This window comes from Streptomyces sp. UF-297, assembly GCF_058245575.1.
The window spans coordinates 1-113,158 of sequence record NZ_JBSIBZ010000010.1 but is presented as its reverse complement, the minus strand read 5'-3'; the positions used below and the strand labels follow the sequence as shown (position 1 = coordinate 113,158).

The 113,158-nt window shown below is 71.5% G+C and carries 103 protein-coding genes and 7 tRNA genes (1 of these 110 cut by a window edge); 31 read left to right on the top strand and 79 right to left on the bottom strand.

Features of this window, described 5'->3' with window-relative positions; all coding sequences use genetic code 11:
• Positions 1–365, top strand: partial view of an MFS transporter gene (locus tag AC4IJH_RS08970; RefSeq protein WP_490851025.1) — the end only. Its footprint begins 886 nt before the window's first position; the window shows 365 of its 1,251 coding nt (coding positions 887–1,251); its start codon lies off the left edge, out of view; the stop codon is at positions 363–365.
• Between the two features lie 107 nt (positions 366–472).
• Here the strand turns inward: AC4IJH_RS08970 and AC4IJH_RS08965 are convergent, their stop codons facing one another.
• Complete coding sequence (locus tag AC4IJH_RS08965) at positions 473–952, bottom strand: acyl-CoA thioesterase (RefSeq protein ID WP_490851024.1); 480 nt, start codon at positions 950–952, stop codon at positions 473–475.
• 185 nt (positions 953–1,137) lie between these two features.
• On the opposite strand from AC4IJH_RS08965, the gene AC4IJH_RS08960 reads away from it, so the two are divergent.
• On the top strand, positions 1,138–2,547 hold the full coding sequence (locus tag AC4IJH_RS08960; protein ID WP_490851023.1) for a uracil-xanthine permease family protein: 1,410 nt from the start codon (positions 1,138–1,140) through the stop codon (positions 2,545–2,547).
• A gap of 126 nt (positions 2,548–2,673) precedes the next feature.
• Entirely contained in the window at positions 2,674–3,372 is a 699-nt protein-coding gene (locus AC4IJH_RS08955; protein WP_490851058.1) for a DUF5995 family protein, read from the top strand.
• A 46-nt stretch (positions 3,373–3,418) separates the two neighbouring features.
• Here AC4IJH_RS08955 and AC4IJH_RS08950 read toward each other — a convergent pair whose 3' ends face one another.
• Both AC4IJH_RS08950 and AC4IJH_RS08945 read right to left on the bottom strand, forming a co-directional pair.
• Positions 3,419–5,125 (bottom strand): flavin monoamine oxidase family protein, encoded by a 1,707-nt coding sequence (locus AC4IJH_RS08950; protein WP_490851022.1) that lies wholly within the window; start codon positions 5,123–5,125, stop codon positions 3,419–3,421.
• Between the two features lie 136 nt (positions 5,126–5,261).
• Positions 5,262–6,059 (bottom strand): carbon-nitrogen hydrolase family protein, encoded by a 798-nt coding sequence (locus AC4IJH_RS08945; RefSeq protein ID WP_490851021.1) that lies wholly within the window; start codon positions 6,057–6,059, stop codon positions 5,262–5,264.
• A gap of 374 nt (positions 6,060–6,433) precedes the next feature.
• On the opposite strand from AC4IJH_RS08945, the gene AC4IJH_RS08940 reads away from it, so the two are divergent.
• Positions 6,434–7,021, top strand: a complete 588-nt coding sequence (locus AC4IJH_RS08940; RefSeq protein ID WP_490851020.1) for a Repetin — start codon at positions 6,434–6,436, stop codon at positions 7,019–7,021.
• Here AC4IJH_RS08940 and AC4IJH_RS08935 read toward each other — a convergent pair.
• Positions 6,990–7,970, bottom strand: a complete 981-nt coding sequence (locus AC4IJH_RS08935) for a LysR family transcriptional regulator (RefSeq protein ID WP_490851019.1) — start codon at positions 7,968–7,970, stop codon at positions 6,990–6,992. The genes AC4IJH_RS08940 and AC4IJH_RS08935 overlap by 32 nt on opposite strands.
• Before the next feature lie 54 nt (positions 7,971–8,024).
• Between AC4IJH_RS08935 and AC4IJH_RS08930 the strand changes: the two genes are divergently transcribed.
• Positions 8,025–9,509, top strand: coding sequence for an MFS transporter (locus AC4IJH_RS08930; protein WP_490851018.1), 1,485 nt, complete (start codon positions 8,025–8,027; stop codon positions 9,507–9,509).
• Here AC4IJH_RS08930 and AC4IJH_RS08925 read toward each other — a convergent pair.
• Positions 9,468–9,917 (bottom strand): Lrp/AsnC family transcriptional regulator, encoded by a 450-nt coding sequence (locus AC4IJH_RS08925; protein ID WP_490851017.1) that lies wholly within the window; start codon positions 9,915–9,917, stop codon positions 9,468–9,470. The two genes, AC4IJH_RS08930 and AC4IJH_RS08925, sit on opposite strands and share 42 nt — an antisense overlap.
• A 244-nt stretch (positions 9,918–10,161) precedes the next feature.
• Between AC4IJH_RS08925 and AC4IJH_RS08920 the strand changes: the two genes are divergently transcribed.
• Together AC4IJH_RS08920 and AC4IJH_RS08915 are read left to right on the top strand one after the other, a co-directional pair.
• Positions 10,162–11,058 (top strand): LysR family transcriptional regulator, encoded by an 897-nt coding sequence (locus AC4IJH_RS08920; RefSeq protein WP_490851016.1) that lies wholly within the window; start codon positions 10,162–10,164, stop codon positions 11,056–11,058.
• Between the two features lie 288 nt (positions 11,059–11,346).
• On the top strand, positions 11,347–13,857 hold the full coding sequence (locus AC4IJH_RS08915; protein WP_490851015.1) for a hypothetical protein: 2,511 nt from the start codon (positions 11,347–11,349) through the stop codon (positions 13,855–13,857).
• 61 nt (positions 13,858–13,918) lie between these two features.
• On the opposite strand, the gene AC4IJH_RS08910 is transcribed toward AC4IJH_RS08915, so the two are convergent.
• The 3 genes from AC4IJH_RS08910 to AC4IJH_RS08900 form a co-directional block, all read right to left on the bottom strand.
• Positions 13,919–15,388, bottom strand: coding sequence for an amino acid permease (locus tag AC4IJH_RS08910; protein WP_490851014.1), 1,470 nt, complete (start codon positions 15,386–15,388; stop codon positions 13,919–13,921).
• A 398-nt stretch (positions 15,389–15,786) separates the two neighbouring features.
• Entirely contained in the window at positions 15,787–17,226 is a 1,440-nt protein-coding gene (locus tag AC4IJH_RS08905; protein WP_490851013.1) for a GuaB1 family IMP dehydrogenase-related protein, read from the bottom strand.
• A 233-nt stretch (positions 17,227–17,459) separates the two neighbouring features.
• Positions 17,460–18,233 carry an SCO4651 family lipoprotein gene (locus tag AC4IJH_RS08900; protein WP_490851012.1) on the bottom strand — a complete coding sequence of 258 codons (774 nt, stop codon included), beginning with the start codon at positions 18,231–18,233 and terminating at the stop codon, positions 17,460–17,462.
• Between the two features lie 226 nt (positions 18,234–18,459).
• On the opposite strand from AC4IJH_RS08900, the gene AC4IJH_RS08895 reads away from it, so the two are divergent.
• Positions 18,460–18,657, top strand: coding sequence for an antitoxin (locus tag AC4IJH_RS08895; RefSeq protein ID WP_490851011.1), 198 nt, complete (start codon positions 18,460–18,462; stop codon positions 18,655–18,657).
• Between the two features lie 73 nt (positions 18,658–18,730).
• On the opposite strand, the gene AC4IJH_RS08890 is transcribed toward AC4IJH_RS08895, so the two are convergent.
• The 7 genes from AC4IJH_RS08890 to fmt all read right to left on the bottom strand — a co-directional run bounded on the left by AC4IJH_RS08890 (position 18,731) and on the right by fmt (position 26,803).
• A complete protein-coding gene (locus AC4IJH_RS08890; protein WP_490851010.1) occupies positions 18,731–19,159 on the bottom strand; it encodes a barstar family protein in 429 nt (142 codons plus the stop codon).
• Complete coding sequence (locus AC4IJH_RS08885) at positions 19,156–19,623, bottom strand: guanyl-specific ribonuclease (RefSeq protein WP_490851009.1); 468 nt, start codon at positions 19,621–19,623, stop codon at positions 19,156–19,158. Before AC4IJH_RS08885 ends, AC4IJH_RS08890 begins: the two co-directional genes overlap by 4 nt.
• Positions 19,624–19,757: 134 nt before the next feature.
• Complete coding sequence (locus AC4IJH_RS08880; protein WP_490851057.1) at positions 19,758–20,747, bottom strand: sugar-binding transcriptional regulator; 990 nt, start codon at positions 20,745–20,747, stop codon at positions 19,758–19,760.
• A 181-nt stretch (positions 20,748–20,928) separates the two neighbouring features.
• Entirely contained in the window at positions 20,929–21,612 is a 684-nt protein-coding gene (gene rpe / locus AC4IJH_RS08875) for a ribulose-phosphate 3-epimerase (protein ID WP_490851008.1), read from the bottom strand.
• Between the two features lie 178 nt (positions 21,613–21,790).
• Positions 21,791–24,010: an NADP-dependent isocitrate dehydrogenase gene (locus AC4IJH_RS08870; protein WP_490851007.1), complete on the bottom strand. Its 2,220-nt coding sequence runs from the start codon at positions 24,008–24,010 to the stop codon at positions 21,791–21,793.
• A 188-nt stretch (positions 24,011–24,198) separates the two neighbouring features.
• On the bottom strand, positions 24,199–25,629 hold the full coding sequence (locus AC4IJH_RS08865; RefSeq protein WP_490851006.1) for an RsmB/NOP family class I SAM-dependent RNA methyltransferase: 1,431 nt from the start codon (positions 25,627–25,629) through the stop codon (positions 24,199–24,201).
• 241 nt (positions 25,630–25,870) lie between these two features.
• A complete protein-coding gene (fmt, locus tag AC4IJH_RS08860; protein ID WP_490851005.1) occupies positions 25,871–26,803 on the bottom strand; it encodes a methionyl-tRNA formyltransferase in 933 nt (310 codons plus the stop codon).
• 245 nt (positions 26,804–27,048) lie between these two features.
• Between fmt and AC4IJH_RS08855 the strand changes: the two genes are divergently transcribed.
• Positions 27,049–27,603: a hypothetical protein gene (locus AC4IJH_RS08855; RefSeq protein WP_490851004.1), complete on the top strand. Its 555-nt coding sequence runs from the start codon at positions 27,049–27,051 to the stop codon at positions 27,601–27,603.
• A 336-nt stretch (positions 27,604–27,939) separates the two neighbouring features.
• Here the strand turns inward: AC4IJH_RS08855 and AC4IJH_RS08850 are convergent, their stop codons facing one another.
• Positions 27,940–30,075 carry a primosomal protein N' gene (locus AC4IJH_RS08850; RefSeq protein ID WP_490851003.1) on the bottom strand — a complete coding sequence of 712 codons (2,136 nt, stop codon included), beginning with the start codon at positions 30,073–30,075 and terminating at the stop codon, positions 27,940–27,942.
• Positions 30,076–30,290: 215 nt separating this feature from the next.
• On the opposite strand from AC4IJH_RS08850, the gene AC4IJH_RS08845 reads away from it, so the two are divergent.
• Genes AC4IJH_RS08845 through AC4IJH_RS08830 form a run of 4 tightly spaced genes read left to right on the top strand, consistent with a single transcriptional unit; the run spans position 30,291 to position 35,547 of the window.
• Positions 30,291–31,586 carry an NsdA family TPR-like regulatory protein gene (locus tag AC4IJH_RS08845; RefSeq protein WP_490851002.1) on the top strand — a complete coding sequence of 432 codons (1,296 nt, stop codon included), beginning with the start codon at positions 30,291–30,293 and terminating at the stop codon, positions 31,584–31,586.
• 59 nt (positions 31,587–31,645) lie between these two features.
• Entirely contained in the window at positions 31,646–32,413 is a 768-nt protein-coding gene (locus AC4IJH_RS08840) for a TIR domain-containing protein (protein WP_490851001.1), read from the top strand.
• Positions 32,410–34,359, top strand: coding sequence for an ABC transporter substrate-binding protein (locus AC4IJH_RS08835; RefSeq protein ID WP_490851000.1), 1,950 nt, complete (start codon positions 32,410–32,412; stop codon positions 34,357–34,359). The genes AC4IJH_RS08840 and AC4IJH_RS08835 overlap by 4 nt, the downstream gene beginning before the upstream one ends.
• Positions 34,360–34,380: 21 nt before the next feature.
• Positions 34,381–35,547: a hypothetical protein gene (locus AC4IJH_RS08830; protein WP_490850999.1), complete on the top strand. Its 1,167-nt coding sequence runs from the start codon at positions 34,381–34,383 to the stop codon at positions 35,545–35,547.
• A 92-nt stretch (positions 35,548–35,639) separates the two neighbouring features.
• Here AC4IJH_RS08830 and metK read toward each other — a convergent pair whose 3' ends face one another.
• The 13 genes from metK to pyrR form a co-directional block, all read right to left on the bottom strand.
• Positions 35,640–36,848 (bottom strand): methionine adenosyltransferase, encoded by a 1,209-nt coding sequence (gene metK / locus AC4IJH_RS08825; protein WP_490850998.1) that lies wholly within the window; start codon positions 36,846–36,848, stop codon positions 35,640–35,642.
• 308 nt (positions 36,849–37,156) lie between these two features.
• Positions 37,157–38,413: a bifunctional phosphopantothenoylcysteine decarboxylase/phosphopantothenate--cysteine ligase CoaBC gene (coaBC, locus tag AC4IJH_RS08820; RefSeq protein WP_490850997.1), complete on the bottom strand. Its 1,257-nt coding sequence runs from the start codon at positions 38,411–38,413 to the stop codon at positions 37,157–37,159.
• A gap of 56 nt (positions 38,414–38,469) precedes the next feature.
• Entirely contained in the window at positions 38,470–38,742 is a 273-nt protein-coding gene (rpoZ, locus tag AC4IJH_RS08815; protein ID WP_003982715.1) for a DNA-directed RNA polymerase subunit omega, read from the bottom strand.
• Positions 38,743–38,769: 27 nt separating this feature from the next.
• Complete coding sequence (gene gmk, locus AC4IJH_RS08810) at positions 38,770–39,327, bottom strand: guanylate kinase (RefSeq protein ID WP_490850996.1); 558 nt, start codon at positions 39,325–39,327, stop codon at positions 38,770–38,772.
• Positions 39,328–39,389: 62 nt separating this feature from the next.
• Positions 39,390–39,713 carry an integration host factor gene (locus tag AC4IJH_RS08805; protein WP_490850995.1) on the bottom strand — a complete coding sequence of 108 codons (324 nt, stop codon included), beginning with the start codon at positions 39,711–39,713 and terminating at the stop codon, positions 39,390–39,392.
• A gap of 214 nt (positions 39,714–39,927) precedes the next feature.
• Positions 39,928–40,767: an orotidine-5'-phosphate decarboxylase gene (gene pyrF / locus AC4IJH_RS08800; RefSeq protein ID WP_490850994.1), complete on the bottom strand. Its 840-nt coding sequence runs from the start codon at positions 40,765–40,767 to the stop codon at positions 39,928–39,930.
• Positions 40,764–41,870, bottom strand: coding sequence for a quinone-dependent dihydroorotate dehydrogenase (locus AC4IJH_RS08795; protein ID WP_490850993.1), 1,107 nt, complete (start codon positions 41,868–41,870; stop codon positions 40,764–40,766). Before AC4IJH_RS08795 ends, pyrF begins: the two co-directional genes overlap by 4 nt.
• 57 nt (positions 41,871–41,927) lie before the next feature.
• Entirely contained in the window at positions 41,928–45,236 is a 3,309-nt protein-coding gene (gene carB, locus AC4IJH_RS08790; RefSeq protein WP_490850992.1) for a carbamoyl-phosphate synthase large subunit, read from the bottom strand.
• Positions 45,229–46,371, bottom strand: a complete 1,143-nt coding sequence (carA, locus tag AC4IJH_RS08785) for a glutamine-hydrolyzing carbamoyl-phosphate synthase small subunit (RefSeq protein WP_490850991.1) — start codon at positions 46,369–46,371, stop codon at positions 45,229–45,231. Before carA ends, carB begins: the two co-directional genes overlap by 8 nt.
• On the bottom strand, positions 46,368–46,958 hold the full coding sequence (locus AC4IJH_RS08780) for a PH-like domain-containing protein (protein ID WP_490850990.1): 591 nt from the start codon (positions 46,956–46,958) through the stop codon (positions 46,368–46,370). The genes carA and AC4IJH_RS08780 overlap by 4 nt, the downstream gene beginning before the upstream one ends.
• Positions 46,955–48,241 carry a dihydroorotase gene (locus AC4IJH_RS08775; protein ID WP_490850989.1) on the bottom strand — a complete coding sequence of 429 codons (1,287 nt, stop codon included), beginning with the start codon at positions 48,239–48,241 and terminating at the stop codon, positions 46,955–46,957. The genes AC4IJH_RS08780 and AC4IJH_RS08775 overlap by 4 nt, the downstream gene beginning before the upstream one ends.
• A 2-nt stretch (positions 48,242–48,243) precedes the next feature.
• Positions 48,244–49,221: an aspartate carbamoyltransferase catalytic subunit gene (locus AC4IJH_RS08770; RefSeq protein WP_490850988.1), complete on the bottom strand. Its 978-nt coding sequence runs from the start codon at positions 49,219–49,221 to the stop codon at positions 48,244–48,246.
• Positions 49,222–49,314: 93 nt separating this feature from the next.
• Complete coding sequence (gene pyrR / locus AC4IJH_RS08765) at positions 49,315–49,890, bottom strand: bifunctional pyr operon transcriptional regulator/uracil phosphoribosyltransferase PyrR (RefSeq protein WP_490850987.1); 576 nt, start codon at positions 49,888–49,890, stop codon at positions 49,315–49,317.
• Between the two features lie 196 nt (positions 49,891–50,086).
• On the opposite strand from pyrR, the gene bldD reads away from it, so the two are divergent.
• Positions 50,087–50,587 (top strand): transcriptional regulator BldD, encoded by a 501-nt coding sequence (gene bldD, locus AC4IJH_RS08760; protein ID WP_490850986.1) that lies wholly within the window; start codon positions 50,087–50,089, stop codon positions 50,585–50,587.
• A 168-nt stretch (positions 50,588–50,755) separates the two neighbouring features.
• On the opposite strand, the gene nusB is transcribed toward bldD, so the two are convergent.
• From nusB to AC4IJH_RS08680, 16 genes are all read right to left on the bottom strand, one after another.
• Complete coding sequence (gene nusB / locus AC4IJH_RS08755; RefSeq protein WP_490850985.1) at positions 50,756–51,193, bottom strand: transcription antitermination factor NusB; 438 nt, start codon at positions 51,191–51,193, stop codon at positions 50,756–50,758.
• Between the two features lie 2 nt (positions 51,194–51,195).
• A complete protein-coding gene (gene efp, locus AC4IJH_RS08750; protein WP_490850984.1) occupies positions 51,196–51,762 on the bottom strand; it encodes an elongation factor P in 567 nt (188 codons plus the stop codon).
• 70 nt (positions 51,763–51,832) lie between these two features.
• Positions 51,833–52,939 (bottom strand): M24 family metallopeptidase, encoded by a 1,107-nt coding sequence (locus AC4IJH_RS08745; protein WP_490850983.1) that lies wholly within the window; start codon positions 52,937–52,939, stop codon positions 51,833–51,835.
• Positions 52,940–53,008: 69 nt separating this feature from the next.
• On the bottom strand, positions 53,009–53,941 hold the full coding sequence (locus AC4IJH_RS08740; protein WP_490850982.1) for a hypothetical protein: 933 nt from the start codon (positions 53,939–53,941) through the stop codon (positions 53,009–53,011).
• 8 nt (positions 53,942–53,949) lie between these two features.
• Positions 53,950–54,504 carry a hypothetical protein gene (locus tag AC4IJH_RS08735; RefSeq protein WP_490850981.1) on the bottom strand — a complete coding sequence of 185 codons (555 nt, stop codon included), beginning with the start codon at positions 54,502–54,504 and terminating at the stop codon, positions 53,950–53,952.
• A 174-nt stretch (positions 54,505–54,678) separates the two neighbouring features.
• On the bottom strand, positions 54,679–55,515 hold the full coding sequence (locus AC4IJH_RS08730; protein WP_490850980.1) for a Pro-rich N-terminal domain-containing protein: 837 nt from the start codon (positions 55,513–55,515) through the stop codon (positions 54,679–54,681).
• A gap of 247 nt (positions 55,516–55,762) precedes the next feature.
• Positions 55,763–56,203: a type II 3-dehydroquinate dehydratase gene (gene aroQ / locus AC4IJH_RS08725; protein WP_490851056.1), complete on the bottom strand. Its 441-nt coding sequence runs from the start codon at positions 56,201–56,203 to the stop codon at positions 55,763–55,765.
• Between the two features lie 5 nt (positions 56,204–56,208).
• Positions 56,209–57,300 (bottom strand): 3-dehydroquinate synthase, encoded by a 1,092-nt coding sequence (aroB, locus tag AC4IJH_RS08720; RefSeq protein WP_490850979.1) that lies wholly within the window; start codon positions 57,298–57,300, stop codon positions 56,209–56,211.
• Positions 57,297–57,818 carry a shikimate kinase gene (locus AC4IJH_RS08715; RefSeq protein WP_490850978.1) on the bottom strand — a complete coding sequence of 174 codons (522 nt, stop codon included), beginning with the start codon at positions 57,816–57,818 and terminating at the stop codon, positions 57,297–57,299. Before AC4IJH_RS08715 ends, aroB begins: the two co-directional genes overlap by 4 nt.
• A complete protein-coding gene (gene aroC / locus AC4IJH_RS08710) occupies positions 57,815–58,999 on the bottom strand; it encodes a chorismate synthase (RefSeq protein WP_490850977.1) in 1,185 nt (394 codons plus the stop codon). The genes AC4IJH_RS08715 and aroC overlap by 4 nt, the downstream gene beginning before the upstream one ends.
• Before the next feature lie 110 nt (positions 59,000–59,109).
• A complete protein-coding gene (locus AC4IJH_RS08705) occupies positions 59,110–59,940 on the bottom strand; it encodes a shikimate dehydrogenase (protein WP_490850976.1) in 831 nt (276 codons plus the stop codon).
• A 22-nt stretch (positions 59,941–59,962) separates the two neighbouring features.
• Positions 59,963–61,675 carry an endolytic transglycosylase MltG gene (mltG, locus tag AC4IJH_RS08700; RefSeq protein ID WP_490850975.1) on the bottom strand — a complete coding sequence of 571 codons (1,713 nt, stop codon included), beginning with the start codon at positions 61,673–61,675 and terminating at the stop codon, positions 59,963–59,965.
• A 136-nt stretch (positions 61,676–61,811) separates the two neighbouring features.
• The gene (gene ruvX / locus AC4IJH_RS08695; RefSeq protein ID WP_490851055.1) at positions 61,812–62,276 is read right to left on the bottom strand and encodes a Holliday junction resolvase RuvX; all 465 of its coding nucleotides are present in this window, start codon (positions 62,274–62,276) and stop codon (positions 61,812–61,814) included.
• Positions 62,277–62,298: 22 nt separating this feature from the next.
• Complete coding sequence (alaS, locus tag AC4IJH_RS08690; protein WP_490850974.1) at positions 62,299–64,968, bottom strand: alanine--tRNA ligase; 2,670 nt, start codon at positions 64,966–64,968, stop codon at positions 62,299–62,301.
• A complete protein-coding gene (locus AC4IJH_RS08685; protein WP_490850973.1) occupies positions 64,968–65,321 on the bottom strand; it encodes a DUF6167 family protein in 354 nt (117 codons plus the stop codon). Before AC4IJH_RS08685 ends, alaS begins: the two co-directional genes overlap by 1 nt.
• Positions 65,322–65,329: 8 nt before the next feature.
• Positions 65,330–65,761 (bottom strand): DUF948 domain-containing protein, encoded by a 432-nt coding sequence (locus AC4IJH_RS08680; RefSeq protein WP_490850972.1) that lies wholly within the window; start codon positions 65,759–65,761, stop codon positions 65,330–65,332.
• A gap of 204 nt (positions 65,762–65,965) precedes the next feature.
• Here AC4IJH_RS08680 and AC4IJH_RS08675 point away from each other — a divergent pair, with 204 nt between their 5' ends.
• Positions 65,966–68,173, top strand: coding sequence for an ATP-binding protein (locus AC4IJH_RS08675; RefSeq protein WP_490850971.1), 2,208 nt, complete (start codon positions 65,966–65,968; stop codon positions 68,171–68,173).
• 32 nt (positions 68,174–68,205) lie between these two features.
• On the opposite strand, the gene rpsD is transcribed toward AC4IJH_RS08675, so the two are convergent.
• On the bottom strand, positions 68,206–68,817 hold the full coding sequence (rpsD, locus tag AC4IJH_RS08670) for a 30S ribosomal protein S4 (protein WP_490850970.1): 612 nt from the start codon (positions 68,815–68,817) through the stop codon (positions 68,206–68,208).
• Positions 68,818–69,003: 186 nt separating this feature from the next.
• Here rpsD and AC4IJH_RS08665 point away from each other — a divergent pair, with 186 nt between their 5' ends.
• A complete protein-coding gene (locus AC4IJH_RS08665) occupies positions 69,004–69,759 on the top strand; it encodes a DUF2470 domain-containing protein (protein ID WP_490850969.1) in 756 nt (251 codons plus the stop codon).
• A gap of 46 nt (positions 69,760–69,805) precedes the next feature.
• Here AC4IJH_RS08665 and AC4IJH_RS08660 read toward each other — a convergent pair whose 3' ends face one another.
• The 4 genes from AC4IJH_RS08660 to AC4IJH_RS08645 form a co-directional block, all read right to left on the bottom strand.
• Positions 69,806–71,206, bottom strand: coding sequence for a replication-associated recombination protein A (locus tag AC4IJH_RS08660; protein ID WP_490851054.1), 1,401 nt, complete (start codon positions 71,204–71,206; stop codon positions 69,806–69,808).
• 75 nt (positions 71,207–71,281) lie between these two features.
• A complete protein-coding gene (locus AC4IJH_RS08655; protein WP_490850968.1) occupies positions 71,282–71,923 on the bottom strand; it encodes a vitamin K epoxide reductase family protein in 642 nt (213 codons plus the stop codon).
• Between the two features lie 164 nt (positions 71,924–72,087).
• The gene (gene hisS, locus AC4IJH_RS08650; RefSeq protein ID WP_490850967.1) at positions 72,088–73,350 is read right to left on the bottom strand and encodes a histidine--tRNA ligase; all 1,263 of its coding nucleotides are present in this window, start codon (positions 73,348–73,350) and stop codon (positions 72,088–72,090) included.
• Between the two features lie 11 nt (positions 73,351–73,361).
• Positions 73,362–74,081 (bottom strand): MBL fold metallo-hydrolase, encoded by a 720-nt coding sequence (locus AC4IJH_RS08645; protein ID WP_490850966.1) that lies wholly within the window; start codon positions 74,079–74,081, stop codon positions 73,362–73,364.
• A gap of 183 nt (positions 74,082–74,264) precedes the next feature.
• Between AC4IJH_RS08645 and AC4IJH_RS08640 the strand changes: the two genes are divergently transcribed.
• Together AC4IJH_RS08640 and AC4IJH_RS08635 are read left to right on the top strand one after the other, a co-directional pair.
• Entirely contained in the window at positions 74,265–75,098 is an 834-nt protein-coding gene (locus AC4IJH_RS08640; protein ID WP_490850965.1) for a peptidylprolyl isomerase, read from the top strand.
• A gap of 256 nt (positions 75,099–75,354) precedes the next feature.
• Positions 75,355–76,584 (top strand): DUF349 domain-containing protein, encoded by a 1,230-nt coding sequence (locus AC4IJH_RS08635; RefSeq protein WP_490850964.1) that lies wholly within the window; start codon positions 75,355–75,357, stop codon positions 76,582–76,584.
• 76 nt (positions 76,585–76,660) lie between these two features.
• Here AC4IJH_RS08635 and AC4IJH_RS08630 read toward each other — a convergent pair whose 3' ends face one another.
• The 12 genes from AC4IJH_RS08630 to AC4IJH_RS08575 form a co-directional block, all read right to left on the bottom strand.
• Positions 76,661–79,165 carry a RelA/SpoT family protein gene (locus AC4IJH_RS08630; RefSeq protein ID WP_490850963.1) on the bottom strand — a complete coding sequence of 835 codons (2,505 nt, stop codon included), beginning with the start codon at positions 79,163–79,165 and terminating at the stop codon, positions 76,661–76,663.
• A gap of 185 nt (positions 79,166–79,350) precedes the next feature.
• Positions 79,351–79,899 carry an adenine phosphoribosyltransferase gene (locus tag AC4IJH_RS08625; RefSeq protein ID WP_490850962.1) on the bottom strand — a complete coding sequence of 183 codons (549 nt, stop codon included), beginning with the start codon at positions 79,897–79,899 and terminating at the stop codon, positions 79,351–79,353.
• Positions 79,896–81,044 carry a protein translocase subunit SecF gene (gene secF, locus AC4IJH_RS08620; RefSeq protein ID WP_490850961.1) on the bottom strand — a complete coding sequence of 383 codons (1,149 nt, stop codon included), beginning with the start codon at positions 81,042–81,044 and terminating at the stop codon, positions 79,896–79,898. The genes AC4IJH_RS08625 and secF overlap by 4 nt, the downstream gene beginning before the upstream one ends.
• A 1-nt stretch (position 81,045) precedes the next feature.
• Positions 81,046–82,827, bottom strand: a complete 1,782-nt coding sequence (secD, locus tag AC4IJH_RS08615; RefSeq protein ID WP_490850960.1) for a protein translocase subunit SecD — start codon at positions 82,825–82,827, stop codon at positions 81,046–81,048.
• A 151-nt stretch (positions 82,828–82,978) separates the two neighbouring features.
• On the bottom strand, positions 82,979–83,449 hold the full coding sequence (yajC, locus tag AC4IJH_RS08610; RefSeq protein WP_490850959.1) for a preprotein translocase subunit YajC: 471 nt from the start codon (positions 83,447–83,449) through the stop codon (positions 82,979–82,981).
• 163 nt (positions 83,450–83,612) lie between these two features.
• A complete protein-coding gene (gene ruvB, locus AC4IJH_RS08605) occupies positions 83,613–84,686 on the bottom strand; it encodes a Holliday junction branch migration DNA helicase RuvB (RefSeq protein ID WP_490850958.1) in 1,074 nt (357 codons plus the stop codon).
• A 49-nt stretch (positions 84,687–84,735) separates the two neighbouring features.
• Positions 84,736–85,359: a Holliday junction branch migration protein RuvA gene (ruvA, locus tag AC4IJH_RS08600; RefSeq protein ID WP_490850957.1), complete on the bottom strand. Its 624-nt coding sequence runs from the start codon at positions 85,357–85,359 to the stop codon at positions 84,736–84,738.
• The gene (gene ruvC / locus AC4IJH_RS08595; protein WP_490850956.1) at positions 85,356–85,934 is read right to left on the bottom strand and encodes a crossover junction endodeoxyribonuclease RuvC; all 579 of its coding nucleotides are present in this window, start codon (positions 85,932–85,934) and stop codon (positions 85,356–85,358) included. Before ruvC ends, ruvA begins: the two co-directional genes overlap by 4 nt.
• Positions 85,935–86,061: 127 nt before the next feature.
• Entirely contained in the window at positions 86,062–86,814 is a 753-nt protein-coding gene (locus tag AC4IJH_RS08590; protein ID WP_490850955.1) for a YebC/PmpR family DNA-binding transcriptional regulator, read from the bottom strand.
• Between the two features lie 62 nt (positions 86,815–86,876).
• On the bottom strand, positions 86,877–87,467 hold the full coding sequence (pdxT, locus tag AC4IJH_RS08585) for a pyridoxal 5'-phosphate synthase glutaminase subunit PdxT (RefSeq protein ID WP_490850954.1): 591 nt from the start codon (positions 87,465–87,467) through the stop codon (positions 86,877–86,879).
• 8 nt (positions 87,468–87,475) lie between these two features.
• Positions 87,476–88,390 carry a pyridoxal 5'-phosphate synthase lyase subunit PdxS gene (pdxS, locus tag AC4IJH_RS08580; protein WP_490850953.1) on the bottom strand — a complete coding sequence of 305 codons (915 nt, stop codon included), beginning with the start codon at positions 88,388–88,390 and terminating at the stop codon, positions 87,476–87,478.
• Between the two features lie 137 nt (positions 88,391–88,527).
• The gene (locus tag AC4IJH_RS08575) at positions 88,528–89,073 is read right to left on the bottom strand and encodes a LemA family protein (protein WP_490850952.1); all 546 of its coding nucleotides are present in this window, start codon (positions 89,071–89,073) and stop codon (positions 88,528–88,530) included.
• A gap of 298 nt (positions 89,074–89,371) precedes the next feature.
• Between AC4IJH_RS08575 and AC4IJH_RS08570 the strand changes: the two genes are divergently transcribed.
• Positions 89,372–90,130 (top strand): VC0807 family protein, encoded by a 759-nt coding sequence (locus AC4IJH_RS08570; protein WP_490850951.1) that lies wholly within the window; start codon positions 89,372–89,374, stop codon positions 90,128–90,130.
• On the top strand, positions 90,127–91,290 hold the full coding sequence (locus AC4IJH_RS08565) for an aromatic ring-hydroxylating oxygenase subunit alpha (RefSeq protein WP_490850950.1): 1,164 nt from the start codon (positions 90,127–90,129) through the stop codon (positions 91,288–91,290). Before AC4IJH_RS08570 ends, AC4IJH_RS08565 begins: the two co-directional genes overlap by 4 nt.
• 55 nt (positions 91,291–91,345) lie before the next feature.
• On the opposite strand, the gene AC4IJH_RS08560 is transcribed toward AC4IJH_RS08565, so the two are convergent.
• Genes AC4IJH_RS08560 through pgsA form a run of 3 tightly spaced genes read right to left on the bottom strand, consistent with a single transcriptional unit; the run spans position 91,346 to position 94,133 of the window.
• Positions 91,346–92,506, bottom strand: coding sequence for a glycosyltransferase family 4 protein (locus AC4IJH_RS08560; RefSeq protein ID WP_490850949.1), 1,161 nt, complete (start codon positions 92,504–92,506; stop codon positions 91,346–91,348).
• Positions 92,503–93,441 carry a phosphatidylinositol mannoside acyltransferase gene (locus AC4IJH_RS08555; RefSeq protein WP_490851053.1) on the bottom strand — a complete coding sequence of 313 codons (939 nt, stop codon included), beginning with the start codon at positions 93,439–93,441 and terminating at the stop codon, positions 92,503–92,505. The genes AC4IJH_RS08560 and AC4IJH_RS08555 overlap by 4 nt, the downstream gene beginning before the upstream one ends.
• 35 nt (positions 93,442–93,476) lie before the next feature.
• Positions 93,477–94,133, bottom strand: a complete 657-nt coding sequence (gene pgsA, locus AC4IJH_RS08550; protein WP_490850948.1) for a phosphatidylinositol phosphate synthase — start codon at positions 94,131–94,133, stop codon at positions 93,477–93,479.
• 330 nt (positions 94,134–94,463) lie between these two features.
• On the opposite strand from pgsA, the gene AC4IJH_RS08545 reads away from it, so the two are divergent.
• Complete coding sequence (locus AC4IJH_RS08545) at positions 94,464–96,680, top strand: elongation factor G-like protein EF-G2 (protein ID WP_490850947.1); 2,217 nt, start codon at positions 94,464–94,466, stop codon at positions 96,678–96,680.
• A 151-nt stretch (positions 96,681–96,831) separates the two neighbouring features.
• Positions 96,832–98,484, top strand: a complete 1,653-nt coding sequence (locus AC4IJH_RS08540) for an AbeC-like domain-containing protein (protein WP_490850946.1) — start codon at positions 96,832–96,834, stop codon at positions 98,482–98,484.
• A gap of 238 nt (positions 98,485–98,722) precedes the next feature.
• On the opposite strand, the gene AC4IJH_RS08535 is transcribed toward AC4IJH_RS08540, so the two are convergent.
• The 5 genes from AC4IJH_RS08535 to AC4IJH_RS08515 all read right to left on the bottom strand — a co-directional run bounded on the left by AC4IJH_RS08535 (position 98,723) and on the right by AC4IJH_RS08515 (position 104,547).
• A complete protein-coding gene (locus AC4IJH_RS08535) occupies positions 98,723–99,925 on the bottom strand; it encodes a YncE family protein (protein ID WP_490850945.1) in 1,203 nt (400 codons plus the stop codon).
• A gap of 105 nt (positions 99,926–100,030) precedes the next feature.
• Entirely contained in the window at positions 100,031–100,588 is a 558-nt protein-coding gene (locus tag AC4IJH_RS08530) for an HIT family protein (protein WP_490850944.1), read from the bottom strand.
• A gap of 74 nt (positions 100,589–100,662) precedes the next feature.
• Positions 100,663–102,642 carry a threonine--tRNA ligase gene (gene thrS, locus AC4IJH_RS08525; RefSeq protein WP_490850943.1) on the bottom strand — a complete coding sequence of 660 codons (1,980 nt, stop codon included), beginning with the start codon at positions 102,640–102,642 and terminating at the stop codon, positions 100,663–100,665.
• A 115-nt stretch (positions 102,643–102,757) separates the two neighbouring features.
• Positions 102,758–103,957 (bottom strand): hypothetical protein, encoded by a 1,200-nt coding sequence (locus tag AC4IJH_RS08520; RefSeq protein ID WP_490850942.1) that lies wholly within the window; start codon positions 103,955–103,957, stop codon positions 102,758–102,760.
• Positions 103,957–104,547, bottom strand: a complete 591-nt coding sequence (locus AC4IJH_RS08515) for a DUF4365 domain-containing protein (RefSeq protein WP_490850941.1) — start codon at positions 104,545–104,547, stop codon at positions 103,957–103,959. Before AC4IJH_RS08515 ends, AC4IJH_RS08520 begins: the two co-directional genes overlap by 1 nt.
• Before the next feature lie 220 nt (positions 104,548–104,767).
• Here AC4IJH_RS08515 and AC4IJH_RS08510 point away from each other — a divergent pair, with 220 nt between their 5' ends.
• On the top strand, positions 104,768–105,493 hold the full coding sequence (locus AC4IJH_RS08510; protein ID WP_490850940.1) for a 3'-5' exonuclease: 726 nt from the start codon (positions 104,768–104,770) through the stop codon (positions 105,491–105,493).
• Positions 105,494–105,585: 92 nt separating this feature from the next.
• Here AC4IJH_RS08510 and AC4IJH_RS08505 read toward each other — a convergent pair.
• The 4 genes from AC4IJH_RS08505 to AC4IJH_RS08490 all read right to left on the bottom strand — a co-directional run bounded on the left by AC4IJH_RS08505 (position 105,586) and on the right by AC4IJH_RS08490 (position 106,903).
• A tRNA-Val gene (locus AC4IJH_RS08505) sits at positions 105,586–105,657 on the bottom strand.
• 60 nt (positions 105,658–105,717) lie between these two features.
• Complete coding sequence (locus AC4IJH_RS08500; protein WP_490850939.1) at positions 105,718–106,215, bottom strand: SRPBCC family protein; 498 nt, start codon at positions 106,213–106,215, stop codon at positions 105,718–105,720.
• A gap of 87 nt (positions 106,216–106,302) precedes the next feature.
• Positions 106,303–106,374 (bottom strand) — tRNA-Val (locus tag AC4IJH_RS08495).
• A gap of 97 nt (positions 106,375–106,471) precedes the next feature.
• Entirely contained in the window at positions 106,472–106,903 is a 432-nt protein-coding gene (locus AC4IJH_RS08490) for a TIGR02611 family protein (RefSeq protein ID WP_490850938.1), read from the bottom strand.
• Between the two features lie 189 nt (positions 106,904–107,092).
• Between AC4IJH_RS08490 and AC4IJH_RS08485 the strand changes: the two genes are divergently transcribed.
• Positions 107,093–107,506, top strand: coding sequence for an SsgA family sporulation/cell division regulator (locus tag AC4IJH_RS08485; RefSeq protein ID WP_003959770.1), 414 nt, complete (start codon positions 107,093–107,095; stop codon positions 107,504–107,506).
• A 226-nt stretch (positions 107,507–107,732) separates the two neighbouring features.
• Positions 107,733–108,299, top strand: coding sequence for a CGNR zinc finger domain-containing protein (locus AC4IJH_RS08480; RefSeq protein WP_490850937.1), 567 nt, complete (start codon positions 107,733–107,735; stop codon positions 108,297–108,299).
• Positions 108,300–108,360: 61 nt separating this feature from the next.
• On the opposite strand, the gene AC4IJH_RS08475 is transcribed toward AC4IJH_RS08480, so the two are convergent.
• Complete coding sequence (locus AC4IJH_RS08475) at positions 108,361–108,504, bottom strand: hypothetical protein (protein ID WP_490851062.1); 144 nt, start codon at positions 108,502–108,504, stop codon at positions 108,361–108,363.
• Positions 108,505–108,590: 86 nt separating this feature from the next.
• Positions 108,591–109,052, bottom strand: coding sequence for a hypothetical protein (locus AC4IJH_RS08470; RefSeq protein ID WP_490851052.1), 462 nt, complete (start codon positions 109,050–109,052; stop codon positions 108,591–108,593).
• Between the two features lie 174 nt (positions 109,053–109,226).
• Between AC4IJH_RS08470 and AC4IJH_RS08465 the strand changes: the two genes are divergently transcribed.
• Positions 109,227–109,751 carry a DsbA family protein gene (locus tag AC4IJH_RS08465; protein ID WP_490850936.1) on the top strand — a complete coding sequence of 175 codons (525 nt, stop codon included), beginning with the start codon at positions 109,227–109,229 and terminating at the stop codon, positions 109,749–109,751.
• A gap of 26 nt (positions 109,752–109,777) precedes the next feature.
• Here the strand turns inward: AC4IJH_RS08465 and AC4IJH_RS08460 are convergent, their stop codons facing one another.
• The 3 genes from AC4IJH_RS08460 to AC4IJH_RS08450 are packed head-to-tail and all read right to left on the bottom strand — an operon-like array spanning position 109,778 to position 112,541.
• Positions 109,778–110,611 (bottom strand): GNAT family N-acetyltransferase, encoded by an 834-nt coding sequence (locus AC4IJH_RS08460; RefSeq protein WP_490850935.1) that lies wholly within the window; start codon positions 110,609–110,611, stop codon positions 109,778–109,780.
• Between the two features lie 38 nt (positions 110,612–110,649).
• Positions 110,650–111,474, bottom strand: coding sequence for an aminotransferase class IV (locus tag AC4IJH_RS08455; protein ID WP_490850934.1), 825 nt, complete (start codon positions 111,472–111,474; stop codon positions 110,650–110,652).
• Positions 111,471–112,541 (bottom strand): chorismate-binding protein, encoded by a 1,071-nt coding sequence (locus AC4IJH_RS08450; RefSeq protein WP_490850933.1) that lies wholly within the window; start codon positions 112,539–112,541, stop codon positions 111,471–111,473. The genes AC4IJH_RS08455 and AC4IJH_RS08450 overlap by 4 nt, the downstream gene beginning before the upstream one ends.
• Positions 112,542–112,718: 177 nt before the next feature.
• Between AC4IJH_RS08450 and AC4IJH_RS08445 the strand changes: the two genes are divergently transcribed.
• The 5 genes from AC4IJH_RS08445 (at position 112,719) to AC4IJH_RS08425 (ending at position 113,153) form a co-directional block, all read left to right on the top strand.
• Positions 112,719–112,791, top strand: a tRNA-Gly gene (locus AC4IJH_RS08445).
• 36 nt (positions 112,792–112,827) lie between these two features.
• Positions 112,828–112,901 (top strand) — tRNA-Cys (locus AC4IJH_RS08440).
• Position 112,902: 1 nt separating this feature from the next.
• Positions 112,903–112,974 (top strand) — tRNA-Val (locus tag AC4IJH_RS08435).
• A gap of 24 nt (positions 112,975–112,998) precedes the next feature.
• Positions 112,999–113,070 (top strand) — tRNA-Val (locus tag AC4IJH_RS08430).
• Between the two features lie 11 nt (positions 113,071–113,081).
• Positions 113,082–113,153 (top strand) — tRNA-Val (locus AC4IJH_RS08425).
• Positions 113,154–113,158: the final 5 nt, after the last annotated feature.

Genomic DNA, 113,158 nt, shown 5'->3' with positions numbered 1-113,158 from the left:
TGCTGGTCGTGGCGGCGAGCCACCCGGTCATGGCGATGGGCGGTTTCGCGCTGATCGGGCTGGGGGTCGCGGTCGTCGTCCCGCTGGCCTTCGCGGCGGCCGGGCGCAGCGGTCCAGCGCCGGGCCAGGCCATCGCGGGCGTCGCGACGATCACCTACACCTCGGGCCTGATCGCCCCCTCGGCCGTCGGCTCGATCGCCGAGGCGACCTCGCTGACGGTGTCGTTCGCGCTGGTCACGGCGCTGGCGTTCGGCCTGGTGCTGGGGGCGGGCGTGCTGCGCGCCAAGGGGCGCGGGGGCTCGGGCGAGCAGGGCCCGGCGACGTCGGCCGCCGGGAAGGCCGCGACGGCCCGCGCGGAGAACTGAGCCCGCCGCGGCGGCAAAAGAGCGGGGGCGCTTCGCACGGAAGCGCCCCCGCCGGTGTATCCGAGCCGGTGTCCGTACCCGCGCCGGGGTACGGACACCGGCGCCGCTCAGGCCTCCTCGGCCCCGGGCCGCAGCAGCCCGCCGGCTATGGCGCGGGCGCGGTCCGACCACGGGATGGGCCGGAAGGTCTGCGGGTCCACCCGCACCAGGACGCGGTGGCCCTGCGCGTGGGTGCGGGTGCCGTCGGCGGAGCACACGCGGAATCCGTAGGTCAGCCCCGTACGGCCCAGGCGCTCGATCCACAGGTGCGCGGCGTAGGAGCCCGGCGCCGTCACCGGCATCTCGTAGGAGACCCGCATCTCCTTGATGACGTTGAACATGTCGCCCGCCGCTGCCGGGTCGCCCTCGAAGCGGAAGCCGCGCCCCTGCCACAGGTCGGCCCAGGCGCGCTCGACCAGCAGCGGGTAGCGGGAGTTGTGGAGCATGCCGAGCGCGTCGAGGTCGTCGAAGTGGACGGTGACGGGGACCAGTTGGCCGTACGGGACGGGGGTGGCGGTCTGCACGGACTCGGCGGCTTCGACGCTCACGGGTGGTGCTCCTGATGCGAATGTTGCTGGTTGAACGGTACGGAGCCATCGTAAGCGGCTGCTTAGAATGCTTTCGCCGGTCATCGCGGCGATCATGGACAGCACAACCGTCCGCCGCCACCGTCTCCCCCACCCCGCCATCCCCCGCGCGCACACGAACGTGGCCGCGAAGAAGTGGAGCAGCCATGGGCCTCGGCCTCCGCTGGACCCTGCACGGCGACGGGCGCAATCCCGCGCCGGGCGCCGTCGTCAGACCGGACGAGCGGCTGTCGTGGCCGCGGACGGCGGGGCTGGGCGCCCAGCACGTGGTCGCGATGTTCGGGGCGAGTTTTGTTTCGCCGGTACTGATGGGTCTCGACCCGAACCTCGCCATCATGATGTCCGGTGTCGCCACCGCCATCTTCCTGCTGGCGACCCGCGGCCGGGTGCCCTCCTACCTGGGCTGCTCGCTCTCCTTCGTCGGCGTCGCGGCCGTCATCCGGGCGCAGGGCGGCTCCAGCGCCACCGTCACCGGCGCGGTCTTCGCCGTCGGCGCCGCGCTGTTCCTGGTGGGCCTGGCCGTACGGCACTTCGGCGCGCGGATCATCCACGCCGCGATGCCGCCGGTGGTCACCGGCGCCGTCGTCATGCTGATCGGCTTCAACCTGGCACCGGTCACGGCGAGCACGTACTGGCCGCAGGACCAGTGGGTGGCCCTGCTGACCATGCTCTTCACGGGCCTGGCCGTGGTGTGCCTGCGCGGCTTCTGGGCGCGCGTGGCCATCTTCCTCGGCCTGATCTTCGGCTACGCCATCTCCTGGATCTTCGACAGCGTCTTCGGGAAGATCCACTCGCTCAACGGCGCCGGCGCGATGACCGACCACTGGCGCCTGGACCTCTCCGGCGTCGGCAAGGCCGACTGGATCGGGCTGCCCTCCTTCCACGCGCCCAGCTTCCAGTGGTCCGCGATCCTGGTCGCGCTGCCCGTCGTGATCGCGCTGGTCGCCGAGAACGCCGGGCACGTCAAGGCGGTCGGCGAGATGACCGGCGACCGCCTCGACGACAAGCTGGGCACCGCGATCTCCGCGGACGGCGCCGCCTCGATGCTCTCCACCGCGGTCGGCGGCCCGCCCAACACCACCTACTCCGAGAACATCGGCGTCATGGCGGCCACCCGCGTCTACTCCACCGCCGCCTACTGGGCCGCCGCCGGCTTCGCCCTGCTGTTCGGCCTGTGCCCGAAGTTCGGGGCGGTCGTCGCCGCGATCCCCGGCGGCGTCCTGGGCGGTATCACCGTCATCCTGTACGGCATGATCGGCCTGCTCGGCGCCCAGATCTGGGTCCACAACAAGGTCGATCTGCGCAACCCGCTCAACCTCGTGCCGGTGGCCGCGGGCATCATCATCGGCATCGGCGGCGTCAGCCTGAAGGTCAGCGACAACTTCGAGCTGAACGGCATCGCGCTCGGCACGATCGTGGTCCTCTCCGGCTACCACGTCCTGCGCGCGCTGGCCCCCGCGCACCTCAAGGAGAGCGCCGAGCAGACGGAGCCGCTGCTGGACGAGGGCACCAGCTCCTACGACGACCAGCGGACGCAGGACAAGCCGGAGAAGTAGACCGCCGTACGGCCCGGCGCAGGCCGGACACCCTTACGGTGCGCCGGGATTACCCCGATCCGGTCAGATGTGCCCGAACCCCGCCTACGTTCCGTATCGAACTGTCACGCTGAGCACATGACGACGATGCAGCGGTGCGAGGCGGACGGGCGGCCGGCGGCCGCCGCGGGCGTGGACGGCGTGCTGGCGCGGATGCGGGCGCTGGACGCCGCGCTCCCCGCCAGGGACGGTGTCGCCGTCTTCAACGGGGTCTACCTGGCGGTCACCGAAGAGGTGGAGCGGCGCGCGGAGCACGGCGTCTTCCGGGACCCCATCGCGGCGGCCGAGCTGGACGTCCTGTTCGCCCGCCGCTATTTCGGCGCGGTGGACGCCGCGACGGCCGGGCTGCGGCCGCCCGCCTGCTGGCGCCCGCTCTTCCAGATGCGCCGCCACCCCGGGGTGCGCCCGCTCCAGTTCGCGCTGGCCGGCATCAATGCCCACATCGGCCACGACCTCGCGCTGGCGGTGGTGGACGCCTGCCGGATGCTGGAGTGCGAACCGGCCGCGCTGGAGGCGGACTTCGAGCGCGTCGGCGCGATCCTGACCGGTGTGGAGGAACGAATCCGCGAGAGCGTGATGCCGGGCCCCGACCTGCTGGACATCGCCGATCCGCTGACCCACCTGGCCGGCTCCTGGAGCCTGGAGCGGGCCAGGGACGGCGCCTGGGCCACGGCCCGGGTGCTGTGGGGGCTGCGCGAACTCCCCGAGGTGGCCGAGGAGTTCGCCGAGCGGATGGACGCGGCGGTGGGGCTGGTCGGCCGCTGTCTGCTGACCCCGCTCACCTGACCCCGCTCCGTCCCGCGCCCGCGCACCGGCGCTGCGAGCCCGTGGCTCAGTCCTCCGGGAGCTCCACCGGCGCGATCTCGTCGTACACGTCCCCGGGCCCCGGGTTGGAGGGGTCGGTGGCCCCGCCGAAGTGGTGCATCACACCCCACACCGCGTTCAGCGCGGTCTGGACGGCGCCCTCGGCCCAGCCCGCCGTCCAGGAGATGTCGTCGCCCGCCAGGAAGAGCCCGCGCTTGTCCTCGGGCAGCCGGTCCTGCATGAAGTGGGTGAACAGGCGCCGCTGGTAGCGGTAGTGGCCGGGCAGATTGGCCTTGAAGGCGCCCATGAAGTAGGGCTCGTTCTCCCAGGAGACGGTCACCGGGTTGCCGATGATGTGCTTCCTGATGTCGACCTTGGGATAGATCTCCTTGAGCGACTTGAGCATGACCTCCATGCGCTCGCCCGCGTCCAGCGGCAGCCACTTGAGGCTGTCGTCGCACCAGGTGTAGGAGAGGCAGATGACGGCGGGCCGGTCCGGGCCGTCGTCCAGCAGGTAGGTGCCGCGGGTCATCCGGTCGGTGAGCGTCATGCTCATCACGTCCCGGCCGGTCGCGTTCCCCTCGTCGTCGACGGCCTTGTCGAGCCAGAACGGCCGGTCCACCGGCACGAACAGCTTGCTGGACTCCATGTAGTGGGTGCGCTCCACCGCCGTCCAGTGGTCGATGGGCAGCAGCGCGTCATCGCAGGCGATCTTCGAGAGCAGCATCCAGGACTGCGCGGTGAAGACGGCCGCCTCATAGGTGCGGATGTCGCCGCCGGCGTCGGTGACGGTGATGCGGTTGCCCGAGGTGCGGTTCAGGCGGGTGACGGCCGGGCGGGGAGAGCCACCGTGCAGCTCGGCCAGCGAGGTGCCCTGCGCCCAGTGCACGATCTTGTCCGGGGCGCGGTCCCACAGGCGCAGCGGCAGCTGCTGGCTGCCGCCGACGATGCCGCGGTGGTGGTCGTCGGCCTCGGTGTAGACCACCCGCAGGATCTCCAGGATGGAGTTGGGGAAGTCGGTGTCCCAGCCGCCGGTGCCGAAGCCGACCTGGCCGAAGATCTCGCGGTGCCTGAAGGACTTGAAGGCGGCGGAGTCGCAGAGATAGCCGTAGAAGGTCTGGTTGTCCAGCTTCTCCACCAGGCGCGCCCAGATCTCGCGGATGCGCGGCACATCGCGCTCGCGGATCGCCCGGTTCATGTCCGAGAAGTCCGCGCCCTCCTCCAGGCAGGCGTTCCAGGCGTCCATGACCTGGTGGTAGACCTCGGGCAGGTCCTCGACCGTACGGGCGTAGTGCGACTCGCCCTTGAGGTCGACCACGGTCGAAGGGGTGTTGGGGGCAAGGGGGTTGGGGAAGGGCTTGGTCTCCAGGCCCACCAGGTCGATGTAGTACTGCAGCGCCGTGGAGGACGGCGGGAAGCGCATCGCGCCCATCTCGGCGGTCAGGGAGGGGTCGCAGCCCTCGAAGCCGACGGTACGCAGCCGCCCGCCGATCCGGTCCGCCTCGTACACGACGGGCTTGAGGCCCATCTTCATCAGCTCGTAGGCGGTCACGATGCCGGAGAGCCCGCCGCCGATGACGGCGACCTCCTTGCCGTACTCCACCGCGGGTATCTGCCCCAGGCCCGCCGGGTGGGCCAGGAAGTCGTCGTACGCGTAGGGGAAGTCCGGCCCGAACATGGTGATGGGCTGCGGGGTGTCCGCGTGGTGGGCGGCGGTGGGCACCGTGGACGTCATGTACGGGCTCCTCGGGACGGGCGCAGGCAGGTGCGAGGGGCACCGGTCACGCGGTTCGGGCAACTGTGGGGGCAAGAAGGGCTGAACAGGGTGAAGGGGCCGGAGCGGGTGAGGGGAGGGCGTGTCGTGCGGGGCGTCAGATCAGGGAGCCGTACAGCTCCGGCCGCCGGTCGCGCAGATACGGGTTGTTCTCCCGTGACTCCTTGAGGAAGGTGGGGTCCACCTCAGTCTGGAGGAGTTCCTCGGCGCGCCCGGCGCGGGCCCGTACGACTCCGTCAGGTCCGCTCAGGCAGCTCAGCCCGACGAACTCGAACTCCCCTTCCACGCCGACCCGGTTGACGTACGCGAGGTACATCTGGCTCTCGAAGGCGCGGACCGGCACCAGGGATTCGGCGACGAACTGGAAGGGGTGCATCTGCGCGGTGGGGACCACCAGCAGATCGGTGCCCGCCAGGGCGTGCGCGCGGACGTTCTCCGGGAACTCCACGTCGTAACAGATCATCAGGCCGATCCGCACACCGCCCAACTCGGCCTGGACCACCGGCTCCTGACCGGGCGTGAACCACTCCTGCTCGAAGCAGCCGAAGAGGTGGGTCTTGCGGTAGTTGGCCATCCGTGCGCCGTCGGGGCCGATCAACTGGGCGGAGTTGTAGACCACTTCACCCGCGCGCTCGGGGTAGCCGTACACGATCGCGATGGCGTGCTCGGCGGCGATCGCGGCCAGCGCGCGGGCGCTGTCGCCGTCGGCGGGCTCGGCCAGGCGGTGCACGCCGTCGCCGATCGCGTAGCCGGTGAGGAACATCTCCGGGCAGGCCAGCAGCACGCAGCCGGTGGCGGCGGCCCGACGCGCCGCGTCCGCGATCACCTGGATGTTGTACGCCACGTCGCCCGGCCGTCCCGAACTCTGGAGCAGGGCGGTGCGCAGCGGCGACATGGGACACCTCGGGTGGTCTGTGCGGACGATCCAAGCGGATCAGGCGGGTCGCATTGAAGGTACGGTCCCGCCGTCGGCCCGTACAAGGCATCACCATTGCGCCTCTAGGAAGGATCTGTTGCGCGTTGAACGGCCTGCACGGCGATTCGTTGCGTGCCGGGTCTTCGCGCAGGCCGGAGCGGGTGCCATGAGCCCTTGGCCGTACGACGCCTCCCTCCGCGGTCGCAGCGCGCCCGGCCCGCGGCCCCGCCGCGCGGGCGAGGCGCCCGGGCACGGCGGACGATGTGGCCGGCGGCGGCGCGAGGGGATCGTGGGGGTGTCCGGAGCGGCCGGACGCACCACCACGCCTCCTCAACACCCCTTGGAGAGCCGTCATGAACCGCCGATCCGCATCCCGTGGCAGCGCCCGTAACTCCGCACGCACCCGCGTCGGGGCCGTCGCCGCCGCCCTGTTGATCACCGCGGGGGCCACCGGCGCCGCGCTGGCCGCCGAGAAGCCCGCGGCGCGCCCGGCAGCGGGCGTCCAGCACCCCCAGGACCCCTCCCTGACCGGGTCGGGCACGATGCGGCACCCCGACGGGGACGACGTCCGTTTCGCCTTCGACGCCCGCTTCCCCGCCGGCAAGAACCCCACCCACGCCCGCGGCGGCTTCCGCTTCAGCCACGTCTACGCCGACGGCAGCGGACGCGGCTTCGCCGAGGGCCGGATCGACTGCCTGGTGCCCGGCGGCCAGGTGGCGGTGGCCACCGGCATCGTGACCAGGACCGATGTGCGGGGTCTGCGGGGCAGGCGGGTCGGCTTCACCGTCCACGACCGGGGCCGCCACGACCGCCTGGGCTACAGCTGGGCCGCCACCAGCACCCCGGCGAAGGACACCATCCCCCCGTGCGTGAGCTCCGCGCCGATCGCGGCCGTGGAGCGCGGCGACTTCACGGTCGTCCCGTGGAGCCGGACGAACTAGCGTCCTGGAGGGAGCCGCCCCGCACCCTCTCCTCCGCACGGACCGCCGCCCCCACCACGTCCCGCACCAGCCCGCGCAGCCAGACGTGTCCGGCGTCCGCCTCGTGGCGCGGGTGCCAGGCCATGGCGATCCGCATCGTGGGCAGTTCGCAGGGCAGGTCCAGCAGCCGCAGGCCCAGGCGGCGGGCCATGGCGGCGCCGACGCCGACCGGCGCCAGGCCCACCGCGTCGGTCTCGGCGACCATCATCAGCGCCGCGGCATAGGTCGGCACGACCGAGATCACCCGCCGCTCCAGGCCGAGTTCGGCCAGCGCGTCGTCCAGCGGTCCCGAACGCCGCCCGCGCCGCGAGAAGTTGACGTGCGGATACTGGGTGAGGCGCCGGGCGGTCGTCCTGCCCCGGGTCAGCGGGTGGCCGCGGCGCACCACGGCCACCGCCCGGTCCACGTACAGGTCCTCGGTGCGGATCTCGGGCTCGCGGCTGTCGATGACGCCCAGCTCCAGATCTGCGGCCCCGTCCCGCAGCAGCGGCACATCGATGTGACTCTCGCCCAAGAAGCGCAGCGAGACCTTCGGTGCCTGGCGGGCGGCCCTGGCGACCAGCGCGGGCGCCAGGGCGCTGATGAACAGGTCGTTGGCGTTGACGGTGAACACCCGCTCCAGTTCGGCCGGGTCGGCGGGCTGGGCGGGGGTCAGGACCGCCTGGGCGGCCTCCACCAGGCGCCGGACCTCGGCGCGGATCTCCAGGGCGCGCGGGGTGGGGACCATCCGGCGCCCGGCCCGTACGAGCACGGGGTCGCCGGTGGCGCGGCGGATGCGCCCCAGGGCCCGGCTCATCGCGGGCCCCGACAGGCCCAGCCGGTCGGCGGCGGCGGTGACGCTCTCCTCCTCCAGCAGCGCGTCCAGGGCGGTGAGGAGGTTGAGATCGATGTTTGCGTTTGACGCAATCATGTGATGACTACCTTGCATTTGAAGTTAATCCGTGGCGACCCTAGCGTCCCGCTCATGACCACGACCACCTCCCCCGCTCCCGCACACGCCGCGGCACCGGGCCCCGCCACGTCCCGCTCGGTGACGGCCGCGATGTGCGCCTGCGTCCTCGTCGCGCAGTCGCTCGTCGCCGCGATGAACCTCGCCATCCCCAAGATCGCCGCCAGCGGCCTGCACCCCTCGGACGCCGAGCTGCTGTGGATCGTCGACACCTACGTGATCGTCTTCGCCGGTCTGCTGATCCCGGCCGGCGCGCTCGGCGACCGCCTGGGCCGCAAGGGCGTCCTGCTGGCCGGCCTCGGCGTGTTCGCGGCCGGAGCGCTGCTCAGCGCGCTCGCCCCGGCCATCTGGCTGCTGCTGGCGGGCCGCGCGATATCGGGCGCCGGGGCCGCGCTGCTGGTACCGGCCACCATGTCCGTACTCCTGCACGCCACGGCGCCCGAAAACCGGGCCCAGGCGGTCGCGTCCTGGAGCCTGTCGATGGGCCTGGGCGGCCTGGTGGGCAACGCGGGCGGCGCGGTGATCCTCCAATTCCTGCCCTGGCAGGGCCTGTTCTGGGCCTACGTGCCGCTCGGCGCGGCCCTGCTGGCCTGGGCCGCCCGGTCCGCGCCGCGCGTACCGCGGCAGACCGCCACCCTGGACGCGACCGGCTCGGCGCTGCTGGTGCTGGGCCTGGGCGCGCTGCTCTTCGGCATCATCGAGGGCCCGGGGCTCGGCTGGACCTCGGCCGGCGTGCTGGGCTCCTTCGGCCTGTCACTGGCCCTGTTCGCCGTGTTCGTCACGCACCAGCTGCGCAGCGCGCACCCGCTGCTGGACCCCCGGCTGTTCCTGCTGCGGCGGCTGCGCGCGGGCAGCGTGGGCATCGCGGTCGCCTTCTTCGGCCTGTTCGCCCTCTTCTACGTCAACGCCCAGTTCCTGCAGTACGTCAAGGGCTACTCACCGCTGCAGACCGGCTTCGCGCTGGTGCCGCTGGCCGTCGGCATGGCGGTGGTGACCAAGTTCGGGATGCGCTGGGGGCAGCGGGCGGGCGAGGCCCCGACCGTCGGTACGGGGCTGGCGCTGATCGCCGCCGGGCTCCTGCTGCTGTCCACCGTCGACGCCGGCACCCCCTACCCCCTGTACGCCCTGTGGCTGCTGGTGCTCTCCACCGGCGCGGGGCTGGCGATGCCCGCGCTCTCGCACGCCATCGTCTCCTCGGTGCCCGCGGACCGCTCCGGCATGGGCTCCGGACTCCAGGGCGCGGCACGGGAGTTGGGCGCGGCGCTGGGCATCGCGGTGGTCGGCACGGTGCTGTCGGTACGGTACGGCGCGGCGACCGGGCGGGGCGAGGCGGCGGCCCAGGCGTTCGGCGACGCCACCGCCTTCGGCTACCGGCTGGCGGCCGGGGTGCTGGTGGTGGCCGGTGCCGCGGTGATCATCGGCCTGCGGCGGGCGGGGCACGCCGCGGTGCGGGACCGCTCAGGCGGGCGAGCCGGAGCTGAACCTGCGCAGCAGCGGTGAGAGCACCAGCACGGACTTCGTACGCTCCACGAACGGCTCGCCCGCGATCCGCTCCAGCACCCGCTCGAAGTGGCGCATGTCGGAGGCGAAGACCTGGACGATGGCGTCGGCCTCGCCGGTGACGGTGGAGGCCGAGGCGATCTCCGGGTAGCGCGCCAGGCCGCGGTGGATGGCCTCGGGCGAGGTGTTGCGGCGGCAGAAGATCTCGATGAACCCCTCGGTCTCCCAGCCCAGCGCCGCCGGGTCGACCCGTACGGTGAACCCGGTGATGGCGCCCTCGGCCCGCAGCCGGTCCACCCGGCGCTTGACGGCGGGGGCGGACAGTCCGACCTCCTGGCCGATGTCGGCGTAGGAGCGGCGGGCGTCCTCGGCCAGGGCATGGACGATGCGTTGGTCGAGTTCGTTCATCTGTCGCACTGCGGGTGGATCACTTCTCTGCTCAGACCGGCGGGGGCGGCGCATGCCCTGCGGGCCGGATGCGCCGTACACGAAGTAGAACACAGGGCACACAGGCCCCCATGTCCCCGCACCGGCCGCGCCCGGCGCACACGCCTCTCACCAGCACGCTTCCATGCCCCGGCGTGCGCCCTTCCCGCTATGGCCCTTCCCAGAGGAATATGCGAGAGCAGGAATCGGGGGAAGGCGGAACGGCATGGAAATACGGCACCTGAGGTACTTCGTCGCCGTGGCGGAGCAGGGCAGTTTCACCCGCGCGGCACTGGCCCTGCATGTGTCCCAGCCGACGCTGAGCCAGCAGATCCGCGACCTGGAACGGGAGCTGGGCGTCACCCTGCTCAGCCGCGGCCCCGGCGGGGTACGGCCCTCGCCCGCGGGCGAGGTCTACTACGAGCGCATCCGGCTCGTCCTGGCCGCGGTGGACGACGCGGCCCGGGCGGCGCGGCGGGCGGCCGACGGCCCGGCGCGGCTGAGCGTGGGCATCGGGGCACCGCTGCCCCTCGATGTGCACGTGACCGTCCTCAGCGCCTTCGCCGCCGCCCATCCGCGGGTCCGCCTCGCCTGGCGCGAGCTGACCATGACCGACTTCGACCGCCCGCTGCTCAACGGCGAGGTCGATGTATCGCTGATGCGGATGCCGCTGGACCCGGAGCAGGTGGTGTGGGAACCGCTGCTGGCCGAGCCGCGCGGGCTGGCCGTCCCGGTGGGCCACCGGCTGCACGGCCTGGACCGCGCCACGCTCGCCGACGTCATCGAGGAGCCGCTGCCCAACGTCGCGCCCACCGTGCCCGCCGCCATGCGCCGGTGGTGGCAGATGTACGCACAGCGCAACGGCGAGGCCCCCGAGTTCGTCGGCGAGCCGGTCAGCTCGCCCTACGAAGTCCTCACCTCCGTCGCCCTGCACCGCGTCGTGTGCCCCGGCCCCTTCGCCTTTCGCACCACACCACTTCCGGCCGGAATCCGCATCCTGCCGCTCACCGGCCTGCCCAGCGCCCTGGTCGTCGCGGCGCGCAGACGCGAGGACCGGCGGGAGCTGCCGGCCGCGTTCTGCGCACTGGCCGCACAACTCGCACGGGAGCTCACGGCGCACTGAGCCGCGAAGGGGCGGCCGAATCCGTACACCTGCGCACCGGGCGTGCGCACCGGCCGCTCCCGCGCATCTGCCGCACCAGCCCAACAGCTGCTATAACCAAGGGCTTTCCCGCATAGGCATTCCGACTTCGACAGCGGTCCGAGAACGCCTGATGCTGGATATTCGCCGGCAGCCTGTGGCGCCACCCCGGTCGGGGTGGCGCCACAGGCGCACCCTTTCCGGCCGCGACGGCCCGGCCCCACACGGCGCACGGGCGTGCCGGAGCTCCGAAAAAAGCACGGAGTATCCATGAGCACTGTTGTCTGCGGAACGCACACCCTGGCCATCGACACCGCGCTCGGCGCCCGTATCGCCCGCGCGCGGTTACGCACCGCCGCCACCGATCTGCTCGGCCCCGCCCGGACCCAGGGCCTGCCCCAGCCCTTCCTGATGGGGCGCGACGCGGCGGTGAGCCTCGCGCACACCGCGGTGGAGAACCGCGAGACGGTCAACTTCCACGCCTCGTGCGGCTACGGCAAGACCACCCTCCTGCGGCACCTGGCCGCCCTCGGCCCGGCCCGGGGCGCCACCGAGCCCCATGTGTACCTCAAAGTGGGCGACTTCGGCCTGGACGACCTCTTCCAGCGCCTGGTCGCCGAGCTCTACACCCTCGAAACGGCCGAGACCTCCGACGGCCCGGTCCGGCTGACCACCCAGCAGTGCGCCCAGGTCCTCGGGCACACCAACGCCCTGGTCGCACTGGACGACGTCGCGCTCACCGAGGCCCAAGTCGCCTACGTCCAGCGGATATTGCCCGGCTGCTCGCTGGTGATCGGCTCCGGTGAGCCGGTGCTCGGCGAGGGCGCTGCGGTGCACGACCTGGCCGGTCTGGTGCAGGCCGCCGGAGTGTCGCTGCTCGCCCGCGAGCTGGGCCGGTGGATCCAGCCGGACGAGACACAGGACGCGCGCGACCTCGTCGACGCGGTCCTGGGCCAGCCGCTGCACATCCGCCAGGCGGCCGCCCTGGTCGCCTCCGGCGAGCACACCCTGGCCTCACTGGCCGCCGTGGCCCGGCGCGACCCCGGCGAGCTGGACCGGCTCAGCATCGACGCGCTGACCTCGGACGAGCGGCGCGTACTGGCCGTGTTCGCCTTCACCGCCGGGGCACTGATCCCCTCCCCGCTCGTCTCGGCGATGGCCGACGTCGCCTACGTGACCACCGCCCTGGACTCGCTCTTCCACAAGGGCCTCGTCGAGCACCCGGACGACCGCTTCGGCCTGCCGGTGTGCAAGGGCGAGACCTACCGCGGACTGCTGCTGGAGTACTTCGCGCTGGCCACGGCGGTACGCGGCTTGGTGGAGTGGCTGGCGGAGCGCCCGGCCAGTGGCGCGGAGGCACACTCCGCGCTGGAGTCGGTGGTGGGTCTGCTGGGGTACGCCGCGGGCGTACGCGCATGGCAGGCCGTGATCCACATCGTGCAGGCGGCGGAGCCGGTGCTGTTCGTCCAGGGCCGCTGGGAGACCTGGCAGCGCGTGGTCAACTCCGGCCTGGAGGCGGCCCGCGAACTGGACGACACCCTCGCCGAGGCCTACTTCGCCCACCAGAGAGGCACCCTGCTCTTCTTCCAGGACCGCGCCGAGGAGGCCAGGGAACAACTGGAGAAGGCGCTGGACATCCGGGAGCGGCTGGCCGACGAGGAGGGCGCCGAGCGTACCCGCGAGAACCTCGCCTTCGTCGTCGCGGGGCCGGACAGCGGAGCCCCGCCCCGCCGCGAGCGGCCGCCCCGCGACTGGCACCGGATCCGCCGGGCGGCACTGATCGCGGGAGCCGGGCTGGCCGCGGTCGTCCTGGGCGGGTTCGCGCTGGACGCCCTGGGCCTGACCGGGCCCGACGAGGACGGGCAGGCCAAGCGGCCCGGTGTGTCCGGTGGCACCACCGCGGGCCCGTCCTCCGGCAGCGGGAACGGCGGGAACCAAGGCCAGAGTCAGGGGCAGAACGGGGGCAACGGTAACCGAGGCAACGGCAACCGGGGCAACGGCGGCAACCAGTTGATCCCCGGCCCGCCCGGATCCCCCGGCAACCCGGGAAACCCCGGCTCGCCCGGCGGCGACGGCAGGAACGGCGACCGGGGCAGCCCCGGCGAGAACGGCGACAAGGGCGACAGGGGCAGGTCGGGCAACACCGGCAACGTCGCGCCCGCCTCCCCCGTCATCACCCCCGGCTCCCAGGCCTTCCGCGACGCCTTCACCGGCGCGGGCGCCCGAGAGGGCCTCAGCGCCCAGGAGGCGCGCTACGAGACCCGTACCTTCACCGTGATGAACCCGGGCTCCAAGGTCTCGACCGTGGACACGGTGGAACTCACCGGCTCGGACGCCTTCCAGGTCGCCACCGACGACTGCTCCTCGGCGGAGCTGGGCCCCGGGCGGCAGACCTCCTGCGCGGTGACCGTGACCTTCCGGCCCGGCACGGTCGGCGAGCACACCGCCCAACTCACCGTGGGGTGGGGCGACTTGACGTCCTTCGCCGAGCTGTCCGGGACCGGCTATGCGTTGGTCCGCGTCGACCGCCAACAGCCGCCGGGCGGTACGGGAACCGTGGACGCGGCCAACTTCGCCGAAGAGGACTGCGACGAGACCTCGTGCTCCTATCTCGTCCAGCACCCCGCCTTCACCCTGACGGCGGTCGGCAACGGGATGCGGTTCGTGGGCTGGCAGGGCGCCTGCCAGGGCAACGGCACCCAGTGCACACCACCGCTCACCGGTGGGCAGGAGGTCGTCGCGGTCTTCGAGCCGCCGCCGTCCCCGTCGACCGGCGGATGACGCCGCTCCGACAGCAGGTCCCGCCCTCCCGGGGGCAGGGCGGGACCGCGTCCGGCGGCCGCTACTGCTGCCCGTCGGCCAGCCGCGAGCGCCGCAGGCCGTACCCGAAGTACACCCCGAGCCCCACGACCATCCACACCCCGAAGACCACCCAGGTCACCGGGCCCAGGCTGCTCATCATGTAGAGGCACAGCAGGAAGCCGACCGCGGGGAAGAGCGGGGACAGCGGCGTACGGAAGGTGCGCGGCATGTCGGGGCGGGTACGGCGCAGCACGATCACCGCGACGTTGACCAGCGCGAAGGCGAAGAGCGTGCCGATGCTGGTGGCGTCGGCGAGCTGGCCCAGCGGGACGGCGGCGGCCAGCACACCGCAGAACAGCGAGACGATCACGGTGTTGACCCGCGGGGCGCCGGTCTTGGCGTGGACCTTGGAGAACGCCTTGGGCGCCAGACCGTCCCGGGACATCGCGAACAGGATGCGGGTCTGCCCGTACAGCACGGTCAGCACGACGCTCGCGATCGCGATGACCGCTCCGGCCGCCAGCAGTACGGCCCATACGCCCTGCCCGGTGACGTCCTTCATGATCCCGGCGAGCGCGGCCTCGGAGCCCTCGAACTTCTGCCAGGGCATCGCGCCCACGGCCACCGCCGCGACCAGGCAGTACAGCACGGTGACGATCAGCAGCGAGAGCATGATCGCGCGGGGCAGGTCGCGCTGCGGGTTCTTGGCCTCCTCACCGGCGGTGGAGGCGGCGTCGAAGCCGATGTAGGAGAAGAAGAGCGTGGCACCGGCCGCGCTGACTCCGGCGATGCCCAGCGGCATGAAGTCCTTGTAGTTGCCGGACTTGACGCCCTGCAGGGCGACCGCGCAGAACAGCAGCAGCGCCGCGATCTTGACGGTGACCATGATGGTGTTGGCGCGGGCGCTCTCCTTTGCACCACCCAGCAGGAAGAGCATCGCCAGCAGGACCACCAGCAGCGCGGGCAGGTTGAAGATCCCGCCGTCGCCGGGCGGCGCGGACAGCGCGGCCGGGATGGTCACGCCGACCGTGCCGTCCAGGAACTCGTTCAGGTACTGGCCCCAGCCGACGGCGACGGCCGCCACCGAGACGCCGTACTCCAGGATCAGACACCAGCCGCAGACCCAGGCCACCAGCTCGCCCAGGGTGGCGTACGCGTAGGAGTAGGAGGAGCCGGAGACCGGGATGGTGCCGGCCAGTTCCGCGTACGACAGCGCGGAGAACAAGGCGGTGAGCCCGGCGATGACGAAGGAGATCACCACGGCGGGGCCGGCCTTGGGCACGGCCTCGCCCAGGACGACGAAGATGCCGGTGCCCAGCGTCGCGCCGATGCTGATCATCGTCAGCTGCCATACGCCCAGCGAGCGGCGGAGCGTACCGCCCTCGCCCTGCCCGCTCTCGGCCACCAGCCGCTCGACCGGCTTGCGTCGCATCAGGCGGCTGCCGAGGCCCGGGGAGGAGGGCGGCCGGGGGCCACTGCCCGCGGGTGGGGCTGCGCCGTGGTCCAACACTGAGGTCGCTCCTTGCTGTCGCTGCCGGTCGGGCGACGGCAGCCCACGGCGGGCCGATACGCGGGCAGGACGAAACAACCCGCTGCAGGGCACCGCCGAGCAGACGGTTCCCGCCACTCCACGTACAGCGCATGACCTTACGTCCCGCTCGTGAGCTGCCGTAATGCAGGTTCCTTGCGCAGCGGCGCCGGAACGTTGCGCACCGCCGCGCCAGACGGGTGTTCATTGCGCCCCACCGGCCGATCGGTACGTTCCGGACGTGGCCGCGACCGCCCGCGAGCCAGGTACGGACCACGCCTGCGGGCACCGTGCGCGCGCCCGGAACGCCGCCGGCCCCGCACCGAGAACGGTGCGGGGCCGGCGATGCGGTCCTACGGACGCAGGCCTATGACAGGGCGTCAGCTCCAGCTGTTGTGCAGCGGCTTGCCCTCGGCGTAACCGGCGGCGCTCTGCACGCCGACGACGGCCTTGTCCGCGAACTCCTCCAGGGAGCCCGCGCCCGCGTACGTGCAGGAGCTGCGCACGCCCGCGATGATCGAGTCGATCAGGTCCTCGACGCCGGGGCGGGCCGGGTCGACGAACATCCGCGAGGTGGAGATGCCCTCCTCGAACAGCGCCTTGCGGGCGCGGTCGTAGGACGACTCCTCGCTGGTGCGGTTGCGCACCGCACGCGCGGAGGCCATGCCGAAGCTCTCCTTGTACGGACGGCCGTCGGCGGTCTGCTGGAGGTCGCCGGGCGACTCCAGGGTGCCGGCGAACCACGAGCCGATCATGACGTTGGACGCGCCCGCGGCCAGCGCCATGGCGACATCGCGCGGGTGGCGCACGCCGCCGTCGGCCCAGACGTGCTTGCCGTACTTCTTCGCCTCGGCGGCGCACTCCAGCACCGCGGAGAACTGCGGGCGGCCCACGCCGGTCATCATGCGGGTGGTGCACATGGCGCCGGGGCCCACACCGACCTTGATGATGTCCGCGCCGGCCTCGATGAGGTCACGCACGCCCTCGGCGGCGACGATGTTGCCCGCGACGATGGGCACCTGCGGGTCCAGCGCCCGCACGGCCTTGATCGCGGAGATCATCGACTCCTGGTGGCCGTGCGCGGTGTCCACGACCAGCGTGTCCACGCCGGCCTCCAGCAGCGCCTTGGCCTTGCCCGCCACATCGCCGTTGATGCCCACGGCGGCGGCGATGCGCAGCCGGCCCTCGGCGTCGGTGGCGGGGGTGTAGAGGGTCGCGCGCAGCGCGCCCTTGCGGGTCAGGATGCCGACCAGCATGCCGTCCTTGTCGACGGCCGGGGCCAGCTTGCGGTTGTGGGCGTCCAGCTGGTTGAAGGCCTCGCGCGCGTCGATGTCGGCGTCCAGGACCAGCAGGTCCTTGGACATGACCTCGGAGAGCTGCGTGAAGCGGTCCACGCCGGACAGGTCGTGCTCGGTGACCACGCCGACGGGGCGGCCGCCCTCGACGACGATGCCCGCGCCGTGCGCCCGCTTGGGCAGCAGCGACAGCGCGTCGGCGACGGTGGCGATCGGCGAGAGCACGATCGGGGTGTCGAAGACCAGGTGACGGCGCTTGACCCAGCTCACCACGTCCGTGACGACCTCGATCGGGATGTCCTGCGGGATGACGACGAGGCCACCGCGCCGGGCCACCGTCTCGGCCATCCGCCGCCCGGCGATCGCGGTCATGTTGGCGACCACGAGCGGGATGGTGGTACCCGTCCCGTCGGGGGCGGACAGGTCCACGCCCTGCCGCGAACCGACCGCGGAACGGCTCGGCACCATAAAGACATCGTCGTACGTGAGGTCGTACGGCGGCTTCGCATCATTCAGGAATCGCATGCTAGCTCTCTCACCTGCGGTTTTACGTAATTAGCGGGCGGGGAGTCAGCGCGGGCCGGCAACGGATCGGGCTGCGGCTCCTAGACCATCATCCCTGATGACCGGGGCAAGACGCGAACTTTCGTCCGCTTCTGTGACTTCCTCCAGGAGAACGGCCCCGGCTCCATACCTTCCGCCAAGGCCCTGCGGCGGGAAACGGCGGCCCGTTTCCCGCCCTCCTCCATGCCCCGGCGTCAGCTCTTGCCCATCTCCTTCATCATGTCCTTGAAGGAGGCGACCTGGTCGGCGGGCGGGGCCTGGACCTTGATCTGCTGGCCGTAGCCGGAGTACTCCATGACGACGGTGGTGTCGCCCTTGGAGGTCTTGGAGTATTCCTTGATCTTGGCGGGGAGGCCGTCGGCGCCCACCCAGACATCCATGTCGATCTTCTGCGTGCCGTCGCCCTTGGCGAGCTTGACGAAGAGGTCGCGCTGCTTGGGGGTCAGCGAGTCGCCCTGGTACTTGGCGACCTCGTCGATGTCGACGGTGCCCTTGTAGTGCTTGCCCAGCGACTCCTCGCCCACCTTCGCGACGTTCTTCGACGTGGCCAGGAGCGCCACCGCGAAGCCGGAGGACTTCATGGAGTCCGCCTTGTCGGGGGCCTTGGCGTTGCCGCGCTCCATCTTCAGCCAGGGCTTGCCCGCCACGAGTTCGCCGCTCTTGACGAAGATGTCGTCCCCGTACTGGACCATCCTGGTCCGGCCGGTCGGGTTCTCGGCGCTCTTGGGCCCCACGCTCGTGAAGTCGTAGCGCACCGGCTCCGGCGCGTACACGCCCTGGATCTCGGACTTGCCCGTGTGGTCGTCGGTGGTCCCCTTGACCTTGTACGAGCTCTGCTCGGCCGCCTTCTTCGCGACCGCCTTCAGCTCGGCAACGGGGTCGGCCGCGTCGCCGTCCCCTCCGCAGGCCCCCATTGTCATGATCAAGACAGCGCTTCCCGTGGCCGCCACTATGCCCCTGCGGAACATCTTCACGTTCTTTTCCCACCCTTGGTGATGATTCGGCCGCATTCGGGAGCCTTCTCCCGTACAAAAGGTCGGCCGCCCGGACATGGTGCCCGTACGGCGCAATCTTCGCAGCCCTATTTCCGCACGCCAGAGGGGGTACGAGGGCCCGCGGGCCGCCCCGGATGCGAACCGCCCGATGTGCGACGACCCTGGAGGGGCGGGGGCGATGATGGCGAGGAGGACGGCCATGTCTGTGATGGACAAGCTCAAGCAGATGCTCAAGGGCCACGAGGATCAGGCCGGAAAGGGTATCGACAAGGCGGGCGACTTCGTCGACGAGAAGACCCAGGGCAAGTACAGCAGCCAGGTCGACACCGCCCAGGACAAGCTCAAGGAGCAGTTCGGCGGGGACCAGGGGCAGCAGCAGCCCCCTCCCCAGTCCTGACCGCACCCGTTCCCGCGCGCCTCTCCCCCGGCGCTTCGTGCGTCGGGGGAGAGCGCGCGGGCCGGGGCGGCGGCTAGCCGCGCGTCAGCACGACGGCGAGGCCCGTGTCGGTCTCGCGCCAGTAGGCCACCGCGTCCGCGAGGATCTGCTCCACGATCCCCCAGTCCTCCGGCTGCCCGGCCGCGTACCCCTGCCAGCCGCGTACGACCAGCAGCAGACCGCGCCGGGCGGGCAGCCACGACAGGTCCGTGAGGCAGTCGGCGAGCGCGTCCCAGTTGCGCCCGAACCAGTCCGGCAGGCTCAGCGCGCGGGCGCAGCGGTCCATGAACTCCGCCTTGTCCGCGGCCCCTTCCAGATCCAGGAGCGCCGCCTCCCAGCCTGCGGCGCGCGCGGCGTCCGCCGCCTCGTGCGCGGGCCGCTCCGCCGGCCAGGACAGCACTCCGGGGGGCGTGGAGCCCGCCAGCACCGCCGCGAGCGCCTTGGGTACGTCTGCCGTCGTCATCGCAGTACCGCCTTGAAGGTCCGGTAGTGGTCCTCGGTGTAGTACGTCTCGTGGGCCTCGCCCGTCACGATCCGCCGCGCCCCGCGGTTCTTCGCACCCGGCGTGGGGACCGTGTACTCGTGGTAGTAGCCGCGCTTGTGCGGCGGCAGCACCTTCTCGTAGTTGCCGAAGACGGTCCCGTCCTTGGGGTACGGGAAGGGGCCGCCCGCGTCGATCAGCTTCAGGGTGTCCCGCGCCTGGGAGGGCAGCTTGGCGGCCGGCACCGTGGCCATGCCCTTCGCCCAGTCGGGCACCTTCTTGGGCGACGAGGCCGAGTCGGGCACCTTCCCGGGCGACGAGGCCGAAGAGCCCGTACTCCCCTTGGCGTTGCCGCCCGAGGAGCATCCGGAGACAAGCAGGACAAGACACGCCAGCAGCGCGCCCAGCACGCCGATGGCCACGCGCGGCGCGGAACGGATCACCATGGCGCCGATGCTGTCACAGCCCCGCGCCCCCTGCGCGCCAAGGGTCGCCCCAGGTCACCGGCAATACGACGGGAACGGCGCGGGGGCACCGAAGCCCTCGCGCCGTCTCCTGCCCAGGCCGCCTCGGCCCGGTGTCACGACCCGTCGGGGTCGCAGCGGTCCAGCGCCGGGCGCGGACCGGGCCCGGTCTCCAGCAGCAGATGGTCGGCCGCGGCGGTGTCCGTCACCAGGCTCGTCACCAGCCCGGAGCGCAGCACCGCGCCGATCGCCGCGGCCTTGCGGCGGCCGCCCGCGATGGCGACGACCTCGGGGATACGGCGCAGCCGGTCCGCCTCGACCGTGATGCAGCGCTCGCCCAGGTCGCGCCCGATGCGCCGTCCGTCGGCGTCGAAGAGGTGCGCGGACATCTCCGCGGCGGCCCCCAGCGAGGCGTAGTGCTCGCGCTCCTGCTCCGTCAGCATGTCGTAGACGGTGGAGATGCCCGGCGCCCAGGAGCCGATGGACACACAGGCGACGGTGACCTTGTCGAAGTAGTCGAAGGCGCGGGCGATGCCGGTCTGGCGGCGCAGCGCCTCGGCGGTCGCGGAGTCCGGCAGCAGCATCGGCGCGTAGATCGGGTGCGCCTCGCCGCCGGAGACATCGGCGGCACGGCGCACCGCCTCCACCGACCCGCGGTCGGCGGTGCCCGCGTCGTACACCCCGGTCAACTGCACGACGGTGCACGGGGGAAGGCGGTTGAGGGCGGCGGCCATGTGGATGGTGGACCGGCCCCAGGCCAGGCCCAGCACATCCCCCTCGGCCACCAGCTCGCCCAGCAGGTCGGCGGCGACCTCACCGAGGTTCTCCGGGTCGGGGGCGTCCTCCGACGCGTCGGCGGGCGACTCCACGACGACGGCGTGCCGCAGGCCGTAGCGGGCCCGCAGCGCGTCCGAGCGCTCCGCGTCCAGCTCGGCCGGCACACGGATCTCGATGCGTACGAGATCGCGCTCCAGCGCTGTCTCCAGCACCCGCGCGACCTTGAAGCGGCTGACCCCGAACTCCTCCGCAATCTGGATCTTGGACTTGCCCTCCAGATAGAAACGGCGGGCCATGGCCGCGGCCTGCACCAGCTCGGCGGGGCCCATTCCGGACTGCGGGCGGCTGGCTACCACGAGACTCTCCCCTACTACTTCCGCTACTGCCCTACTGCGCACCTGATCGACTCTTTGCTCATCCTTTCAGAAACCCGAGGTCGCCGGGGACCATGGACGCCCGGGCGACGTGAACGCTCGGTGGCGCCAAGGGCAACCAGGGGCGCCTGTGCGGTCAGTGAGCGCAGCCCCACCCCGCGGCGGCCGTCGCCACCTCGGCCTTCTCCCGCAGCTCGCGCACCGCCTTGGCGGGGTCCTCGGCGCCGTAGACGGCCGAGCCCGCCACGAACACATCCGCGCCGGCCTCCGCGCATCGCTCGATCGTGGCGGCCGAGACGCCGCCGTCGACCTGGAGCCACAGCTCGAGCCCGTGCTTGGAGATCAGCTCACGGGTGCGGCGGATCTTGGGCAGCATGATGTCCAAGAACGCCTGGCCGCCGAAGCCCGGCTCCACCGTCATGATCAGCAGCATGTCCAGCTCGGGCAGCAGGTCCTCGTACGGCTCGATGGGCGTGGCCGGCTTCAGGGCCATCGACGCGCGGGCGCCCTGGGCCCGGATCTCGCGGGCGAGCCGTACGGGCGCGGCCGCGGCCTCGGCGTGGAAGGTCACCGACCCGGCCCCCGCCTCGACGTACTGCGGCGCCCAGCGGTCCGGGTCCTCGATCATCAGATGCAGGTCCAGGGGCGTGTCCGTCGCCTTGCTCAGCGACTCCACGACCGGTACGCCGAGCGTCAGGTTGGGCACGAAGTGGTTGTCCATGACGTCGACATGGAGCCAGTCGGCGCCTTCGACGGCCTTCGCCTCTTCGGCGAGACGGGAGAAGTCGGCGGAGAGAATGCTGGGGTTGATCAAGGCCATGCCTCCAGTATGTCGCGCCGCCCCGCCGACCCCGAAGGGGGTACGGCCCGCCGGGTCCCGCACCGGCCCCCGCCCTCCCCCGTGGCCCCGCCCGCCCCACCGGCGAAAACGGCGCCGCCCCGGCCGGAAACGGGTCCGGCCGGGGCGGCGAGCACGCTCACAGCGTGCGGCTCCGGTGTCAGGCGAGGGTCGCCAGAGCCTGGTTGAAGGTCTGCGACGGACGCATGACGGCCGCGGCCTTGGCCGGGTCGGGCTGGTAGTAGCCGCCGATGTCGGCCGGCGAGCCCTGCACGGCGACCAGCTCGTCGACGATGGTGCCCTCCTGCTCGGTCAGCGTCTTGGCCAGGGCCGCGAACGCCTCCGCGAGCTGCGCGTCGTCGGTCTGCTTGGCCAGCTCCTGCGCCCAGTACAGGGCGACGTAGAAGTGGCTGCCGCGGTTGTCGATGCCGCCGACGCGACGCGTCGGGGACTTGTCGTTCTCCAGGAACGAGGCCGTCGCACGGTCCAGGGTGTCGGCCAGGACCTGGGCGCGGGCGTTGCCCGTGGTGGTCGCCAGGTGCTCGAAGGAGACGGCCAGCGCGAGGAACTCACCCAGGGAGTCCCAGCGCAGGTAGTTCTCCTTGACCAGCTGCTGGACGTGCTTGGGCGCGGAGCCGCCCGCACCGGTCTCGAACAGACCGCCGCCGTTCATCAGCGGGACGACCGAGAGCATCTTCGCGCTCGTGCCCAGCTCCAGGATCGGGAACAGGTCGGTCAGGTAGTCACGCAGCACGTTGCCGGTGACCGAGATGGTGTTCTCACCGCGGCGGATGCGCTCCACGGAGAGCTTGGTCGCCTCGACCGGGGACAGGATCTTGATGTCCAGGCCCTCGGTGTCGAACTCCGGCAGGTACGCCTTGACCTTCTCGATCAGCTGCGCGTCGTGGGCGCGGGACTCGTCCAGCCAGAACACGGCCGGGTCACCGGTGGCGCGGGCGCGCGTGACGGCGAGCTTGACCCAGTCCTTGATCGGGGCGTCCTTGGTCTGGCACGCGCGGAAGATGTCACCGGTGGCCACCGGCTGCTCCAGCACGACGTCGCCGGCCTCGTCGACCAGGCGCACCGTGCCCGGCGCGGCGATCTCGAAGGTCTTGTCGTGGGAGCCGTACTCCTCGGCCTTCTGCGCCATCAGACCGACGTTGGGCACCGAGCCCATCGTCGAGGGGTCGTAGGCGCCGTTGGCGCGGCAGTCCTCGATGACGGCCTGGTAGACGCCCGCGTAGCTGCTGTCCGGCAGCACGGCGAGGGTGTCGGCCTCCTGGCCGTCCTTGTCCCACATGTGACCCGAGGTACGGATCATGGCGGGCATGGAGGCGTCGACGATGACGTCGGAGGGGACGTGCAGGTTGGTGATGCCGCGGTCGGAGTCGACCATGGCCAGCTCCGGGCCCTCGGCCAGCTCGGCGTCGAAGGACGCCTTGATCTCGGCGCCGTTCGGCAGGGCCTCCAGGCCCTTGAAGATGCCGCCGAGACCGTCGTTCGGGGTCAGACCGGCGGCGGCCAGGGCCTCGCCGTACTGCGCGAAGGTCTTCGGGAAGAAGGCGCGCACCACGTGACCGAAGACGATCGGGTCGGAGACCTTCATCATCGTGGCCTTGAGGTGGACGGAGAACAGCACGCCCTCGGACTTGGCGCGGGCGACCTGCGCCGTGAGGAACTCGCGCAGGGCGGCGGCGCGCATCACCGAGGCGTCCACGACCTCACCGGCGAGCACCGGTACCGACTCGCGCAGCACGGTGGTGGTGCCGTCCTCGGCGAAGTGCTCGATGCGCAGCGCACCGGCCTTGGAGATCACAACGGACTTCTCGGTCGAGCGGAAGTCGTTCTCGCCCATGGTGGCGACGTTCGTCTTGGAGTCGGCCGACCAGGCACCCATGCGGTGCGGGTGCGCCTTGGCGTAGTTCTTGACCGACGCGGGGGCGCGGCGGTCGGAGTTGCCCTCGCGCAGGACCGGGTTGACGGCGGAGCCCTTGACCTTGTCGTAACGGGCGCGGATGTCGCGCTCCTCGTCGGTCTTGGGGTCGTCCGGGTAGTCCGGCAGCGCGTAACCCTGCTCCTGCAGCTCGGCGACCGCGGCCTTCAGCTGCGGAATCGAGGCCGAGATGTTCGGCAGCTTGATGATGTTCGCGCCGGGCGTCTTGGCCAGCTCGCCGAGCTCGGCGAGCGCGTCCTCGATGCGCTGGCCCTCCTGAAGGCGCTCCGGGAAGCTGGCGATGATCCGGCCCGCCAGCGAGATGTCACGGGTCTCCACAGCGACGCCGGCCGTCGAGGCGTACGCCTCGACCACAGGCAGGAACGAATACGTCGCGAGGGCCGGGGCCTCGTCAGTGTGTGTGTAGATGATGGTCGAGTCAGTCACCGGGTGCTCCGCTCCACGTCTGCAACATTGCTCGACATCAAGATATCTCGTGATCCACCTCCCCCCGACAGGGCCCTGCCCACCGGGGCCGGCCCGACGCACGGGGGCCGGGGGAACGCGGCCGCGCGGCAAGGACGACGGGGCCGGGCGAACCCCATGGCCCGCCCGGCCCCGTACCCTCCGCTCGATCAGCCGGTGCGCCGCAGCAGCGCCAGGTACATCGCGTCCGTCCCGTGCAGATGCGGCCACAGCTGTACGTCGGGGCCGTCGCCCAGCGCCGGTACGCCCGGCATCAGCGAGCGGGCGTCGACCCACTCCGCCTGCACGGCGGCCCCGCCACGGCCCTTGAGCACGTCCTCGACCACCGCTCGAGTCTCCGCCAAGTGCGGCGAGCAGGTCGCGTATCCGACCACGCCGCCGATGCGCACCGCGGCCAGCGCCTCCCGCAGCAGCCCGCGCTGCAGCGGCGCGAAGCCGTCCAGGTCCTCGGGACGGCGCCGCCAGCGCGCCTCGGGCCGGCGGCGCAGCGCGCCCAGGCCCGTGCACGGCACGTCCATCAGTACGCGGTCGAAGGCACCGGGCCGCCACGCGGGCCGGGTGCCGTCGGCGGCGATGACCTGGTACGGGCCGGGGTTGCCCTCCAGGGCGCGGGCCACCAGGCGCGCGCGGTGCGGCTGCTTCTCCGAGGCCAGCAGCGCGGCGCCGCGCTCGGCCGCCAGCGCGCCCAGCAGCGCGGCCTTGCCGCCGGGGCCCGCGCAGCCGTCCAGCCAGCGGCTGTCCCGGCCCTCGATGGGAGCGTTGGCCAGCGCGATCGCCACCAGCTGACTGCCCTCGTCCTGCACGCCCGCGCGCCCCTCGCGCACCGCGTCCAGCGCACCGGGCTCGCCGCCCTCGGAGAGCCGTACCGCGTACGGGGACCAGCGGCCCGGCAGCGCGCCGTCCTCGCCCACGGCCTCGGTCAGCTCCTCGGTGGTGGACCGCCCGGGACGCGCCACCAGCGTCACCTCGGGCCGCTCGTTGTCCGCCTCCAGCAGGTCCTCGATACCCGCGCGCCCGCCGCCCAGCGCGTCCCACAGGGCGGAGACGATCCACCGCGGATGGGAGTGGACGATGCCCAGGTGTTCCTCGGCGTCCTCGTCGTACTCGGGCGCGACCCGCTCCAGCCAGCCGTCCAGGTCGTCCGCGGCGATCTTCCGCAGCACGGCGTTGACGAACTTGGCCCGCCCGTCGCCCAGCACGACCCGCGCCAGCTCCACGCTGGCGCTGACCGCGGCGTGGGTGGGAATGCGCGTACCGAGCAACTGGTGCGCGCCCAGGCTCAGTACGTCCAGCACCGGCGGGTCCACCTCGCGCAGCGGCCGGTCCACACAACCCGCGATGATCGCGTCGTACGTCCCCTGGCGCCGCAGCGTCCCGTACACCAGCTCCGTGGCCAGTGCCGCGTCCCGGCTGTCGAAGTCCCCCGACTCCCGCGCCTTGCGCAACAGCGGCGGCAGAACGAGGTTGGCGTACGCATCCCGCTCATCCACGGCCCGCAACGCCTCGAACGCGAGAATCCGCACCGGATCCTTCTGGGGACGGCGGTAGGGCTTGCTGGGGCGGCGCGACTGACCACTCACGAGAAATGTGCTCCGGGTACTGGACGAAATTCAACCCCAGCCTACGTCGCCCCGCAGCCGCCCACCCACGGACGCCACCTCCCCGGCCCCCGGACCAGCAGCGCCGTCGCCCCGCAGCCGCCCACGCGCGGGAGGCACCGGGCCTCCGCCGCCGGGTCGACGTCAGGGACACACGAGCCCGTAAGGGGCGCGGGGAATGCGCGACCAGCCCCCACCGGCCCGCGCGCTTCCAGCCGACCGCTCAGGCCCCGAGCCGCTCCCGGTCCGCGATCCGCACCCCACGCGCCCAGTCCGCCCCCGCCATCGGCTTCTTCCCCTGCGGCTGCACCCACAGCAACTCCACCGCATGGCTCCCGGTCCCCACGTACACCGCCTTCTTCGTAGCGGCGAGCTCCCCGGCCGCCAGATCCGTGCGCTCGGGCACCAGCCCCACCGCGTTCACCTTCAGCCGCTCCCCCCGGAAGACCGTCCACGCACCGGGCGCGGGAGCGCACCCGCGCACCACACGGTCCACCCGCAGCGCCGGAGCCGCCCAGTCGATCCTGGCATCCTCGACCTCGATCTTCGGCGCGAGCGTGATGCCCTCGGCCGGCTGCGGCACCGCCTTGAGCGTGCCGTCCTCGATGCCGTCCATCGTCGCGGCCAGCAGCCCGGACCCCGCGAAGGCCAGGCGGGTCAGCAGATCGCCGCTGGTGTCGGTGGGGCGTACCGCCTCGGTCACCACCCCGAACACCGGCCCGGAGTCCAGGCCTTCCTCGATCAGGAAGGTGGACGCACCGGTCATCTCGTCGCCCGCGAGCACCGCGTGCTGTACGGGGGCCGCACCGCGCCAGGCGGGCAGCAGCGAGAAGTGCAGGTTGACCCACCCCTTCGCGGGAATCTCCAGCGCGGCCTTGGGCAGCAGCGCCCCGTAGGCGACCACCGGGCAGCAGTCCGGCGCGATCTCCCGCAGCCGGGCCAGGAAGTCGGCGTCGCGCGGCTTGGCGGGCTTGAGCACCTCGATGCCCGCCTCCTCCGCTCGCTCGGCCACCGGGCTGGCGACGAGTCGGCGGCCACGCCCCGCCGGGGCATCGGGCCTGGTCACGACGGCCACGACCTCGTGCCGATCCGAAGCGATCAGGGCGTCCAGTGCGGGTACGGCGACCTCGGGGGTGCCGGCGAATACGAGCCTCATGGGTTGGCGCACTACCTCTCACACGCTACGGAACGGCGCACCAGTCTATTGGCCGGGTCCCCCAGGGCCCCCAGGGGCGTACGAGCCAACGCGCGCCCCGCCCGGAAGCTCGTACGCCCCCATACCGTGACCACAGCCACTGGTGTCGCGTTGGTCAAGCGACATTGACTGCATCGGGCCGCTCCCGTTTAGGCGGCCCGATCGTTTTCACCATTCCTTTCAACGCCGGTTCGAGAGGCTTGTTCATGGCCGACCACGCAACCCACGACGCCCAGGCCCGCGCCAGCCTGCACCTCCTGGTGCGGGACATCGAGCGGGTCCGCCGGCAGGTGGACGCGCTGCGCACCCTGACCGCTCAGCTCGGCAACGTCTACCGGCCGCGCCGTACGGGCCCCTCCGCGGGCTTCGTCGTCTACGGGCGCGCGCCGGCGCCGACCGTGCGTCTCGCCCAGGAGCTGCGGGACAGCGTCGAGACCCTCGTCACGGCAGCGGTGGACTTCGACCGCTCGCTGGGTTTCTCGTGGGACGCGGTGGGTTCGGCGCTCGGCGTCACCAAGCAGGCGGTGCACCGCCGTTACGGCGCCCGGCGGACGACCGCGCAGTCCACCGCCGAAGGCGGAGAAACGGTCCGCACAGCAGAAACGTCAGCGGCCCGCGCCGTCACCGGTGCGCCCGGCCTGCCCAGCACGCCCGCCGCCGTCCCGTCCGTCCCCGCTGCCCGGTCCATCCCCGGCCAGCCCACCACGGCAACCAGGGAAGAAGCTCGTCCCGGCGCCTTCCCCGGCCCCCGCAACGGCTGACCCGCGCCCTTCCCGCCGCCGCCCCGGACCGGCCCACCGGCCCCCGGGGCGGCGCCGTGTCCGCGCACATCGCCCGCCCCCGCTCCCATCACCACCGGACGAAACAGCCCCCACCGCCCCACCCCTCACCGTGCCCAGCCGGCTCACGCAACGAGCGGCACCCCGCACCACCGGCCCGCCCGCAGCCCTCCGCCCCTCACCGGACCCCGCCGCGAACACCACCCACGCCACAACCAGCACCCCACACCACCACCCCGACCGCAACCCTCCGCCCCCCCACCGGACCCGGCCACGAACACCACCCACGCCACCACCCCAACCACAGCTCTCCGCCCCTCACCCCACATCCGGCGGATCGATTCGCACCCGCACGGCTTCTCCCTCCCGTTTCACCAGCCGGGCGGCCTGCGCCGCCTTGAGTGCCGCCGCCAGGGCCGCGCCCTGCCCGGGCCGTACGCGTACCAGGGCGCGCTCCCACTCCTCGCCCGGCGGCGGATCGCCCGCCCTGCGCGGCCGGGCGGGGTCGGGTACGGGGAGCGTCACGGGCCCCAACACCTCGGCGCCCTGCGGGAGTTCGGCACCGCGGATCAGTTCCGCGACGTCCTCGGCCCGGCCCGTCACCGACGCCATCCGCGATACGGGCGGGAAGCCCAGCTCGGCCCGCTCGGCGAGTTCGCGTACCGCGTGCCCGGCCGGGTCCCAGCGCACCAGCGCCTGCACCGGGCGCAGCGTGGGCTCAGCGATCACGACGACCGTGCCGCCCTCCTCGTGTCCGCGCACCAGCGCCGCGGCGCCCAGCCAGCGCCGCAGCGCCTCCTCGTCCGCCCGCAGATCGGGCCGCCCCAGCAGCGCCCAGCCGTCCAGCAGCAGCGCCGCGGCATAGCCGCCCTCGGCCACCGGCTCCGCGCCGGGCGTGCTCACCACCAGCGCGGGCGCGCCCGGCACCGAGGTCAGGACGTGGTCCCGCCCCGAGGTGCGCACCGGGACCGCGGGGAACGCCCGCCCCAGCTCCTCGGCCGTACGCCGCGCGCCCACTACCTGGGCCCGCAGCCGCCTGCCGCCGCACTCCGCGCAGTGCCACTCCTCCTCACCCCTGCCGCACCATCCGCAGCGCAGCTCCCCGGCCGCCTGCGCCTCCAGGGGGCCCGCGCAGGCCCGGCAGCGGGCGGGCTCACGGCACCGCTCGCAGGCCAGCCGGGGGGCGTACCCGCGCCGGGGCACCTGCACCAGCACCGGCCCGCTCTTGAGCCCCTCGCGCACCACCTGCCACGCCATGGTCGGCAGCCGGGCGGCCCGGGCCGCCGCGTCCCGCGCCTCGTCGCCGTCGCCGACCGTGCGGACCAGCGGCGCTGCGGCCCGTACCTGCTCCCGGGCCGCCGCCAGCGGCCGGGCCCAGCCCGTCTCGACCAGCTGCGCCGCCTCGACCGTGCAGCTCAGCCCGCCCAGCAGGAAGCCCGCCCGCTCCGTACGTGCCCGCTGGAGCAGCACCTCTCGGGCGTGCGGCTGCGGGGCGTGCGGGTCGCTGTGGCTGGAGTCGCCGTCGTCCCAGATGGCCACCAGGCCCAAGTCCCGCACCGGCGCGAACATCGCCGCGCGCGTACCGATCACGGCCCGCACCGAGCCGCGGCTCACCGCCAGCCAGCGGCGATAGCGCTCCTCGGGCCCGCACTCGGCGCTGAGCACCACATGCCGCCCGGCCCCGATCAGCTCCTCGAGCGCGGCATCCACCCGCGCCGCGGCCCGCCCGTCGGGTACGACCGCCAGCGCCCCGCGCCCGGAGGCCAGCGTCGCGGCCACCGCGCGCGCCAGCTCCTGCGGCCACTGCGGCCCCGGCAGCGCCGTCCACACCGCCCGCGGCGACTCCCCGCTCCCCAGCGCCTGAAGGAACCCGGCCCCCGCCGGATACCTCGCCCAACTCCCCACCTCCGGCGGGCTGTTGGGCGGCAGCGGCTCCGGCGAGGCCTTCGCCTCCGCGCGCGCCCGCCGCGGCGGAACCGCCAGCTGCACCACATCGGCGAGCGTGCCCGCGTACCGGTCCGCGACGGCCCGGCACAGCGCCAGCAGCTTTGGCGTCAGCACCGGCTCCGGCGACAGGACCTGCGCGAGCGGCGCGAGCACCCCCCGGAACTCACTCTCCGCACACCGCTCCACCACGAACCCGCTGACCAGCCGCCCCCCTTCGCGCCGGCCGCCCTTCTCCCCCGCCCCGAACCGCACCCGCACCCGCACCCCGGGCTGCGCCTCGGCATCCATCGCCGCAGGCACGGCGTAGTCGAAATACCGGTCCAGGTGCACCAGGCCCTTGTCCACCAGCACCCGCGCCACCGGCAGCTCGGGCGCCAGCGCGGCCCCCCGCCACGTACGCGGCTTCGCCCGCGCCGCCTTGCTCTCCCGCACCGTCTCCCGAATCAGCGCAAGCTGCTCCGGCTCCTCACCCGCCCCCACTCCCCGACCCCCATCTCCGCTGCTCACAGCACCAGTCTTAGCAGACCCCACCGACACCGGGCCGCTCCGACCGCGCCCGCCCACACCGTCTCAAGCCCCTCTCGACATCCCCTCCCGCGTCCGCTTCCCTTCCGAACTGGAAACGGGAAACACCCCCACCCGCCTTGTCCCGCCCCGCCGCCTGCCGCACGCTGACTCGCAACGCTCGTCGGCTGCCCGCGCGGACAGATACGGAGGTCGAAGTGGTGCAGCAGCCGCACGAGTTCGGACAGGAGCTCCGCCGCAGGCGCCTGGCGGCCGCCCTCTCCCTGCAACAGCTGGGCAAGTTGGTGCACTACAGCAAATCCCAGCTGAGCAAAGTGGAACGCGGGCTCAAAGCGCCCACCCGCGAGCTGGCCATCATCTGCGACGCCCGGCTCTCGGCCGATGGCGCGCTCACGCGCCTGGTGCCGCCCCCCATGGCCGCGGCGCCGTTGCCGCAGTTACCGGAACCCCGTCACGACGGTGAGGTGTGGTTGATGCACTTGGACAAGGACGGCACGGGCTCGTTCCGCTCGGTCGGCCGCCGGACGGTCATCACGGCGGGTGCTGCTTCGGTGCTCGCCCTCGGCACAGCCGACACGAACAGCGTGACCGAGGACGGCGCGGCCAATGTGGTCGACGCCTCGCTTTCTCTGTTCACCCAGTTCCGCCGCCTGGGCCAGTCCTCGGGCCCTGGCCTCGTCCTGCCCCCGCTGATCGCTCAGGCGCACAGCCTGGAACAGCTGGCCACCCGCTGCGGAGCCCGTACGCGTGCCAAGCTGCTGGTACTGGCCTCTCGGTATGCGGAATACGCGGGCTGGATGGCCCAGGAAGCAGGCAACGACGAGGCAGCGCTGTGGTGGACCGACCGGGCGGTGAAGCTGGCAGCCACCGGCAATGACCGTGCCCTGGCCACGTATGCCCTGGCCCGCCGTTCCCTCATCAGCCTCTTCCGTGGCGATCCGACCCGGGCCGCCGGTCTCGCCGAGCGAGCACTCGCGGGCACCGCACCACCCCGCATCCGAGGCCTGGCCGCGCAGACTCTCGCCCAGAGCCAGGCCGTCCTCGGCGACCACCGCGCATGTATGCACAGCCTCGACCGCGCCCGCGACCTGCTCGGACAGGAGCCGCCCGAACCCTCGGCCCCGGTGATCGGCGCCTCGCATCTACCCGATGTGGTGTCGATGTTCACAGGATGGTGCCTGTACGAGCTGGGCCGCCCGGCACAGGCCGCCGAGGTCCTGGACCGGGAGACGGCCAGGCTCCCCGCTCACGCCCTGCGCACCCGCTCCCGCTACGGCGTGCGCCGCGCCCTGGCCCACGCCTCCGCCGGAGAACTCGACCACGCCTGCTCACTGACCGAGGACCTCCTCGGCTCGGTGACGCTGGTGCACTCCGCGACGATCACGGCCGACCTGCGGCGGCTCTCACGGATCCTGCTGCGGCACCCGCGCAACGCCTCGGTCCGGGCGCTGGACCCCCGGCTCTCGACGACCCTGAGCTCACTCCCGGCCTGACCTGCGCCTGCTTCCTCCATCCACCCCACCGACGCACTTACCGGAAGGGACAGCACGCCATGCACGAGGTGTTCATCAACTACCGCACCAAGGACGGCAAAGAAACAGCCTGCCTCATCGATCAGGCACTGTCCGAACGGTTCGGCAAGAACAGCGCCTTCCTCGCCAACAAATCCATTCCCCCTGGCGCCAAGTACGAGCGCATCATGCTCGGCGCCGTGCGGCGCAGCTGTGTGCTGCTCGCCCTCATGGGCGACGGCTGGTTGAACGCCCCCGACCGCGAATGTCCGGGCCAGCGGGCCCTGGACAACGAGAACGACTGGGTACGCCGGGAGATCGAGGAAGCGCTGGCCTGCGGCGTACTGGTCGTCCCTCTGCTGCTCGGCCGACATGTGGAACAGCTCGATCCGCGGACTCTGCCGCCGTCGATGGCCGAGCTGGCGGAGTGCCAGTACGAACGCTTCCTCCTCAATGACCGGCAGGCCGATCTGGCACGGCTGGGCGACCGGCTCACCGCACAGGTACCGGAGCTCGCCGCCCTGGACACCGCAGCATCCGCAGCACGGCCTGCGCCGCAGGACCCGCCGCATGCCCCCGGCCCCGGCCCCGGTGTACGCAACGAGGGCCAGAGCGGCGGCATCGGCATGCTGCACGGCACTCTCGGCACCTTCGTCAACGAAGCCAACGCACCCCTGCACACCGGCAGTGGCGACCAGATCGACACCCAGATCAACGGTGAAGGCACCACGCACATCTCGGGCGACAACCACGGTCCGATCCAGCACCGGTTCGGCTCCTCCCGCCGCTACCGGGGAGACAGCCGATGACCGACCACCTCGGCTCCCACATCTCCCAGGCCCACGGCGCGGTGCACTCCGGCCCCGGCGACCAGTACAACCTCAACTTCGACGCAGCGGCGTTCCGCCTCTCCACTCCCCGGGCGAAAGCCTCCCTGGCCATCGCCTACGACGACCGGCTGTGGCTCCACCAGCGCTTCGTCTACCCACCCGGATTACGCCGGGCACGAGACCTGCTGCGCGACCGCAGTGCCGTGCTGCTCACCGGGCAACCCGGAAGCGGCCGCAGGGCCGCCGCGCTGATACTCCTGCACGAGCTCTCCGAAGGCGCGGGCAACTTCCACGAATTGCCCGACACAGCAGACGACACCACCGATCGCGCACTGGACCCCGCACTGATCGGCGAGCGCGACCGCCTGCTGCTGGACCTCTCCAACAGCGACACTCCGCGCTACAACGCCGTGCAGGCGGAGCTCTCCGACTTCCGGACCGTGGTGGAACGCCGCAGCGCACGCCTCGTAGTCGTCCTGCCCCAGCATCTGGGATACCTCCAGCACGCCGAACTCCACGGCCTCACCACCGACATCGAGCGCCCCCGTGGTGCGGCGGTGCTGATGCGACACCTGCGCCTGGAAGGCATCCGCCCCGAACCGGCCGACGTCACCGCACCGCAGCTCGCCCAGTACCTGGCCGAGGCTCCGCTGCGCGACGTCGCCCGGCTCGCGGACCTCATCCGCCGCGAGCGGGACGCGGTCGGTGCGGTGGGTACGTTCTGCCAGTGGCGCGACCGGGCGATGACGGCCCGGGCCGCTCACCACCGCCCCCAGGTCGCCGACTTCCTCGCCGCGCTGACCGGCCGCCAGCGGGTCCTGGCCTTCAGCCTCGCCATGTTCCACGGCTGCGCCCCCGACACCGTCTTCCGGGCCGCGGCCGGCCTGCAGGGCATCATCGGCCCGCCCCCGGACGAGCGCCCGCGCCTCGAGCACACCGACCTCACGGCCGAGTTCAAGGCCATCACCGCCGGAACGGAGAAGGATGGCGGGGTCCGCTTCCGCGTGGTCGGCTATGACGCCGCCATCCGCGCTCACTTCTGGACGTACTTCCCCGACCTGCGCGAACGGTTCCGCAACTGGGTGCGGGACTGTGTGAACCGGCGCGAGCTGCACCAGGACGAACGATCCGCACTGATCAGCCGCTTCGCCGAGCAGTGCCTGGCGAACCAACGCCCCTCGGACCTGTGGTGGCTGGCCGAACAATGGACCCGGCATCCGGGAGGACGGCTGCTGCCGGACGCATCCCAGGCGCTGGCGGAGGGCCTCGAACATGACGAGCACGGCAGGGCGTTCCGGCAGAAGATCTACGACTGGTCGCTGGAGGCCGGGACGTCCAGGGACCTTCGCCAAGCCCTCGTCCTGGTCTGTGCCCGAGTGATGGCTGTGCGCCACCCGGATCAGGCACTGGTACGGCTGCACCACCTCACCCGGGCCTCACATCCCGGCGAGAGCAAGGAACTGGAAGCACTCATCGGCCTCGCACGCAGCAGCGACAGGCTCTTCCGCCTACTCCTGGGCCGCCTGCAGCCGGAGCGCCACCCGGCCGACTCCGGCATCCTGCTGGCGCTGGCCGCGGTGGCCTGCCGCACTCGGCGGCTGTTCGTCAGCCTGGCGACACGCGAGCGTCTGACCACCGGCTGGGCAGCCGTGCTGCGCCATCACCCGTACCAGGAATGGCGAGGACACCTCGCGGACTGGCTGACAGGTGCCCTGGCGAGCGGCACGCACCGCGATGCCTTGCTCGATGTGGTGGTGAGCGCCGCCGCACCGACCCCCGGAATCCTTGCCCGTCTCCACGTCGTCGCCCGCGACTGGGCATCCGCGGCCCCCTCCGAGGCGGAGCAGCGCGGCGCGCTCACCTCCGCCCTGGCCCGCCGCATCGACGCCGCCGAGGGCCTTGAGCCCGCCGTCCCCAGCATGTGACACCGCCCCGGAGATCTCGCCATGAGTTCTGGCCACAAGACCGTGACGGCCTTTCTCACCCTCATTTGCGCACTGCTCCTGGTCATTATCGGGCTGTGCCTGCACTGGCCCAGATGGGCCTGGCCGGCACTGGCCTCCGTACTGCTCGCCGGCGCGACCGTCACCGTCGTGGTCACCCGCAGACAGCGTGCATCGATTCCGCGGGAATTCCTCCCGGATCCGGACCTGCCGATTCCGCCCGTGGAGCGCTGGGAACGGACCGTGAGTGGAGTCGCTCTGCCCAGCGCCGTGGAGGACTACGACTTCCTCTTCTCCGCCACGGTCCGCTGGCGCCCCGTGGAGGGCCCAAGCGGGACGGCGCATATCAACGCGGGAGGCCTGGCAGTGGATGCCGTCCTCACCCGTGCCCAGGAGATCACCGCTCAGCAGTTTCCGTACCGCAGCACCCTCGCCCAGCATCAACTCGACGGCGCCCTCGGCATGATGCGGCTCGACGCATCGGGCCTGGTGGAGGCAATGGCCGAGAACGTCACGCTTCAGCTGTCCGACGCTGACCAGGACCGGCTCACCAAGCTCTCGACCGTGCGCAAGAACGAGGATGTCTGGGAGCACGAGCGCAACTACGAGCGCAGCAAACGCACCTACTTGGGCAACGAAGTGCTCAAGGACACCGGAAGCGCTGTGGTCTGGTGGATGGCCAAGCACGACGACCGGGTGGAAAAGACGGTGGATCTGATCGGCCCGCTCGCCCAGCTGTCCTCGGCGGCCAACAACAGGGCGATCCCTGAGCTGTTCCGTCACCTCGTACCGCAGCCCGACAACACCGCAGCCGAGCCGTCCGGAACAACGATGAACGGCCACCCTTTCGCCTACGGGGGGCCGTTCGCCGACTCCGCCTCGCCGAACGGTCATCCGCCCCCGCATGAGCCGGCAGAACCAGGCGTGCCGGAGGCACTGGAATTCCTGATGAGCGGCGCCGGTCTGCACGACGACGCCGTACGCGCGCTCTTCGCCCGACGCGTCGCGGACTATCTGGCCGCGATGGACTGCGCGGACGCGGCCACGGCCGTACGCGAGCGCTTCGACTCCCCCGAACCGCCCTCCGGCACCAGTCCCACCGACGAACCACCCGCAGAAACAGACCGCCCGGAATCCGGCGAAGGACAGGACCACCGGGAAGAACCGTGAGGCTTGTGGCACCGCCCCGCGCCCAAGCCCCCATACGCGTACGGCCCCGAACCGCCGGAGCGGTTCGGGGCCGTATGAACGGCGATGCGGGATTACAGGCCCGCGGCCTTGCGCAAGGCGTCCACGCGGTCGGTGCGCTCCCAGGTGAAGTCCTCCAGCTCACGGCCGAAGTGGCCGTAGGCGGCGGTCTGGGCGTAGATCGGGCGCAGCAGGTCCAGGTCGCGGATGATCGCGGCCGGGCGGAGGTCGAAGACCTCGGCGATGGCGTGCTCGATCTTGTCGGTGTCGATCGTGGCGGTGCCGAAGGTCTCCACGAACAGACCGACCGGCTCGGCCTTGCCGATCGCGTAGGCGACCTGGACCTCGCAGCGGGCGGCCAGGCCGGCCGCGACGACGTTCTTGGCGACCCAGCGCATCGCGTAGGCGGCCGAGCGGTCCACCTTGGAGGGGTCCTTGCCCGAGAAGGCACCGCCGCCGTGGCGGGCCATGCCGCCGTAGGTGTCGATGATGATCTTTCGGCCGGTCAGGCCGGCGTCGCCCATCGGGCCACCGATCTCGAAGCGGCCGGTCGGGTTGACCAGGAGGCGGTAGCCGTCGGTGTCCAGCTTGATGCCGTCCTCGACCAGCTGCTTGAGGACGTGCTCGACGACGAACTCGCGGATGTCGGGCGCGAGCAGGGAGTCCAGGTCGATGTCCGAGGCGTGCTGCGAGGAGACGACCACGGTGTCCAGGCGGACGGCCTTGTTGCCGTCGTACTCGATGGTGACCTGGGTCTTGCCGTCGGGGCGCAGGTAGGGGATCGTCCCGTTCTTGCGGACCTCGGACAGGCGGCGCGAGAGGCGGTGCGCGAGGTGGATCGGGAGCGGCATGAGCTCCGGGGTCTCGTCGCACGCGTAGCCGAACATCAGGCCCTGGTCGCCCGCGCCCTGCTTGTCCAGCTCGTCCTCGTCGCCCTCGACCCGCTTCTCGTACGCGGTGTCGACACCCTGGGCGATGTCGGGCGACTGTGCGCCGATGGAGACCGAGACGCCACAAGAAGCGCCGTCGAAGCCCTTCTTGGAGGAGTCGTAGCCGATCTCGAGGATCTTGGCACGCACGAGCGAGGCGATCGGCGCGTAGGCCTTCGTCGTCACCTCACCGGCGACGTGGACCAGGCCAGTGGTGATCAAGGTCTCGACGGCGACCCGGGACGTCGGGTCCTCCTTGAGGAGGGCGTCGAGAATGGTGTCGCTGATCTGGTCAGCGATCTTGTCGGGGTGACCTTCGGTCACAGACTCCGAGGTGAACAGGCGGCGGGACACATCGCTCCCTGGGGTTGCAGCGGCTGCTGGCTGAGCATTGGTGGAAAGGCTCGAGAGCTGCGCTCGGCTCGATCCACTGCCAGTTTATCGGTCATCTGCGGCGTTGGGGCACGCAGTCTCGGATTACATAGCCCCCGTGACCTGCGACACAGCGGCATCCGGTAGGACGATCACCCCTGGCGCCCGTCCGGGTCAAGGAGGTTTGCCGGATTTGGTGGGGCCGGTGGGGCGAATTCGAGACCGTGCGGGGATCGGCGCGAGGGCCGCACAAGAACCGGCGTGAGGATCAGCGCCAAGATCGGTGCCGGTCAGCCCGCGGAGGCGGGCAGGCGGGCCGCGACAAGGTCCCAGACCGTCTCGGCGAGGGCCTCCTTGGGGCCGTACGGCACCGGGGTCTCGGCCCCGTCCGCGGCCAGGATCACCGCTTCGTTCTCCGCCGAACCGAACGCCTTGTGCTCGCCGACCTCGTTGACGACCAGCAGGTCACAGCCCTTGCGGCGCAGCTTGGCGCGCCCGTTGTCCAGTACGTCGTCGGTCTCGGCCGCGAAGCCGACGACGACCTGTCCGGCCCGGGGCCGCTCGGCCGAGATCTCCGCGAGGATGTCCGGATTCCGCACCAGCGCGACCGGTTCCGGCTCCTGGCCGTCCTTTTTCTTGATCTTTCCGGTGGCGTAGGCGGCCGGCCGGAAGTCGGCGACCGCGGCCGCCATGACCACCGCGTCCGCGTCCTCGGCGGCCTTCAGCACGGCCTCGCGCAGCTGGACGGCCGTGCCGATGTGCACCACGTCCACGCCCGCCGGGTCGGGCAGCTCGGTGTTGCCCGCCACGAGCGTGACGCGGGCGCCGCGGGCCGCCGCGGCGCGGGCGAGCGCGTACCCCTGCTTGCCGGAGGAACGGTTTCCCAGGAAGCGCACCGGGTCCAGCGGCTCGCGCGTACCGCCCGCGCTGACGACCACATGGCGCCCGGCGAGGTCTTGCGCGAGCCCCTGCGGCCCGCGCGCCAGCACGCGCCGGCACAGCTCGAAGATCTCCACCGGGTCCGGGAAGCGCCCCTTGCCGGTGTCCACGCCGGTCAGCCGGCCCACGGCGGGCTCGATGACGATCGCGCCGCGGCGGCGCAGCGTGGCGACGTTCTCCTGGGTGGCGGGGTGCTCCCACATCTCGGTGTGCATCGCGGGCGCGAAGACGACCGGGCAGCGGGCGGTCAGCAGGGTGTTGGTGAGCAGGTCGTCGGCCAGGCCGTGGGCGGCCTTGGCGAGCAGGTCGGCGGTGGCGGGGGCGACCACGACGAGGTCGGCGCCCTGGCCGATGCGCACGTGCGGGACCTCGTGGACGGACTCCCACACCTCGGTGGAGGCCGGGTTGCCCGACAGCGCCGCCCAGGTCGCCTCGCCCACGAAGTGCAGGGAGGACGCGGTCGGTACGACGCGCACGTCGTGGCCCGACTCCGACAGCCGCCGCAGCAGCTCGCACGCCTTGTAGGCGGCGATCCCGCCGCTGACCCCGAGAACGACCTTCGGCTTGTCCACTGCCTCTCCCCTGCCGGCGAAACCTGCTGTACCCATGACACACCACAGGCCCGACAGCCGCGCTGCCGGGCCTGTGGCCGTAAAACCAGTGCTTACTGAGCCGGGCCCTCGACGGCCTCGGAGGTCAGCAGACCCGCGTTGATCTCGCGGAGCGCGATCGACAGCGGCTTCTCGTGGACGTGGGTGTCCACGAGCGGGCCCACGTACTCGAGCAGGCCCTCACCGAGCTGCGAGTAGTACGCGTTGATCTGGCGCGCACGCTTGGCGGCGTAGATCACCAGGCTGTACTTCGAGTCGGTCGCCTCAAGCAGCTCATCAATCGGCGGGTTGATGATGCCCTCGGGCGCGGTGATGGAAGAGGACACTCTCTGCCTTCCGATGGGGTTTAAAGATCACAGAACGTTCATCAAGGCTAGCAGCTCACGCGCCACGTCCTCGACGGAGGTGTTCACCAGGGTGGTATCGAATTCCGGCTCGGCCGCCAGCTCGACCTTGGCGGCCGCCAGACGGCGCTCGATGACCTCGGGGGCCTCGGTGCCGCGGCCGGTGAGCCGGCGGACCAGCTCCTCCCAGCTCGGCGGAGCCAGGAAGACCAGCTGCGCCTCCGGCATGGACTCACGGACCTGCCGCGCGCCCTGCAGATCGATCTCCAGCAGGACCGGCTCCCCGGCTTCCAGCCGGTCCAGGACCGCCTTCCGCGGGGTGCCGTAACGGTTGCCTGCGAACTCGGCCCACTCCAGCAGCTCGCCGTTGGCGACGAGCTTGTCGAACTCCTCGTCCTCGACGAAGAAGTAGTGGACACCGTGCCGCTCGCCGGGTCGCGGCTTGCGGGTGGTGGCCGACACCGAGAGCCAGACCTCGGGATGAACCTTGCGCATATGGGCGACAACCGTGCTCTTGCCGACCCCCGAGGGGCCGGAGAGCACGGTCAGCCGCGGACGATCACTCATGCAGCGATTATTCCAGCTTCACGGGCGTGCCAGGAAACCCGCCCGCGAGCCACTGGGGTCATTCAGGAGCCGGTGCTGCCGAACTCGCGCTCCAGGGCGGCGATCTGGTTGGTACCGAGACCGCGTACACGGCGGCTTTCGGAGATGCCGAGCCGCTCCATGATCTGCTTGGCGCGGACCTTGCCGACGCCGGGGAGGGACTCGAGGAGGGCGGAGACCTTCATCTTTCCGATGACGTCGTTCTCCTGGCCCTGCTTGATGACCTCGTGCAGGGAGGCGCCGGAGTGCTTGAGCCGATTCTTGACCTCGGCGCGCTCCCGGCGAGCCGCGGCGGCCTTCTCGAGCGCGGCTGCGCGCTGTTCAGGGGTAAGGGGCGGAAGAGCCACGCCTACGTCACCTCGGATGTAGAACTGTCGGATACGGACCGTGTGGAACCTAGTCGCCCCGCACCTGCGGAGCAACGAGCAACGCCCTTACGTGCGGTGCTCTCGTCGGAGACTAGCGGCCAAGGCGCTCTGAGTCAGCGAGAACAGCGGAAAAGTCCTGGTCAGACTCTGCTGACCAGGACATTTCGGGACGAAAGTCCCGGCCGATGGGCCGCTATCGGACGGCGGCGCGCACTTCGTCGGCGCATCGGGCCGCCGCATCGCGCAGCCCTGCGACGTCGGGACCGTGCCGAAGGACCCCCCGGCTCACACTCGGGACGACGTTGCGGACCGCGGTTTTGAAGACCTTGGGCAGGTCCGCCGGGGTCGCCCCCTGCGCGCCGATGCCGGGCGCCAGCAGCGGGCCGTCGATCTCCAGGTCGTAGGAGGACAGATCGCCGAGCGTGGCGCCCACGACGGCCCCGAAGGAGCCCATGGGTGCGCAGCCGGCGTTCTCGGCCTTGAGGTGGCCGAGCACGGTGGCCCCGACGGTGGTGCCGTCGGCCCGCACCGCGTGCTGGACCTCCTGGCCCTCCGGGTTGGAGGTCAGCGCCAGGACGAACACCCCGCAGCCGTTCTCGCGGGCCGTCTCGACGGCCGGGCGCAGCGACCCGAAGCCCAGGTACGGGCTGACCGTGACCGCGTCGGAGAACAGCGGGGAGGCCGGGTCGAGGTAGGTGGCGGCGTAAGCGGCCATGGTGGAACCGATGTCGCCGCGCTTGGCGTCCATCAGGACCAGCGCACCGGCCGCGCGGGCCTCGGCGACGGCCGTCTCCAGTACGGCGATGCCGCGCGAGCCGAAACGCTCGAAGAAGGCCGACTGCGGCTTGAGGACGGCGACGCGGCCGGCCAGCGCCTCGACAACCGTGCGCGTGAAGGTCTCCAGGCCCTGGATGTCGTCGTTCAGGCCCCAGTCGGCCAGCAGGGAGGCGTGCGGGTCGATGCCCACGCACAGCGGGCCGCGCTCGTCCATCGCGCGGCGCAGACGTGCGCCGAAGGGCTCCAGGGCACTCATGCGGACTTCCTCACGTCGGCGCCGACCGCGTCGGCGAGGGTGGCGTACGGGGAGGCGGCCAGGCGCGCGGCCAGGCCCTTGTGGATCGCGCGGGCGTAGAACGGGCCCTCGTAGATGAAGGCGCTGTAGCCCTGGATCAGCGTGGCGCCCGCCAGAATGCGCTGCCAGGCGTCCTCGGCGTTCTCGATGCCCCCGACACCCACGAGCACCAGGCGGTCCCCCACGCGGGCGTACAGGCGGCGCAGGACGGCCAGGGAGCGCTCCTTGACGGGCGCGCCGGACAGCCCGCCCGTCTCCTTGACCAGCTCGGGGTCGGACTTCAGGCCGAGGCCCTCGCGCGCGATGGTGGTGTTGGTGGCGATGATGCCGTCCAGGCCCAGCTCGACGGCCAGGTCGGCGACCGCGTCGACGTCCTCGTCGGCGAGGTCCGGAGCGATCTTGACCAGGAGCGGGACCCGGCGGCCCGGCACACTGCGGTCGGCGGCCTCGCGCACGGCGGTCAGCAGCGGGCGCAGCGCCTCGGTCGCCTGGAGGTTGCGCAGGCCCGGGGTGTTGGGCGAGGAGACGTTGACGACGAGGTAGTCCGCGTGGCGGGCGAGGCGCTCGGCGGACTTGACGTAGTCGGCGGCGGCCTCGGCCTCCGGGACGACCTTCGTCTTGCCGATGTTGACGCCGACGACGGTCTTGAAGACCGGCGTGCGCGCGCGCAGCCGCTCGGCGACGGCCGCCGAGCCCTCGTTGTTGAAGCCCATGCGGTTGATCAGCGCACGGTCCGGTACGAGCCGGAAGAGCCGCTTCTTGGGGTTGCCGGGCTGCGCCTCGCCGGTGACCGTACCGATCTCGATGTGGTCGAAGCCGAGCATCGACATGCCGTCGATGGCGACGGCGTTCTTGTCGAAGCCCGCGGCGAGGCCGAAGGGGCCGTGCATGCGCAGGCCGAGGGCCTTTGTGCGCAGTTCCTTGTAGCGGGGCGCCAGGACGGCCGCGACGAAGGTACGCAGCACGGGCACGCGGGCCGCCAGCCGGATCCAGCGGAAGGCCAGGTAGTGGGCCTTCTCGGGGTCCATCCGCTTGAAGACGAGCTGGAAGAAGAGCTTGTACATGTTCTCGATGTCCTCACGAAGAGGGGGACACCGTTTCCGGTGTCCCCCTCAGGGCTGCTAGTCGCGGGCCGCGGTCAGGTGCTCGGCGTGTTCCTGGAGCGAACGCACGCCCACGTCACCGTGGTTGAGGGCGTCGATGCCCTGGACGGCGGCGGCCAGCGCCTGGACCGTGGTCAGGCACGGGACGCTGCGCGCCACCGCGGCCGTACGGATCTCGTAGCCGTCCAGGCGGCCGCCGGTGCCGTACGGGGTGTTGACGATGAGGTCGACCTCGCCGCTGTGGATCAGCTGGACGATGGTCTTCTCGCCGCCCGGGCCCTCGCCCTCGGACTGCTTGCGCACGACGGTGGCGTTGATGCCGTTGCGCTTGAGCACCTCGGCCGTGCCGGAGGTGGCCAGCAGCTCGAAGCCGTGGGCGACCAGCTCACGCGCCGGGAAGATCATCGAGCGCTTGTCGCGGTTGGCGACGGAGATGAACGCGCGGCCCTTGGTGGGCAGCGGTCCGTACGCGCCCGCCTGCGACTTGGCGTACGCCGTGCCGAAGACGGTGTCGATGCCCATGACCTCGCCGGTCGAGCGCATCTCCGGGCCCAGCACCGTGTCCACACCGCGGCCGTGGATGTCGCGGAAGCGCGACCAGGGCATGACGGCTTCCTTCACCGAGATCGGCGCGTCCAGCGGCAGGGTGCCGCCGTCGCCGCTCTTGGGCAGCAGGCCCTCCTCGCGCAGCTCGGCGATGGTGGCGCCCAGCGAGATGCGGGCGGCGGCCTTCGCCAGCGGCACGGCGGTCGCCTTGGAGGTGAAGGGGACGGTACGGGAGGCGCGCGGGTTGGCCTCCAGTACGTAGAGGATGTCGCCGGCCATCGCGAACTGGATGTTGATCAGGCCGCGGACGCCGACGCCCTTGGCGATGCCCTCGGTCGAGGCGCGCAGCCGCTTGATGTCGAAGCCGCCGAGCGTGATCGGGGGCAGCGCGCAGGCGGAGTCGCCGGAGTGGATGCCGGCCTCCTCGATGTGCTCCATGACGCCGCCGAGGTAGAGCTCGTGGCCGTCGTAGAGCGCGTCGACGTCGATCTCGATCGCGTCGTCCAGGAAGCGGTCGACCAGGACCGGCCGGGTGGGGCTGATCTCGGTGGACTCGGCGATGTACGACTCCAGGCGGGCCTCGTCGTACACGATCTCCATGCCGCGCCCGCCCAGCACGTACGAGGGGCGTACGAGCACCGGGTAGCCGATCTCGTCGGCGATGGCCTTGGCGCCGGCGAAGGTGGTCGCGGTGCCGTGCTTGGGCGCGGGCAGCCCGGCCTCGGCCAGCACCCGGCCGAAGGCGCCGCGGTCCTCGGCGGCGTGGATGGCCTCGGGCGAGGTGCCCACGACCGGTACGCCGTTGTCCTTCAGGGCCTGCGAGAGGCCCAGCGGGGTCTGGCCGCCGAGCTGGACGACGACGCCCGCGATCGGTCCGGCCAGCGACTCGGCGTGCACGATCTCCAGCACGTCCTCGAGCGTCAGCGGCTCGAAGTACAGGCGGTCGGAGGTGTCGTAGTCGGTGGAGACGGTCTCCGGGTTGCAGTTGACCATCACGGTCTCGTAGCCCGCGTCGCTGAGCGCGAAGGAGGCGTGGACGCAGGAGTAGTCGAACTCGATGCCCTGGCCGATGCGGTTCGGGCCGGAGCCCAGGATGATCACCGCGGGCTTCTCGCGCGGGGCGACCTCGCTCTCCTCGTCGTAGGAGGAGTAGAAGTACGGGGTCTTGGCGGCGAATTCGGCGGCGCAGGTGTCGACCGTCTTGTAGACCGGGCGCACCCCGAGGGCGTGGCGCACCTCGCGCACGACGTCCTCGCGCAGGCCGCGGATCTCGGCGATCTGGGCGTCGGAGAAGCCGTGGTGCTTGGCCTCGGCGAGCAGCTCGGGGTCAAGCTTCTCGGCGGCGGCCAGCGCGTCGGCGATCTCCTTGATCAGGAAGAGCTGGTCGACGAACCAGGGGTCGATCTTCGTGGCGTCGAAGACCTCTTCCGGGGTGGCGCCGGCGCGGATGGCCTGCATGACGGCGTTGATGCGGCCGTCGGTGGGGCGCACCGCCTCGGCGAGCAGCTCGGCCTTGTCGCCGGGCTCGCCGACGAAGGTGAACTGGCTGCCCTTCTTCTCCAGGGAGCGCAGGGCCTTCTGGAGCGCCTCGGTGAAGTTGCGGCCGATCGCCATGGCCTCGCCGACCGACTTCATGGTCGTGGTCAGCGTGGAGTCGGCGGAGGGGAACTTCTCGAAGGCGAAGCGCGGGGCCTTGACCACGACGTAGTCGAGGGTGGGCTCGAAGGACGCCGGGGTCTTCTCGGTGATGTCGTTGGGGATCTCGTCCAGCGTGTAGCCGACGGCGAGACGCGCGGCGATCTTCGCGATCGGGAAGCCGGTGGCCTTGGAGGCCAGCGCCGAGGAGCGCGAGACACGCGGGTTCATCTCGATGACGATGATCCGGCCGTCGACCGGGTTGACCGCGAACTGGATGTTGCAGCCGCCGGTGTCGACGCCGACCTCGCGGATGATCGCGATGCCGATGTCGCGCAGCCGCTGGTACTCGCGGTCGGTGAGCGTCATCGCCGGGGCGACGGTGATCGAGTCACCGGTGTGCACGCCCATCGGGTCGAAGTTCTCGATGGAGCAGACGACCACGACGTTGTCGTTCTTGTCGCGCATCAGCTCCAGCTCGTACTCCTTCCAGCCGAGGATGGACTCCTCCAGGAGCACCTCGGTGGTCGGCGAGAGGGTGAGGCCCTGGCCGGCGATGCGGCGCAGCTCCTCCTCGTCGTGCGCGAAGCCGGAGCCGGCGCCGCCCATGGTGAAGGAGGGGCGGACCACGACCGGGTAGCCGCCCAGCTCGTCCACGCCCGCCAGGACGTCGTCCATGGAGTGGCAGATCACCGAGCGGGCGGACTCGCCGTGGCCGATCTTGGCGTTGACGGCCTCGACGACGCCCTTGAACAGGTCGCGGTCCTCGCCCTTGTTGATCGCCTCGACGTTGGCGCCGATCAGCTCGACGTTGTACTTCTCCAGGACACCGGCCTCGTGCATGGAGATCGCGGTGTTCAGGGCGGTCTGGCCGCCCAGCGTCGGCAGCAGCGCGTCGGGGCGCTCCTTGGCGATGATCTTCTCGACGAACTCCGGGGTGATCGGCTCGACGTAGGTGGCGTCGGCGATCTCCGGGTCGGTCATGATCGTGGCCGGGTTGGAGTTGACCAGGATGACGCGCAGGCCCTCGGACTTGAGGACCCGGCAGGCCTGGGTGCCGGAGTAGTCGAACTCCGCGGCCTGGCCGATGACGATCGGGCCGGAGCCGATGACCAGGACGGACTGGATATCGGAGCGCTTAGGCACGCTGGCCCTCCATCAGGGAGACGAAACGGTCGAAGAGGTACGCGGCGTCGTGCGGGCCCGCGGCTGCTTCGGGGTGGTACTGGACGCTGAAGGCCGGCTGGTCGAGCAGCTGGAGGCCCTCCACCACGTCGTCGTTGAGGCAGACGTGGGAGACCTCGGCGCGGCCGAAGGGGGTCTCGGAGACCTTGTCGAGCGGGGCGTCGACGGCGAATCCGTGGTTGTGCGCGGTGACCTCGACCTTGCCGGTCGTACGGTCCTGCACGGGCTGGTTGATGCCGCGGTGGCCGTACTTGAGCTTGTACGTACCGAAGCCCAGCGCGCGGCCCAGGATCTGGTTGCCGAAGCAAATCCCGAACAGCGGCGTCTTGCGCTCCAGGACGCCGCGCATGACGGAGACCGCGTGGTCGGCGGTGGCCGGGTCACCGGGGCCGTTGGAGAAGAACACGCCGTCGGGCCGGAGTGCGTACACGTCCTCGACGGTGGCGGTGGCGGGCAGCACGTGCACCTCGATGCCGCGCTCGGCCATGCGGTGCGGGGTCATGCCCTTGATGCCCAGGTCGATCGCGGCGACCGTGAACTTCTTGGTGCCGATCGCCGGTACGACGTACGCCTCCTTGGTCGCGACCTCCTGGGAGAGGTCGGCGCCCTTCATCTCGGGGGCGGCCTTGACCTTGGCCAGCAGCGCGGCCTCATCGGCCACGGCCTCGCCGGAGAAGATCCCGACGCGCATCGCGCCGCGCTCGCGCAGGTGGCGGGTGAGCGCGCGGGTGTCGACGCCGCTGATGCCGACGACGCCCTGCGCGGCCAGTTCCTCGTCCAGGGTGCGCACCGAGCGCCAGTTGGAGGGGATGCGGGCGGGGTCGCGTACGACGTAGCCGGAGACCCAGATGCGGGCCGACTCCGGGTCCTCGTCGTTGACGCCCGTGTTGCCGATGTGCGGGGCGGTCATGACGACGACCTGGCGGTGGTAGGAGGGGTCGGTCAACGTCTCCTGGTAGCCGGTCATGCCGGTGGAGAACACCGCTTCGCCGAAGGTCTCCCCCACGGCCCCGTAGGCGCGGCCGCGGAAGCTGCGGCCGTCCTCCAGGACGAGTACGGCGGGAACTTTCGCAGCTCCCCTGGTGGAGGTCGTCATCGTGCGCCTTCCGTCTGGATGTTCTCGGTGTGCTTGGTGGTACTGAGGTGGTTGATGGTCTCCACCCAGGCCGGGTGCTCATCGGCCTGGTCGGAGCGGAAGCCGGAGTCGATCTCCTTGTCCCCGTGCTTCCAGGTGATCACCAGCAGGCCGCCCTCGGGCAGGACCTTGCCGGCGATGCCGCGCTCCAGCCGGGCGCCGCGCAGCGCGGCGACCGGGACGAAGAAGTCCTGCGCCCCGGGTCGTACGACGGCCACACCCTGGTCCGTCAGGGTGAGCTCGGCGCGGCTGCGGGTGCCCAGGCCGTGCGCGACGATGCGGTCCAGCCACTGCCCCGCGGTGGTCGAGCCGTGGTAGCGGCCGCTCATCTCGCGGCGCGGCTCGCCGGCCGCCTCGGGCACGGCGGGCAGCTCGGGCAGGTCGCCCTGGAGCTTGCCGCGCCACTTCCAGCCCTCGCGCATCAGCCAGTAGACGAGCACGACGAACAGCAGCAGGCCGACCACCCAGGCGATGCGCGCGCCCCAGTTGGTGAGCTCCGCGGACTGCTGCTCCGCGGCGAGTTGGATCAGGGTCGTAGGAGGTGTCACGCCAGATTCCCGTCGAGTACCGTTGCCCGGCCCCGCAGGAAGGTGTGGGTGACGCGCCCCGGCAGCTCACGGCCCTCGTAGGGGGTGTTGCGGCTGCGGGAGGCGAAGCCCGCGGGGTCCACCACACCACGGTAAGCGGAATCCAGCAGGGTGAGGTTGGCGGGCTCGCCCGCCTCGACGGGACGGCCGTGGCCCTCCAGGCGGCCGATGTGGGCCGGGCGGAAGGACATCCGGTCGGCGACGCCCGCCCAGTCCAGCAGGCCGGAGTCGACCATCGTGTGCTGGACGACGGACAGCGCGGTCTCCAGGCCCACCATGCCCATGGCGGCGGCGCCCCACTCGCAGTCCTTGTCCTCGTGCGGGTGCGGGGCGTGGTCGGTGGCCACGCAGTCGATGGTGCCGTCGGCCAGCGCCTCGCGCAGCGCCAGGACGTCGGCCTCGGTGCGCAGCGGCGGGTTCACCTTGTAGACGGGGTTGTAGGACCGTACGAGCTCGTCGGTCAGCAGCAGGTGGTGCGGGGTGACCTCGGCGGTGACGTTCCAGCCCTTGGACTTGGCCCAGCGCACGATCTCCACCGAGCCGGCCGTGGACAGGTGGCAGATGTGCACCCGCGAGCCGACGTGCGCGGCCAGCAGCACGTCCCGGGCGATGATCGACTCCTCGGCGACGGCGGGCCAGCCGCCCAGGCCCAGCTCGGCGGAGACGATGCCCTCGTTCATCTGGGCGCCCTCGGTCAGCCGCGGCTCCTGGGCGTGCTGGGCCACGACACCGTCGAAGGCCTTCACGTACTCCAGCGCGCGCCGCATGATCACGGCGTCGTCCACGCACTTGCCGTCGTCGGAGAAGACCTTCACGCCCGCCGCGGAGTCGTGCATGGCGCCCAGCTCGGCGAGCTGCTTGCCCTCCAGGCCGACGGTCACGGCGCCGACCGGCTGTACGTCGCAGTAGCCGGACTCCTTGCCCAGGCGCCACACCTGCTCCACGACGCCGGCGGTGTCGGCGACGGGGAAGGTGTTGGCCATGGCGTGCACGGCGGTGTAGCCGCCGACCGCGGCGGCCTTGGTGCCGGTGAGCACCGTCTCGGAGTCCTCGCGGCCCGGCTCGCGCAGGTGGGTGTGCAGGTCCACCAGGCCCGGCAGCAGGATCTGCCCGTCGGCCTCGATGACCTGGGCGCCCTCGGCGCTCAGGCCGGTGCCCACCTCGGCGATGGTCTCGCCGTCGATCAGGACGTCCTGCGGCTCGCCGCCCAGGATCTTCGCCCCGCGGATAAGGATCTTGCTCATGGTTACTTGCCTTCCTCGGAGCGGGTGGTGATGGCGGGCTCGTTGCCGCCGAGAAGCAGGTAGAGGACCGCCATGCGGATGCTGACGCCGTTGGTGACCTGCTCGACGGCGGTGCAGCGCGGCGAGTCGGCGACCTCGGCGGTGATCTCCATGCCGCGGTTCATCGGGCCGGGGTGCATGACGATGGCGTGCTCGGGCATCCGCGCCATGCGGTCGCCGTCCAGCCCGTAGCGGCGCGCGTACTCGCGCTCGGTGGGGAAGAAGGCGGCATTCATGCGCTCGCGCTGGACGCGCAGCATCATCACCGCGTCGGACTTGGCGAGCACCGCGTCCAGGTCGTAGGAGACCTCGCAGGGCCAGTTCTCCACGCCGATGGGCACCAGGGTCGGCGGCGCGACCAGCGTCACCTCGGCGCCCAGGGTGGTCAGCAGGTGGACGTTGGAGCGGGCGACCCGGCTGTGCAGGATGTCGCCGACCACGGTGATGCGGCGCCCGGCCAGGTCCTGGCCCAGGCCCGCGTCCTGCCCCACCAGGCGGCGGCGCATGGTGAAGGCGTCCAGCAGCGCCTGGGTGGGGTGCTCGTGGGTGCCGTCACCGGCGTTGACGACCGAGCCGCCGATCCAGCCGGAGGTGGCCAGGCGGTGCGGGGCGCCGGAGTCGCCGTGCCGGATGACCACGGCGTCGGCGCCCATCGCCTCCAGGGTCAGCGCGGTGTCCTTGAGGGACTCGCCCTTGGAGACCGAGGACCCCTTGGCGGAGAAGTTGATGACGTCCGCCGAGAGCCGCTTGGCGGCGGCCTCGAAGGAGATACGAGTGCGGGTGGAGTCCTCGAAGAAGAGGTTGACGACGGTCCGTCCGCGCAGGGTGGGGAGCTTCTTGATCGGCCGGTCGGCGACCCGGGCCATCTCCTCGGCGGTGTCGAGGATCAGGACGGCGTCGTCGCGCGTGAGGTCGGCGGCCGAGATGAGGTGACGCTTCATCCGGTTTCTCCGTGGGTGAGGGAGGTATACGGGTATGTCCGTCGAGCAGGCATGGGTAGGAGCCCGGTGTCACCGGGTCCGTACGCGGGTGTGCTACTGCTCGCCGGCCGGGGCGGTCTGCTTGAGCCCGAGCAGCACGGCGTCGCGGCCGTCCTCCTCGGTGAGCTGGACCTTGACCGTCTCCCGCAGCGACGTGGGGAGGTTCTTGCCTACGTAGTCGGCGCGGATCGGCAGTTCGCGGTGGCCGCGGTCGACCAGGACCGCGAGCTGTACGGACCGCGGGCGCCCGATGTCGTTGAGCGCGTCCAGCGCGGCGCGGATCGTACGGCCCGAGAAGAGGACGTCGTCCACCAGCAGGACCACACGGCCCTCGATGCCGTCGCCGGGGATCTCGGTGCGGGCCAGCGTGCGGGCCGGGCCCAGCCGCAGGTCGTCGCGGTACATGGTGATGTCGAGCGAGCCGACCGGAATCTTGCGGCCGGTGATCTCCTCGAGCTTGGCGGCCAGCCGGCGGGCGAGGAAGACGCCGCGGGTGGGGATGCCGAGGAGCACCACGTCGTCGGCGCCCTTGGCGCGTTCGACGATCTCGTGGGCGATGCGGGTGAGCATGCGCGCGATGTCCGGGCCCTCAAGCACGGGGCGCGCCGGACCGGAACTCAAAACGTCCATACGAAACGGACCTCCTTCTCCGCCTCACGGGACGGACCTTAAAGGACGTCGGATTTACGTTCCCCACGTTACCAGGGGCGCGTGCGCCGCCGGTAAGCGACCCTGACGGGTGATGGTCTGACCCATTCGGCTTGACGAAGCCAAATTACGCTGCGTAACCTCACAGTGAGTTACGAGTCTTCGTCCGGGGAGCTATATGTCCAGCGAATACGCCAAACAGCTCGGGGCCAAGCTCCGCGCCATCCGCACCCAGCAGGGCCTCTCCCTTCACGGCGTCGAGGAGAAGTCCCAGGGCCGCTGGAAGGCAGTCGTGGTGGGTTCGTACGAGCGCGGCGACCGTGCCGTGACCGTACAGCGCCTGGCCGAGCTGGCCGACTTCTACGGCGTTCCGGTGCAGGAGCTGCTGCCGGGCACGACCCCGGGCGGCGCCGCCGAGCCGCCGCCGAAGCTGGTGCTGGACCTGGAGCGCCTCGCCCACGTCCCCGCCGAGAAGGCCGGCCCCCTGCAGCGCTACGCCGCCACGATCCAGAGCCAGCGCGGTGACTACAACGGCAAGGTGCTCTCCATCCGCCAGGACGACCTGCGCACCCTCGCGGTCATCTATGACCAGTCGCCCTCGGTCCTGACCGAGCAGCTGATCAGCTGGGGCGTGCTGGACGCGGACGCGCGCCGCGCGGTGTCGCACGAGGACCTCTGACACCCGGCCCACCGCCTGCAGAAACGTGCCGCCGCCCCGGACCGACCCGGGGCGGCGGTTCGCTGTCCGGCACCGGCCCGGCTAACGCCGTACCACTCCGGACAGCACGCGAGAGGGCCCGGAACACCGCGGTGTTCCGGGCCCACTCGCGTGTGCTCGAGCCGGTGCCTAGTCCTGCTGCTCGCGCCGCAGGCTCGGCTTCAGTTCCTTCAAACGGCCCAACAGACCGTTGACGAATGCCGGCGAGTCGTCCGTGGAGAACTCCTTCGCCAGTTGCACGGCCTCGTCGATGACGACGGCGTCCGGGGTCTCGTCCTCCCAGACCAGCTCGTAGGCGCCGAGCCGCAGGATGTTGCGGTCCACGACCGGCATCCGGTCCAGCGTCCAGCCGACCGCGTAGGTGGCGATCAGCTCGTCGATCCGCTCGATGTGGTCCGCGTACCCCTCGACCAACTGCAGGGTGTACTCGTTGACCGGCGGCTGCCGGGGGTCGGTCCGGGCGTGCCGCATCCAGTCCGCGAGCACGGTCTGCACGTCGGCGCCGCGCTGGTCGGCCTCGAAGAGGATCTGGAAGGCGCGCTTACGGGCCTTGTTGCGGGCAGCCACGGTTAGCTGTTCACCCGACCGAGGTACTCGCCGGAGCGGGTGTCGACCTTGATCTTCTCGCCGGTGGTGATGAAGAGCGGCACCTGGATCTCGTAGCCGGTCTCCAGCTTGGCGGGCTTGGTACCGCCGGTGGAGCGGTCGCCCTGCACGCCCGGCTCGGTCTCGGCGATGACCAGCTCGACGGCGGCCGGCAGCTCGACGTACAGCACGCTGCCGTCGTGCTGCGCGACAACGGCCTCGAAGCCCTCGAGGAGGAAGTTCGCGGCCTCGCCGACCGTCTTGCGGTCGATGTGCAGCTGGTCGTAGGTGTCCATGTCCATGAAGACGAAGTACTCGCCGTCCATGTACGAGAACTGCATGCCGCGCTTGTCGACATTGGCCGTCTCGACCTTCACGCCGGCGTTGAAGGTCTTGTCCACCACCTTGCCGGAGAGCACGTTCTTCAGCTTGGTGCGGACGAAGGCCGGGCCCTTGCCGGGCTTGACGTGCTGGAACTCGACAACGGACCAGAGCTGGCCCCCGTCGAGCTTGAGCACCATGCCGTTCTTGAGGTCGTTCGTGGATGCCACGGTTGCGGTATCTCCTGGACTGCGGATGGTGGGGACCAGGAAAGACGCACGCACCGAGCCGGGGTCCGGCTCAGAGCGCGAGCAGCTCCTTGGTCGTGATCGTGAGTAGCTCGGGCCCGCCGTCCGCCTCGGGGCGGACGACGAGTGTGTCGTCGATCCGGACGCCGCCGCGGCCCGGGAGGTGAACCCCCGGTTCGACGGTGACCGGCACGCAAGCGTCCAGTTTACCCATGGCCGCAGGGGACAGCCGAGGGTCCTCGTCGATTTCGAGTCCGACCCCGTGTCCGGTGCGTGCTCCCAGCGCCTCACCGTGGCCCGCCACCTCCAGAACCTGGCGTGCCGCGCGGTCCACTTCGCGGCACTCCACGCCCGGCGCCAGCGCCTCCCGCCCGGCCCGCTGGGCCGCGAAGACCAGGTCGTACAGCTCGATCTGCCAGTCCGCCGGCGTGGTCCCGATGACGAAGGTACGGCCGATCTCACAGCGGTAGCCGCGGTAGTTGGCCCCCAGGGCGACCGTCAGGAAATCCCCCTCCTCCACTCTGCGGTCGGTGGGCAGATGGCCCGCGCGGCCCGAATGGATGCCCGCGGCCACGGAGGTGGCGAAGGCCGGGCCGTCCGCGCCGTGGTCGACCAGGCGGCGCTCCAGCTCCAGCGCGAGATGGCGTTCGGTGCGGCCGACCAGGATCGACTCCAGCAGCTCCCCCAGCGCCTGGTCGGTGATCTCCGCCGCGATCCGCAGACAGGCGATCTCCTCCTCGTCCTTGACCAGCCGCATCTGCTCGACGGCGCAGGCCAGATCGGTCAGCCGCAGCCGCGGGGCGACATGGGTCAGCGCGCGGTGCCGGGCGACGGTCAGATGGTGCTCCTCGACGGCCAGAGCCCCGGCTCCCGCCGTGGCCGCCCGGTCGGCGGCGGCGACCACGGGGTCCCCGCCGCGCGTCGGCAGCACGCTCACCTCCAGCCCCTCGGCGGGCCGGCCCTGGGAGGGATCCCCGGTGGGGGTATCCAGACACAGCAGTACGTCACCGGCCCCATGGAGCAGCAGGGCGGCGCCAGGAGGCGCGCAACCGGTGAGATAGCGGACATTGGCAGGGCGCGAGACCAGCGCGGCGGCGCTTCCGGCTGCCGTGCAGCGGTCGCGCAGCCGCGCACGTCGGGCCGCATGCAGCTCGGACATAGGCACAGGCTAGGGCGGCGGACGGAAGTGAGCATTCCGGCCGGGGCGTTCGGGGTGGCACACGCTCGCTCATCCGTCGCGCACGCCCGCGCGGGCATGGCCGCCGTACTGGACGAGCAGGTCCTTGTCCTCGGGGACCACGTACAGCCGCGAGGCGTCGACCGCCTGCCGGGGCAGGAGGTACAGCCGCCCCCGCTCGCGGGTGAACAGCCGCAGGCCCCAGTAGAGGTAGGTGCCGTCGCGCAGCCGCGTCGCGCGCATGCCCAGGCGCCGGTCGGGGATGTGCAGATCGGCCTTGCTGTAGAGCACCACGACGGTGCGCCGGGCCACGGTCTTCTCCAGGGCCCTGGCCTGCCCGTGCCCGACACACACGGCGAACTCGGTCGTCGACCAGAACATCCCCATCACCACCAGCGTCGCCACCAGCGCCCGCACCGGCCTGCGCCGGGCGACGGCGCCGCCGGGACGGGCCAGCGCGGCTCCGTAGGCCACCACCGGCACGGAGGCCGTCAGCAGCACCGGAAGGACCAGATGGAGCCAGTCGTCGTTGCTGGAGTAGGCGAAGCCCGCGGCCACGGCGATGGCGAACAGGGGCGCGCAGAAGAGCGTGACCGCCACCGTGCGCCGACGCAGCGGATCGCCGCCGAGCCAGGCCTCCAGCCGCGGGTGCAGGACGCGCTGCGCCCCGTACGCCAGCAGCACCAGGCCGACGGAGAGCGCGAGGACGGGGAAGAGCACATCGACGCTGCGCAGCGCGTAGCCGGTGATCTCGTTCTCGAAGATCGTCTGGTCCAGGCCGAGGTACTCCGCCATCGCGATGAAGCGCTGCCGGCCGAAGTAGACCACCAGCACCACCAGCGTCCCGGAGACCAGGGTGAACTCGCCGCCCAGGACGCCGATCGCCTCCCACGCCGAGGCGGAGCGCGCGGGTGCGGGTGCGGGGTCGGGGTCGGTGGGCGGCGGCCGGCGGACCGTACGGGGGCGGTGGCGCTGTGCGGGCATACGGGCGCTCACCGCGCCTGCGCCCCACCGACGGGCGGCGCCGTACGGGCGGGGCCGGGAGAGGGCGCGGGGCGGGCGCTCGCGCCGGTGCCCCGCACAGGCGCCGCGGGCGTCGCCGAGGCGATCGGGCCGGGCGCCGTACGCCGCGCGGGCAGCGGGGACGAGGACGGCGTGGCCTCCCCGGGCCGCTGGGAGATCTGGTCGCCGCCGGGCCACCAGGGGTCCAGGGCGTCGTGCGGCGGCGACTGGACGTTGCGGTCCTGGCCCAGCGGGTCCTCCACCGTGTCCGTCGGCGAGCCGCCGTGCGGGGGCACCGTACGCACCGGGCGCACGGGCCGCTCCGTGGCCCGCAGGCCCGCGGACGGGCCGGGCGAGGGCTGCGGGCGCGCGGGCCCCCGCGCGCCGCCCCTGCTGCTCTCCTCGGCCGTCCGCTCCGTCGGTGCGGGTGGGGCCGGAGCGCCGCTGCGCGCCGGGGAGCGGTGCGGCTCCACAGGACCGGGCGGCCGCTCGTCGCCGGGCCGGGCGCACGCCCCGACGATCAGGCCGGTGACGAGGGTCGTCACAAGGATTCGAGCCCAAGGCTGCATCTGCGTCGTCTGTCTCTCACCGCTGTCTCGGCGCCCTCCCGCGCGGGGAGGGCCTCACAGACACAGACGGATCACAGGCGCGGTACGTGTCCGGGCCCGGCCCTTTCCACCGGATCGGGTAGCGGCCGGGCCCGTGCGTTGACCGCCGCGCTACCAGCTCGGCGGGCTGGCGATGCTGCGGGCGACCACGTCGTCGAGCATGCGGGCGGTGGTGGCCACGTCGTGCGAGGAGTTGTCGATGATGGGCAGGCCCGAGCTGTACCAGCCGGCCATCCGGCCGTGGATGCGGGCCACTTCCTCGTCCGAGAGGCGGCGGTTGCCGCTGCGCCGGGCGTTGCGCTCCAGTACGACCTCCAGGCCCGGCAGCAGCACGATGGGCAGCAGCCCGGGGCCCACATGGCGCTTCCAGCCGCCGAGGCCCACCACCGGGCGGTCCGGGAAGACGGCGTCGTCCAGGATGCAGGAGATGCCGTTGGCCAGGAAGTTGCGGGCGGCGAAGCCGCAGGTGCGGCGGGCGAGGCGGTACTGCGCCTCGGAGTGGTCGTTCCAGCCCTGCTGCGGGTCGGCGAAGCCGGAGCGGACCCACTCGCGCACGTCGTCGAGGCTGATGTGCGCGGTGGGCACCCGCCGGGTGTCGGCCCAGTGGCGGGCGACGCTGGTCTTGCCCGCACCGGCCGGGCCGATGAGCAGCACCGCGACGGCCGCGTGCGCGGCGTCCGGAGCGGTGGTGCTGGGCAGCGCGACGGGAGCGCCCGGCGGCAGCTGGATGTGCCCGGTGGACTCGGTGGGCCAGGCCCGCGGCGGCTGCTGCGGCGGGTGGCCGTTCCAGCCGGGGGCGGCGGGCGGCGCCGGGACCGGCGCGGTGTGCTGGGGCGGCGGGCCGGGCGGTATGGGATGGCCGGGGCCCTGCGGCCGGCTCATCGCGGGCGTCTGTGGTGCTGCCGGTCCGTGAGGCGGTGGCAGCGGAGCCCCCACTGCGTGCTGCATCCGGTGGCTCTCCGTCTCGTGCGAGGGACTCGGTGCGTACTGCTCGGGTGGTGCGGTGATACGTACGAAATGCGCGCTTGATGCAGTTTCGGGAGCGCCAACCGGCCGGTCCTGACGGGCCGTTCACGCCCCCACGGCGCCCCAGGCGAAATGTACCGCCTGGACTGCCGGTGGCTAACGCCCCGCCCCCGGCCGTCGCAGTGTCAACGGCCGGGGGCGGCGGCGAGTGCCCGCAAGGGGGCGGGGGTCAGGCGGCGAGCTCGTCCGCCAGGGCCCGCAGGGCGAGCTTGTACGAGCCGATGCCGAAGCCCGCGACCGTGCCGCTGGCCACGGCGGCGATGACGGAGTTGTGCCGGAACTCCTCGCGCGCGTACGGGTTGGAGATGTGCACCTCGATCAGCGGGGCGGTGCGCTGGGCCGCCGCGTCCCGCATGCCGTAGGAGTAGTGCGTGAAGGCGCCCGGATTGACGACGACCGGCAGCGATCCGTCGGCCGCCTCGTGCAGCCAGCGGATCATCTCGCCCTCGTCGTTGGTCTCGCGCACCTCGACCTCGAAGCCCAGCTCCTTGCCGAGCGCGGTGCACTGCTCGACCAGACCGGCGTAGGAGGTCGCGCCGTAGACATCGGGCTCGCGGGAGCCCAGCCGCCCGAGGTTGGGCCCGTTCAGCACCAGCACCCGGCGGTTCATGCCGCTCACGCCGCGATCTCGGCGTGCGCGGCCAGCAGCATCGCCGGGTCGGGGCCCTCCAGGACGGTGGGCTTGGCCAGGCCGTCCAGGACGATGAAGCGCAGCCGGTCGCCGCGCGACTTCTTGTCGATCTTCATGGTCTCCAGCAGCTTGGGCCACTGGTCGCCGCGGTAGGTCAGCGGCAGCCCGACGGCCTCAAGGACCGTGCGGTGCCGGTCGGCGGTGGCGTCGTCCAGCCGCCCGGCGATCCGGCCCAGTTCGGCGGCGAAGACCATGCCGACGGAGACCGCGGCGCCGTGCCGCCAGTTGTAGCGCTCGTTCTTCTCGATGGCGTGCGCCAGGGTGTGGCCGTAGTTGAGGATCTCGCGCAGGCCCGACTCCTTCAGGTCGGCGGAGACCACCTCGGCCTTGACCCGGATCGCCCGCTCGATCAGCTCGGCGGTGTGCGGCCCGTCGGGGCGCTTGGCGCCCTCGGGGTCGGACTCGATCAGGTCCAGGATCGCCGGGTCGGCGATGAAGCCCGCCTTGATGACCTCGGCCAGGCCCGAGACGTAGTCGTTGACCGGCAGCGAGTCCAGCGCCGCCAGGTCGCACAGGACGCCGGCCGGCGGGTGGAAGGCGCCGACCAGGTTCTTGCCCTCGGCGGTGTTGATGCCCGTCTTGCCGCCGACCGCCGCGTCCACCATGCCCAGCACGGTGGTCGGTACGGCGATCCAGCGCACCCCGCGCAGCCAGGTGGCGGCCACGAACCCGGCCAGGTCCGTGGTGGCGCCGCCGCCCACGCCCACGATCGCGTCGGTGCGGGTGAAGCCGGTCTGCCCCAGCGCCTTCCAGCAGTAGGCCGCGACCTCGACGGTCTTGGACTCCTCCGCGTTGGGCAGCTGGATGGCGATGGCCTCGTAGCCCTGCCCGGCCAGGTCCTCGCGCAGCGCCTCGCCGGTGGCGGCCAGCGCCTCCGGGTGCAGCACCGCGACCCGCTTGGCGCCGGGCCCGATCAAGGTGGGGAGTTCCCCGAGCAGTTGGCGGCCGACCAGGACCTCGTACGGGTCGCTGCCCGCCGTGCCGCCGACCTGGATGCGGGTGACCTGCTCTGTCATGCGTTCTTCAGCTCCAAAGCGTCGAGGACGGCTTCGACCACGTCCTCAGGAGTCCGGCCCTGGGTGTCGACCACGACCCGGGCCACTTCGGTGTACAGCGGGCGGCGCTTGTCCATCAGCTCGCGCCACTTCTGGCGCGGGTTGACGGCCAGCAGCGGGCGCGGCGCGTCCAGGCCCACCCGCCGTACCGCGTCGGCGAGTTGGACGTCCAGGAAGACCACCGGGAGCCCCTTGAGCAGGGCCCGGGTGCCGTCGTCCATGACCGCGCCGCCGCCGAGCGAGAGGACGCCGTGGTGCTCGCGTACCCCCGCTCGTACGGCCGCGCGCTCCAGCTCGCGGAAGTGCGGCTCGCCGTCGTCGAGGAAGATCTCCGGGATGGGCTTGCCCGCTCCCGCCTCGATGTCCGCGTCGGTGTCGCGCAGTTGGGTGCCCAGCCGCTCGGCGAGCAGCGCGCCCACGGTGGACTTGCCCGCGCCGGGCGGCCCCACCAGGACGACGACGGGGTGGGACGAGGTCACTTGATCGCCAGGTTGTCGAGGAAGCTGCGCACATTGCGGCGGGTCTCGGGCACGCTGTCGCCGCCGAACTTCTCGGCCACCGCGTCCGCCAGGACCAGCGCGACCATCGCCTCGGCGACGATGCCGGCGGCCGGCACCGCGCACACGTCCGAGCGCTGGTGGTGGGCCTGGGCCTGCTCGCCGGTGGTGACGTCGATGGTCTTCAGGGCCCGCGGCACCGTCGCGATCGGCTTCATCGCGGCCCGTACGCGCAGCAGTTCACCGGTGGTCAGCCCGCCCTCCGTACCGCCGGAGCGGCCCGAGGTGCGCTTGACGCCGTCGTCGGTGGCCACGATCTCGTCGTGCGCCTTGGAGCCGGGCACCCGCGCCAGGTCGAAGCCGTCGCCGACCTCGACACCCTTGATGGCCTGGATGCCCATGAGGGCGGCGGCCAGCCGGGCGTCCAGACGCCGGTCCCAGTGCACGTGCGAGCCCAGGCCCACCGGAACGCCGTACGCCAGGACCTCCACGACGCCGCCGAGGGTGTCGCCGTCCTTGTGGGCCTGGTCGATCTCGGCGACCATCGCCTTGCTCGCGTCCGCGTCCAGGCAGCGCACCGGGTCGGCGTCCAGCCGCTCGACGTCGGAGGGCTTGGGGTAGACGCCGTAGGGCGCCTTGGCCGCGGCCAGCTCGACGACGTGCGAGACGATCTCGATGCCCGCGGTCTCCTTGAGGTAGGAGCGGGCGACCGCGCCGAGCGCGACACGGGCCGCGGTCTCGCGGGCGGAGGCGCGCTCCAGGATCGGGCGGGCCTCGTCGAAGCCGTACTTCTGCATGCCCGCGAGGTCGGCGTGGCCGGGGCGCGGACGGGTCAGCGGGGCGTTGCGGGCCAGCTGGGCCAGCTCGTCCTCGTCGACCGGGTCGGCGGCCATGACCTGTTCCCACTTGGGCCACTCGGTGTTGCCGACCATGACCGCGACCGGCGAGCCGAGGGAGAGGCCGTGGCGTACGCCGCCGAGGAAGGTGACCTCGTCGCGCTCGAACTTCATGCGGGCGCCACGCCCATAGCCGAGCCGGCGGCGGGCGAGGGCGTCCGCCACCATGTCCGTCGTGATCGGGACGCCGGCCGGGAGGCCCTCCAGCGTCGCCACCAGTGCGGGGCCGTGCGACTCCCCCGCCGTCAGCCAGCGCAACCTGCTCAACGGTGCTCCTCAAGACTGCTTTCGCGTGTACGGTCTCGGTCTCCCCTGATCCTCCCATGTTCCGCGGGAGCCCCCGTCCCACGTCCAGGGAACGGACCGAGAACGTCAGGTCAGCGCGCCGCGAGGGCCGCTTCGCCGGCGGAGCGCATCGCCGCGAGAGGCGCGCTGGAGCACCCCGTCATCTGCTCGACCTGCAGCACCGCCTGGTGCACCAGCAGGTCCAGGCCCCCCAGGACGGCGCCGCCCCGCTCACTCCAGGCGGCGGCCAGCGCGGTCGGCCAGGGCTCGTACAGGACGTCGAAGAGCGTGCCGGGGCGCTCGGGGACCGCGGCGGCCAGCGCGTCGGTGGTGCCTTCGGGGGTGGTGGCGATGACCAGCGGCGCCGACAGCGCCTCTGCCGCGTCGGCCCAGTCGGCGGTACGGACGTCCACGCCCAGCTTCTCGCCCCAGCCGCGCATCTCCCGCGCACGCGCCCCGCTGCGGACGTACGCGGTCACCTCGCCCGTGCAGATACGGGCGAGCGCGGCCAGCGCGGAGGAGGCGGTGGCCCCGGCGCCCAGGACGGCGGCGCGCTCCACGCGCTCCACCCCGCGCTCGCGCAGCGCGGCCAGCAGGCCCGGGATGTCGGTGTTGTCGCCGATACGCCGCCCGTCGTCGGTGAAGACGACGGTGTTGACGGCCTCGACGGAGGCGGCGGTGTCGCTGATGCCGTCCAGCAGCGGGATGACCGCGCGCTTGAGCGGCATGGTCAGCGAGAGCCCCGCCCAGCTGTCGTCCAGCTTCTCCAGGAAGCCGGGCAGCGCCGCCTCGTCCACCTCGTGGCGCCCGTACTCCCAGTGCGCCAGCCCCAGTTCGGCGTAGGCGGCGCGGTGCAGCACCGGGGAGAGCGAGTGGGCGATGGGCGATCCCAGGACCGCCGCCCTGTTCTTGTTCGTGCGCAACGCTGCCGACACTGCCCCGCCCTCAGCCCTTCTGCCGCTGCTTGTTGAATTCCCTGACCAGCTTGTCGTGCTCGGCGTAGGTCTTGGTGAACTGCGTGGTCTTGCCGTCGATGGAGATGAAGTAGTACCAGCCGTCGTGGGTCGGGTTGACCGTCGCCTTCAGCGCGTCCTCGCCCGGGTTGCCGATCGGCCCCGGCGGCAGCCCCGCGTAGAAGTACGTGTTGTAGGGGTGGTCGAACTTGCGGATCGCCGAGATCGGAATGTCGATCTTGCTCTGGTTCTTGATGTAGTTGTACGCCGAGTCGAACTCGATCTTGCCGACGGTCTCGGCGTTGCCCGGCTTGAGGCGGTTGTAGACCACCTCGGCCATCTTGCGGAAGTCGTCGTGGGTGACGCCCTCGGCGTTGACCAGGCTGGCGACGGACAGCAGCTGCAGCGGCGACTTGAGGTTCAGCTCCTTGGCCTTGGCCTCCAGGTCGTACTTCGCGTACGTCTGGTTGGCGCGCGCCACCATCTCCTTGAGGACGTCCTGCGGCTTGGCCTTGCTGTTGACCGAGTACGTCGAGGGGTAGAGGAAGCCCTCCAGCGGGTCCCTGATCTTGGGGTTGCTGTCCGCCCAGGAGGGCAGGCCGAGGTTCTTGGCCTCGCGCTCGGCCACGTCCTTGGTCGTACCGTCCTTCAGGTTCAGCTTCTTGTCGATGGCCTTGTAGACATTGACGGCCCGCGAGCCCTCGGGAATGGTCAGGCCGTTGCGGGTCTTGGGGTCGAGCATCATCTTGACCGCGGAGGCCGCCGACATCTCCTTGCGCAGGGTGTAGGCCCCGGGCTGGATGTTGTTGGCCTTCAGGTCATTGGCCGCCTCGGTGAACGCGTCCGCGCTCTTGACCACGCCCTCGCGCTTGAGGGTGAGACCCATCTCGGCCACCGTCGAGCCCGGCGAGATCTCGACCTGGACCTCCCCGCTGCCCTCGCCCTCGAAGTCGGGGGCCGGGCCGAAGTGCTCCGCCCAGAAGCTGTAGCCGAAGTAGCCGACCACGCCGATGCCGCCGGCCAGCACCGCGGCGACGACGAGACAGGCCAGCCCGCTGCGCCGCTTGTTCTTCTTGCCGCGCCGCTCGCGCCGGGAGCGGCGCTCCTCACGCGACTCGCTCTCCTCCTCGGGGCGGTCCTTGTCCCCGTCGCCGCCCGCGAAGAAGGCCTGCACCCGCTCCTGTTCGCGGTCCTCGGCCTCCGACTCGGCCCGCCAGTCGTCCCCCGCCGGGGCCGTGCCCTGCGATCCCGCGTGCTGCGGGCCCACGTTCTGCGGGTCCTGCGGCGGGGCCTCCTGCTGGCGCATGTGCTGGGGCTGCGGCGGCGGATAGGCGTCCTGGGTCCCGTAGTAGTCGGGGCCCGAGCCGCTGTAGGGATCGACCGGCGGCTGCTGGCCGTAGGGGTCGTACGGCGCACCGCCGCCCTGCGAGGCCTCCCAGCCGCCGTTGTACTGCTGCTGCGGCTGCGTCTGCTGCTGGTACGGGTCCTGCTGCTGGCCGTACTGCTGCTGATGCTGCTGGTCCTGCGGATACTGCGGGTACGGCTGCTGGCCCTGCTGGTGGCTCTGGGGATAGGGGGCCGCATGCTGCTGCCCGTCCCACTGGGGCTGCTGCTGCGGCCGGCCTCCGTAGGAACCCGGGTCTCCGAAGAGAGGGTCCTCGGGATGCCACGGTTCGGAGCCGTAGCCCCGCCCATACTCAGTCATCGATCCCCTAGAGCCGCGAGGCGGTGCGCTCCTTGGGTGGCAGCGCCTTGCTGTACCGGTCCGCCTCTACTTCGAGCGGCGGGCGTTCGAAGGACTCGAACCCCGCCGCGTCGCGCGGAACGTTACCGTATCGCGATCAGATGACCACTTCGACGCTCTCTCCAGGAACGGTGCCGGAGACCCGTTCGGTCTCCAGTGCGCTCTGCAAAATCACCACGGCCGCGGCCTGGTCGACCACCGAGCGGCCCTTCTTGGACCTCACCCCGGAGGCCCGCAGGCCCTGCGTGGCTGTGACGGTCGTCATGCGCTCGTCGACCAGCCGGACCGGGACCGGAGTGATGTTCCTCGCCATCTCCTGGGCGAAGGCCCGCACCTTGGCCGCGGCCGGCCCCTCTCCCCCCTTGAGGGAGCGGGGCAGACCGACGACGACCTCGATGGGCTCGTACTCCTCGACGATCGCCTTCAACCGCCGGTGCGCCGCGGGGACATCGCGTCCGGGCACGGTCTCCACCGGGGTGGCGAGGATCCCGTCGGGGTCGCACGAGGCGACCCCGATCCGGGCGTCCCCGACATCGACGGCGATCCGCCTGCCGCGCCGCATCGCGTTCTCGGCGCTCACGGCGTCAGGCCGCCTCGGCGACGGCGCGCTCGACGGCCTCGATGGCCTCGCCGACAGCGCCGGCGTTCTGGCCGCCGCCCTGGGCGACGTCCGGCTTGCCGCCGCCACCGCCACCGAGCGTCTTGGCGGCCGTACGCACCAGGTCACCGGCCTTGATGCCGCGCTCGCGGGCGGCCTCGTTGGTGGCGATGACGGTCAGCGGGCGGCCCTTGGCGACGGTGAACAGAGCGACCACGGCCGGGCGGTCGCCCGGGATGCGGCCGCGCACGTCCAGGACCAGCTTGCGCAGGTCGTCGGCGGAGGTGCCCTCGGGGACCTGGCCGGTGGCCAGCGCCACACCGCGCACGTCCTTGGCGCCCTGGGCGAGACCGGCGGCGGCCTGCAGGACCTTCTCCGCGCGGTACTTCTCGATCTCCTTCTCGGCGTCCTTCAGCTTGGCGAGAACACCGGAGATCTTCTCGGGCAGCTCCTCGGGACGGCCCTTGACCAGCTCGGTCAGCTGCGAGACGACGGTGTGCTCGCGGGCCAGGAACTTGTAGGCGTCCACGCCGACCAGGGCCTCGACGCGGCGTACGCCCGAGCCGATGGAGGACTCGCCGAGCAGCTTGACCAGGCCCAGCTGGGCGGTGTTGTGCACGTGCGTGCCGCCGCACAGCTCCTTGGAGAAGTCGCCGATGGTCACCACGCGCACCCGGTCGCCGTACTTCTCGCCGAACTCGGCGATGGCGCCCTGCTTCTTGGCGTCCTCCATGCTCATGACCTCGGCGTGCACGTCGAGTTCGCGGGAGAGCACCTCGTTGATCCGCTGCTCGACGTCGGTGAGCACGGTGCCGGGGACGGCGGTCGGCGAGCCGAAGTCGAAGCGGAAGCGGCCCGGGGAGTTCTCCGAACCGGCCTGGGCGGCGGTGGGGCCGAGCGCGTCGCGCAGCGCCTGATGGGTGAGGTGGGTGGCGCTGTGGGCGCGGGCGATGGCCCGGCGGCGCTTGACGTCGATGGCGGCGTACGCGGACGAGCCGAGGACGACCTCGCCGACCTGGACGGCGCCCTTGTGCACGATGACGCCGGGGACCGGCTGCTGGACGTCGCGGACCTCGATGACGGCGCCGTTGTCCAGCTTGATGCGGCCCATGTCGGCGAGCTGGCCGCCGCCCTCGGCGTAGAAGGGGGTGCGGTCCAGGACGACCTCGACCTCGTCGCCCTCGTGGGCGGCCGGGGCGGAGGCGCCGTTGACGACCAGGCCGACCACCGAGGACTCGCCCTCGGTGTCGCTGTAGCCGGTGAAGACCGTGGAGCCCGCCTTGTCGGCCACCTCACGGTAGGCGGACATGTCGGCGTGGCCGTGCTTCTTGGCCTGGGCGTCGGCCTTGGCGCGCTCCCGCTGCTCCTTCATCAGGCGGCGGAAGCCGTCCTCGTCCACCGAAAGGCCCTGCTCGGCGGCCATTTCGAGGGTGAGGTCGATCGGGAAGCCCCAGGTGTCGTGGAGCAGGAAGGCCTTCTCGCCGGCCAGGACCTTGCCGCCGCCGGCCTTGGTCTCGCTGACGGCGGTGTCCAGGATGTTGGTGCCGGCCTTGAGCGTCTTGAGGAAGGCGGCCTCCTCGGCCAGCGCGACCGTCTCGATGCGCTTGCGGTCCTCGATCAGCTCCGGGTACTGCTGGCCCATCGTCTTGATGACGACGTCCAGGAGGTCGGCGACGACCGGCCCGGTGGCGCCCATCAGGCGCATGTTGCGGATCGCGCGGCGCATGATGCGGCGCAGCACGTAGCCGCGGCCCTCGTTGCCGGGGGTGACGCCGTCGCCGATGAGCATGGTGGAGGTGCGCATGTGGTCGGCGACCACGCGCAGCGAGACATCCGTGTCACGGGCGGCGCCGTAGCGCACGCCGGTCAGCTCGGTGGCCTTGTCCATGACCACGCGCAGGGTGTCGGTCTCGTACATGTTCTGTACGCCCTGCAGGATCATGGCCAGGCGCTCGAGACCGAGGCCGGTGTCGATGTTCTTGCTGGGCAGCTCGCCGAGGATCTCGAAGTCCTCCTTGCCGGTGCCCTCGCCGCGCTCGTACTGCATGAAGACCAGGTTCCAGATCTCCACGTAGCGCTCGTCGTTGACGGCCGGGCCGCCCTCGACGCCGAACTCAGGGCCGCGGTCGTAGTTGATCTCCGAGCACGGGCCGCACGGACCCGGGACGCCCATCGACCAGTAGTTCTCCTTCTTGCCCAGGCGCTGGATGCGCTCCTTGGGCACGCCGACGACCTCGTGCCAGATGCGCTCGGCCTCGTCGTCGTCCAGGTAGACGGTGATCCAGAGCTTCTCCGGGTCCAGGCCGTAGCCGCCCTTGTCCTGAGGCGTGGTCAGCAGCTCCCAGGCGTACTTGATCGCGCCTTCCTTGAAGTACGCGCCGAAGGAGAAGTTGCCGCACATCTGGAAGAACGTGCCGTGCCGGGTGGTCTTGCCGACCTCTTCGATGTCCGGCGTGCGCACGCACTTCTGGACGCTGGTGGCGGTCGAGAAGGGCGGCTTGACCTCGCCGAGGAAGTACGGCTTGAAGGGCACCATGCCCGCGGGGACCAGCAGCAGCGTCGGGTCGTCCGCGATGAGCGACGCCGACGGCACGACGGTGTGCCCACGCTCTTCGAAGAAGCGCAGCCAGCGGCGGCGGATTTCAGCCGACTCCATCAGTGGTCCTCTTTTCCGGTCGGTCCGGTTGTCCCGGTCGTACGAGGGGTCGTACGGGTAGTTCGGTATTGCGTTTCGAGCACGGCGCGCGGCCGCGGCGCGGGCAGCTCGCGTTCGGCGCCCGCGTCGGCCGTCAGGCCCAGCGCTTCTTGCAGCTGTTCTTCACGGTCCGCCATTCCCGTGCGTACGTCCAATGCAAATTGACGCAGCCGGTGCCCGGTCTCGACGGCCTTGTCCGCTGCCTGTGCGGCGAGGCTGTCGGGCTGGAGCCTGCGCAGCTTGCGGTGGACCTTGTTGGTGGCCCACACACCTGCGGCGGCGCCGGTGGTGAACCAGAATGCGCGGCGGAACATCGCTGAGATCAGTCCTTGGAGCGACGGTTGCGGCGCCCGCCGCGGCGGGCGGCGGGCAGGGTACGGCCGACGACGGTGCGCGGCTGCTCGGGCGCGCCCTTCTTGCCGATGGCGCGGCGTACGCCGTAGCCGAAGGCGGCCACCTTGACCAGTGGACCGCCGAAGGCGGAGGAGACGGTCGAGGAGAGCGCGGAGGCGTTGGCGGTGACCTCCTGCACGTCCGCGGCGATCGCGTCGACGCGGGCGAGCTGGGTGTGTGCGGAGCGGACCGTCGCGGACGCGTCGGCCAGCAGCGGAACGGCCTGCTCGGACACTTCGGCCACCATCTTGGTGGTCGCCCTGAGCGTCTGCGCGAGCCTCACCAGCACCAGGGCGAGGAACGACACGAGGATCGCCCAGAAGACGGCCACGAGAATCCCGGCCACCTCTCCACCGGACACGTTGGCACCACTCTCCGACTGATCTCGTCTGCTCTTGTCTGCTCTGGTCTCGTCCTGCTCATCGGCAGACCCCGACCCTATCGCGCCGCGGCCCCGCATTCGCACCGTGTTCCCCGTGCGGCGGCGGCCCGTGCGACGTGCGGCGAGGGGCTCTGTGCAGCGCGATTGTACGGTCCGCATACCTGCGAGTACGCTCCGTGTCCCATGCGACGCCCCCCGCGCCACAATCACCCCTCCCCCGAGTTCCCCACCCGCCCCAGCACCCCCGGGAATCTACCGGCGGAACTCAACCGGTTCATCGGCCGCGACGACGAACTCGCCGCATTGGCACGGGAGTTGGAATCCGCCCGGCTCGTGACCCTCACCGGCGTCGGAGGGGTCGGCAAATCGCGGCTCGCCACCCACGCCGCCGCGATCTTGCAGGATCGCTTCTGCGACGGGGTGTGGCTGGTCGAGCTCTCCACCCTGCACGACGCCCACCTGCTGGAACACGCCCTCGCCGAGGCGCTGGCGCTGGCCGATCACACCGGGCGCCCGCCGCGCGCCGCGCTGTGCGACCACCTCGCCGAGCGGGAGCTGCTGCTCGTCCTGGACGGCTTCGAGCACCTGGTGGCCGAGTGCGCCGAGCTGACCGCCGAGCTGCTGCGGCGCGCGCCCGCGCTGCGCGTCCTGGCGGCGGGCCGCCGGCCGCTGGGCCTGCCCGGCGAGCAGAACCTCCCGCTGCGGCCCATGCGAGAGGCGGACGCGGCCGGGCTGTTCGCCGACCGCGCGGCCTCCGTCGTCGCCGGGTTCACCGCCGAGGGCCCCGACCGCGCCGCCGTCACCGAGCTGTGCCGCCGTCTGGACGGCATCCCGCTCGCCCTGGAGCTGGCCGCCGGGCGGCTGCGGGCCCTGTCGGTGGAGCAGGTGCTGCACCGCCTGGACGACCGTTTCCGCCTGCTGACCGGCGGCACCCGCGGCTCGCTCCCGCGCCACCAGACGCTGCGTACGGCCATCGGCTGGAGCCACGAGCTGTGCACGCCCCAGGAACGGCTGCTGTGGGCGCGGCTGTCGGTCTTCGCCGGGCAGTTCGACCTGGAGGCCGCGGAGTACGTCTGCTCGGGCCAGGACCTGCCCGCCGACGAACTCCTGGACGTCATCGCGGAGTTGGTGGCCCAGTCGCTGGTGGTGCGCGAGGAGACCCCGGCGGGGCTGCGCTACCGGATGCTGGACACCGTACGGGCCTACGGCGCGGGCTGGCTGGAAGCGCTGGAGGACACCGCGCGGCTGCGCCGGCGCCACCGCGACTGGTACGTGGGCCTGGCCACCTGGTGCGAGCTGGACTGGTTCAGCCCCCGGCAGGCCGAGGTCGCCGCCCGTATCGACGCCGAGCTGCCCAATATCCGCGTCGCGCTGGAGCACAGCCTGGACAGCCACGAGGACGCGCACCTGGGCCAGTACCTCGCTGGGACACTGTGGTTCTTCTGGGTCGGCTGCGGCCGGCTCTCCGAGGGCAGACACTGGCTGGACCGCTCGCTGGAGCTCGAGACCGAGCACGACGAGTCCCGGCTCAAGGCCCTGTGGGTGCTCGGCTATGTCGCGGTGCTCCAGGGCGACACGGTCGGCGCGATGGGCGCGCTCCAGGAGTGCCGCGAGGAGGCGGAGCGTACGGGAAACGCCGTCGCGGCGGCGTACGCGCTGCACCGCACCGGCTGCCTGGCCCTGGTCTGCGACGACATGCCGCGCGCCGAGGAGCTGCTGCGCGACGCCCTGGCCCGCTACCGGGAGATCGGCGAGCTGAACAGCAATGTGCTGATGGGGCAGGTGGAGCTGGCGATGGCGGTGGCCTTCCAGGGCGACCTGGAGGGCGCGGTGCGGCTGTGCGAGGAGGTCCAGCAGGTCTGCGAGGACCACGGCGAGCGCTGGGCACTGGCCTACGCCCTGTTCGTACTGGCGTATGCGGCCTGGACCCGCGGGGACGGGGCGGGCGCCCGGGACCTGCTGGAGGAGTGCCTGGCCATCGACCACGCCTTCAACGACCTTCTGGGCGCGGTGCTGGCGATCGAGCTGCTGGCGCTGGTCACGCTCGGCGAGGGCGACGCGGAGGAGGCGGCCGTCCTGCAGGGCGCGGCCGGGCGGATCTGGCCCTCGGTCGGGCTGCCCCTGTTCGGCTCGCAGTACTACAACCAGCCGCACGCGCTGTGCGAGGAGCAGGCCCGCGAGCTGCTGGGGACCGAGCGCTACGAGCGGTGCCTGCGCGCGGGCGGGCGGCTGGACCTGGACGCGGCGGTCGCCCGCATCCTGGACGGGCCCGAGGAGTCCGGCACGCTTCCCGGGCCGCGCGGCACGGTGCACATCGAGGCACCGGAAAGCGGCGGATACGGCAGACCCGCCGCCTCCCCCTCCGCGAGCGGCGGGGAGACAGCGGGCTGAGGCAGAGGAACTGCGCCGTTTAAGCGGGGTGCTTAGCGGGCGTAGTACTCGACGACGAGCTGCTCGTCGCAGATCACCGGGATCTCCTTGCGCTGCGGGTCACGGTCCAGGCGGAACGCCAGGGCCTTGAGGTTGACCTGCAGGTAGCGCGGGGTCTCGCCGTCGGGGGCGTAGCCACCCTCGCGAGCGACCTGGAAGGGGTGCTTCTCGCGGCTGCGCTCGCGGACCGTCACGACGTCGTCGGGACGGACGCGGAAGGACGGCTTGTCGACCTTGCGGTCGTTGACCGCGATGTGGCCGTGGACCACCATCTGGCGGGCCTGGTAGATCGTGCGGGCGATGCCCGAACGAAGGACGAGCGCGTCCAGACGGCGCTCAAGCTCGACGATGAGGGCCTCGCCCGTCTTGCCTTCGACCTTCCGAGCGCGGTCGTAGGCACGGACCATCTGGCGCTCGCTGATGTCGTACTGAGCGCGCAGACGCTGCTTCTCCAGCAGACGGACCTTGTAGTCACTGTTCTGCTTGCGGCCACGGCCGTGCTCGCCGGGCGGGTAGGGACGGGCCTCGAAGTACTTGACAGCCTTCGGCGTCAGCGCGATGCCGAGCGCGCGCGACTTCTTGACCTTGGGACGCGACTGGTTCACGTGGAACGAACCTCCGTAGTAAGTTAGGTGAGGCTTACCTTATCGCGAGGAGATCGCATGTTTCGACCTGGGAACCCCCTGCCCAGTGCTGGTCAGAGCACTGAGGCGGGTCAGCCGCGTCCCGTGGAAGACGCCCAGCAGCCCTGTGCCGCCGAGCGCGTACGAACTCTCGTCGAGTCCAATGGTATGGCGTCTTTGAGCATTCCTGGAGTCGAGGAGTCCGACGAGAGCGGACTGTCCGCGCCGGTCTGCAGGACGGTGACACCCTCAGGAGACGTGCTACTGCTGGTTCCTGGGGATTCCGCGGCCGCCCGGGCTGCCGTGCACGCGCAGGACGACGACCTCGCAACCGTGATGGAGATCACGGACGTAGCACCCGTTTCGGTGCCCCATCGCATCCGTGGACGGGCCTGGATCGCCGGCTGGCTCACTCCCGTACGCAACGGGGAGCGGGCCAAAGCGGCCATGCTGCTGGCCGAGCGGCACCCCGTCGGGGAGCTGCTGGGCATCGGCGAGGCCCTCCAGCCCGACCCCGCGCCGGGGCAGTACGGGCGTCCCGCGTGGATGATGCTGCGCCTGGAGGTCGGCGAGGCGGCGGTGGACGATCTGTGGGGCGCGGACGCCGTGGAGCCGGAGGAGTTCGCCGCCGCCGTCCCCGACCCGCTGGTGACCCACGAGGCGGAGCTGCTGCAGCATCTGCACGCCGCGCACGGCTCCCAGGTGCGCGGGCTGTGCTCGCTGCTCGGGGACCGCCAGGAGCAGCTGTGCGGCGCCCGCGACCAGGCCGTACCCGTCGCCCTGGACCGCTTCGGCCTGCGCGTGCGCTTCACCGACGCCGCCCACCACACCTTCGACGCCCGCTTCGACTTCCCCGAACCAGTCCGCGACGTCGCCGAACTGCGCCACGCCATGCACACCCTCTTCGAAGCCGCCGCCGACTGACCCGCAGCCCGCGAGGGCGAGGCCCCTCCCCCACCGCCCGGCCCGGCTACGACGACGCAGCCTCGCCCGCGTCGTCGTCGGCCGCGGGCCGCGGCAGCGTCTCGCCGCGCAGCCGGGCGCGCACCCGGTCGGTGACGTCGGCGTACCGCGCCTCCGCGCCGTACCGCGTGGGCGCGTAATACCGCTTGCCGTGCACCTCATCGGGCGCGTACTGCTGCGCGGCGATCCCGCCCGGCAGATCGTGCGGGTACTGATACCCCTGCCCGTGCCCCAGCTTCTGGGCGCCCTTGTAGTGGCTGTCGCGCAGATGCGCCGGCACGGCCCCGGCCAGCCCCGCGCGCACATCCGCCAGGGCGGCGTCGATGGCCAGGTACGCCGCATTGGACTTGGGCGCCAGCGCCAGCGCGATCGTGGCCTGGCTGAGCGTGATCCGCGCCTCGGGAAAGCCGATCATCGCGACGGCCTGGGCGGCGGCGACCGCCGTCTGCAGCGCCGTGGGATCGGCCAGCCCGATGTCCTCGCTCGCCGAGATCATCAGCCGGCGGGCGATGAACCGCGGGTCCTCGCCCGCCTCGATCATCCGGGCCAGATAGTGCAGCGCCGCGTCGACGTCCGAGCCGCGGATGGACTTGATCAGGGCGCTGGCGACGTCGTAGTGCTGGTCGCCGTCGCGGTCGTACTTGACCGCCGCGCGGTCGACGGACTCCTCCAGGGTCTGGAGGGTGATCTCCTGCTCCCCCTTGGCTATCGCCGACCCGGCCCCGGCCTCCAGGGCCGTCAGCGCCCGCCGGGCGTCCCCTCCGGCGATACGCAGCAGATGCGCCTCGGTGTCGGCGGGGAGCGTCACCGCGCCGCCCAGGCCCCGCTCGTCGGTCAGCGCGCGGTGCAGCAGCCCGCGCAGGTCGTCGTCGGTGAGGGGCTCCAGCGTCAGCAGCAGGGAGCGGGACAGCAGCGGGGAGATCACCGAGAAGTACGGGTTCTCGGTGGTGGCCGCGATCAAGGTCACCCAGCGGTTCTCGACGGCGGGCAGCAGGGAGTCCTGCTGGGCCTTGCTGAAGCGGTGGATCTCGTCGAGGAAGAGGACGGTCTCCTTGCCGAAGCCGCCCGAGGCGCGCCGGGCGCCGTCGATGACGGCCCGCACTTCCTTCACACCCGCCGTGATCGCGGACAGCTCCACGAAGCGCTTGTTGGTGGCCTGGCTGACGACGTAGGCCAGGGTCGTCTTGCCGATGCCGGGCGGGCCCCACAGGAAGACCGAGGACGGGCCGGCCGGCCCGCCGCTCCCCTCGCCGACCAGGCGGCGCAGCGGCGAGCCCGGCTTGAGCAGATGCTGCTGCCCGACCACCTCGTCCAGGGTGCGTGGACGCATCCGTACGGCGAGAGGCGACCCCGCGGGGTCCTTCTCCTGACGGTCTTCGGCAGCTGCGGTGAACAGGTCGGGCTCCACGCTCACGAGCCTATGCCACCCCACTGACAACGCCGGTGCCGCAAGGGGCCACAGCCCCGCGACGCGGTGCGCCGGTCAGATCAGGGTGCTCCAGTACGACCACCAGTTGGTGAGCGTGAGCAGCAGGATCAGGCCGTACCAGAGCACGGGCACCACCCAGTGGAACTCCAGGAGCACGCCGCGCAGCCCCTCGGGCGCCGGGATGATGCGGTGCTTGAGGTTGTGCACGGTGGTGTACCAGAACGCCGCGATGGTGACGATCCAGGCCAGGACGCACCACAGGCACAGCGCGCGGATGTCGTAGTAGGCCTGCGTCATCAGCCACATGCAGAACACGGCGCCCAGCAGGGTGCCGATGTTCAGGCCGATCCAGAACCACTTGCGGTAGCGGGCACCGGCCACCAGCCCCATGCCGATGGCGATGAGCGCCCCGTAGGTGACCAGGCCGGCCACCGGGTTGGGGAAGCCGAAGACCTCGGCCTGCCAGCTGTTCATGACGTCGGTGCAGGAGACGACCGGGCTCAGGCTGCAGGCCGGCTTGAAGTTCGGGTCCTTGAGGAGCTCGAGCTTGTCCTGAGTGATGACGAACGCCGCGAGCACGCCGAGCGCGCCGCAGATCACGAGGAGCCAGGAGAACGCGCGTCCGGCACCGTAAGTGCCCCGGCCGTCCGCGTGGGCGTCGTCCGTGGCCACGTCGTCATGCGCTGTCGTCGTCATATCGCCGTTCCGTCGTTGCTGGGGAGGGGCTTCGCCTCCCCCTGGTTGGCAGCCAATTCTGCCCTACGGGCCCTGCCCAGGGGCATTCGCCGGAGATAAAGAAAACCTGTGACCCGTACGGTGCACAGCACCACACGGGCCACAGGTCCTGGCGCACTTCGCCGCTAGCTCAGACGGCCGCGGATCTCCTCGACGACGGCGTCCAGCGCGACGGGCGTCTGCTCGCCGCTCTCCAGGTCCTTGACCTGCACGACGCCCTCGGCCAGATCCCGCTCACCGGCGACGACCGCGAGGCGGGCGCCGGAGCGGTTGGCGGACTTCATGGCGTTCTTCAGGCCCTTGCCGCCGAAGGCGAAGTCGGTGGCGATACCGGCCCGGCGCAGCTCGGTGACCGTACCGAACAGCGCCCGGCGGGCCTCCTCGCCCAGCGGTACCGCGTACACGTCCGTGGCGGCGGGGATGTCCAGCTCGATGCCCTCGGCCTCCAGGGCCAGGACCGTACGGTCCACGCCCAGCGCCCAGCCCACCGACGGCAGCGCGGGACCGCCGATCATCTCGGACAGGCCGTCGTAGCGCCCGCCGCCGCCGACCGCGGACTGCGAGCCCAGGCCGTCGTGGACGAACTCGAAGGTGGTGCGGGTGTAGTAGTCCAGGCCGCGCACCAGCTTGGGGTCGTCCTCGTAGGCGACGCCCGCCGCGGTCAGCAGCTCGCGCACCTGCTCGTGGTAGGCCTTGCAGGCCTCGCACAGGTGGTCGCGCAGCATCGGCGCGCCGACCAGCTGCTTCTGCACCTCGGGGCGCTTGTCGTCCAGGACCCGCAGCGGGTTGATGTCGATCCGGCGCCGGGTCTCCTCGTCCAGGTCGAGGCCGCGCAGGAAGTCCTGCAGCGCGCTGCGGTAGGCGGGCCGGCACTCCTTGTCGCCCAGCGAGTTGAGCAGGATGCGGAAGGTGCGCAGCCCCAGCGAGCGGTAGGCGTCGTTGGCCAGGATGATCAGCTCGGCGTCCAGCGCCGGGTCCTCGGCGCCGATGGCCTCCGCGCCGACCTGCGAGAAGTGGCGGTAGCGGCCCTTCTGCGGGCGCTCGTAGCGGTAGTACGAGCCGGAGTACCAGAGCTTGACGGGGAGGTTGCCGGCCTTGTGGAGGTTGGCCTCCAACGCGGCGCGCAGCACGGAGGCGGTGCCCTCGGGGCGCAGCGCGAGCTGGTCGCCGCCCTTGGTCTCGAAGGCGTACATCTCCTTGGTCACGATGTCGGTGGACTCACCGACGCCGCGCGCGAACAGCTCGACGTTCTCGAAGCCGGGCGTCTCGACATAGCCGTAGCCGGAGCGCTTGAGCGGCGCGGAGATGGCGTCGCGGACCGCGAGGAAGGTCGCGGACTGCGGCGGGATCAGGTCGTACGTGCCCTTGGGGGCCTTGAAGGTGCTCACGGAAACTCTCGTCACATTCCTCGTCGCGGAGCCGGGCGCCGCAGCGTCCCGCCTCCCAGGCCGGCGGCCACTTCCCTCAGGTAGGGGTTGGTGGCGCGCTCGCGGCCGATGGTGGTCTGGGGGCCATGGCCGGACAGCACCACGGTCGAGTCCTCCAGCGGCAGGCACACGCGTGCCAGCGACTGCAGTATCTCGGCGTGGTCGCCGCCGGGCAGATCGGTGCGTCCGATGGAGCCGGCGAAGAGCAGGTCGCCCGAGAAGAACACCGGCGGAATGTCCGCCTGTTCGGGCATCCTGAACGTCACCGACCCCTTGGTATGGCCCGGGGCGTGCGCGACGGAGAACTCCATCCCGGCCAGCTCCAGCTTGGCGCCGTCGCCCAGTTCCTTGACGTCGTCGGGCTCCCCCACCGTCAGCTCGCCCATGAGCTGCTGCCCGATGGAGCGGCCCAGCGCCTTCTCCGGGTCGCTCATCATGTAGCGGTCCTCGGGGTGGATCCAGGCCGGTACGTCGTGCGCGCCGCACACCGGGACGACCGAGGCGACGTGGTCGATGTGGCCGTGGGTGAGGACGACCGCGACGGGCTTGAGCCGATGCTTCTTCAGCGCTTCCTCGACGCCCTCGGTGGCCTGGTGGCCCGGGTCGATGATCACGCACTCCTCGCCTGCGGCAGGGGCGACCAGATAACAATTGGTCCCCCAGGCCCCGGCGGGGAACCCGGCAATCAGCACGTTCGTCCTTAAAGATCGATCGGTTCGGTGGATGTCGGTCCGGCAGCGGATCCCAGAAGATCTCAGCAGCTCCAAAGCCTACCGGCGGGACTCGCGCGCGAGCGAACCCGTATACGGTACGGCCCACGGCGGATCCGACGAGCCGGACCACGGCGCACACCACGCACACGAGGAGACGACCCGGTGGCCAGCAGCGATCAGCGGCGCAGACAGCTCGCCCGCGAGAAGTTCGAGCGACAGCAACAGCGTCGGGCCGAGGCCCACCGCAAGACCAAGCGCCGCAACGTGATCATCGCCGCCGCGCTGGCCGTGGTGGTGGCCGCGGGCGCCGCCGCGTACGCCTCGGTCGGTCTGACCGGTGACGCCAAGAACAAGGACAGCGCCGACAGCGCGGCGCCGAGCCCGAGCAAGCCCGCCGACCCGTGCGGCAAGCCGGCCAAGGGCGAGCCGTCCAAGGCGCAGTTCAAGAAGGAGCCGGCGATGTCGATCGACACCTCGGCCGCGTACGCCATGAAGCTGCGGACGACCTGCGGTGAGATCGGCATCGAGCTGGACGCGGAGAACGCCCCGCGCACCGTCAACTCCTTCAACTTCCTCGCGGGCAAGAAGTACTTCGACCACAGCAAGTGCCACCGCCTGGTCGACCAGGGCATCTTCGTGCTGCAGTGCGGCGACCCGACCGGCACCGGCCAGGGCACGCCCGGCTACACCATCCCGGACGAGAACCTGAAGGACTCCGACCTCAAGGGCGACATCTACCCGGCGGGCACGGTCGCGATGGCCAACCGCTACAACGGCAAGGACGACAAGACCCGCAACACCGGCGGCAGCCAGTTCTTCCTCGTCTACCAGGACAGCAAGCTGCCGCCGAACTACACGCCCTTCGGCAAGATCACCAAGGGGATGGACGTGCTGAAGAAGATCGCGGCGGCGGGCTCGACGCCCGACCCGGCCACGGGCAACACCGCGCCCAACGCCACCGTCGTCATCGATGAGGCGGCCGTCACCAAATCCTGAGCCCTCCCGGAGGGTTCCGGAGGTGTTCGTGCAGCGTTCCGCTGTGCGAACCGCGAAATTTCGGTCGTGCTGGATGCGGACAGCCGGCCCGCCGGTCGCCTAGATTGGCGTTGTGTAGGGTGCCTGCTCCGACGGCTGCCACCCGCACCCGCAAGACCAGCCCGTCGGACCGGCCAGGGCGCTGCCCTGCCGGACAGAAACTGTGGACGATGCCGGGGGGCCAGGGGCTCCCTGGGCATCATGTGGAGGAGGCGCTGTGAGCAGCGACCCGTGGGGCCGCGTCGACGAGACGGGGACCGTGTACGTGCGTACCGCCGATGGCGAGCAGGTCGTCGGATCGTGGCAGGCGGGCACTCCTGAGGAGGCCCTCGCCTACTTCGAGCGCAAGTATGAGGGCCTGGTCGTAGAGATCGGCCTCCTCGAGCGCCGGGTCAAGACCACCGACCTGTCGGCGAAGGACGCAACGGCCGCGATCGATCACATCCGGCAGCAGGTGGACGAGCACCACGTCGTCGGTGACCTGGACGCGCTGCGCAAGCGGCTGGACAAGCTCGTCGGCGATGTCGAGGCCCGCCGCGAGGAGCGCAAGGCCGAGAAGGCCAAGCAGACCGACGAGGCGCGCCAGGCCAAGGAGAAGCTGGTCGCCGAGGCCGAGGAGCTGGCGGCCAGCGAGCAGTGGCGGGCGGCCGGCGAGCGGCTGCGGGCGCTGGTGGACACCTGGAAGGGCCTGCCGCGGCTGGACCGCAAGACCGACGACGAGCTGTGGCACCGCTTCTCGCACGCCCGCTCGGCGTTCTCCAAGCGGCGCAAGGCGCACTTCGCCTCGCTGGACGCGCAGCGCGAGGAGGCCCGTAAGACCAAGGAGAAGCTGGTCGCCGAGGCCGAGGCGCTGTCGAACTCCACGGACTGGGGCACGACGGCCGCCCGTTACCGCGAGCTGATGCAGGACTGGAAGGCCGCGGGCCGCGCCCAGCGCGAGCACGAGGACGACCTGTGGAACCGCTTCCGCGGCGCCCAGGACATCTTCTTCCAGGCGCGCGGCGAGGTCTTCGCCGAGCGCGACGCCGAGCAGCGGGAGAACCTCACCCGTAAGGAGGAGCTGGCCGTGGAGGCCGAGAAGCTGCTCCCCGTCTCGGACTTGAAGGCCGCGCGGGCCGCGTTCCGCTCGATCAACGAGCGGTGGGAGGCCATCGGGCACGTCCCGCGGGACGCCCGCCCCAAGATCGAGGGCCGGATGCACGCCGTCGAGCGCGCCATCCAGGAGGCCGAGGAGTCGGAGTGGCGCCGCACCAACCCCGAGGCGCGGGCCCGTGCCGCGGGGCTGACCGGCCAGCTCCAGGACGCCGTCGACAAGCTGCGCCAGCAGATCGAGACGGCGCGCGCCGCGGGCAACAACGCCCGTGCCGACAAGCTCGCGCGTGAGCTGGAGGGCCGTCAGGCGCTGCTGGACCAGGCCCTGAAGGGCCTCGAGGAGTTCGGCGGCTGAGCCAAGCCGCCCGCGCCCGACGAGGAGGGCCCCGGTACGTCACCCGTACCGGGGCCCTCCTCGTTGCGCGCTGTGCCTACGGGCGCCGGGCCGAAGTGACCCGGTAGACGTCGTAGACGCCCTCCACGCCCCGTACGGCCTTCAGGACGTGGCCCAGGTGTTTGGGGTCGCCCATCTCGAAAGTGAAGCGGGAGGTGGCGACCCGGTCCCGGGAGGTCTGCACGGCCGCGGACAGGATGTTGACGTGCTGGTCGGACAGGACGCGGGTGACGTCCGAGAGCAGCCGGGAGCGGTCCAGCGCCTCCACCTGGATGGCGACCAGGAAGACCGAGGACTGGGTGGGCGCCCACTCGACCTCCAGGATGCGCTCGGGCTGCTTGGACAGCGAGTCGACGTTCACGCAGTCGGCGCGGTGAACCGATACGCCACTGCCGCGGGTGACGAAGCCGATGATGGGGTCCCCCGGCACGGGCGTACAACAGCGCGCCAGCTTGACCCACACGTCGTCGACGCCCTTGACGACCACACCCGGGTCCGCGCTGGAGCGGCGCTTGGAGCGCGGCCTGATGGGCGTGGACTCGGCGATGTCCTCGGTGGCCTCGTCCTGGCCGCCGAGCGCCTGCACCAGCTTCTGTACGACGCCGGCCGCTGCGACATGGCCCTCGCCGATGGCCGCGTACAGGGAGGAGATGTCCGGGTAGCGCATCTCGTGGGCGAGGGTGACCAGCGAGTCGCCGGTCAGGATGCGCTGGATGGGCAGGTTCTGCTTGCGCATGGCCCGCGCGATGGCGTCCTTGCCCTGCTCGATGGCCTCGTCGCGGCGCTCCTTGGAGAACCATGCGCGGATCTTGTTGCGGGCGCGCGGGGACTTCACGAAGCCCAGCCAGTCGCGGGAGGGCCCCGCGCCGGGGGCCTTGGAGGTGAAGACCTCCACCAGGTCGCCGTTGTCCAGGGTCGATTCGAGCGGTACGAGCCGCCCGTTGACGCGGGCTCCTATGGTCCGGTGGCCGACCTCGGTGTGCACCGCGTAGGCGAAGTCCACGGGAGTGGCGCCGGCCGGCAGCGCTATGACATCGCCCTTTGGCGTGAAGACGAAGACCTCGTTGCGGGAGAGGTCGAAGCGCAGCGACTCCAGGAACTCCCCGGGGTCCTCGGTCTCCTTCTGCCAGTCCAGCAGCTGCCGCAGCCAGGCCATGTCGTTGACGGTGTCCTGGCCCTTGCCGGCGTTCTTGGGCACGTCGGTACGGACCTTGGAGGCGCCCGCGACGGCCTCCTGCTTGTACTTCCAGTGCGCGGCGATGCCGTACTCGGCGCGGCGGTGCATGTCGAAGGTGCGGATCTGCAGCTCGACGGGCTTGCCGCTGGGACCGATGACCGTCGTGTGCAGCGACTGGTACATGTTGAACTTGGGCATCGCGATGTAGTCCTTGAACCGGCCGGGGACCGGATTCCATCGCGCGTGCACCGTGCCGAGGGCGGCGTAGCAGTCCCGGACCGTGTCGACAAGGACACGGATCCCCACCAGGTCGTAGATCTCCGCGAAGTCCCGGCCACGGACGATCATCTTCTGGTAGACGCTGTAGTAGTGCTTGGGCCGCCCGGTGACGGTGGCCTTGATGCGCGCCGCCCGCAGATCGGCCTGGACCTCGTCGGTCACTATGGCCAGGTACTCGTCCCGCTTGGGGGCCCGCTCGGCGACGAGGCGCACGATCTCGTCGTACATCTTGGGGTAGAGGATCGCGAAGGCGAGGTCCTCCAGCTCCCACTTGATGGTGTTCATGCCCAGGCGGTGGGCGAGCGGAGCGTAGATCTCCAGGGTCTCGCGGGCCTTCTTCTCCTGCTTCTCCCGCTTGAGATAGCGCATGGTGCGCATGTTGTGCAGGCGGTCGGCGAGCTTGATGACCAGGACGCGCGGGTCCTTGGCCATGGCGACGACCATCTTGCGTACGGTCTCCGCCTGCGCGGCCTCGCCGAACTTGACCTTGTCGAGCTTGGTGACGCCGTCGACCAGCAGCGCGACCTGGTCGCCGAAGTCGCGGCGCAGGGTGTCCAGGCCGTACTCGGTGTCCTCGACGGTGTCGTGCAGCAGCCCGGCCATCAAGGTGGCCGGATCCATGCCCAGCTCCGCCAGGATCGTGGTGACCGCGAGCGGGTGGGTGATGTACGGGTCGCCGCTCTTGCGCTTCTGGCCGCGGTGCCAGCGCTCGGCGACCTGATAGGCGCGCTCGACCTGGCGCAGGGTGGACGCCTCGATCTTGGGGTCGTTGCTGCGCACTATGCGCAGCAGCGGTTCCAGGACCGGGTTGTACGGGCTGGAGCGCTGCACGCCCAGGCGCGCCAGGCGGGCACGCACCCGATTGGAGGAGCCGGAACGGCCGCTGGAGGCGGGCGCGGCGGGCTTGGGCGCCGGGGTGGCCGGCAGGGGCCGGACGGCGGGCGGCTGGGGCCTGGCGGCGCCTTCGCTCGCGCTCTTGTCGGGCGCGCTCTTCGGCGCCGCGTCCTTGGGGGCCGGCCTGTCCGGATGCGCGGCGGGGGGTGCCCCCTGACGACTGGGGGAGAGCGGCTGGGCCTCGTCTGGCAAGAGCACTCCTCAAGCGGGTCCGGACCACAAGACCACGAATTGGTCGGGCTGCCATGGTATCGATCCCGCCGCCCCCGCTCTTCCGGGGCAGCCCGGTCCGTACATGACAGCACAAGGGCATCCGGATTTGTTCCGGATGCCCTTGCGTGCGCGCTTTGCCCGGCGCGGCGGGAATCGATCGGTGCTCAGACCGTGATCAGAGCCTCCAGCGGGGCGCCCTTCAGGCCCTGCTCCAGGCGCTGACGGCCGTCCAGGAAGCCCAGCTCCATCAGGACCGCCACACCCGCGACCTCGGCGCCCGCGCGGCGGATCAGCTGCAGCGAGGCGTCCGCGGTGCCGCCGGTGGCCAGCACGTCGTCGATGACCAGCACCCGCTCGCCCGGGGCCAGCGCATCGGCGTGGATCTCTATCTCGGCGCTGCCGTACTCCAGCTCGTACGCCTGGCAGAGCGTCGCCCCGGGGAGCTTGCCGGCCTTGCGTACGGGCACGAAACCGAGGCCGGCGCGGACCGCGACGGGGGCGGCGAGGATGAACCCGCGCGCCTCCAGGCCCACGACCTTGTCCACGCGGTAGCGCTCGCACAGGTCGACGAAGGCGTCGGTCAGCGCACCGAAGGCGCTCGCGTCGGCCAGCAGCGGGGTGATGTCCTTGAAGACCACGCCCGGCTTGGGGTAGTCCGGGACATCCGCGATGCGGCTCACAAGCAGCTCACGCAGCTGCGCGGAGGCGCTCATCGGCGCTTGCCCGACGGACGGCCGCGGCCGCGATTGCGGGCGGCCGGCTGACGGCGCTGGCCCACGACCCCGCCGGCGGTGGTGGCCGCTTCCTCGCCGCCGTCCTCCGGCTCGGTGTCCTCGGCGTCCTGGGCCATCGCCTCCTGCGACTCCTCCTGCGAGTCCCCCTTGGCGGCGGCCGAGGCCCGCTTGGCGCGGACCCGCTGGGCCAGCGCCTTCATCTCGGGCGAGCGCTCCTTGAAGTCGGCGACCAGCGGGGTCGCGATGAAGATCGAGGAGTACGCACCGGCCGCCAGGCCCACGAACAGCGCGAGCGAGATGTCGTTGAGCATGCCGGCACCCAGCACACCGCCGCCGACGAACAGCAGACCCGCGACCGGCAGCAGCGCCACGACGGTGGTGTTGATGGACCGCACCAGGGTCGAGTTGATGCTGCGGTTGGCGATGTCGCTGTAGGTGAAGCGGGACTGCTTGGTGATGCCCCGTGAGGCTTCCTTGAGGCTGTCGAAGACCACGACGGTGTCGTAGAGGGAGTAACCCAGGATCGTCAGCAGACCGATGACCGTGCCCGGGGTGACCTCGAAGCCGACCAGGGCGTACACCCCGACGGTGATGGTGAGGTCGTGGATGAGCGCGATCAGGGCCGCAAGCGCCATTCTCCATTCGAAGGCGATGGCCAGATAGATCACGACCAGCACCATGAAGATCGCCAGGCCCAGCCAGGCCTTGTTGGCGATCTGCTCACCCCAACTGGGGCCCACCAGCTGGGTGTTGATGTCCTTGACGGGGACGTTCAGGTCCTTGGCGAGCGCCTCCTGGACCGGGACGGACGTCTCGGTGTCCACACCGCTGATCTGGATGCGCAGCCCGCCGTTGCCCAGCTTTTGCACCACGGCCTGGTGGCCGCCGGCGGCGGCCTCGGCCTTGTGCTGCGCCTCGGAGGAGGAAACGCTGGTCTTGGGGGTGGTGAAGACGGCGCCGCCGGAGAACTCGATGCCCATGTTCAGGCCGCGGACCGACAGGCCGACGATGGCCGTGATGGTGATCAGGATCGAGAGGCCGTACCAGATCATCCGCTTGCCGATGAAGTCGTAACCGACCTCACCGCGGTAGAGCCGGGCGCCGAGGTTGCCGAGCTTGGACATCTCACGCCTCCTTCGTCTCGACGGGGGCAGTGGTGCGTCGGCGGCCCCGGATGGGCGGCTTGGCGCCCAGACGCTTGGGGTCCAGTCCGGACCAGGAGTGACCCTGGCTGAAGAACTTGCGGCGGGCCAGCAGGGTCATCATCGGCTTGGTGAAGAAGAAGACCACGACGACGTCCAGGACCGTGGTCAGGCCGAGCGTGAACGCGAAGCCCTGCACCTTGCCGACGGTGACGATGAACAGCACCGCGGCGGCCAGGAACGACACGAAGTCGGAGACCAGGATCGTACGGCGGGCGCGCGGCCAGGCCCGTTCCACCGCCGGGCGCAGCGTACGGCCCTCGCGGACCTCGTCACGGATGCGCTCGAAGTAGACGATGAAGGAGTCCGCGGTGATACCGATCGCGACGATCGCTCCGCAGACGGCCGGGAGGTTCAGCGCGAAGCCGATGGTCGGGCCGAGCAGCGTCATGATCGCGTACGTCAGGATCGCGGAGACGATGAGGCTGGCCAGGGCGACCAGCGACAGGCCCCGGTAGTACGCGATGAGGTAGATGACGACCAGCGCGAGGCCGATGGCGCCGGCGATCAGACCGGCCTCCAGCTGCTCGCCGCCGAGCGCCGCGGTGACCGTGGTCTCGTCGGCGATCTTGAAGGAGAGCGGCAGGGCACCGTAGGACAGCATGTTCGCCAGGTCCTCGGCGCTCTGCTGGGTGAAGCCGCCGGAGATGGTGGCGTTGCCGCCGTTCAGCTGCTGGGAGACCCGCGGGTCGGAGACGACCTGGCCGTCCAGGACGATCGCGAACTGGTTCTGCGGCGGGGCCTGCGCGGCGAGCTTGCCGGTGATGTCGGCGAACTTCTTGCCACCGCCGGAGGTGAAGTCCATCTGGACGATCCAGCCCTGGCCCTGCTGGCTGTCGAAGACCGCGGAGGCGTCCTTGACGTCCGTGCCCTCCACGCCTACCGGGCCCAGGACGTACTTCTGCGAGCCGTCGTCGTTGCACGCGATCACGGGGTCGGTCGGCTTGGTGTTCGCCGCCTTCTCACTCGCGTCCGAGCGGGACTTCTTGGTGGAGCAGTCCAGCGCGCCGAGCTGCTTTTGCAGGTCGGCCGGGATCTGGCCGCCGGGGGCCGGCGGCTGGACCGGCGGCGTACTGGCCTTGGGGGAGCCGGACGCCTTCGGCGGGTCGGACGGGTCCTTCTTCAGGGCGTCGGTGACGGCACGGCCCTGCGTGGAGGCGGAGGGGGACGGCGAGGAGGACTTCTCGTCCTTCTTGCCGTCCTTGTTGTCCTTGCCGCCCTTGTCCTTGCCGCCCTTGTCCTTGCCGTCCTTGTCGCCCGCGCCGGGGCGGGGCGTGGGCTCGGGCGTCTTGGTGCCCGCGGCGATGGTCAGCACCGGCCGGAACGCGAGCTGGGCGGTGGTACCGACCTGCTCGCGGGCCTGCGTCGCGTTCGTCCCCTTGGGGATGTTCACGATGATGTTGCGGTCGCCCTGCGTCTGGACCTCTGCCTCTTGGACACCGAGACCGTTGACACGCCGCTCCATGATGCCCGCGGCGGTGTTCATGTTGGTCTCGTTGATCGCGTTGGGCTTGCCCGGCTGGTTCTGCGCCTGGAGCGTGAAGCTCGTGCCGCCCGCGAGGTCGATGCCCAGTCGCGGCGTGAGGTGGCCGGAGTAGAACATGCCTCCGACCAGCGCCACCATGGCGATCAGGATCAGGACCAGGGTCCGCCCCGGCCTGCCCTGGCCTCCAGGGGACCTGCGTCCCGTCTTGGGTGCTGCCACCTTCTCGTATCTCCCTGTCCAACCGCCCGGCTTCGGGTGTGCGCCGAGCGGCCACGAAGTGTTGTGGGGACGTGCCCCCGCCGGAGCCTAAACCGTCCAGGAACCGCGGCGCCCGCATATCGGGGCGCTTCGCGGTTCCTGGCAGACGGGGCTACTTCGCGTCGGCGCCGCCGTCCTTCTTCTCGTCCTTGGCCTCGGCGGCGTCGTCCGCCTTGGGCGCGGCCGCGGCCTCGCCCTTGCCGAGGTCGATCTTGTCGTCCTTGGCAGCCTTGTCGGCGGCCGCGTCACCGGCGGTCAGCGCGGAGGCGTCGTCCGGGACGTCGTCGCCCTTGATCGGGTCGGCACCGTCGATGATGCGGTTGTACTCCTCGTCCGGGAGCACCGCGCCGATGGCGTTCTTGGCGTAGATGGCGTGCACGCCCGGGGCCACCTCGAGGAGAACCGTGTCTTCGTGGATCTCCTTGACGGTGGCGTACATGCCTCCGATCGTCCGGACGCCGGTGCCGGGCTGCATCTCATTGCGCATCTGCGCGGCCGCCTGCTGCTTCTTCTTCGCAGAGCGGGTCATCAGGAACATGGCCCCGATGAGGACGATGAAGGGGAGGAGAGTCACGAGATTCACGGGACGGAAATTCCTTCGCACGACCGCTGGTCGGCGGCCTGATATTCGGGGGTGGGTATGCCGGGCCATACGGACGGCATCGGCGGAGTCTAAGCGAGTCCGCACCGGTGGAACAACGCCCAGCATGGCACCGCAGTTCCTGACCGGGCGAGTCTCCGCGCCGTCACGTCCCGAACAGCCCCTGCTGCCCAGGACCGCCCGCCTGCTGCTGGGGCGGTACGAGCCCCATGTGGCTCCAGGCAGCAGGAGTGGCGATCCGGCCACGGGGTGTTCGAGCCAGCAGTCCCTCGCGTACCAGGAACGGCTCGGCGACCTCCTCGACGGTCTCACGCTCCTCCCCCACCGCGACGGCCAGGGTCGACAGTCCCACCGGGCCGCCGCCGAAGAGCTTGAGCAGTGCGGTCAGTACGGCGCGGTCCAGGCGGTCCAGGCCGCGGCCGTCGACCTCGTAGACGTCCAGGGCCTGGGCGGCGATCTCGCGCGTGATCCGGCCGTCGGCCTTGACCTGGGCGTAGTCGCGCACCCGGCGCAGCAGGCGGTTGGCGATGCGCGGGGTGCCGCGGGAGCGCCCGGCGATCTCGGCGGCGCCCTCGGACTCGATGTCGACATCGAGCAGCCCGGCCGAGCGGTGGATGACGCGCTCCAGCTCGGTGGGGGCGTAGAACTCCATGTGGCCGGTGAAGCCGAAGCGGTCGCGCAGCGGGGGCGGCAGCAGGCCGGCCCGGGTGGTGGCGCCGACGAGGGTGAAGGGCGGGAGCTCCAGGGGGATGGCGGTGGCGCCGGGGCCCTTGCCGACGATGACGTCGACGCGGAAGTCCTCCATGGCCATATAGAGCATCTCCTCGGCGGGCCGGGACATGCGGTGGATCTCGTCCAGGAAGAGGACCTCGCCCTCCTGGAGGGAGGAGAGGATCGCGGCGAGGTCCCCGGCGTGCTGGATGGCGGGGCCGGAGGTGATGCGGATGGGGGCGCCCATCTCGGCGGCGATGATCATCGAGAGGGTGGTCTTGCCGAGCCCGGGGGCGCCGGAGAGCAGGACGTGGTCGGCGGTGGCGCCGCGGGCGCGGGCCGCGCGCAGCACCAGGTCGAGCTGCTCGCGGACCCGCTCCTGGCCGACGAACTCCTCCAGGTCCTTGGGCCGCAGCGCGGCCTCGACGGCGGTGTCCTCGGCCTCGGCGTCGGCCCCGACCAGCCGGTCGGTGGCGGCGTCGTCGGGGGCGGTGTCGTCCCAGCTCATGGGCGGATCTGTCCTTCGTAGGAGCGGGTCGGGCGGATGGGGCGGGCGGTCAGCGGGCGCGGTTGAGGGTCTGCAGGGCGGCCTTGAGGAGCTGGCCGATCTGCGGGGTGCGGCCCTCGGCCGCGGCGGCCTCGGCCTGCGGGGTGACCGCGCCGACCGCCTCGTCCGCCTCGCGGGTCGCGTACCCCAGGCCCAGCAGCGCGGCGTGCAGCTGGTCGCGCCAGCCGGCCGTGACCGCCGAGCCGACGCCCGCGGTGGAGGTGGAGCCGACGGGCTCGCCGAGGCGGTCCTTGAGCTCCAGCAGCAGCTTCTGCGCGCCCTTCTTGCCGATGCCGGGCACGGCCGTCAGCGACTTCTCGTCGCCGGTGGCCACGGCCAGGCGCAGCGCGTCCGGGGAGTGCACGGCGAGCATGGCCTGGGCCAGGCGGGGGCCGACGCCGCTGGCGGTCTGCAGCAGCTCGAAGGTCTGCCGCTCGTCGTCGTCGGCGAAGCCGTACAGGGTCAGGGAGTCCTCGCGCACCACGAGCGAGGTGGCGAGCTTGGCCTGCTGGCCGATGCGCAGGGTCGAGAGGGTGTTCGGCGTGCACTGGACGGCCATGCCGATGCCGCCGACCTCGACGACGGCGGTGTCAGGGGCCAGGGCCGCGACCGGGCCGGAGACAAAGGCGATCATCGGGTGCCCTTCGGGGTGCGTACGGGAGCGGGGGTGCGGCGGGCCGCGGCGTGCGCCTGCTGGAGGCGGTTGGCGGCGTGGGCCTGTTGCAGCCGGTTGACGGCCGGTGCGCGCCAGATGTGGCAGATGGCCAGCGCCAGGGCGTCGGCGGCGTCGGCGGGCTTGGGCGGGGCGTCCAGTCTGAGCAGGCGCGTCACCATAGCGGTGACCTGCGCCTTGTCGGCGCGGCCCGAGCCGGTGACGGCCGCCTTGACCTCGCTGGGGGTGTGCAGGGCCACGGGCAGTCCGCGGCGGGCCGCGCACAGCATGGCGACCGCGCTGGCCTGGGCGGTGCCCATGACCGTACGGACGTTGTGCTGGCTGAACACGCGCTCCACGGCGACGCACTCGGGGCGGTGCTCGTCCAGCCACTGCTCGATGCCGCGCTCGATCATGACGAGACGGTCGGCGGCCTCCGCGTCGGCCGGGGTGCGCACGACGCCGACGCCGACCATCTTCAGCGGGCGGCCGGCCACGCCGTCCACCACACCGACGCCGCAGCGCGTCAGCCCCGGGTCCACGCCGAGCACCTTCACCGGGCCCCTCCCCCTCTCCCCTTCGGTCAACTGTTCCTGCAGGCTAGCGGCTCGCACTGACAACGCAGGACGGGCCGACGGGGTGTGTCCCCATCGGCCCGTCCCGGCAGGCAGAACTGAGCGTGCCTCAGGCGTCGACCTTGGCCATGACGTCGTCGGAGACGTCGAAGTTGGCGAAGACGTTCTGCACGTCGTCGCTGTCCTCCAGCGCGTCGATCAGCTTGAAGATCTTGCGCGCGCCCTCCTCGTCCAGCTCGACCTGCATGGTCGGGACGAAGTTGGCGTCGGCCGAGTCGTAGTCGATGCCGGCGTCCTGGAGCGCGGTGCGCACCGCGACCAGGTCGGTGGCCTCGGAGAGCACCTCGAAGGACTCGCCCAGGTCGTTGACCTCTTCGGCGCCCGCGTCGAGCACCGCGCCGAGCACGTCGTCCTCGGTCAGCTCGCCCTTGGGGACGATCACGACGCCCTTGCGGTTGAAGAGGTAGGACACCGAGCCCGGGTCGGCCATCGAACCGCCGTTGCGGGTCATGGCGACGCGCACGTCCGAGGCGGCACGGTTGCGGTTGTCGGTGAGGCACTCGATGAGTACCGCGACACCGTTGGGGCCGTAACCCTCGTACATGATCGTCTCGTAGTCGGCGCCGCCCGCTTCGAGGCCGGCACCACGCTTGACCGCGGAGTCGATGTTCTTGTTCGGGACCGACTGCTTCTTGGCCTTCTGGATGGCGTCGAAGAGGGTCGGGTTACCGTCGACGTCGGCACCGCCCGTACGGGCCGCGACCTCGATGTTCTTGATCAGCTTCGCGAAGAGCTTGCCGCGCTTGGCATCGATCACGGCCTTCTTGTGCTTCGTCGTAGCCCATTTAGAGTGGCCGGACATCCGCCTGTCTCCTTCGCGTAACCCATTTCGAAACGAACGCCTGAGATCCTACCGGGACTGCGTCAGGCCGCCGTACGCACCATGTCCACGAACATCTCATGGACCCGGTGGTCACCGGTCAGCTCCGGATGGAAGGACGTGGCCAGGACGTTACCCTGCCGGACGGCCACGGTGTGCCCGTCGTACCGCGCCAGGACCTCCACGTCGCCGCCGACGGACTCGACCCAGGGCGCGCGGATGAAGACGCCCTGCACGGGTCCGCCCCCGACGCCCGCGACTTCCACCGCCGCCTCGAAGGACTCGTTCTGCCGCCCGAAGGCGTTACGGCGCACGATCATGTCGATGCCGCCGAGCGTCTCCTGGTCCTCGCGGCCGTCCAGGAGCTTGTCCGCGACCATGATCATGCCGGCGCAGGTGCCGTAGACGGGCTTGCCCGCCCGTACGAACTCCCGCAGTGGCTCCAGCATGCCGAAGACGACCGCCAGCTTGGACATGGTGGTGGACTCGCCGCCCGGGATGACCAGGCCGTCGACCTCGGCCAGCTCCTCGGGGCGGCGGACCGGCCGCGCCAGGGCGTCGGCGGCCGCGAGCGCCACCAGGTGCTCGCGGACGTCGCCCTGGAGGGCCAGGACTCCGATGGTGGGAGTGGTCATGTACGGACTCACCAGCCGCGGTTGGCGTAGCGCTCGGCCTCGGGCAGGGTGTCGCAGTTGATGCCGACCATGGCCTCGCCCAGGTTGCGCGAGACGTCCGCGATGACCTTGGGGTCGTCGTAGAAGGTGGTGGCCTTCACGATGGCGGCGGCGCGCTTGGCCGGGTCGCCGGACTTGAAGATGCCCGAGCCCACGAAGACGCCCTCGGCGCCGAGCTGGCGCATCAGCGCGGCGTCGGCGGGGGTGGCCACGCCGCCCGCGGAGAAGAGGACGACCGGCAGCTTGCCCAGCTCGGCGACCTCCTTGACCAGCTCGTAGGGGGCGCGCAGCTCCTTGGCGGCGGCGAACAGCTCGTTGTTGTCGCAGCCGCGCAGCTTGGCGATCTCGCCCTTGATCTGGCGCAGGTGGCGCACGGCCTCCACGACGTTGCCGGTGCCGGCCTCGCCCTTGGAGCGGATCATGGCCGCGCCCTCGGCAATACGGCGCAGCGCCTCGCCCAGGTTGGTGGCACCGCAGACGAAGGGGGTGGTGAAGGCCCACTTGTCGGAGTGGTTGACCTCGTCGGCCGGGGTGAGGACCTCGGACTCGTCGATGTAGTCCACGCCGAGCGACTGCAGGACCTGGGCCTCGACGAAGTGGCCGATGCGGGACTTGGCCATGACGGGGATGGAGACGGCGTTGATGATGCCGTCGATCATGTCCGGGTCGGACATGCGGGCCACACCGCCGTCCTTGCGGATGTCGGCGGGGACGCGCTCCAGGGCCATGACGGCCACCGCGCCCGCGTCCTCGGCGATCTTCGCCTCTTCCGGCGTGACGACGTCCATGATCACGCCGCCCTTGAGCTGCTCGGCCATGCCGCGCTTGACGCGCGCGGTGCCGGTCTCGGGGGTCTGGGCGGGGCTGGTGGGCGTGCTCGACACGGTAAACCTCACTAAAGGCGGGTGGTTGTGCTGCACGGCCCACGAAACCTTTTGCGCACGGGGCGTGAAAAGGGCCAATTAGAGGTCGGTGGCTCGTGGCGCGAACGGGGCTCGGTGGCCCGTGCGCGTACGCGGGCTCAGTGACCCGCCCCGCGGTCGCCGAGGACGGCGGGCGGCTCGTCGTCCATCTCGAAGGCCATGGGGAAGGGCGCGTGGCCCGCGAGCCGGAAGTACCGTACGACGCGGTGGCGGCGCACCGCGCGGGCGGCCCGGACCGCGTCGTTGTGGAAGCGGCGCGCCATGGGGACCCGGCGTACCGCGGCGGTCAGTTCGGCGACCGTCTGCTCGCCGCCGGGGGCCTCCCGTACGGCCGCCAGCTGCGCGTCGTCGTCGAAGACCGCGCGCAGGGCCTGGCTCAACTCGCTCTCCGCGACCTCCCGTTGGTCCTCCTGGGCCTGCCGCGCCTCGTGCGCCGCCTGGTAGAGGACGATCGAGGCCGCGGGGTCCAGGACGCCCGCGGTGCCCAGCTCCTGGGCGACCGAGGCCCGGCGCAGCAACTGCGCGTCCAGGGCGGCCTTCGCGGCGTCGATGCGGGCGTGCAGGCGGTCCAGGCGCCCGGCGGTCCAGCTCAGGTAGATGCCGATGACGACCAGAGCGGCCGCGATCCAGATCAAAGTGGTCACGCCGGTTCACAGTACCGGCCCCCGGACGCCCCTTCGGGCGCGCACGGCGAGGCCGGGTGGAGACCGGTGGCGGCGCGGTCATCCGAAGGGTGCAGCGGCCGGGTCGGCCTCCGCGACGATTCGCCGGGCCTGCGCGCGGCCTAGCGTTTTCCGTACGACGTCGTGGACCGGCCAGACCATTCGCCGGGGTGCTGCTACGCCCCGGCCGCGGCATGGAGAACGACCTGTGATCTCGATGACCACCCTTTCTCCGGGACCGGCGGGCGCACCGCCCCCTCCCCCGGCACCACCGGACAGCGTGTCCCCCTCACCCGGCGAGATGTCCCCCTCACCCGACGAGCAAGACGAGCGGAACGAGCGCAACGGGCAGGACGAGCGCAACGGGCAGCAGGCGCAGCGCGCGTGGGGCGCGCCGGCCTTCGCCGTCCTGGTCCTGCTGCTCCTCCCCCTGGCGCTGTACTACGCCCTGCGCGCCCAGGGGTTCGAGCAGTGGCTGGCGCTGCTGGTCAGCGGCGCGGCCCCGGCCCTGCACGCGCTGGCCACGGCCGTCATACGGCGCCGGGTGGACGCGCTGGACGCCTTCGCGCTGACGATGATCGCGGTGGGGGTGACCGTCTGCTTCCTCAGCGGCGATCCGCGCGTACTGCTCATCAAGGACGCGGCGACGGCCGCCGCCGCGGGCACCTGGATGCTGCTCACGCTGGCGGGCGCGCGGCCCTTCGCCTTCCGCGTCAGCCAGCTGTGGTGCGCCCGGGCCGTGGCCGACGGGCGCGACGCCGCCTGGCCCGAAGCGGCCGACTTCCGCCGCGGGCTGCGCCTGGCGACGGCGCTGTGGGCGGGCGGGCAGCTCCTGGACGCCGTGACGGGTGTCGTGTACGCGCTCACCCTGCCCGTCGATGTCGTCCCCCTGATCAACCGGGCCCAGGGCCTGGTCCTGCTCGGCGCCGTCACGGCGGCGAGCATCGCGCTCTCCCGCCGCTACCGGCGGCGGTACGGCGTGTCCGTGTTCGGCGCGGTCCTGCCGCGCCCGCAGCAGAAGGAGATGGTGCCGTCATGACCGCACCGGCCAAGCCCGCCGACCTCACAGCAACGGCCCCCCGTACGGACCTTGACGGCATCGCGACGCACCTGCGGCGGGTGGCGCGGCTGCCCCTGGAGCGCGGCGAGACGCTGCCGCCCCAGGCCTACACCTCACCCCAGTGGTACGAGCGCGAGCTGGAGCGGATCTTCAGGCGCGACTGGCTGTGCGTGGCCCGCAGCGACGAGGTGGCCCGGCCCGGCGACTATCTGCGGGTGGACGTGGCGGGCAGCCCCCTGGTGATCACCCGCGACGAGCACGGCGCGCTGCACGCGCTCTCCCGGGTGTGCCGGCACCGCTTCATGGACGTACTGCCGCCGGAGACCACCCCCGAGCGCGGCAACCTCCTCCGGCTGACCTGCCCGTACCACACCTGGACCTACCGGCTCAGCGGCGAGTACGCGGGGCATCTGGCGGGCGCGCCGGTGATGAACGGGGTGGACTTCGGCCCCGCTGACCGGGCCGCGTGCCGGCTCCCGGCCGCGCGGGTGAGCGAGTGGCTGGGCTTCGTCATGGTCTGCCTGGATCCGGACGCCGCGCCGCTGGAGCCCCAACTGGCCGGTCTGGACGAGCGGTTGGCGCCCTACCGGCTCCAGGAGTGGCGGACCGTCGCCGTCGAGACGTGGCAGGACGTGCCCGCCAACTGGAAGGTGGCGGTGGAGAACGGCTCGGAGAACTACCACCACATGGGCACCCACGCGCAGACCCTGGAGCCGGTGCTGCCCGGCCGCACCACGGTCCTGGACGAGTGCGAGGGCCGCTGGTTCACGATGTTCACGCCCTTCGCCCAGGCACCCGAGGCCCAGCCGCCCCAGGGCATGCTGCTGGCCGGCCTCTTCCCGCAGAGCGTGGTGGCCGTGCTGCCGGACTCGGCGGTGTGGGCGCGCTGGCTGCCCACCGGGCCCAGGAGCCATACGGCGCGCTTCGGGCTGCTGGTGCCGCCCGGCACCGAACTGTCCGAGGAGGAACTGGCCCGCGCCCGGGAGTCGCTCCAGGTCATCCAGGGCGAGGACCTGGTGGCGCTGCGCGGGGTGCAGCGCGGGCTCGACGCCCGGCCCGCGCCCTCCAGCGGCCGCTTCTCCCATCTGGAGCGCCCGCTGTGGCAGTTCCAGCGGTATCTGGCCACGTGGATGCTGTAGCGCCCGCCGGCCGGGGAGCGCGAGCCGCTCCCCGGCCGGTGTCGCGGCCGGACGCTCAGTCCCTGGCCAGGCCCCAGCGGGCGCGCAGCCCCGTACGCTCGTCGGCCGCCACCGAGGCAGCGCCGTCGGTGACGGTCTCGTACACCGCGAGGATGTCCGCGCCCACCGTCGACCAGTCGAAGCGGCGGACGTGCCGGCTGCCGCGCTCGCGCAGCTCGGCGAGGCGCCCGGGGTCGCCCAGCAGCCGCACGGCGGCCCGCGCCAGCGCGTCGGCGTCCTCGTTGGCGAACAGCTCGCCCGCCTCGCCCTGGTCCAGGACCTGCGCGAACGCGTTCAGATCGCTGGCCAGGACCGGCGCCGAGGCGGACATCGCCTCGACCAGGATGATGCCGAAGGACTCTCCGCCGGTGTTGGGCGCGACGTACACGTCCACGCTGCGCAGCAGCCGGGCCTTGTCCTCGTCGCTGACCATGCCCAGGAATTCCACCCGCGAGCGCATCTCGGCGGGCAGCGAGGCGACCGCCTCCCGCTCGTCGCCGCGCCCGGCGACCAGCAGCCGGGCGTCCGGCACCTCGGCCAGGATCTTGGGCAGCGCCCGCATCAGGACGGGCAGTCCCTTGCGCGGCTCGTCGATCCGGCCGATGAAGCCGATCGTTTTTCCCTGCCACTCGGCCTTGGGCTCGGCCTTGGCGAAGAAGTCGACGTCCACGCCGTTGGGAATGACCACCGCGTCGCCGCCCAGGTGCTCCACGAGCGTGCGCCGCGCGTACTCGCTCACCGCGATCCGGGCGCTGATCTTCTCCAGCGCGGGCTGCAGGATCGGGTACGCGGCGATCATCGCCCGGGAGCGGGGGTTGGAGGTGTGGAAGGTCGCCACGATCGGGCCCTGCGCCGCCCAGCACGACAGCAGGCCGAGCGAGGGCGAGGCCGGCTCATGGATGTGGATCACGTCGAAGGCGCCGTCGTGCAGCCAGCGGCGGACCCGGGCGGCGGAGAGGAAGCCGAAGTTCAGGCGCGCGACCGAGCCGTTGTAGGGCACGGGTACGGCACGCCCGGCGGAGACCACGTACGGCGGCAGCGGCGTGCCGTCGTCCGCCGGGGCGAGTACGGACACCTCGTGCCCGAGCCGGATCAGGTGCTCGGCCAGGTCGCGGATGTGGAACTGCACACCGCCGGGGACGTCCCAGGAGTACGGACAGACGATCCCGATTCTCAAGACTGCTCCGTTCCCCGGTCCTGGTCGCGCGGTTCCAGGTCGGCGAGCCACAGGCGCTGCAGCATGTGCCAGTCCTCCGGGTGTTCGGCGATGCCGGAGGCGAAGGCGTCGGCCAGCTCCTGCGTCATCGCGGCGGCCTTCTCGGCGCGGGTGCCGCTCTGCGGTACCTCGATCTCCGGGTGCACCCGGCCGCGCATGATGGGGGTCTTGTCGTACCACAGCGTGACGGGCAGCAGCATCGCGCCGGTCTGGACGGCGAGCATCGCGGGCCCGGCCGGCATCTTGGTGGCCTCGCCGAAGAACTTCACCTCTATCCCGGAGGTGGACAGGTCCCGGTCGGCGACCAGGCAGACCAGGCCGCCGGCCCGCAGCCGCCGGGCCAGGGTGCCGAAGGCCGCGCCGCCGGTGTGCGGCAGCACCTCCATGCCCAGGCCCTGGCGGTAGGCGACGAAGCGGTCGTAGAGCGTCTCGGGCTTGAGGCGCTCGGCGACGGTGGTGAAGGGCACCCCGAGCTTGGTGGTGACCCACACCCCCGCCAGGTCGTAGTTGCCCATGTGGGGCAGCGCGAGGATCACCCCGCGCCCGCTCTTGAGCCCGTCCTCCAGGTGGTGCACGTCCTGGGGCGTGAACCCGGCCCGGATGCGGTCCTTGCTCCAGGCCGGCAGCCGGAAGGACTCCATCCAGTAGCGCATGTACGAGCGCATCCCCGCCCTGGAGAGCTGGGCGAGGCGCTGCGGCGAGGCGTCGGGCACCACCCGCGCCAGGTTGGACTCCAGGCGCAGCACCCCCTTGCCGCGCCGCTTCCACACCGTGTCGGCGATCCGCCGGCCCAGCGCCACGGCGGCGGGCTCGGGCAGCTTCTTGACGGTGGCCCAGCCCAGGCCGTAGAGCCCGTCCGTGAGCCGGTCCGTATCCGGCCGGCCGAGCCGGCTCAGCAGCGACCTGCCGGTCCGGCCGGTGTTCTGGTCGGTCACGCGCTGTTCCCCCCTTGAGCGATCGCGTCGGCCTCGGCCGATTCGCGGCGTACGGTCACCACCCGCTGAGCGAGGGTGACAGCGCTGCCGACGGCCACGGCCCACAGGGCGATCGGCAGCAGGTTCTGGATCCAGGGCACCCCGAACTTGTGCAGTCCGGACAGGCCGCAGGCGACCAGGGAGATCACCAGCCGCTCGGCCCGCTCCACCAGTCCGTTCACGTTCACCGGCAGCCCGATGCTCTCCCCGCGCGCCTTGGTGTAGGACACCACCTGGCCGCTGGCCAGGCAGAAGATCGATACGGCGCACATCATCAGGCTGTCGCCGCGCCCCGCGTACCAAAGAGCGAGCCCGCCGAAGATCGCCGAGTCGGCGACCCGGTCCAGGGTGGAGTCCAGGAAGGCGCCCCACCGGCTGGAGCGGCCCAGCTGCCGTGCCATGTTGCCGTCGACCAGGTCCGAGAAGACGAACAGGGTGATGACGATCGTGCCCCAGAAGAACTCGCCCTGCGGGTAGAAGACCAGCGCGCCGGCCACCACGCCGCCGGTGCCGACGAGGGTGACCGCGTCCGGGCTGACGCCGAGACGGATGAGCAGGGCGGCGAACGGCGTGAGAACACGCGTGAAGAAAGCACGCGCGTACTTGTTCAGCATGGCCTTCCCGGAGGGTTGTGACGGGCCGCGCGGTCAAGGGGCCACCGGCTGGCCCATCGTAGCCACGAGGCCCCGGCCCACCGCGAACGCACCACGGCGCAATGGTGCGACCCGTTTGCGGCCCGCCTCCCGCGCCTGACCTGCGGGCCGCTCGGTGGCCCGGGTCCGGGCACCCGCCGCAGGGCCCGCTCGGCCGGTACGGGTCTCGGCCAAGATCCTGGCCGGGAACGCGGCCGGGACTGCGATCGCCCCGTGTGCGATGTATGGACGCACCATGACCTCGGTGGAAAGCTCGAATCACCGCAGAGTGTCGACCGGAAGGCAAGGCACATGGGCGAGAAGACGAGCACACACCCAGGAGCCGCCGGCAGGGCAGCGGCGGCCGACCGGCCCTCCTCCGTACGGAATGTGGTGCTGGTCGGCCACAGCGGATCCGGGAAGACGACCCTGGTCGAGGCCCTGGCGCTGGCGTCGGGCGCGGTCAACCGGGCGGGCCGGGTCGAGGACGGCGGCTGCCTCTCCGACTACGACGAGATCGAGCACCGGCAGCAGCGTTCGGTGCAGCTCTCCCTGGTCCCCGTGGACTGGGGCGGGATCAAGGTGAATTTGCTGGACACCCCCGGGTACGCCGATTTCGTCGGGGAGTTGAGGGCCGGTCTGCGCGCGGCGGACGCGGCCCTTTTCGTCGTCTCGGCGGCGGACGGCGTGGACGGCGCCACCCGCATGGTGTGGGACGAGTGCGCGGCGGTCGGCATGCCGCGCGCGCTGGTCATCACCCATCTCGAGGCGGCCCGCGCCGACTTCGACGAGATGACCCGGATCTGCCGGGAGAACTTCGGGGGCGCCGACCCCGACGCCGTACTCCCGCTGTACCTGCCGCTGTACGGACAGGCGGGCGCCGACGGGCACGCTCCGGTGCACGGCCTGATCGGCCTGCTCTCGCAGCGCGTCTTCGACTACTCCTCCGGCGTACGCACCGAGCGCGCGCCCCAGGAGGACGAGCTCCCGCTGATCGAGGAGGCCCGCAACCGGCTCATCGAGGGGATCATCTCCGAGAGCGAGGACGAGTCCCTCATGGACCGCTATCTGGGCGGCGAGGAGATCGACGTGAAAACGTTGGTCGAGGACCTGGAGACCGCCGTCGCGCGCGGCACCTTCCACCCCGTCCTGGCCGCCGCCCCCGCGGCCGAGGGCACCAAACAGGGCCTGGGCACGGTCGAGTTGCTGGAGCTGGTCACCGGCGGCTTCCCCACCCCGGCCGAGCGCCAGGCGCCCGCGGTGACGACCCCGGACGGCAAGCCGCGCCCGCAGCTGACCTGCGATCCGGACGGGCCGCTGGTGGCCGAGGTGGTCAAGACCTCCTCCGACCCGTATGTCGGGCGGCTGTCTTTGGTACGGGTCTTCTCCGGCACCCTGCGCCCGGACGAGACGGTGCACGTCTCCGGGCACGGCCTGACCGACCGCGGTCACCAGGGCCGCTCCTTCCACGAAGCAAACGAGCGGATCGGCGCGCTGTCCGCGCCCTTCGGCAAGCAGCAGCGCCAGCTGTCCAAGGCGATCGCGGGCGATCTGGCGTGTGTGGCCAAGCTCTCGCGCGCCGAGACCGGCGACACCCTCTCGGCCAAGGACGCGCCGCTGCTGATGGAGCCCTGGGACATGCCGGACCCGCTGCTGCCGGTGGCCATCCAGGCGCACAGCAAACCGGACGAGGACAAGCTCTCCCAGGGCCTGTCCCGGCTGGTCGCGGAGGATCCGACGATGCGTCTGGAGCAGAACCCGGACACCCACCAGGTGGTGCTGTGGTGCCTGGGCGAGGCGCATGTGGACGTGGCGCTGGAGCGGCTGCGGTCGCGCTACGGCGTCCAGGTGGACACGGTGACACACAAGGTGTCGCTGCGCGAGACCTTCGGCGCGAAGTCGGCCGGGCGCGGCCGGCACGTCAAACAGTCCGGCGGCCACGGCCAGTACGCCATCTGCGAGATCGAGGTGGAGCCGCTGCCGGGCGGCTCGGGCATCGAGTTCGTGGACAAGGTCGTGGGCGGCGCGGTGCCCCGGCAGTTCATCCCGTCCGTGGAGAAGGGCGTACGCGCCCAGGCGGCCAAGGGCGTCGCCGCCGGGTACCCCCTCGTCGACGTCCGGGTCACGCTGCTGGACGGCAAGGCGCACTCGGTGGACTCCTCGGACGCGGCGTTCCAGACGGCGGGCGCCCTGGCGCTGCGCGAGGCCGCCGCGGACGCCCGTATCCATCTGCTGGAGCCGGTCGCCGAGGTGACGGTGCTGGTCTCGGACGACTACGTCGGCGCGGTGATGAGCGATCTGTCGGGCCGGCGCGGCCGGGTGGTGGGCACCGAGCAGTCCGGGGCGGGCCGCACCTTCATCCGCGCCGAGGTGCCGGAGATAGAGATCGGCCGGTACGCCGTGGACCTGCGCTCGCTGTCGCACGGTACGGGACGCTTCAACCGCAGCTACGCGCGGCACGAACCGATGCCCCCGCAGCTCGCCACGAAGATCCGCGAAACCCTCGAAAAGGCGGAAAACGGAACATAGTTAACGGACCGTCAGCTGTCGTCGCCCTCAACTCCCTTGCGGGCGACGACAGCTGTACGCTGAGTGCGCAGCGCAGCTGGTGTGCCGTGGGCGGTAGCAGGGAAGTTGGGAAGAGCCGCATCATCGGATGCGCGCGGCGATGGGGGCGTGAGTGGCAGACGGCTTCGACTTCAGTCCAGGGGCACAGGTCCCGCTCTCCGGCGGGGCCGGACAGACAGCGGCGACCCAGGCCCTGGCTTCGGCGGCGTACCGCGACAGCGACCTGGCCGACATCACCAAGGCCGACACCGGCTCCTACAAGTCCGACATCAAAAAGCCCAAGCTCTCGCTGCTGCAGCCCAACCTCGGCGAGGCCTTCTCCCGCGCCGTACAGGTACGCATGCTCGGCGGCGGGCGCGGGGCACTCATCCAGTCCTTCGGCACCGAGCCGCAGACCGTGGTCGAGCACTGCCTGGCCGCCACCCGCATCCGCAAGCAGCGCGACACCAAACTCACCGTGCTGATGGTGGTGTTCGGGCTGCTGTTCCTGCCCGGCGTACTGCTGTGGCTGGGCGCCTTCCAGCTCAAGAAGTCCCTGTCCAGGTCCGGCGGCAAGGGCACCTCGGCGCTGGGCGTCGCGCTGCTGCTGGCGGTGGCCGTCCTGGCCGTGGTCTTCCTGATCAAGCTGCCGTTCGGCGGCTTCTGGTCGGTCTATCTGCGCGCCATGGTCATCGCCCCGGTGATCGGCTGGTGGTGGGCCAAGCGGATCTGCGAGCGCACCGCCACCGATATGCGCGACGCGTGGAAGAGCCTGCTGGAGGGCGGCGGGGTGGGCGCCAAGATCCCCGAGGCGGTGCCCCAGGACCCCAACCAGACCGCCGCCGAGCGCCTGCGCCAGAACCTCGCCAAGCTCACCGCCGAGCAGCAGAGCAACGTCGTCTTCTACGCGGGCCCCAACGGGATACTGGGCATGGGCACGCGCTGGGGCAGCTGGCAGATGGCCGAGGAACTCAAGCCCGCCAAGCCGGGATCGGACATCCACCCCTTCCGCAGCTGGGACGTCGCCAAGGTCATCCACGACCGGCTGCGCCAGCTGGAGCGCTCCCCGCTGCACACCGGCGGCTTCCCGACCCCGTCGGTACGCCACTGGGTGGTCGCGCCGGTCGGCGAGAACGCCAAGTCGGTCTCCCGGCCCGGCGGCTCGGCCATGGACGCCTACCAGGTACGCGGCCACGAGATAGAGCGGATCTGCAACGAGCAGCAGTTCGGCAGCGGCAACCGCCACTACCTGGGCGTCCAGTTCGTCCTCTGGGACGGCCAGTTGGTGATCACGCTCATGATCACGGTCACGGTCCTCCACGAGACGCTGCGCATCGAGGTGACCGGCCACGCCCTGGGCCCGGTGCACTCGCTGTTCATGGGCAAGCCGAGCCCCAAGACCGTCTCTACGCCCAAGACCATCAAGTTCTGGGAGACCCGCACCCGCACGCTGCCGCTGATCGGCCCGGAGGAGGTCGTACGCCTCGCCGCCCGCGCGCCGCTGACGTGGTTCCCTCCGGTCCTGGACTTCCTGGGCGGCAAGCTGACCCTCCCCGAGCCGTTCGGGCTGCGCCACGCCTGGGCCGACAAGCCCTGGCGGCACCGCTTCATGGCGGACGACGCACTGCGCGCCGCGACACCGGTGCTGCGCGTGGTGCACTCCGCGGCGCTGAGCGTGCTGGAGGAGAACGGCGTGGACACCCAGCGCTTCACCAGCCGCTCGCTGGTCCTCAGCGGCGCAGTGCAGCAGGCGGTGCCGACGAAGGCCGACGAGTACAACGCCTAGTGTCCTAGGGCCTGTCGTCAAAGTCCCGTCGTTCGCCCGGAGGGCGGGCCCGGCGGCGTCTGGTGCACTCCGCTCGCTTCGCGAGCTGCCTCTCGGCTCTTTGCATCGTTCTACGGATGCCGAGCGCTCTCGCAAGGCGGAGGGTCGCCCCGGTACCGGGTGTACCGGGGTGAGCCCGACAACGCGGCGAGCGTGCGTGCCAGGCGTCGCCAGGCAGACGGGACTGTGACGACAGGCCCTAGCGGAAGATCCCGGTGTGGCCCAGTGAGTAGCGGCCCGGCTGGGGGTAGACCGCCAGGCCGTGCGGGCCCTGGCCCACCGGGATCTTGGCCAGCGTCTTGCCGCTGGCGGTGTCGATGGCGTACACCTCGGCGTCGTAACGGCCCGACAGCCACAGCACCTTGCCGTCCGCGGAGACCCCGCCCATGTCGGGGCTGCCACCGCCGGGGATGTGCCACTTGCCGGTGAGCTTCCCGCTCTTGAAGTCCAGCAGCGAGACGGACCCCTCACCCCGGTTGGAGACGTACATGCGCCGGGAGTCGCGGCTGACGTAGAGGCCGTGGCAGCCCTTGCCGGTGGGCAGCAGCCGGGGCTTGGAGAAGGTGTCGCCGTCCAGCACCCACATCCCGTCGGCCATCATGTCGGCCACGTACCAGGCCCGGCCGTCCGGCGCGATCTTCACGTCCTGCGGCATCGCGCCCTGGAACGGCAGCTTCTGCTGCCCGACGACCTTCATCTTCTCGGTGTCGACCTTCAGCAGCTCCCCGGAGAACTCGCAGGAGACGATGAAGTACTTCCCGTCCGGGGAGAAGTCCGCGTGATTGACCCCGGCGCAGGTCACCGGAACGGTCTTGCGCACCGCCATGGTCTTCGGGTCGCGGAAGACCAGCTCCTTGTCCATGGAGGCCATCACGACCGCGTACTTCCCGTTCGGAGTGAAGTAGAGGTTGTACGGGTCATGGACGTCAACGGGCTTGCCCTTCTTGCCCGTTGCCGGATCGATCGGCGTCAGGTCGTGCCCGCGGTTGTTGTTCACCCACAGCGTCTTCAGGTCCCAGGAGGGCACGACGTGCTGCGGCTGCACGCCCACCGGGATCGTCTCGATGACCTTGTACGTCTTCGGGTCGATGACGCTGACGGTGTTCGAGGCGGTGTTGGGCACGTACACCCGCGAGGGGAAGTTCTTCACCTGCGGCGCGAGCTGGTTGGGCCGGTCCGCGGCGTAGACGTCGCGCTCGTCCAGCAGGGGCGGCATGCCCGCCAGCCCCGGCTCGGCGGCCTTGGACGGCGGGTGCGGCGCGGGGCTGCGCTCGGCGGCCTTGAGCTCCGTGGTGCCGCAGCCGGCCGCCACCAGGGCCCAGGCGGCGGCCCACAGGGCGGTCCGGCGCCCGGACCGCACGGGGAGCCGCCTGCGGCGGCGGACATCGGTAAGGAAGGTCACCCCACCATTAGAGAGGCAACCGGCCGGACAGGGGGCGATTTATCCGATTTTTGGGTGACGGGGCCCAGGTCTGCGTATCCTCGGCCCCTCCCCCTCCGCCGCCCGCTACACCGGCCAGGCGTCCGCCAGCATCTTGCGGGTGTCGGCCAGCAGCTGCGGCAGCACCTTGGTGTGCCCGACCACCGGCATGAAATTGGTGTCACCGCCCCAGCGGGGGACGACGTGCTGGTGCAGATGGGCCGCGATCCCGGCGCCGGCCACCGCGCCCTGGTTCATGCCGATGTTGAAGCCGTGCGCCCCGGAGGCGGTGCGCAGCGCGGCCATCGCCCGCTTGGTCAGCTCGGCCAGCTCCGCGGTCTCCGGCCCGTCCAGCTCGGTGTAGTCGGCGACATGGCGGTAGGGCACCACCATCAAGTGGCCGCCGTTGTACGGGTAGAGGTTGAGCACCGCGTACACGTACTCGCCGCGCGCGATCACCAGCCCGTCCTCATCCGATTTCGCCGGGATCGAGCAGAAGGGGCAGCCGTCGTCGGCCCCCGGGCCGCTCGGCTTGTTCTCCCCTTGGATGTAGGCCATCCGATGAGGCGTCCACAGTCGCTGGAAGGCGTCCTGTGTGCCCACTCCGATCTGCTGCTCCGGCTCTGTCGTCATGAAACGCAGCATATGACTTCACCGGTACGGCACAGGGCCCCGGGGTGACCCCGGGGCCCTGTGCACGGTGTGGTCCGCGGACCGGCTCAGACCTGTACGCGCTCCTCGACGACCTTCACGATCTTCGCGATGGCGTCGTCGACCGGAATGCCGTTCTCCTGGGAGCCGTCGCGGTAACGGAAGGAGACGGCACCGTTGGCCATGTCCTCGTCACCCGCGATGATCATGAAGGGGACCTTGGCCTTCTGGTGGTTGCGGATCTTCTTCTGCATGCGGTCGGAAGAGGCGTCCACCTCGACCCGCAGCCCGGCGGCCTTCGCCTTGGCGGCGAACTCCTCCAGGAATCCGACGTGCGCGTCACCGATGGGGATGCCGACCGCCTGCACCGGCGCCAGCCACGCGGGGAAGGCTCCCGCGTAGTGCTCCAGCAGCACGCCGAAGAACCGCTCGATGGAGCCGAACAGCGCGCGGTGCAGCATGACGGGCTGCTGGCGCGAGCCGTCCGCCGCGGTGTACTCCAGGCCGAACCGCTTGGGCTGGTTGAAGTCGACCTGGAGCGTGGACATCTGCCAGGACCGGCCGATGGCGTCCTTGGCCTGCACCGAGATCTTGGGGCCGTAGTACGCGGCGCCGCCCGGGTCCGGGACCAGCGGCAGGCCCTGCTTCTCGGCCGCCTGGCGCAGCGCCTCGGTGGCCTCCGCCCAGTCCTCGTCCGAGCCGATGAACTTGTCGGAGTCGTCGCGGGTCGACAGCTCCAGCTCGAACTCGTTCAGGCCGTAGTCGCGCAGCAGGTCCAGGACGAAGGTGAGGAGCTTGTCGAGCTCCTCGGCCATCTGCTCCTTGGTGCAGTAGATGTGCGAGTCGTCCTGGGTGAAGCCGCGCGAGCGGGTCAGGCCGTGCACCACGCCGGACTTCTCGTAACGGTAGACCGTGCCGAACTCGAAGAGGCGCAGCGGCAGTTCACGGTAGGACCGGCCGCGCGACTTGAAGATCAGGTTGTGCATCGGGCAGTTCATCGCCTTGAGGCGGTAGTTCTGCTCGTCGAACTCGATCGCGGGGAACATGGCTTCCCCGTAGTGCGGCAGGTGCCCGGAGATCTCGAAGAGCTTCTCCTTCGAGATGTGCGGGGTGTTCACGAACTCGTAGCCCGCGACCTCGTGCCGCCGGCGCGAGTAGTCCTCCATCACCTTGCGGACGACGCCGCCCTTGGGGTGGAAGACCGCAAGGCCCGGGCCCAGCTCCTCGGGGAAGGAGAACAGGTCCAGCTCGGCGCCCAGCTTGCGGTGGTCGCGCTTCTCGGCCTCCACGAGGAAGTCCAGGTACGCCTTGAGCTCGTCCTTGGTCGGCCAGGCGGTGCCGTAGATCCGCTGGAGCTGCTTGTTCTTCTCGCTGCCGCGCCAGTACGCGGCGGCCGAGCGCATCAGCTTGAAGGCGGGGATGACGCGGGTGGAGGGCAGGTGCGGACCGCGGCACAGGTCCTTCCAGCACAGCTCGCCCGTCTTGGAGTCGAGGTTGTCGTAGATGGTCAGCTCGCCGGCGCCCACCTCGGCGTCCGCGCCGTCGGCGGCCTGCGCGGCGTTGCCCTTGAGGCCGATCAGCTCGAGCTTGTACGGCTCGTCCGCCAGCTCCACGCGGGCGTCCTCGTCGGTGGTGACCCGGCGCGAGAACTTCTGCCCCCGCTTCTGGATCTCCTGCATCTTCTTCTCGATGCGCTTGATGTCCTCGGGGGTGAACGGCTCCGCGACGTCGAAGTCGTAGTAGAAGCCGTCCTTGATGGGCGGGCCGATGCCGAGCTTGGCCTCCGGGAACAGCTCCTGCACGGCCTGGGCCATCACGTGCGCGGTGGAGTGCCGCAGGATGTTCAGACCGTCCTCGCTGGTGATCTCGACGGGCTCGACCACCTCGCCGTCGGCGATCTCGTACGCCAGGTCCTTGAGCTCCCCGGCCACCCGCGCGGCCACGACGGAGCGCTCGCCCTGGAAGAGGTCGGCGGCCGTAGTGCCCGTGGTCACCACGCGTTCTTCCCGCTCGGAATCGCGTTGGATGGTCACACGGACGTCTGACACCGGTCTCTCCTGACTCATGTTTCTGGCACGACAGCGATCGCTGTGCAGCCGAATCGTACCGAGCCACCGGTCCCCACCGCTAAACGGTCGCGGCACACCCGCCTCTCCTACGGACTCACTCCTCGGCCAGCGGGCCGCCGCACGCCTCCTGGAAGAACCCGAGATTCTCCTGCAGCGACTTCAGCAGCCGGTCCCGCTCGGCGTCGTCGACCTGTACGGGCGTCACGTCCGAGGCCCCGGTGATCCGGCGGAAGCCGCCCCGGCTCTCCAGCCGCCCGCTCACCCTGATCGGCAGGCCCACCAGGTGGGCGTGGCCGGCGATGCGGTAGTCCTCCTCCTCCAGCGCCACCCGCACCTGCACCACATCGGCCCCGCCGATCACCCGCAGCCGCACCGCGCCGGGCCCGCCGGGACGCTCCCGCCGCATCCGCACCACGGCGCCGGTCACCCGCACCGGCAGCGAGGGCTCCTCGCGTACGAAGCGCCGCGCGGCCTGCTGGAGCGCGGGCAGGTCCCCGGGCGAGAACTCCACCGGCTCGGGCCGGACCGAGAAGCCCGGCGCCGGCCCCGCCGCCGGCGACCACTCCACCGAGATCCGCACCCCCTCGGCATCCCGCACCAGCGCGATCAGCGACTCCGCCAGCTCGTGGCACACCCCCAGCTCCACGGCCGCGTCGAAGGCCTCCATCCCGCCGGTCGCCCGCTGGTAGTCGGTCGCGTCGCGGGCCGCGTGCAGCGCGCGCTGGAGCCCGGCCACCGCACCGCGCCCCGCCGCCACCGGGACGTACGCGGTCAGCTGCCGCCCCGCGGGCGCCGGGCCCACCAGCACCTCGCCCAGGAACGCCTCGGCCTTGCGCTTGTGCCGGGCCCCGTAGAAGCCCGCGCGGCCGTGCGTGCCCAGCGCCCCGGCGATCAGCATCGCCCGCGCGGCCGAGCGCAGCTGCTCCTGGGCCACCCACGGCGCGGCGCCCAGCCCGTCGTCGGGGATCTCCCGCTGCCAGCGCACCTCGTCACTGGGCACCGCCAGCCCCACCAGCACCTCGCGTGCGGAGGGCGCGGCGCTGTGCGCGAGCGCGTCCAGCGCCTCGGCCAGCAGGTCCTCGCTGTCGGGGAAGGTACGGGCGTGCGGCACCAGCAGGCTCGTACCGCCCACCCCGCCCGGCGGCGTCCAGCGGGTGTAGTGGCCACTGCCGCCGCCCCTGCGCCGCCAGCCGTGCCGGCCCAGCAGCGCGATGAGCACCGCGGGGTCGAGCTGCCCGGGGTCCACGGGCCTCGGGTCGCGCCCGGGGCCGTACTCGTCGGTCGGCCGGTGCATCACGGTCTCCCTCCCGCCCCGACCCGCGTCATGATCTCGCAGAGCGCGCGGTCGTCGAAGGTCCGCGCTGTCGGGATGCGCACAGTGGTCCGGTGTCTGCCGGTCACTTCCTGGCCGGCGAGGTTGGTCCAGTAGCAGCAGTGCCGCAGTTCGAGGCGGTCGTGGCTCACCCGCAGCCAGTCCTCCTGGGTACGGGGCACCAGCATCACCACCAGGATCTTGTGCACCGACACCGGCGTACGGGCCAGCTTGACCAGATGGCCGTTGTCGAGCGTGAAGGCGAAGCTCGGCCCCGCGGGCCGCGGGGCGACCTGGTAGGTGCACTTGAGCTGCACCTTGATGGTGACCTCGTCGTCCAGGGCGTGCCCCGGCGCGCTGTGGCTGACGTGCCAGTCGATGCCGTAGTCCGGGAAGGGCTGCGCCAGCGAACAGCCGGAGGCGGCGGCGACCGCATGGAGATAGCCCACCTGAAGCGTCTCCATACAGGCCGTGGTGGCCAGCGAACCGCGCAGCGGCGCGGCCGGCGCCGGCCCTCCCCCGTAGCCTCCGGCATGGGTGGCTCCCCCATGTTCGGGCTGCGCGAGCGTCATCGCTCAAGTGCCTTCCGGGATCGGCCGATCGAATACTTTCGCAGTGCGTCCGCATTTCTTTCCGTCGGACCGCTCGATGCGCAATGGCCCGCCTCTTGTCTTGTCACCGCCCCAAGTGGTCAACAAACAAAGGCGGTTCGACAAGCGGAAGCCCCGGGTATCACCAGCTCGGGTGGTCGCCATCCGGCCATCCACCGCACGAGCGCGAGGAGTTGTGAACATGCCGTGCTGGTACGACGGCCCGCTGGCCTCATTCGACACCGAAACGACCGGAATCGACGTCGAACGAGATCGGATCGTCTCCGCCGCCCTCGTCGTCCAGGAAACGCCCCGTGCCGTACCGCGCGTCACCCGCTGGCTGGTCAATCCGGGCGTGGAGGTCCCCGAGGCGGCGACCGCCGTACACGGCCTGACCGATGAGCACCTGGCCCGGCACGGCCGCTGGCCGGCGCCGGTGATGGAGGAGATCGGCCGGGCCCTGGCCGCGCAGTCGCTGGCCGGACGCCCGCTGGTCGTGATGAACGCCCCCTTCGACCTCACGCTCCTGGACCGGGAGTTGAAGCGGCACCGCGCCACCTCCCTCGCCCACTACCTGGGCACCTGCTCGCTGTGCGTCCTGGACCCGCGCGTCCTGGACAAGCACCTGGACCGCTACCGCAAGGGCCGCCGCACCCTCACCGACCTGTGCGCGCACTACGGGGTCGAGCTGACCGGCGCCCACGAGGCGGCCGCCGACGCCATCGCCGCACTGGAGGTCGTCCGCGCCCTAGGCCGCCGCTTCGCCGCCCGGCTGGAGCGCCTGAACGCGGCCGAACTCCACACCCTGCAGGCGGTCTGGCACGCCGCGCAGGCCCGCGGCCTGGAGGCGTGGTTCGCCCGCAACGGCACGGCCGAGCCGGTGGACCCGCACTGGCCGCTGCGCCCGGACCTGCCCGCCGCCGCCTGACCAACCGCGGCCCGCCGGGCGGGATTTCGCGCACGAGGAGCGGATACGCCGAAGGCCGGGCCGCCTGTTGGCGGCCCGGCCTTCGGTCCCGGTGGGCGATACTGGGTTCGAACCAGTGACCTCTTCGGTGTGAACGAAGCGCTCTCCCACTGAGCTAATCGCCCGGGTGTTGTCGGGGTTTCCCCGCGAACGAGTTGAACAATACAGCCCGCCGGGCCCTTCGTTCAAATCCCTCGCCCCTGGTCCGCGGGCCGCCACGGACCGGCGTCGGCGAGCCAGGAGATCAGCCCGCGCCGCCCGCCGCGCATCATCAGTGCGTGGTTGGCCCGGAACAGCGGTCTGCCGGGGAGCGCCATCCTGCGCAGCAGGGGCTTGCGCGCCGTGACCTCCTGCTCGAACAGCGCCCGGGTGCCGTCCCCGCGCGCCGCCACCGTCCAGCGCGCCCAGCCCTCCAGGTCCCCGCGCATCGCGATCTCCAGCACCCCCGCCCGGGGGTCGCGCCGCGTCTCGCGCGCACTGACGACCAGGTCGTAGGGCAGCAGCGACCGAAAGCGCGCCGTCCCGCCGCGTGCGCCGTCCGCGTCCACCTGCCGCACCTGCGGCCACCACCGCGGATACGCCTCGGCCCGCTCCAGTACGGCGTAAACAACGGCGGGCGGGGCATCCAGCAGCCACACGCTGCGGAAGCGGTAGCGGTGCAGAGCGCGCAACCTCTGGGCCATGGCCTCAGTGTGCCGCCCGTAGGTCAACAACTCCCCAACTACGCCAAGGGCCCGGAGGCTTCAAGCCTCCGGGCCCTCGTCACGGGGTGGGCGATACTGGGTTCGAACCAGTGACCTCTTCGGTGTGAACGAAGCGCTCTCCCACTGAGCTAATCGCCCCGGCCGCTCCGGGGGTTTCCCCCTGGCGCACGACCAACATTACCCCATGTCAGAGGCCTCTTGTGACCACCCGCCGGCTCCCGGCGGGCGGCCCGCGCTACTCGCCGACGTTCCAGGGCATCTCGAAGCCGAACTTCCAGATGTACACCGCGAGCACCGCCGCGATGATCACGACGCCGATGGACGTCAGGATGATGTTCCGCCGCCGCACCCTGGGGTCCAGCGCCTTCTGTGCGGCCTCGGTGACCTTGCGCTTGGTCCAGCGCAGCACCAGCTGCGCCCAGACGAACTCGGTCGCCCAGATCGCCATACCGGCGAAGATCACCAGCCAGCCGGGACCGGGCAGCGGCAGCATGATGATGCCCGCGACCACTACCGCGAGGCCGACGACGAAGACGCCGACCTGCCAGCTCAGGTGCAGCGGCCTGGACCGCTTGATGAAATGCGGGGCCCTCGATCCGAGCGGCTGCTCGGCAGTCGCGGCGTCCCCCGTGGCGACCCCCGGTCGCCCGTCACGCTCCGTATTCATGACACCCAACCTACCCCAGCGGACATGCCCCCGAAATGGCCGAGAAGGAGGAGCCGGAACTCCGCCGTAAGAGGTACCTGAAGCCACCCAAAACCCTCAGAGGGGTTTACAACGGCACCGTAGGTGGCATGTCGATTTCGCCGACGTGCGAATCCCCGAGCGCACACTGAGCGAAAGGCCCTGGCGCTTATGAACACCACGGTCAGCTGCGAGCTGCACCTGCGCCTCGTTGTGTCGAGCGAGTCATCACTGCCTGTACCCGCGGGCCTGCGGTATGACACGGCCGATCCATATGCCGTGCACGCCACCTTCCACACCGGAGCCGAGGAGACCGTGGAGTGGGTTTTCGCCCGCGACCTCCTCGCCGAGGGCCTGCACCGGCCCACCGGCACCGGAGACGTCCGCGTCTGGCCGTCCCGGAGCCACGGACAGGGCGTGGTCTGCATCGCCTTGAGCTCACCGGAAGGCGAAGCCCTCCTGGAGGCCCCGGCGCGAGCCCTGGAATCGTTCCTGAAGAGGACCGATGCCGCGGTCCCACCGGGGACGGAACACCGTCACTTCGATCTCGACACCGAGCTCTCGCACATCCTCGCGGAGAGCTGAGAGGCACCACAGCACCGCCCCGCACCACCCAGCTCACCAACCCGCGACCGTCCGACTCGGGGAGACGGCGCAGGACCGACAAGTTCATACGGCACACCTCGGCGCCGTCACCGCACAGTCATCGCGGAGACGGCGCCGAGGCTTGTTGGAAGCGCTAGAGTCGGCGACCATTCGGCAAGGACACCGGGGCGGCGCCCGCCCGCCCCACCCGGCCAGGGAGCGAACCGTGATGATCACCCATGACACCCGGTACGCACTCGACGCGGTCGTCGACCTCCTCAACAGCGCCCCCGAGGGCGACTCCCCCGGCGCCCCGGACACCTTGCGCGACCTGCCAGGGCTGCGGGAGTTCGTCGCACGCCACCGCATCAGTGACGTGGGCACGCTCGGCGAGCGCGATCTGGCCGCCGTACGGGCCGTACGCGCGCGGTTCGCGCAGGTCTTCGCCGCACCCGACAACCGCAGCGCCGCCGAGCTGGTCAACACCCTGGTCGCGTCCGCCGGGACGACACCGCAGCTGACCGACCACGACGGGCACGACTGGCACGTCCACTACTTCGCGCCGGGCGCCTCGGTCGCCGACCACCTGGCGGCCGACGGCGGGATGGCGCTGGCCTTCCTGGTCGTCGCCGGTGAGCGCGAGCGGCTGCGGCGCTGCGAGGCGCCGGACTGCCGGCACGCCTTCGTCGACCTCTCGCGCAACCGCTCCCGGCGCTACTGCGACAGCCGCACCTGCGGCAATCGCCTGCATGTCGCCGCCTACCGGGCACGGCGGCGGGAGGCCGCGGGCTGAGGCGGCAGGGCCCTGCCACCCGCGTCCGGCACCCTCCCGCGCCGTCGTATCTCCCGTGGCCTCACAGCAGGAACAGGTCGTGCACGGCGCCGATCAGGAGCAGGGCTCCGATCACGGCGAGGAAGAGCATCAGCGGCGGCTGGGACAGCGCGAAAAGGCAGCCGCGCGGCTCGGGAACGGGGACCGGGGCGTCTTCCCGGGTCACGGCGCACTCGTCGTTCATCTCGCGCCGATGATGACGCAGCCGATCGACGGTGAATGACCAATAAGCCCCTCAGCAACGGGAGTTCATCAGATCCCGTGCTTTTTCAAGATCGCTTCGATGTCCGAGAAGTCATCCGTGGGAGCACCGCCCTGGGCCGCGGCACTGCCGCCGCTCTTGCCGCCGGCCTTGGCCTGCGGCTGCGCGGACCTGCGGCCGCCGCCCAGCGAGGGCGCCGAGGCCGCCGGAGCCACCGCCTGGGGAGCCGTCGCCTCGATGCCGCGCTCCTTGCGGCCCGTACGCCGCTCCACCGCTCTACTGATCATGAACAGCACCACGGACACCGCCAGCACGCCGAAGCCCGCCCACACCGTGGGCTTGAAGACCAGGCCCGCGACCCAGTCGACGACTCCGGTCATCACCAGGCCGAGGGGAACCAGCGAATAGGCGGCGATGCGGGTCGCGGCCAGGAAGCGCTTGCGGTACGCCGTCAGCGCGGCGATGCCCAGGCCCGCCGCCGACACCGCGGCGCAGACGGTCGAGGTCAGCAGCATCCGGTCCTCCTGCCGGTGGAAACAGCTCCTTGCGTCCTGCTCTGCCTTCCATCCTGCACCGTCCGGCGCCGCGACGGCCATGTTCCGGGGCGGGCTCAGGGACATCTCGGGGTCCAGCTCCTCCGCAGGTCCTGGTTCGGCGGCCGCGGCGGGGGCTGGGAGACTGACCCCATGAACGACGTCACGTCCCCCTCCGCCGCCCGTCCCGCCCCCGCCGTCCTGGACGTGTGGTGCGAGCTGCAGTGCCCGGACTGCTTCAGCGCGCTGGAGGACCTGCGCGCGCTGCGCGAGCACTACGGCGACCGGCTGGAGATCCGGCTGCGCCACTTCCCGCTGGAGAAGCACAAGCACTCCTACGCCGCCGCCCAGGCCGCCGAGGAGGCCTTCGAGCAGGGCCAGGGATGGCCGTACGTGGAAGCCGTACTGGCGCGCACCGAGGAGCTGGCCAAGCGCGGAGAGCAGGTGCTGCTGGAGGTGGCCGGCGAACTGGGCCTGGACGCCGAGGAGATGGACACCGCGCTGATCGACGGCAGGCACCTGCTGATCGTGGACGCGGACCAGGCCGAGGGCAAGGCGATCAAGGTCACCGGCACGCCGACGTACGTGATCGACGGCGAGCGCCTGGACGGCGGCAAGAGCCAGGACGGCCTGCGCGCCCGCATCCAGGAGATCGCCGACCGCCTGCTGGCGGGCTGAGCGGCCCGCTCCTGCGGCCCGGTGGGCTACAGGAGCGGCTTGGAGAGGTGGTACTCGGTCGGTTCGTAGCCGAGCGAGATGTAGAGCCGCAGCGCCGTGGTGTTGCCGGCGAAGACGTTCAGACCGAGACGGCGCAGGCCGTGCTGCAGCGCCTGCGCCTCGGCCAGCAGCATCAGGGAGCGCCCGTGGCCGCGGCCGCGGTGCTCCTGGGGCACCTCGACGTCGTAGACGTACGCACCGGGCTCCTCCTGCGGGCGCAGCGCCACCCACAGCGTGCCGACCGCCGTGCCGTGGTGAGTGAGCACGCTGAGCAGGGCGCCGGGCGTGGCCAGGCCGTCGGGCAGGCCCTCGGAGCCGTCCGCGTCGGCCTTGGCGCGCGCCTGCTCGGCATCCAGCCCGCGCTCGCGCCACTCGCGCTCGTACTCGGCCTGGGCGTGCTCCCACCACGGCCCGAACTCCCGCGCGGTCATCGGCCGCCCCTCGCTGCCCTCGGGCAGGCGCGGCGGCGCGGCGGGCAGCGTCTTGGCCATGTTGCGGTTGCGCTCGGCGTAGCCGAGGGCCGCGGCCAGATGCAGGGCGGTGGCGGCATCCGCCGGGACGGAGGCCTCCACACTGCGGCAGCCCCAGGAGCGCAGGACTTCCTCGGCGGCGAGCGCGGCGACCGTGCCGCGCCCGCGCCGCCGGTCGCCCTGGGCCACGCCCAGGCGCACGATCCGGCCGGCCCGGGGCCCGAACGCCTCGTCGGTGGCCAGCTGGATCACGCCCACCGGGCGGCTGTTGACACAGATGTCATACGAGCGGGCGCGGCCGCCGCCGGGCGTGCGCTCCTCGGCCCCGATGGGTCTCAGCGTCGTCGTCACGAAGAGGTTCTACCCTCCCGCGAGATCCCCGACCGCCGTCAGCTCGGATCGGGGTCGGCGCCGACGCGGGCCGCGAACACCCGCATCGCCTCGGCCGTCAACGGGCCGGGCTCCTGGGTCAGTTGACGCCCGTCGATGCGGGTGACGGCCTGTACGTCGCGCAGCGTCGAGGTCAGGAAGATCTCGTCGGCCCGCTCCAGGACGTCCAGCGGCAGGTCCGTCTCCTTGGCGCCGACCCACTCCAGGACCAGGGCGCGGGTGATGCCCGCCAGGCAGCCCGAGGACAGCGGCGGGGTGTGCAGCTCCCCGTCCAGGGCGACGAAGACATTGGATCCGGTGCCCTCGCACAGCTGGCCCACGGTGTTGGCGAACAGCGCCTCGGTGGCGCCCTGTTGGTGGGCGCGGGACAGCGCCATGACGTTCTCGCCATAAGAGGTGGACTTCACGCCGGCCAGCGCGCCGCGCTCGTTGCGGACCCAGGGGACGGTCACCGCCGCGGTGGCGGTGGCGTGCGCGGGCGTTTCCGTCAGCGCGACCACGAGGGTGGGGCGGGCCTGGCCGCGGTCGGAGCCGAGCGGGGAGATGCCGCCGGTGTAGGTGATGCGCAGCCGGCCGAGCTCGACGGGGTTGGCCTCCAGGACGGCGGCGCAGGCCCGGCGGATCTCCTCCAGGTCGGGCTCGGGCAGCCCGAAGGCGCGGGCCGAGGTGGTGAGCCGCTCCAGGTGGCGGGTGAGGGCGAAGGCGCTGCCCCGCCGGGCCTTGAGGGTCTCGAAGATCCCGTCGCCGACCGTGAGGCCGTGGTCGAAGACGGAGACCCTCGCGCCGTCCTCGTCCCGCAGTGTCCCGTCGAGCCAGATCTTCATCGTGTCTTCCCTCCGGTCGCCTCGTAGGATCCCGACGCTACCGCGAGCAGCCTGCGCGCCTTCAACTCGGTCTCCTCCCACTCCCGGTCGGGGTCGGACCCCCAGGTGATCCCGGCTCCCGTACCGAAGCGCAGCACCGGTCCGCCGGGGGCGTCCCGCTCGATCCAGAACGTACGGATACCGACCGCCAGTTCCCCCGTCCCCCGGTCGGCGTCCACCCAGCCGACGCCGCCGCAGTACGGCCCGCGCGGCGCGGTCTCCAGGGCCTCGATGATCCGCAGGGCGCTGTGCTTGGGGGCGCCGGTGACCGAACCGGGCGGGAAGGTGGCGGCGAACAGCTCCGCCCAGCCGGCCGACGCCGCCAGTTCCCCGCGCACGGTGGAGACGAGGTGGACCAGCCCCGGGTGCGGCTCGATCGCGCAGAGTGCGGGCACGGTCACCGATCCGGTGGCGCAGACCCGGCCGAGATCGTTGCGGACCAGGTCCACGATCATCACGTTCTCGGCGTGGTCCTTGTCCAGCAGGTCCTCGGCGGTGCGCCCGGTGCCCTTGATCGGGCCGGACTCCACGGTGCGGCCGGTGCGGCGCAGATACAGCTCGGGGGAGGCGGTGGCGACCTCCACGCCGTGGGCGGGCAGCCGCACCGTGCCCGCGTACGGGGCGGGGTTGCCGCGGGCCAGCAGCGCACCCAGCGCGTCCACGTCCGCGCGGGAGGGGTCCGGCAGCGGCGCGGTCAGCACCCGGCAGAGGTTGGCCTGGTAGACCTCGCCCGCCGCGATGTGCTCGCGTATGCGCCGCACGCCCGCCGTATAGGCGGCGCGGTCCAGGGAGGAGGTCCAGTCCCGGGGCGCCGGGCCCCGCCAGCGGCCCGGATCGGGCACATGGGCGGGGCCCGCCTGGCGTATATCGCGTACGTCTCCGAAGCGCGCGCACACCAGGCGGCCCTCGAAGTCGGCGACCACGGCCCACCAGCCGCAGGAGTCCAGGGCCGCCGGGTCACTGGTGACATCGCGCAGGTCAGTGGCGATGCGGCCGCCGAAGCGGGCGAGCGGAGGGAGGTCGTGCACGTCAGTGAGTCTATGACCGGGGTCCTGCTGTCGCCCTGGCCGAGTGAGCACCGCAGCACGCTGCACAAACGCGTTTTTGTACTGGCCCTGGAATCCGCTAGAGTTCAACACGTCGCCGGGACGCGGAAGCCCACCGGAGACAACGCACCTCCCGGAGTTAGTCTGGGAGAGGCACCTGCGGACGTAGCTCAGTTGGTAGAGCACCACCTTGCCAAGGTGGATGTCGCGAGTTCGAGTCTCGTCGTCCGCTCGCTGTTGGGGGATCTTCCCGACCCCCTACACTCCTGGTGGAGTGGCCGAGAGGCGAGGCAACGGCCTGCAAAGCCGTCTACACGGGTTCAAATCCCGTCTCCACCTCCAAGGACGATTAGCTCAGCGGGAGAGCGCTTCCCTGACACGGAAGAGGTCACTGGTTCAATCCCAGTATCGTCCACGCAGGTCCACATGGACCTTCCCCGCGCGATTAGCTCAGCGGGAGAGCGCTTCCCTGACACGGAAGAGGTCACTGGTTCAATCCCAGTATCGCGCACGCAGCATCCCGGACGATTAGCTCAGCGGGAGAGCGCTTCCCTGACACGGAAGAGGTCACTGGTTCAATCCCAGTATCGTCCACGCAG

What these genes read in the sequence shown, in the direction of transcription:
- AC4IJH_RS08935 (WP_490851019.1), bottom strand. Translation starts at nt 7,970, where the DNA reads ATGATTGCGTCAAACGCAAACATCGATCTCAACCTCCTCACCGCCCTG.
- AC4IJH_RS08545 (WP_490850947.1), top strand. Translation starts at nt 94,464, where the DNA reads ATGGGCGAGAAGACGAGCACACACCCAGGAGCCGCCGGCAGGGCAGCG.
- ruvA (WP_490850957.1), bottom strand. Translation starts at nt 85,359, where the DNA reads ATGATCGCCTTTGTCTCCGGCCCGGTCGCGGCCCTGGCCCCTGACACC.
- bldD (WP_490850986.1), top strand. Translation starts at nt 50,087, where the DNA reads ATGTCCAGCGAATACGCCAAACAGCTCGGGGCCAAGCTCCGCGCCATC.
- AC4IJH_RS08625 (WP_490850962.1), bottom strand. Translation starts at nt 79,899, where the DNA reads ATGAGCGCCTCCGCGCAGCTGCGTGAGCTGCTTGTGAGCCGCATCGCG.
- AC4IJH_RS08895 (WP_490851011.1), top strand. Translation starts at nt 18,460, where the DNA reads ATGTCTGTGATGGACAAGCTCAAGCAGATGCTCAAGGGCCACGAGGAT.
- AC4IJH_RS08795 (WP_490850993.1), bottom strand. Translation starts at nt 41,870, where the DNA reads ATGTACAAGCTCTTCTTCCAGCTCGTCTTCAAGCGGATGGACCCCGAG.
- pyrR (WP_490850987.1), bottom strand. Translation starts at nt 49,890, where the DNA reads ATGGACGTTTTGAGTTCCGGTCCGGCGCGCCCCGTGCTTGAGGGCCCG.
- AC4IJH_RS08955 (WP_490851058.1), top strand. Translation starts at nt 2,674, where the DNA reads ATGCAGCGGTGCGAGGCGGACGGGCGGCCGGCGGCCGCCGCGGGCGTG.
- AC4IJH_RS08775 (WP_490850989.1), bottom strand. Translation starts at nt 48,241, where the DNA reads ATGAGCAAGATCCTTATCCGCGGGGCGAAGATCCTGGGCGGCGAGCCG.
- rpe (WP_490851008.1), bottom strand. Translation starts at nt 21,612, where the DNA reads ATGGCCTTGATCAACCCCAGCATTCTCTCCGCCGACTTCTCCCGTCTC.
- AC4IJH_RS08740 (WP_490850982.1), bottom strand. Translation starts at nt 53,941, where the DNA reads ATGCCCGCACAGCGCCACCGCCCCCGTACGGTCCGCCGGCCGCCGCCC.
- AC4IJH_RS08885 (WP_490851009.1), bottom strand. Translation starts at nt 19,623, where the DNA reads ATGGTGATCCGTTCCGCGCCGCGCGTGGCCATCGGCGTGCTGGGCGCG.
- AC4IJH_RS08500 (WP_490850939.1), bottom strand. Translation starts at nt 106,215, where the DNA reads ATGGCCCAGAGGTTGCGCGCTCTGCACCGCTACCGCTTCCGCAGCGTG.
- carA (WP_490850991.1), bottom strand. Translation starts at nt 46,371, where the DNA reads ATGACGACCTCCACCAGGGGAGCTGCGAAAGTTCCCGCCGTACTCGTC.
- AC4IJH_RS08685 (WP_490850973.1), bottom strand. Translation starts at nt 65,321, where the DNA reads ATGTTCCGCCGCGCATTCTGGTTCACCACCGGCGCCGCCGCAGGTGTG.
- aroB (WP_490850979.1), bottom strand. Translation starts at nt 57,300, where the DNA reads ATGACAGAGCAGGTCACCCGCATCCAGGTCGGCGGCACGGCGGGCAGC.
- pdxT (WP_490850954.1), bottom strand. Translation starts at nt 87,467, where the DNA reads ATGACCACTCCCACCATCGGAGTCCTGGCCCTCCAGGGCGACGTCCGC.
- AC4IJH_RS08485 (WP_003959770.1), top strand. Translation starts at nt 107,093, where the DNA reads ATGAACACCACGGTCAGCTGCGAGCTGCACCTGCGCCTCGTTGTGTCG.
- mltG (WP_490850975.1), bottom strand. Translation starts at nt 61,675, where the DNA reads ATGACTGAGTATGGGCGGGGCTACGGCTCCGAACCGTGGCATCCCGAG.
- gmk (WP_490850996.1), bottom strand. Translation starts at nt 39,327, where the DNA reads ATGAGTGATCGTCCGCGGCTGACCGTGCTCTCCGGCCCCTCGGGGGTC.
- AC4IJH_RS08590 (WP_490850955.1), bottom strand. Translation starts at nt 86,814, where the DNA reads ATGTCCGGCCACTCTAAATGGGCTACGACGAAGCACAAGAAGGCCGTG.
- fmt (WP_490851005.1), bottom strand. Translation starts at nt 26,803, where the DNA reads ATGAGGCTCGTATTCGCCGGCACCCCCGAGGTCGCCGTACCCGCACTG.
- AC4IJH_RS08530 (WP_490850944.1), bottom strand. Translation starts at nt 100,588, where the DNA reads ATGCTGCGTTTCATGACGACAGAGCCGGAGCAGCAGATCGGAGTGGGC.
- AC4IJH_RS08520 (WP_490850942.1), bottom strand. Translation starts at nt 103,957, where the DNA reads ATGCACCGGCCGACCGACGAGTACGGCCCCGGGCGCGACCCGAGGCCC.
- AC4IJH_RS08940 (WP_490851020.1), top strand. Translation starts at nt 6,434, where the DNA reads ATGAACCGCCGATCCGCATCCCGTGGCAGCGCCCGTAACTCCGCACGC.
- pyrF (WP_490850994.1), bottom strand. Translation starts at nt 40,767, where the DNA reads ATGAGTGCCCTGGAGCCCTTCGGCGCACGTCTGCGCCGCGCGATGGAC.
- AC4IJH_RS08565 (WP_490850950.1), top strand. Translation starts at nt 90,127, where the DNA reads ATGACCGCACCGGCCAAGCCCGCCGACCTCACAGCAACGGCCCCCCGT.
- AC4IJH_RS08835 (WP_490851000.1), top strand. Translation starts at nt 32,410, where the DNA reads ATGACCGACCACCTCGGCTCCCACATCTCCCAGGCCCACGGCGCGGTG.
- AC4IJH_RS08830 (WP_490850999.1), top strand. Translation starts at nt 34,381, where the DNA reads ATGAGTTCTGGCCACAAGACCGTGACGGCCTTTCTCACCCTCATTTGC.
- coaBC (WP_490850997.1), bottom strand. Translation starts at nt 38,413, where the DNA reads ATGGGTACAGCAGGTTTCGCCGGCAGGGGAGAGGCAGTGGACAAGCCG.
- AC4IJH_RS08925 (WP_490851017.1), bottom strand. Translation starts at nt 9,917, where the DNA reads ATGAACGAACTCGACCAACGCATCGTCCATGCCCTGGCCGAGGACGCC.
- AC4IJH_RS08515 (WP_490850941.1), bottom strand. Translation starts at nt 104,547, where the DNA reads ATGACGCTCGCGCAGCCCGAACATGGGGGAGCCACCCATGCCGGAGGC.
- AC4IJH_RS08490 (WP_490850938.1), bottom strand. Translation starts at nt 106,903, where the DNA reads ATGAATACGGAGCGTGACGGGCGACCGGGGGTCGCCACGGGGGACGCC.
- AC4IJH_RS08905 (WP_490851013.1), bottom strand. Translation starts at nt 17,226, where the DNA reads ATGCGATTCCTGAATGATGCGAAGCCGCCGTACGACCTCACGTACGAC.
- secF (WP_490850961.1), bottom strand. Translation starts at nt 81,044, where the DNA reads ATGTCCAAGCTCGGCAACCTCGGCGCCCGGCTCTACCGCGGTGAGGTC.
- AC4IJH_RS08890 (WP_490851010.1), bottom strand. Translation starts at nt 19,159, where the DNA reads ATGACGACGGCAGACGTACCCAAGGCGCTCGCGGCGGTGCTGGCGGGC.
- AC4IJH_RS08950 (WP_490851022.1), bottom strand. Translation starts at nt 5,125, where the DNA reads ATGACGTCCACGGTGCCCACCGCCGCCCACCACGCGGACACCCCGCAG.
- AC4IJH_RS08465 (WP_490850936.1), top strand. Translation starts at nt 109,227, where the DNA reads ATGAACGACGTCACGTCCCCCTCCGCCGCCCGTCCCGCCCCCGCCGTC.
- AC4IJH_RS08920 (WP_490851016.1), top strand. Translation starts at nt 10,162, where the DNA reads ATGGAAATACGGCACCTGAGGTACTTCGTCGCCGTGGCGGAGCAGGGC.
- AC4IJH_RS08900 (WP_490851012.1), bottom strand. Translation starts at nt 18,233, where the DNA reads ATGTTCCGCAGGGGCATAGTGGCGGCCACGGGAAGCGCTGTCTTGATC.
- AC4IJH_RS08665 (WP_490850969.1), top strand. Translation starts at nt 69,004, where the DNA reads ATGGCGTCTTTGAGCATTCCTGGAGTCGAGGAGTCCGACGAGAGCGGA.
- ruvB (WP_490850958.1), bottom strand. Translation starts at nt 84,686, where the DNA reads ATGAGCTGGGACGACACCGCCCCCGACGACGCCGCCACCGACCGGCTG.
- aroQ (WP_490851056.1), bottom strand. Translation starts at nt 56,203, where the DNA reads ATGAACCGCCGGGTGCTGGTGCTGAACGGGCCCAACCTCGGGCGGCTG.
- AC4IJH_RS08915 (WP_490851015.1), top strand. Translation starts at nt 11,347, where the DNA reads ATGAGCACTGTTGTCTGCGGAACGCACACCCTGGCCATCGACACCGCG.
- AC4IJH_RS08855 (WP_490851004.1), top strand. Translation starts at nt 27,049, where the DNA reads ATGGCCGACCACGCAACCCACGACGCCCAGGCCCGCGCCAGCCTGCAC.
- AC4IJH_RS08745 (WP_490850983.1), bottom strand. Translation starts at nt 52,939, where the DNA reads ATGTCCGAGCTGCATGCGGCCCGACGTGCGCGGCTGCGCGACCGCTGC.
- AC4IJH_RS08770 (WP_490850988.1), bottom strand. Translation starts at nt 49,221, where the DNA reads ATGAAGCGTCACCTCATCTCGGCCGCCGACCTCACGCGCGACGACGCC.
- AC4IJH_RS08730 (WP_490850980.1), bottom strand. Translation starts at nt 55,515, where the DNA reads ATGCAGCACGCAGTGGGGGCTCCGCTGCCACCGCCTCACGGACCGGCA.
- AC4IJH_RS08960 (WP_490851023.1), top strand. Translation starts at nt 1,138, where the DNA reads ATGGGCCTCGGCCTCCGCTGGACCCTGCACGGCGACGGGCGCAATCCC.
- AC4IJH_RS08455 (WP_490850934.1), bottom strand. Translation starts at nt 111,474, where the DNA reads ATGAAGATCTGGCTCGACGGGACACTGCGGGACGAGGACGGCGCGAGG.
- AC4IJH_RS08655 (WP_490850968.1), bottom strand. Translation starts at nt 71,923, where the DNA reads ATGACGACGACAGCGCATGACGACGTGGCCACGGACGACGCCCACGCG.
- AC4IJH_RS08510 (WP_490850940.1), top strand. Translation starts at nt 104,768, where the DNA reads ATGCCGTGCTGGTACGACGGCCCGCTGGCCTCATTCGACACCGAAACG.
- AC4IJH_RS08675 (WP_490850971.1), top strand. Translation starts at nt 65,966, where the DNA reads ATGCGACGCCCCCCGCGCCACAATCACCCCTCCCCCGAGTTCCCCACC.
- ruvX (WP_490851055.1), bottom strand. Translation starts at nt 62,276, where the DNA reads ATGCGGCGCGGCAGGCGGATCGCCGTCGATGTCGGGGACGCCCGGATC.
- AC4IJH_RS08880 (WP_490851057.1), bottom strand. Translation starts at nt 20,747, where the DNA reads ATGGGCCCCGCCGAGCTGGTGCAGGCCGCGGCCATGGCCCGCCGTTTC.
- AC4IJH_RS08930 (WP_490851018.1), top strand. Translation starts at nt 8,025, where the DNA reads ATGACCACGACCACCTCCCCCGCTCCCGCACACGCCGCGGCACCGGGC.
- pgsA (WP_490850948.1), bottom strand. Translation starts at nt 94,133, where the DNA reads ATGCTGAACAAGTACGCGCGTGCTTTCTTCACGCGTGTTCTCACGCCG.
- AC4IJH_RS08840 (WP_490851001.1), top strand. Translation starts at nt 31,646, where the DNA reads ATGCACGAGGTGTTCATCAACTACCGCACCAAGGACGGCAAAGAAACA.
- alaS (WP_490850974.1), bottom strand. Translation starts at nt 64,968, where the DNA reads ATGGAGTCGGCTGAAATCCGCCGCCGCTGGCTGCGCTTCTTCGAAGAG.
- AC4IJH_RS08945 (WP_490851021.1), bottom strand. Translation starts at nt 6,059, where the DNA reads ATGTCGCCGCTGCGCACCGCCCTGCTCCAGAGTTCGGGACGGCCGGGC.